Raw genomic sequence first — 90,309 nt, 5'->3', positions numbered from 1 at the left:
ATGTAAAACTCTGCATGACAGAGATTACAGTGCGAGTTTGAACCTTGATAATTATGGTCGAGACACGTTACAGCTCGACGTTAAACCCTACGCAAGAGTGGAGTTAGACACGATTCGTCGTGCATCCGCGGTGACGGCGTAAATAAGTCTACATAATTACAGATTATGTTAGATTTTTAGTAGCGGATGCAGAAAGAATTATATGATCGTAAGATTCAGAAAGAGGACATGCTCGATAGAGTTAATGTGAATCAGGCTTTACAGCTTTTGAGCACAAGCGACAATCCGGCAGAAAGGCAACTGGCTCAGGATATTTTTGCCCAATCAGGTAACGGCGCTTTAGGTGACTTGCCCGGAGAGGGCAAACGGTTTGCCGGGTTAATGTGGGGCCGGGCTAACGAGTGACAGCAAATAATCAGTCATCCATCCTTAGTTCAGTGATTTTCACCGTATTATTGTCGTGGATGGTCAACACATGGCCATCGGCACTGAAGATGGCTGACCTGATTCCACTGTTATCGTCGTGGATGGTCAACACATGGCCACCGGCTCTGAAGGTGGCTGACCTGATTCTACTGCGATGGGAAATGGTGGCTTTTTCTTTCCATGATCCATCGCTTAACTGGCCATAAATTTTCGCCGTTTTATCGTTTCTGGTTGTGACTATATGACGGCCATCGAGGCTAAAGGCTGCTGATTTGAAACCAGAAACACGGGAAATGGTCGCTTTTTTTTTCCAGGATCCATTGTCCATCTGGCCATAGATTTTCAACTTATTATCTCCACTGTGGATGATCACATGGCGGCTATCGGCACTAAAGGTGACGGATTTAATGCTCTCCAAATAATAGGAAATGGTCGTTTTTTTTTCCCACGATCCATCGTTCTTATGGCCATAGATTTTCGATTTTTTATCTTCACTGCGGGTGATCACACAGCGGCTATCGGGGCTAAAGGTGGCTGAGTAGACCCGATCACCATGGGAAATAGTGGTTGTTTCTTCCCATGATCCGTCGTCCTTCTTGCCGCAGATTATCGCCTTGCCATCGTTACTGGCGGTCACTAAATGGCGGTTATCGGCGCTGAATGTCGCTGATAAGACTGAACCCTCGTGGGTAATGATGGCTTTTTCTTCCCATGATCCATCGGCCTCCAGGCCATGGATTTTCGCCCGAACGAAGCTGGTGGTCACCACATGGCGGCCATCGGTGCTGAAGGTGGCTGACTTGACAGGACTATCATGGGAAATCGTGACTTTTTTCACCCATGATCCATCGTCCTGCATGCCACAGATTCTCGCCATGCTGCCTCCCATACAGACAGTCAATAAATAGCGACCATCGGCGCTGAGGGTGGCAGACTTGACAGGGCTATCATGGGAAATAATGGTTTTTTCTACCCATGACTCATCGTCTTGCTTGCCATAGATTTTCGCCTTGCCATCTTCACTGGCGGTCACCACATAGCGGCTATCGTCGCTGAAGGTAGCTGAGGAGACACGCTCATCATGGGAAATAGTGGCTTCTTCTTCCCATGATCCATCGTCTTTCAGAGCAAAAATTTTTGCGGTTTTATCGTCACTTGCGGTCACCATATGGCGGCTATTGATGCTGAAACTGGCCATATTGACGCGGCTATCATGGGAGATAGTGGCTTTTGCTGTCCATGATCCACCGTCCTCCCGGGAACAGATTTGCAACGTTTTATTGTTTCTAAGGATCAAAATATGGCGACCATCGCGGCTGAAGATAGCATCACTACCGTGGAGGGTGGTCTTTGTGTCTAATTTAAATGTTTTACATTCAGACATCAGTTTAGCGATAGAGGAAAAGAACAGCGCAGGAAAATAAATACTCTCTTGGCGATCGATGATTGACTTGATTAATGCCTCATCCTTTGTAAAGCGCCTCAGCCAACCCTCGAGTTGACCTTTATCTTTTGTAGTGACGATTGTCTCCAGCGTAGCCTGGTGTGATGAAGAAAACCGGCGATACCACGTCCTTGCTATTGAAGTATCATTTATGAGTATATTGTTAAGGTATGAATTTGCCCGTGCTAAACGGGTAATATCATGGGCCTGCAAATAGGAATAAATTTTGGATTGTATATCCATTGGTAAGTCGAGCAATAATGAAAGCTCTTTCTTGTCACGTACAATGACGTTCCTGCCCATAGCGGTACCACTGGTTCTTTCTGATCGAGCTTGTTCCGGTGTTGATGGGAGTGAACCACCAAAGCAGGAAAGGTTTTTTATGGAGTTCATAGTTTGTTTCTCAATAGTTATTTTTAACTTTGGATAGCAGGGATATTCAAAGTTGATTCTGGAAGATAGACTCGGTTTTTGCTTAAAAGTTCACGACATTGATGTAAGCGTAACTAACAGGAAAACAGGGGGTTGATCTGGGAAAATGATAATAAACAGGCCTGTCTGACAACCATCAGACACTAGGAGCCTGTCGGACTTGAGCGTCCGTAGCGAGGATTGCAAGAAATTGAGGATAAAAGTTTCTGGTTCTGAGGAAAATAGCGAGCTATTTGACGAAGAAGCAGGAATTTTTAGACCAATTTATTGCAACCGCAGTAGGACAGTCTTAAGTCCGACAGGCTCCTGGAATAGGATATGGCAAGAGTTTTTTTGACACTATTTTTCGAAAACTTTTTCGGAAACTATTTACGCTATCCTGGCAAGCTGATGTTTAAAGTTCCCTTTGCGGCTCATCAGCTGCACAAAGCAAGATCGAAGCTAATCAGAAATTTTTGTATAGATTCTCATTCCTGTGTGTAATGCAAAAACTGGCCATTGAGCATCTGCGATAAAATCACCATTTTTGTTATTGAATGAACAGGCATCAGCCGAAAATTTAGGCTCTAATTGATACATTTCAGGTCTGTAACTAGCCAGTAAAGACGGCGATGTGAGTACGGTAATTTGATGATTAAGAATGCCAGAACTTAAAAGCCCAAAAGAACAACGGCCTATCAAAGATTCTCGAACACACATACGGTAGTGACCCCCCATAAGAACAAGGCTTGTAATCTTTCTTTCTTTTAAAAAAGGCAATAAGGGAGGCTCAGTTTTTGCGTTAAGCACACCTAGCGCTTGCTTGGTGCAGTGAAAATCTGGTTTTTTAATAACATCATAGATATGCCTTGGATGTGCTTCTTTGTGCTCATGAACGACAATGATTCTACATCCAAGCTCTTTACAAAAGCGAAGGGTTTCTTGTTGGCTTTGTTTTCTAACAAGATGATTCTCAACAGTCTCAGAACTCCATTTTTTATCCATCTCATCTATTACGATGACTGCCGTGTTGGCATGATGCTCTGGTTTATGAAACTTAACGATATCTCCAAGTAATGAACCGTTTATTATTGTCATTAATCACTCTCCTTTTAAGTCTTTAGCTTATTGGACAATAATCTAAATTCATTGTTTGATATTTTGTTATGGTGATTAACATTCTTGTCATTAAGACTAAGTAGTCAAGGTCGCCTTTCAATGGATGGCGGCGGTAGCCTGGTTAATCTGCATAAAAAGTTCAAGCTAGTCATTCATCCATCCTTAGCTCAATGATTTTCGCCGGCTCATTTTCATGGATGATCAACAGATGGCCATCGGCGCTGAAGGTGGCTGAGGTGATCCCTCTAAGATTGGAAATGTAGGCTTTTTTCTGCCATGTCCCATCGCTTGTCTGGCCATAAATTTCCGCCTCGTTATTGTTAGTGGTGATGACCACATGGCGTCCATCGATGCTAAAGCTTGCTGATTTGAGATATGAAACAAAGAAAACGACGGTTTTTCCTTCCCAGGATCCATTGAGCTTTCGGCTATAGATTTTCGCCTTCCTGTCTACACCGAGGGTGATCACATGGCGGCTATCGGCGCTAAAGGCTACTGAGTTGATTTGCATATGATGGGAAATGGTAGCTTTTTCTTCCCATGATCCATGATCGTTCTGGCCATAGATTTTCGCCTCATTATCTTGACCGTGGGTGATCACATAGCGGCTATCGGGGCTGAAGGTGGCTGAGTAGACCCAACCATTATGAGAAATGGTGGCTTTTTCTTTCCATGATCCGTCTTCCTGACCATAGATTATCGCCCTGCCATCTTGACCGGAGGTTACCATATGGCAGCTATCGGCGCTGAAGGTGGCAGAGAGGAAATGATCTCCATGGGAAAAGATGGTTTTTTCTTCCCATGACCCATCGTCCTCCAGGCCACAGATTTTGACCTTGAGACCTGTATTGACGTTGCTATCTGCACTAAAGGTGATCATATGGCGGCTATCGGCGCTGAAGGTGGCTGATATGACTGAATCATCATGGTGAATGATGGCTTTTTTTATCCATGACCCATCGTGAATCTTGCCATAGATTTTCGCTTTGCAATCATAGCTGGTGCTCACCACATAGCGACCATCGGCGCTGAAGGTGGACGATGATACTAAAGTGTTGTGGCTAATAATGGCTTTTTCTGTCCATGACCCATCGTCTTCCCGGCCGTAGATTTTCGCCTTGCCATTGATACTGGTGGTCACTACAAAGCGACCATCGGCGCTGAAGGTGGCTGATGTGAGAGGGTTATCATGGGAAATGATGGCTTTTTCTTCCCATGATCGTTCGTCCTTTTTACCATAGATTCTCGCCTTGCCGTCTGCACTGGCGGTCACCACATAGTGGCCATCGTTACTGAGCATGAATGATCTGACAGAACCATTATGGGAGATAGTGCCTTTTGCTTGCCATGATCCGTCGGTCTCCCGGCCATAGATTTTCACCGTTTGACGATCACAGATGCTCACCAGATAGTGACCATCGGCACTCAAGGTAGCTGAGTTGATCTCGCCATAATTGGGAAGGGTGGCCTTTGTCTCAAATTTAAATGTTTTACATTCAATCATCAGTTGAGTGAGAGTGGAAAAGAACAGGGCAGGGCAATAAAAACTCGCCTGGCGATCCATGACTGATTTGACTAATGCCTTATCCTTTGTAAAACGGCTCAACCAATCCTCGAGTTGATCTTTATCTTTTGCAGTGCCGATGGTTCTTGGAATAGCCTGGTGAGATGAAGCAATCTGGCGATACCATGCCCTTACCAATGATGCATCATTTTTGAGAGCGTTGTTAATGTATGAATTTGTCAGTGTTAAACAGACAATATCACGAGTCTGCAAATATCTATAAATTTTGGATTGTATTTCAATGGGTAAATCGAGCAATAATGAAAGCTTGTTCTTGTCACGTACAAAGACGTGCCTACCCATAGCGGCAGCACTTGGTGTTTCTGATTGAGATTGATCGGGTGTCGATGAGAGTGGGTCACCAAGGCAGGAATTTTTATTTATGCAATCCATCGCTCGTTTCTCAAAAGTTTTTATTTATCCTTGATTAGCAAGGGTATTTAAAATTGATTCTGAAAGTCAGAGTCGGTTTTAGCATGAAAGTTCATAACATTGATGTCAGTGAAACTAACAGGAAAACAGTACTTTGATTCTTGCCGGGTGGGTGTTGCAGTTAGTGGGTAACAGCAAACCATCATTCATACTTAGTTCAGTGATTTTCGCCCTGCCACCGATAGTCAACACATGGCCATCTTTACTGAGGCGGGCTGAACGGATTTTACCAGGATGGGAAATAGTGGCTTTTTCTTCCCATGATCCATCGCTGTTCTGACCATAAATTTTCGCCGTTCCATCGAAACTGGCAGTGATCACATGGCGGCCATCGATGCCGAAGGTTGCTGATCTGATATCCCTAAGATGAGAGATGATGGCTTTTTCTTTCCATGATCCATTGAGCTTCAGGCCATAGATTTTCACCGTTTTATCTTCTTTACTGAAGGTCATGACATGGCGGCTATCGGAGCTGAATGTGGCTGAGTAGATACTGTTGTTATGGGAAATGATGGCTTTTTCTTCCCATGACTCATCATCATTCTTGCCATAGATTTTCGCTTTGCCATCTGAACTGGCGGTCACCATATGGCGGCTATCGGGGCTGAAGGTGGCTGAGCGGACCCATAATCTGTGGGAAATGGTGATTTTTTCTTCCCATGATCCGTTTTTCTTCAGGCTATAGATTATCGCCCTGCCATCATAACTGGAGGTCACCAAATGACGGTTATCGGAGCTGAATGTGACTGAGCTGTGCTCTTTATCATGGGCAATGATGGCTTTTTCTTCCCATGATTCATCGGCATCCAGGCTATAGATTTTTGCCCTGCCATCATCTATGGTGATCACCACATGGCGACTGTCGGAGCTGAAGGTGACTGAGACAACACAGTCGTCATAGGAAAGAATGGCTTTTTCTAGCCATGACCCATCGTTCTTCTTGCCATAGATTTTTGCTCTGCTATCCATGCTGGCGGTCAACAGATAGCGGCTGTCGGGGCTGAAGGTGGAAAAGTAAACAGACTCATCATGTAGAATGATGGCTTTTTCTGCCCATGACCCATCGTCCATCAGGCCATAGATTTTCGCCCTGTAATCTCCACTGGTGGTCACTACATAGCGACTATCTCTGCTGAAGGTGGCTGATTTGAGATATTTATCATGGGAAATAGTGGCTTTTTCTTCCCAAGATCGTTCGTCCTTCTTGCCATAGATTTTCGCCTTGCCGTCGTTACTGTAGGTCAACACATGGCAGCTATCGGGGCTGAAGGTGGCTGAATTGACCCAGCAATTGTGGGAAATAGTGGCTTTTTCTTCCCATGATCGTTCGTCTTTCTTGCCATAAATTTTCGCCTTGCCATCCAGGCCAGCGGTCACTAAATAGCGGCTATTGGCACTGAAGGTGACTGATCTGATGTATTCATAATGGGAGAAAGTACCTTTTGCTTGCCATGATCCATCGCTCTCCTGGCCATAGATATCCACCGTTTTACCATCACTGTTGCTCACCAGATAGTGGCCATCGTCACTGAAGGCAGCTGATTCGATCCTGCCATTAATGGGGAGGGTGGCTTTTGTCTCTAATTTAAATGTTTTACATTCAGACATCAGTTTAGTGATAGTGAAAAAGAACAGTGTGGGAAAATGAATACTCGATTGGCGATCCATGACTGATTTGACTAATGCCTCATCCTTTGTAAAACGCTTCAACCATTTCTGGAGTTCATCTATATCTTTTACAGTGACGATTGTCTTTATCAGAGCCTGGTGTGATGGAGCAAACCGCCGATACCATGCCCTTGCCATTGAATCATCATTTTTGAGCGTGTTGTTGATGTATGAATTTGCCCGTGTTAATCGGGTAATATCATGAGCCCGCAAATAAGTAAAAATCCTCGATTGTATTCCCAGGGGCAAATCGAGCAATAATGAAAGCTTGTTCTTGTCAAGTACAATCACTTCCCTACCCATACAGATAGCACTGGGTGTCTCTGAGTGAGAATGATCGGGTGTTGATGAGAGTGGCTCACCGAGGCAGGAATGGTTATTTATGCAGTCCATGGTTCGTTTCTTAAAAGTTGTTGTTTTCCTTGGTTGGCAAGTCTATTTAAAATTGATTCTGCAGCTTAGAGTCGGTTTTACTATGAAAGTTCATAACATTGATCTCAGCGAAACTAACAGGAAAACAGGACTTTGATTCTTGCCAGGCAGGTGTTGCAGAATAATTAGTGAGTGACAGCAATCAGTCATTCATCCATGCTTAGTTCAGTGATTTTCGCCGACCCATCTTCATGGATGGACAACACATGGCCATCGACGCTGAAGGTGGCTGACACGATCCCTCTGGGATAGGAAATGGTGGCTTTTTTTTGCCATGACCCATCGCTTACCTGACCGTAAACAATAGCAAGATGAGAATCTAACGGCGGGAGTAAACTAAAAAATGTATGTCTTAACTGGTGATAAATAAATTCCGACACATTATCGTTATTGGCAGTGACCAAATGGCTGCCATCGGCGCTGAAGGATGCTGATCTAATATACAAACCACTACAAATGGTGGTTTTTTCTTCCCAGGATCCATTGACCTTACGGCCATAGATTTTTACCTTCCTGTCTTCACCGTGGGTCATCACATGGCGGCTATCGGAGCTGAATCTGGCTGAGTTGATCTGTTTATTATGGGAAATGGTAGCTCTTTCTTCCCATGATCCATGATCGTTCAGGCGATAGATTTTCGCCTTTTTATCTCTACTGCGGGTGATCACACAGCGGCTATCGGGGCTGAAGGTGGTTGAGAGGACCCAATCATTATGAGAAATGATGGCTTTTTCGTTCCATGATCCGTCTTCCAGACCATAGATTATCGCCCTGCCATCTTGACCGGAGGTTACCATATGGCTGCTATCGACGCTGAATGTGACAGAGAAGAAACGATCCTCATTGGGAAAGATGGCTTTTTCTTCCCATGCCCCATCGTTCTCAAGGCCACAGATTTTCATCCTGTTACCTTCACAACAGGTGATCATATGTCGGCTATCGGCGCTGAATTTGGCTGACCAGACTGGTTTGTCATGGGAAATGATGGCTATTACTATCCATGACCCATCGTTCATCTTGCCATAGATTTTTGCTGTATGATCCAGACTGGTGGTCACCATATAGCAACTATCGGCGCTGAAGGTGGCTGATGTTAAAGAATCGTGGCTAATGATGGCTTTTTCTGCCCATGACTCATCGTCTTCCAGACCATAGATTTTCGCCTTGCCATCGTGACTGGCGGTCACTACATAGCGATCGTTGGCGCTGAAGGTAGCTGACATGAGACGATTATCATGGGTAATAGTGGTTTTTTCTTCCCATGAATGTTCGTCCTTCTTGCCATAGATTCTCGCATTGCGATCTTCACTGGCGGTCACTACATAGTGGCCATCGTTACTGAGCATGAATGATATGACACGACCATTATGGGGGATAGTGCCTTTTGCTTGCCATGAACCATCGGTCTCCCGACCAAAGATTATCACCGTTTTACTATCGCTGACGCTCACCAGATAGCGGCCATCGGCACTGAAGGTAGCAGAGTTGATCTTGCCATTATTGGGGAGGGAGGCTTTTGTCTCAAATATAAATGTTTTGCATTCAATCATCAGTTTAGTGAGAGTGAAAGAGAACAGAGCAGGAAAGTCAATACTCCCATGACGATCCATGACTGACTTGACTAATGCCTTATCCATTGTAAACCGGCTCAACCAATTCTCGAGTTGATCCTTATCTTTTTCAGTGACGATTGTCTTTATTAGAGCCTGGTGTGATGAAGCAATCTGGCGATACCATGCCCTAGCCATTGAAGTATCATTTTTGAGCGTGTTGTTAAGGTATGAATTTGCCCGTGTTAAATGGGCTATATCACGGGTCTGCAAATAGCTATAAATTTTGGATTGTATTTCAATGGGTAAATCGAGCAATAATGAAATCTTGTTCTTGTCACGTACAATGACGTCCCTGCCCATAGTGCTAAAACGGGGTGTCTCTAATTGAGTTTCGGGTGTTGATGAGAGTGGCTCACCAAGGCAAGAATGGTTATTTATGCAGTCCATCGTTCGTTTCTTAAAAGTTGTTCTTTTCTCTGGTTGGCAAGGATATTCAAAATTGATTCTGCGGCTTAGAGTCGGTTTTAGCATGGAAGTTCATAACATTGATGTTAGTGAAGCTAACAGGAAAACAGGACTTTGATTCGGGAAAATGATCAATAAGTAGAAATCAGGTTTCTGTCTTTCAGAATGGCTCTCAGGGCTATTGATTGCATGATCCTCACTTCGGGTCAGAACCTGAAACCCACCAAAAACCATTTGCCGATTGAAAGCAATCAGTCACTCATCCATCCTTAGTTCAGTGATTTTCGCCGACTCATCTTCATGAATCGTCAACACATGGCCATCGGTGCTGAAGGTGGCTGACTTGATCTCACTATCATGGTAAATGGTGACTTTTTTTTGCCATGATCCGTCGCTTACCCGACCGTAAACAATAGCAAGATGATAATTTACCGGCAGCAATAAATTAAATAATGTATGTCTTAACTGGTCACAAATAAATTCCGACGCACTATCTTTATTGGCTGTGACCAAATGGCTGCCGTCGGCGCTGAAGGATGCTGATCTAATATACATATTATTGAAAACGGTGGTTTTTTCTTCCCAGGAGCCATTAACCTTACGGCCATAGATTTTTACCTTCCTGTCTTCACTGAGGATCATCACATGGCGGCTGTCGGCGCTAAAGGTTGCTGATGTGATTGTCATATGATTGGGAATGGTAGCTCTTTCTTCCCATGATCCATGATCGTTCAGGCCATAGATTTTCGCCTTATTATCTTCACCGTAGGTGATCACACAGCGGCTATCGGGGCTGAAGGTGGCTGAATAGACCCAACCGTTATGAGAAATGGCGGCTTTTTTTTTCCATGATCCGTCTTCCAGACCATAGATTATCGCCCTGTCATCTCGACCGGAGGTTACTATGTGGCGGCTATCGGCGCTGAATGTGGCAGAGAAGAGACGATTCGAAAAGATGGCTTTTTCTACCCATGACCCATCGAGCTCCAGGGCATAGATTTTCACCTTATTATCTTCACATTCGATGATCATATGGCGGCTATCAGCGCTGAAGGTGGCTGATATGAGTGGATGATCGTGGTAAATGATGGCTTTTTGTATCCATGACCCATCGTCCTTCTTGCCATAGATTTTCGCTTTGCTATCTGAACTGGCAGTCACCAGATAGCGACTATCAGCGCTGAAAGTGGCTGATCTTACTGAAAGATCGTGGCAAATGATGGCTTTTTCTGCCCATGACCCATCGTCTTCCAGGGCGTAGATTTTCGCCTTGCCATCGTCACTGACGGTCACTACGTAGCGGCTATTGGCGCTGAAGGTAGCTGATATAACAGTTTTATTATGGGTAATAGTGGTTTTTTCTTCCCATGATCGTTCGTCCTTCTTGCCATAGATTCTCGCCTTGCCATCTACACTGGCGGTCACTACATAGTCGCCATCGTTACTGATCATGAACGATATTACACGACCATCATGGGAGATAGTGCCTTTTGCCTGCCATGAACCATCGGTCTCCCGACCAAAGATTATCACCGTTTTACTATCACAGACGCTCACCAGATACTGGCCATCGGCACTGAAGGCAGCAGAGTTGATCTTGCCATTATTGGGGAGGGAGGCTTTTGTCTCAGATGTAAATGTTTTACATTCAATCATCAGTTTAGTGAGAGTGGAGAAGAACAGAGCAGGAAAATAAAAACTTGCCTGGTGATCCATGATTGACTTGACTAACGCTTTATCCTTTGTAAAACGGCTCAGGCAATCCCCGAGTTGATCTTTATATTTTGCAGTGACGATTGTTCTTGAAATAGCCTGGTGTGATGAAGTAAACCGGCGATACCATGCTTTTGCCATTGAAGCATCATTTTTGAGCGTGTTGTTAATGTATGAATTTGCCCGTGTTAAACGGGCAATATCACGGGTCTGCAAATATCTATAAATTTTGGATTGTATTTCAATGGGTAAATCGAGCAATAATGAAATCTTGTTCTTGTCACTTACAATGACGTCCCTACCCATAGTGGAAGAACGGGGTGTCTCTAATTGAGATTGATCGGGTGTTGATGAGAGTGGCTCACCAAGGCAAGAATGGTTATTTATGCAGTCCATAGTTGGTTTCTTAAAAGTTGTTCTTTTCTCTGGTGGGCAAGGATATTCAAAATTGGTTCTGCGGCTTAGAGTCGGTTTTAGCATGAAAGTTCATGACATTGATGTCAGTGAAACTAACAAGAAAACAGGACTTTGATTCGGGAAAATGATCAATTAAGTAGAAAGCGGTTTTCTGTCATTCAGCACATGCAGAATGGCCCTTCGGGTCACTAGCAGCCTGTCGGACTTAAGGCTGTCCTACTGCGGTTGCAATAAATTGGTCTAAAAATTCCTGCTTCTTCGTCAAATAGCTCGCTATTCTCCTCAGAAGCAGAAATTTTTATCCTCAATTTCTTGCAATCCTCGCTACGGACGCTTAAGTCCGACAGGCTGCTAGCTGCAATCCACCAAAAACCATTTACCCATTGAACTGGGCAGATACTTAATGAGTGAGAGCTAACAATCAGTCATCCATCTTTAGTTCAGTGATTTTTGCCGCCTCATCTATATGGGTGGTCAAAACATAGCCATCGGCGCTGAAGATGGCAGATCGAGTACCACCAGGATGGGAAATAATGGCTTTTTCTCCCCATGATCCATCGCTGTTCTGACCATAAATTTTCGCCGTTCCATCGAAACTGGCGGTGACCACATGGCGGGCATCGACGCTAAAGGTGGCTGATCTGATACTCCGAAGATGAGAGATGATGGCTTTTTCTTGCCATAATCCATCGTCATTCTGACCGTAGATTTTCACCGTATTATCTCTACTACGGGTGATCAGATGGCGGCTATCGGCGCTGAATTTGACAGACTCGACTGTTTTGTCATGGGAAATGATGGCTTTTTCTTCCCATGATCCATTGTCGTCTTTCTGACCATAGAGTTTCGCCTTGCCATCGCCACTGCCAGACAATACATAGCGGCTATCTGGGCTGAAGGTGGCTGAGTAGAGCTCGCCATCATGGGAAATAGTCGCTTTTACTTCCCACGATCCATTGTCGGCCAGGCCATGGATTCTCACCTTTTGATCTTTAGTGGCGGTCAATACATAGCGGTCATTGGCGCTGAAGGCTGCTGAGTAGAACCAGCTATTGTAGGAAATAGTGGTTTTTTCTTCCCATAACCCGTCGTCCAGGCCATAGATTTTCATCTTGTTGTCTCTGCCACGGGTGATCACATAGCGGCCACTTGCGCTGAACCTGGCCGAGTAGACCTCCTTGTCGTGGGAAATAATGGTTTTTTCTGCCCATGACCCATCGTCACTCCGGCCATAGATTTTCGCCTTGCCATCTTCACTGGCGGTCACTACATAGCGGCTATCGGCGCTGAAGAAGGCGGATTCGACAGGACGATCGTGGTGAATGATGGTTTCTTCTACCCATGAACCATCGTCGCACCGGCCATAAATTTTCGCTTTGCGATCTCCACTGGCAGTCACTACATAGCGACCATCGGCGCTGAAGGTGGCTGAGTTGACACAGCGATGATGGATAATAGTCGCTTTTTCTTCCCATGTTCCATCGTTCTTCTTGCCGTAGATTATCGCCTTGTAATCGTTAATGGTGGTCAACACGAAGAGGCCATTGGCGCTGAAGGTGAGCGCTATGACGTCGTCATCATGAGAGAAAGTGCCTTTTGGTTGCCATGATCCATCGCTCTTTTGGCCGAAGATTCTCAAGCTGTTATCGTCAGTAGCGCATGCCACATGGTGGTCATCGGCGCTGAAGGCAGCTAACCTCACCCCACCATCACTGGGGAGGATGGCTTTTGTCTCTAATTTAAATGTTTTACATTGAGACATCCGATTAGTGAGGGTGAAAAAGAACAGAGCAGGAAAGTAAATACTCCCATGACGATCCATGACTGACTTGACTAATGGCTCATCCTTCGTGAAACGCTTCAACCATTTCTGGAGTTCATCTTTATCTTTTACAGTGACGATTGTCTTTATAAGAGCCTGGTGTGATGAAGCAAACCGGCGATACCATGCCCTTGCCATTGCAACATCATTTTTGACCGTGTTGTTCATGTATGAATTTGCCCGTGTTAAATGGGCAATATCACGGGTCTGCAAATAAGTAAAAATTTTGGATTGTATTCCCGGGGGCAAATCGAGCAATAATGAAAACTCACTCTTGTCATGTACAATGACGTCCCTACCCATAGTGGTAGTAGTTGGTGTTTCTGATTGAGATTGATTGGGTGTTGATGAGAGTGGATCACCAAGGCCGGAATGGTTATTTATGCAATCCATAGTTCGTTTCTTAAAAGTTGTTGTTTTCCCTGGTTGGCAGGGATATTCAAAATTGATTCTGCGGCTTAGAGTCGGTTTTAGCATGAAAGTTCATAACATTGATGTCAGTGAAACTAACAGTTAAACAGGACGTTGATCCGGGAAAATGACCAATGAGTAGAAAGCGGGTTTCTGTTGCAGAAGAATAATGTGGGGTTGGGTCAATGAGTGACACTAAACGATCGGTCAATCATCCATAGTTCACTGATGTTCGCCCTATTACCGTCATGGATGGTCAACACATGGCCATCGACGCTGAAGGTGGCTGACCTGATCCCTTTGCGATGGGTAATGGTGGTTCTTTCTTTCCATGATCCATCGCTCCCCAGGCTATAAATTATCGCCTTGCCAACAATACTGTAGATGACAACATGGCTGCCATCGGCGCTAAACGTTGCTGATGTAAGACCATAAGCGGAAATGATAGTTTTTTCTTCCCAGGATCCGTTGTCCTTCCGGCCATAGATTTTCACCTTGTTATCGGAACCGTGGGTGATCGCATGGCGGCTATCGACGCTAAAGGCTGCTGAATGAATATGCGAATCATGGGAAATGGTCATTTTTTCCTCCCATGATTCATCGTCCTTCTGCTCATAGATTTTCGCCATTTTTTCACTACTGCAGATGATAAAATGGCGGCTATCGAAGCTGAAGGTGGGTGAGTTGCCCCGGTTTTCATGGGAAATAGTGGCTTTTTCTTCCCATGATCCATCGTCCGTCTTGCCGTAGATGATCGCCTTGCCATCGTAACTTGAGGCCAACACATGGCGGCTATCGGCGCTGAAGGAGGCCGAATTGACATAACGATCGTGGCGAATGATGGCTTTTTCTTCCCATGAACCATCGGCCTTCAAGTCATGGATTCTCACCTTTTGATCGCCACTGACGGTCAGCAAATGGCGACCATCGGCGCTGAAGGTGGCTGGGTCGACCCATTTATCATGGGAAATAATGGCTGTTTCAATCCATGACCCATCGTCTTTCTTGCTATAGATTTTCGCTTTGCCATCAAGACCGGCGGTCACCACATAGCGGCCATCACTGCTGAAGGTTGCCGACAGGACAAAATGATCGTGGCGAATAACGGCTTTTTTTACCCATGACCCATCGTCCTTCTGGCCGTAGATTTTCGCCTTGCCATCTTTACTGGCGGTCACTACATAGCGACCATCGGCGCTGAAGATGGCTGAGTAGACAGTGTCGTCATGGGAAATAGTCGTTTTTTCTTTCCACGATCCATCGCGCTCCCGGCCATAGATTTTCCATGTTTTATCGTCACAGGCGATCATCAGGTGGTGGCCATCGGCGCTGAAGGTAGCTGAGTCCTCTGAACTACTACAGGGGATGCTGGCTTTAATCTCTAATTTAAATGTTTTACATTCGGACATCAGTTTGGTGAGAGTGGAAAAGAACAGTGCAGGAAAATGAATACTCCCATGGCGATCCATGACTGAATTGACTAATGCCTCATCCTTTGTAAAACGCTTCAACCATTTCTGGAGTTCATCTTTATCTTTTGCAGTGACACTCGACTTTATTAGAGCCTGGTGTGATGAAGAAAGCTGGCGATACCATGCCCTTGCCATTGAATCATCATTTTTGAGCGTGTTGTTAATGTATGAATTTGCCCGTGTTAATTGGCTAATATCATGAGCCCGCAAATAGGTGAAAATTTTGGATTGTATTCCCGGGGGCAAATCGAGCAATAATGAAAGCTTGTTCTTGTCACGTACAATGACGTCCCTACCCATAGTGGTAGTAGTTGGTGTTTCTGATTGAGATTGATCGGGTGTTGATGAGAGTGGCTCACCAAGGCCGGAATGGTTATTTATGCAATCCATAGTTCGTTTCTTAAAAGTTGTTGTTTTCCCTGGTTGGCAGGGATATTCAAAATTGATTCTGCGGCTGCAACAATCATTCATTCATTCATCCATCCATTCGTAGTTCAATGATTTTTACTGTTTTATCGTGATGGATCGTCAACACATGACCATCGTCGCTGAAGGTGGCTGACAATATCTCACTGTTATAGGAAATGGTGGCTTTTTCTTCCCAGGATCCATCGGTTTGCTGGCCATAAATTTTTACCTTTTTATCGTCGCTGGCGGTGAGCACATGGCGGCCATCGACACTCAAGATTGTTGATCTGACATGACTACCATGGGTAATGGTGGCTTTTTCTTCCCACGATCCGTTGTCCTTCTGGCCATAGATTTTCACCTTTTTATCTCCACCACAGGTGATCACACAGCGGCTATCGGGGCTTAAGGTGGGTGGGTTGACCCAGTATTTATGGGAAATAATGACTTTTTCTTCCCATGATCCATCGTCCTTCTTGCCGTAGATTATCGCCCTGGCATTTTTATCGGAAATCACCAAATGGCGGTTATCGGCGCTGATTGTCGCTGTGTTGACGGCTTTATTAGGGGAAATGGTGGCTTTTTCTACCCATGAACCATTGGCCTCCAGGCCATGGATCTTCATCTTCGGATCGCGACTGAAGGTCACCACAGAGCGGTCATCGGCGCTGAAGCTGGCTAAGCAGACATATTTATCATGGTAAATAATGGCTTTTTCTATCCATGACCCATCATCCTGCTTGCCATAGATTTTTGCCTTGCCGTCTAAAGCGGCGGTCACCAAATAGCGGCCATTGGCACTGAGGGTGATTGAGAGGATCCTGGCATCATCGGAAATAGTGGCTTTTTCTGCCCATGACCCATCGTCTTTCTGGCTGTGTATTTTCACCTTGTAATCGTCACTGAGGGTCACCAAATGGCGGCTATCGGAGCTGAAGGAGATTGACACGATGGGATAGTCATAGAAAATGGTGGCTTTTTCTGCCCAAGCCCCATCGTCCTGCTTGCCATAAATTTTCGCTGTTTTTTTATGGTCACTTGTGGTCACTATATAGCGGCTATCGATGCTGAATGTGGCTGAGTTGACACTGTTTTCATGGAAGATAGTGGTTTCTTCTTTCCATGATCCATCGCCCTTTTGGCCGTGGATTTTCAGGGTTTTATCGTCAATATCGCTCAGCACATGTTGGCCATCGGGGCTGAAGGAGTCGGGGTAATTCCAACTATTAACAAGGAGGGTGGCCTTCGTCTCTACTTTAAATGTTTTGCATTCAGACATTAGTTTGGTGAGAGTGAAGAAGAAAAGAGCAGGAAAGTAAATACTCTCATGACGATCCATGACTGACTTGACTAATGCCTCATCCTTTGTAAAACGCTTCAACCATTTCTGGAGTTCATCTTTATCTTTTCCAGTGACGATTGTCTTTATCAGCTTCTGGTGTGATGGAGCAAACCGCCGATACCATGCCCTTGCCATTGAATCATCATTTTTGAGCGTGTTGTTGATGTATGAATTTGCCCGTGTTAAATGGGTGATATCGTGAGCCTGCAAATAAGTGAAAATTTTGGATTGTATTCCCGGGGGCAAATCGAGCAATAATGAAAACTCACTCTTGTCACGTACAATGACGTCCCTACCCATAGTGGTAGTAGTTGGTGTTTCTGATTGAGATTGATCGGGTGTTGATGAGAGTGGATCACCAAGGCCGGAATGGTTATTTATGCAGTCCATAGTTCGTTTCTTAAAAGTTGTTGTTTTCGCCGGTTGACAGGGATATTCGAAATTGATTCTGTGGCTTAGAGTCGGTTTAAGTATGAAAGTTCATAACATTGATGTCAGTGAAACTATTCATTCTTAGTTCAGTGATTTGCACCTTGTCATCGCAACGGATAGTCATCACTTGGCCATCGCTGCTGAAGGAGGCTGATCCGATCGAACCATTATGGGAAATGCTGGCTTTTTCTACCCATGATCCATCGCTCTGTTGGCCAAAAACTTTCGCCTTGCCATCATGACTGGCAGTGACCACATGGCGGCCATCGACGCTGAATGTGGCTGAGCGGACCCAATCTTTATGGGAAATGGTGGTTTTTTCTATCCAGGATCCATTGTCCTCCTGGCTGTAGATTTTTACAGTGTTATCTTCACTGCGGGTGATCAGATGGCAGTTATTGGGGCTGAAGGTGGCTGAATAGACACGATCCTTATGGCGAATGATCGCTTTTTCTTTCCATGACCCATCGTCTTTAAGACCGTAGATTATCGCACTGCCATCGTCACTGGAGGTCATCAAATGGCGGTTGTCGGCGCTGAATGTCACTGAGTTGATCTTTTTATCATGGGAAATGGTGGCTTTTTCTTCCCTTGAACCATCGGCCCCCAGGCCATGGATTTTCACCTTGTGATCTTTACCAGCGGTCACTAAATAGTGACCATCGGCACTAAGTGTGGCTGATAAGATACAGTCGTGGTAAGTACTGGTTTTTTCTACCCATGACCCATCGTCCTTCTTGCTATAAATTTTCACATTGTGATCGGCACTGAGGGTCACCAGGTGACGACTATCGGGGCTGAAGGTGGCTGATATGACTTTATCATCGTGGTGAATGATGGCTTTTTCTTCCCATGACCCATCGTCCTTCTGGCCATAAATTTTCGCCCTGCCATCATTACTGGCGGTCACCACACAGCGACGATCGGCGCTGAACCTGGCTGAGTTGACTTCGTTGTCATGGGAAATAGTGGCTTTTTCTACCCATGACCCATCGTCCTTTTGTCCATAAATTTTTGCCTTGCCATCTCTGCTTCCTGTCAGCACATGGAGGCCATCGGCGCTGAAGGTGGCTGAGTCGACACAGCCGCGATGGGAAATAGTGGCTTTTTCTACCCATAACCCATCGTCCTTCTGGCCATAAATTTTTGCCATGCCATCGTAACTGTGGGTCACCATATGGCGGCTATCGGGGCTGAAGGAGTACCTTTTGACCACTTCTTCATGGGCGATAGTGGCTTTTGCTTCCCATGATCCATCGTCCTTCTGGCTGTATATTTTTACCGTTTTATTGTCAATTGCGGTCATCACATGGCGGCCATCGGGGCTGAAGATAGCTGAGTTCGCCCTGCCATTACCGGGGAGGATGGCTTTTGTCTCTAATTTGAATTTTTTACATTCAGACATCAATTTAGTGACAGTGGAAAGGTACAGTGCAGGAAAATAAATACTCGGTTGGCGATCTATGATTGACTTGATTAATGCCTCATCCCCGGTAAAGCGCCTCAACCAACCCTTGAGTTGATCTTTATCTTTTGTAGTAACGATTGTCTTTAAAAGAGCCTGATGTGATGGAGAAAACCGGCGATACCACGCCCTTGCTATTGAAGTATCATTTATGAGTATGTTGTTAAGGTATGAATTTGCCCGTGTTAAACCGGTAATATCATGGGCCTGCAAATAGGAATAAATTTTGGATTGTATCTCCACTGGTAAATCGAGCAATAATGAAAGCTTTTTCTTGTCACGTACCATGACGTTCCTGCCCATAGCGGTACCACTGGTTCTTTCTGATCGAGCTTGATCCGGTGTTGATGGGAGTGAACCACCAAAGCAGGAAAGGTTTTTTATGGGATTCATAGTTTGTTTTTCAATAGTTGTTATTTCACTTTGGTGAGTAAGGCCATTCAAAATTGATTCTGGAAGATAGACTCGGTTTTAGCTTAAAAGTTCACGACATTGATGTAAGCCTAACTAATAGGAAAACAGGGCTTTGATCCGTGCAAATGTTCAATAAGCAGAAAGCAGGTTTCTGTCTTTCATAATATGCAGAGTGCAACTCTGGGTTAATACCTGAAACTCACAACCATTTCCCCATTGAACGTTAGGTGACTCCCCGGGAGTTTGAGAAGTATCTTCAGTGGGGTCTGGAAAGAGCTGTTGTAGAAGAATAATGTGGGATAACAGCAAACCATCATTCATTCATACTTAGTTCAGTGATCCTCGCCACGCGATGGGTAGTCAACACATGGCCATCGATACTGAGGCGGGCTGATCGGATGTCACCGGGATGGGAAATGGTGGCTTTTTCTTCCCATGATCCATCGCTGTTCTGACCATAAATTTTCGCCGTTCCATCGAAACTGGCAGTGATCACATAGCCGCCATTGATGCTGAAGGTTGTTGATCTGATATCCCTAAGATGAGAGATGATGGCTTTTTCTTTCCATGATCCATCGCTCTCCTGGCCAAAGATTATCACCGTTTTACTATCACTGACGCTCACCAGATACTGGCCATCGGCACTGAAGGCAGCAGAGTTGATCTTGCCATTATTGGGGAGGGAGGCTTTTGTCTCAGATGTAAATGTTTTACATTCAATCATCAGTTTGGTGATAGTGAAAAAGAACAGTGTGGGAAAATGAATACTCGATTGGCGATCCATGACTGATTTGACTAGTGCCTCATCCTTTGTAAAACGCTTCAACCATTTCTGGAGTTCATCTATATCTTTTGCAGTGACGACTGTCTTTATCAGAGCCTGGTGTGATGGAGCAAAACGCCGATACCATGCCCTTGCCATTGAATCATCATTTTTGAGTGTGTTGTTGATGTATGAATTTGCCCGTGTTAGTTGGGTAATATCATGAGCCCGTAAATAGGTGAAAATTTTGGATTGTATTCCCAGGGGTAAATCGAGCAATAGTGAAAGCTTGTTCTTGTCAAGTACAATGACTTCCCTACCCATAGTGATAGCAGGTGGTGTCTCTGAGTGAGATTGATCGGGTGTTGATGAGAGTGGATCATCAAAGCAGGAATGGTTACTTATGGAATCCATGGTTCGTTTCTCGACAGTTGTTGTTTATCCTTGGTGAGGAGATTCAAAATTGATTCTGGAAGTCAGAGTCGGTTTTAGCATGAAAGTTCATAACATTGATGTCAGCGAAACTAACAGGAAAACAGGACGTTGATTCTTGCCGGGCAGGTGTTGCAGAAGAATAATGAGTGAGTAACAGCAAACCATCATTCATTCATACTTAGTTCAGTGATTTTCGCCGTCTCATCTTGATGGATGGTCAAAACATGGCCATCGGCGCTGAGGGTGGCTGATCGGATAATACCAGGATGGGAAGTGCTGGCTTTTTCTTCCCATGATCCATCGCTGTTCTGACCATAAATTTTCCACGTTCCATCGACACTGACAGTGACCAAATGGCGGCCATCGACACTAAAGGTTGCTAATGTAATAAAACAATCATAGGAGATGATGGCTTTTTCTCTCCATGATCCATCGATCTTCAGGCTATAGATTTTCATCATGAGATCATTACTGCAGGTGATGACATGACGGCTATCGGGGCTGAATTTGGCAAAGTAGACATTTTTGTTATGGGAAATGATGGCTTTTTGTTCCCATGATCCATCGTCCTTCTCACCATAGATTTTCGCTTTGTCACCTAAATTGGCGGTCACCATATGGCGGCTATCGGCGCTGAATTTGGCTGAGCACTTTCTTAGGTAACCGGAAATTGATTCAAGAAACTCCCAGGCTGTTGTACCAGCTGAGCAGTGACTCAGGTAATCGGAAATGGTGGCTTTTTCTTGCCATGATCCGTTTTTATCCTGGCCAGAGATTATCGCCTTGTTATCGTCACTGGAGGTCATTAAACAGCGACTATCGGGACTGAATTTGACTGACTTGACCTTTCCATTATGGGAAATGATGGCTTCTTCTTCCCATGATCCATCGGTATCCAGTCTATAGATCTTTGCACTGCCATTATCTCTGGTGATCACCACATGGCGACTATCGGAGCTGAAGGTAACTGAAACAAAATGGGAAACAATGGCCTTTTCCAGCCAGGACCCATCGTCTATCTGGCCATAGATTTTCGCTTTCCTATCCAGGCTGGCGGTCACCACATAGCGGCTATCGGGGCTGAAGGTGGCTGAGTAGACAGTCTCATCATGTGGAATGATGGCTTTTTCTGCCCATGACCCATCGTCACTCTGGCCATAGATTTTTGCCCTTTGATCCCAACTGGTGGTTACTAGATAGCGACCATCTTTGCTGAAGGTGGCAAAACTGACACTAGCGTTATGGGAAATAGTGGCTTTTTCTTCCCATGATCGTTCGTCCTTCTTGCCATAGATTTTCGCTTTGCCGTCGTCACTGTAGGTCAACACATGGCTGCTATCGGGGCTGAAGGTGGCTGATTTGACCCACTGATTATGGGAAATAGTGGCTTTTTCTTCCCATGACCGTTCGTCCCTCTTGCCATAAATTTTCGCCTTGCAATCCATGCTAGTGGTCACTACATAGCAGCTATTGGCACTGAAGGTGACTGATCTGACAAGCTGATAATGGGAGATAGTGCCTTTTGCTTGCCATGTTCCATCGCTCTCCTGACCATAGATTTTGCAGGTTCTGGGGTCATAGTCGATCATCAGGTGGCGTCCATCGGCGCTGAAGGCAGCCAAGTGCTCTGAACTATTACAGGGGATGGTGGCTTTAGTCTCCAATTTAAATGTTTTACATTGACACATCAGTTTGGTGAGAGTGAAAAAGAACAGAGCAGGAAAATGAATACTCCCATGGCGATCCATGATTGACTTGACTAATGCCTCATCCTTTGTGAAACGATTCAACCATTTCTGGAGTTCATCTTTATCTTTTGCAGTGAGGACTGTCTTCATTTTTGTTTGATGTGATGAAGCAAACCGGCGAAACCATGCCCTTGCCATTGAATCATCATTTTTGAGCGTGTTGTTAATGTATGAATTTGTCCGTGTTAATTGGGTAATATCATGAGTCCACAAATAAGTATAAATTTTGGATTGTACTGTCGGGGGCAAATCGAGCAACAATGAAAGCTCGTTCTTGTCACGTACAATGATGTTCCTACCCATAGTGGTAGCAATGGGTGTCTCTAAGTGAGATTGATCGGGTGTTGATGAGAGTGGATCATCGAGGCAGGAATGGTTATTTATGCAATCCATAGTTCGTTTCTTGGAAAGTTGTTCTTTTCTCTGGTTGGCAAGGATATTCAAAATTGGTTCTGCGGCTTAGAGTCGGTTTTAGCATGAAAGTTCATGACATTGATGTTAGTGAAACTAACACCTACCAGAAAGGCCGCTTTTTTCAGCGGCCTTTTTGTATCAGGGAGTTGAGCTCAAAGCGGGTTCTTTCCCTCGACTTTCCTGAAACCAGCTCTTGAGGTCATGCCCTGCACCGATCAGACAGGGAATGATCGCCAGAGTGATAAAGGTGGCAAAGAGAATGCCAAAGCCCAGAGAGATCGCCATGGGGATGACCATCTGTGCTTGACGGGAAGTCTCGAAAATCATTGGAGCCAATCCACCAAAGGTGGTCAGTGTCGTCAGAATAATAGGACGGAAACGTCGGGTTGCGGCCTGATTAATGGCTTCTCTCCAGTCCTTTCCATCTTTTCTGTGTCCGTTGTAGGTGGTCAGTAGAATGAGACTGTCGTTCACCACAACGCCACAAAGCGCTATGATACCCATAAAACTGATCATGCTCAGGGTGTAGCCCAGTATTATATGACCCAAAAAAGCGCCTGCTACCCCAAAAGGAATGGCTGCCATGACCAGTAGTGGCTGGGTAAAGCTCTGAAAAGGTATAGCCAGCAGAGCGTAGATCAAAAGCATGGCCAGCAGGCTCGACTTCAAGAGCGCACTCATGCTTTTTGCTGCACGTTTCTGGTCTCCTCCCAGATCGATTTGTAGTCCCGGATACTTAGCCTGAAGCTCCTCAAATACATTGTTTTGAAGAGAGCTGATGATCTGCGGTGTAGAACCCCTCGGGTTCACTTCTGCGGTAATATCAACGGTTCTGCTGCCATCTCTGCGGGTTACGCTTGATGGGGCAGTACTCTTGCCAATGGCTGCGACACGGGTCAGAGGAATATAGCTGCCGTCGTCAGTACGGATCATCATATTGAGAAGATCGGCTTCACTCTGCCTCAATGCTTCATTTAACATGACTTTCACCGAGACTTCGTTTCTTCCTTCCTGCTGCTTTATGGCTGTTATGCCAAAGAGAGCATTGCGCAACTGTCGTGAAATATCGTTAGCGGTGAGCCCCAGAGCCATGCCTTCATCACTGATGCGGATATCCAGCTGAGGATTACCACTGGCGAAACTGCTGGAAATATCCGTGACTCCGCTAAATTGTTCGAGTTTCCCTACGAGAAATTCACTGGACTGGCGAAGAACCTCAGTGTCTGTGTGGCTGAGTTCAACGGTCAGGGCAGGATCACCTCCCGGACCATGACCTGTCGTACTATACGTGATGCTCAGGAGCCCCGTCAGTTCGCCATTCGCTTTCCGCCACAGGTTAGCGACTTGAGCAGTACTGATCGGGCGTACATCAGGAGTAGTCAGGTTCAGAGAAACTCTGATTACGTCGTTCTCAATGATGGTTGAAAGGCCGCTTACCAGTTTATCGCCGCCATTTTCCCGGGCCACTTCCTGTGCGCCAGCTTCAATGATGGCCAGCGTTTCCCTGATTTTGCTTTCAGAACTACCATATGGGTGAGTGGCAGTGACCCTGACAAAGCTGGCATCGGTTCTGGGCATCAGATAAAAGCCCAGTCTGCCGCTGGCCTGCCAGGCTCCGACCAGCACGACAATAGCCATAGCAATGGCAAGTGACAGGTATTTACGATCAAGAACGCTGTTCAGCACAGGCTTGTATCTTGTATTTATAAGCAACATTAGACGTTTATCAATACTTTGCTGTACGTTGTCCAGCCATTGACCCATTTTGCCTTTTGGCCTGTCTTTTGTTTGCCCCAGATGGGCGGGGAGAATAAACAGAGCCTCGATCCATGAGATGGCAAATACGCTGATGACCACCAACGGCGTCGCCTGTTGAAGTTTGCCCAGCATGCCGGGGAGAGTCAGAATCGGGAGAAAAGCCACCATGTTGGTCAGGATACTGAACGTCAGTGGTACGGCGACGTCTTTGGCCCCGAGAATAGCGGCCCTTGAAAAGCTCATGCCTTCCTGACGACGATGGTAGATGTTTTCACCGGCAATAATAGCATCATCCACTACAATCCCAAGGGCGATAATAAAGGCAAACATCGAAATAATATTGATGGAAACATCCATTCCGGGCAGTAATAGCATGGCGCCCAGGAAAGAGGTTGGAATTCCCATCGTGACCCAGAACGCCAGACGGTACTCCAGGAACAGACTCAGCAGAACCAGTACCAGCAGCAGTCCCAGAAAGGCATTTTTTAGCAGCAGATTCATCTGGTTTTTGAAGTTTACCGAGTCATCATCGGTGATCTCGATATTCACTCCGGGAGGCAGCTCCGCTCGTATTTCAGGAAGAATATTTCTTACGATATCCGATACACCGACGGGCGTTTGCTCACCCACACGGTAAACGGTCAGTCCGGCTGCCAGTTGACCGTTATAACGTGCCTCCGTACCATCGTCGTCGAAATCATGGGTGAGTGTGGCAATGTCTCCCAGTTTTAGCGTGCTGCCACTGGTCAATGTTTTGACCGGAACATCACGGAAAGCATCAGCCTGTTCACGACGTTCCTGAACCCGGACACTGATGTCGCCCCCGATAGCATTAATTTCTCCGGAAGTTTGATCGAAAGCATGCTGGCTGAGGGCTTCAGAAACCTCTGCCAGAGTCAATCCATAGCGTTGCAGCTGGTCTTGATCGATACTGATCCGGATCTCATGCCCGGGCTCCATATCCAGTTCAATCTGGGTGAGTCCGGGATCTCGCTGTAAACGGTCTCGAATGTTTTCTGCTACGGTTCGCAAAATCCGCTTATCGACCTCACCGTAGATCATGATTTCCATGACGTCTCTTTTACGGCTTTTGACGGATATCCGGGGTTTTTCGGATTCTTCAGGCAGAGTGCTGATTCGGTTTACTGCCTGATCAATATCCTGTAACAGTTGGTTGGCATCGTATCCTTCCATCACTTTGACGGTGATTGAGGCTGAGCCTGAAACCGACGTAGAGTTAATCTCATCAATGCCTTCAATGCCCCGGATGGCATTTTCAATAGGTAACACAATGCCCAGATCAATCTCTTCGGGTGTTGCTCCTGAGTAATTGACAGCCACTTCGATCCTGTCAACATTGAATTCAGGCATGATTTCTTTCTTGATGTCCCATGTGACAAACAGGCCACCAATAATCAGAAAGAGCATCAATAGATTCGGAGTGATCCTGTCACGAGCCATCCACGCGATAGCGCCTTTATGTTCAGTCATATCGCTCATGGCTTTTATATCGCTCATGGCTGCTTACCTTCAAAAATAGGCTTTTCTGCTGTGCGCAGTGGCAGGCCATTGACAGGTGTCGTCAGCGAAGAGCTGATCAGCTGGTCGCCATCTTCAAGGCCAGAGAGCAAGATCGCTTTCCCTGAGTCACGATAGATAGGTGATAAAGTTCGAATTTCGAGGGTGCTACCCCGGGTTAGCACCCAGATCTGATTGCTGTTTCTTATCAGTGCTTCAGGCACCACAAAGGCGTCGTCCACTTTTTTACCCACGATCTCTGCGCTAAGAAGATCATTCACCATTACAGGAGGCTTGCCCTTATTCTTTTCCCTTTGAGACAGCGGGTCCTCAATCTCAATAATGACCTTTGCCATAAGAGATCCGTCGTTCAGTTCGGGAGATACAGAGATCAGCCTTCCCTGACGAGAGTCTCCACTCCATTGAGGACTGGTGATTACTACAGAACTGCCGCTGGAATGTTCGTTGGCAAAATTCAACCATTTCAGCTGCTCGACAGGTACTTCCAGCTCTATCCAGAAACGGTCAGTTGAGATCAGCTTCATCAGGGCAGTGCTGTTGCTGACCTGACTACCGGGGTAAACGGAGTTGTTAATGACCTGGCTATTAAACGGTGCCGTTATTTGTGTGCGTCTAAGGTTCAGTTTTGCCTGATCCAGACTCGCCTGAGCCCTGATTAAACCTGCTTTAGCCGCTTCCAGTTGAGGTTGCCGAAGGACCAGGGCCTCTTCTTCCGGGGAGAGTTTATGGCCTGTCAGTTCGTACTCCTGCCGGGCGATATTCTGCTGACCCTGTTCCAGCTTCAATTCAGACAATGCCTGAGCGACAGCGGCTTCCTGTTCCCGAACAAGAATCTCATATTCATCCTGATCCAGAGTCACAAGCAGCTCACCTTTCTTGACACGGGAGCCTGGCATCAGGCCATCAAGGATACTGTCTATCCTGCCACTGACCTCTGGATAAAGAGTGACAAACTGACTTGGGATAACGGTGCCCAGACCCCTGAGACGAATGTTGACGGTTTGCTGCTCAACCGTAACTGTCTCGACCATTTGGGATTTTTTCCCGGGTTCGGCACGACTGGCTTTGGGAGAGGTCGTCATCAGCAGCCATGCTGTAATAATCGAGATGGCAAGGATCAATAGGGGGGCAGCAGGCTTTCTCAGGTGTTGGGTGGTTGGATTCATTTTCATATCAGTTTATGGGCTGAGCCTTGTCTTGTTCAGTACCTGTCATGCTTTTATTCCGGACGAGCTCTTCTGCATTCAGATCACCCGCCAGAGCCCGGTGAAGTTGAATTCGCTCGGCCAGAAGATTGCCCTTGCTGATCAGTTTCTGCTGTTCCAGATCCAGTCTGCTGTTTTGTGCGGTTAACACTTCAAGGAAAGTGCTGTCACCATTCTGATACCGGGTCAGTTTGAACTGTTCTGTCTTGATAGCTAACGACAATTGTTTATCGATACTTTGTAGTTGCTGTTGCTCAGACTGTTCACGGGTCAATGCTGTTTCCACTTCCGTAAAGGCTTCGAGAATCGTTTGGGAATAAGTATTCAGGGATTCGCTCAAAGCCGCTTGCTGACGTTCGACTTCAGCTTTGCGCAGTCCACCATCAAAAAGGGGCGCGATCAGCCCCGCCGCCAGATGGCCTGCCCAGTCATTCACCAGAGAAGAGAAGTTTGAGCTGGTGGATAACAGTGAGGCCGTGAGATTGATCTGAGGCAGCCGGTCAGCCTCGGCCACAATCAATTGCTGATTTTGACGCTCGACATAAAACCAGGCCTGCCTGAGATCCGGACGACGACTCAATAAGTCAGCCGGTAAGCCTGTTGAGGGTAAAGGTTTCAGTTCCGGCGTTTTCGGGATATCGATTGAATGCAGTTCGATGGCTCCGGTCAACAGAGCCAACTGTTGGGAAGTCAGTTGCTGTTGACGCCTGGCAGCTAGTCTTTTGGCATTAAGATTTTCCAGAAGCTGTTGCTGTTGCAGCAGATCTTCTGCCTGCGTCTGACCGTATCGGAATCGCAGTTCAATCACGGACAGCTGACGGTTCAGGTTTTCAATCTGCTGATCATAGAGTTTGATCAGGGATTGTTGGGTGACCAGCTCGTACCATTGACGGGCTATCTCAGACGACAATGTTATAGTTGCAATGTTGAGTGCTTCGCGGCTGGCGAGAAGCTCGAACGTTGCAGAGGCTTCACTGGCGGCAAGGCGTGACCAGAGATCTACTTCATAGCTGGCCATCAATCCGATCTGAAATTGCTCAACATTACCGGAAGACTGCTTGGTGTGGCGGCCTTCGAAGGTTCCATCAATAGTGGGCACCGATGTTGCTCCGGACTGTCTGGCAACGGCTTCAGCCTGACGAAGTCTGTCTGTTGCTGCTTTCAGACTGAAATTATTGGTCAATGCTGTTTCAATAAGGCTATTGAGCCGGGGGTCGTCAAAGCTTTGCCACCAGAGGCTGGTCTGAGCTTCATTGCCTGACTGAGAAAAGGTCGTTGGCAGAGAAGTTTTTGGTGGCGATAAGGTGCTGTGTGTAGCACAACCCGACATCAGGAGAAGCAAGGTTCCTAATGCCAGACAACGTGGGTATTTCATGGCTGAAAAATGATTGACTTTGATCAGCCATTATCCTGAAACCGTGATTTCAGATCAAAGATAATTACTAAACGACCAGATAGCCTATCGATTTATCCACAATCTTGCCAGCATTCCGGCCTTGGTGGTGAAGCCCGTTGTGATGGACTTTATTTCACCTTTTCTGATGATGAAAATGGCAGGCGTCACGCTGACGTTCCAGGCTCTGCTGGTAGAGCCCTGAGGGTCATTAATGACGGGAAAGTGTAAATCTTTGGCATTGAGGTATCGGGCCACTCTCTCATTGTCGCCTGAGACCATGGCCACGGTAACGACCTGATGATCTTCTGATAAATCACTGACCGCAGGGCTGACCCAGTGACAGACCCGGCACCAGCTGGCCCAGAAATAAAGCAGGACCGGTTTCTCTTCAGACAGTTTATAGAGGTCGATTTCTGCTCCGTTAACAGGCATTGCGCGCAGTTCCGGAGCCGCCCCCGAAGGCATGTCTCTTTGCAGATAGACGTTGTATGCCGTCATGACTATAGCCGCGATTAGCAGGGTGAAGATAGCTTCCCGAATGAATTTGCCAAGACGTATGCTCATTGAAATCCTGTGTTTTGTGTTAAGTCAGTGCTTTCTGGATCAGGCTCAGTGCTTCGGCAGGCAGATCCATTGCCAGCGCCTGCTGGTGGGCCTGTTCTGACATTTTGGCCCAGGTCTTCTGGACGATTCGAAGCACTTTATCTTCCGGATGCTGTCTGGCAAAGTTCAGGAAATCGGTTTCGATAAACACCAGACAGGCACAGTCTTCCAGTGTCTGGGCTTCAGCATTGCGCTTGATGCCCAGTTTGCGAATGATACTTTCGGTCTGCTGGCAGCTCTCTTGACTGTAACCATTTTCCTGCATGACCTTGACTGCTTTTCGGGCGTGCAGTTTGCCCAGTTCTGTCCGCCATTTAAGGTAGCCAGGCCGATCCATCGGGAATTCTGAACGTGGAATTTCCCAACGGCAAAGATGCTGGCTGCGAACGGCAATCTGCAGTTCTTCGGAGGCATCCGGACATAACTTATCGAGCCATGCGGACATATTCTCTGCATAGATCAGTTCTTTGGCTTTGCCTTCGATGGTTTCAGGGTCTTGTTCATGCAGCTTGTCTATCGCTGCCAGAGTCTGTTGAATACGGCTCATAGGCTTTTTGTGATTTTGTGGGTGGGCGTTGATAGTGGAAGATAAACTTCACTGTGATCGGAAGAATCGTACGATGAGTTCCGAAGCACAGGTCAGTTAATCTGTGTTCCGGAATCTATCATATTCAGGCGGCTTTTTCTGTTTCAGGCAGCTCGGTGAGAGTGCCGTATTGTTGCCGGGCATAAATCAGAGGCGATGAGCCGCGGTTCAGGCGAACCTCGCGAACATGGCCAATACAGATAGAGTGTGTGCCTGATGTGTTGATTTCCTCCAGTTCGCAGACGACACTGGCCAAAGCGTCGTCCAGCATAGGTGCTCCGGATTGAGAGCTTGTCCAGTTACCTGCTTCCAGAAATCGTTGCTCGCCTCTGGCACCGGTGCTGCCGGCAAAAACATCAGACACACTCTGCTGGTCTGTGCTCAGGACATTGATACAGAAGTAACCGCTGGCTCTGATTTCTGCCAGTGCCTGTACGTCTTTATGGATGCAAACCAGCATGGAAACGGGTTCCATGGACAAAGAGCATACGGCTGTGGCGGTAAGACCGTTTCTTGATCCGTCATGTTGAGAAGTAATGACGTTGACGGACGCTGCCAGTTCCTGCATGGCCTGTTTAAAGTCCGAAACCAGAGACTGATCACTCATAAAACTGCACTCGTGCTTGGAAGGGAATTGAAAATAGGTTTTTACGTCAAATTGGGTACTATGATACCAATCAAACAGTAGGGCCGATAGAGAGACGAAGACCTGCTGATATTCAACAGGTCCGGGAGGTCGTCAACTCAGGAAAAGGTCATTCGCTGCGAAAAAAGTCGTTGAGTTTGGTCGCCAGCATCATATTGCCTTCAGTGCGAACCTTGCCAGCCATGAAGGCCTGCATGCCGTCCAGTTCACCGGTCATGATACCGACAAAAGATTCACTGTCGGTGATTAAGGTGACATTGGAGTCATCACTGGTACCCTTGACCACACGACAAGTGCCGTTATCAATGGCGACGTGATAGGTATCTCCGTCCGTGATATCAAACTGAAAAATCAGTTGTTGCCCTACTGCTGCATCGGCAACAAAACGTCTGGGCATCTCATCAAAGATTTCTTGCACCGTGGCCATTGTTATAACTCCGTGAGTATTATTCCTGTATACCCTGAGGCTCTTAGGTGGGTCAGGTTTTTATGTGTTGTAAGATATTCGCAGATCATATCTGATTTTTATATAAAGCTCTCTTGGATATTGCTTTGATTTACAAAAAACAACTCATGGTGAAGGTTTTTCATAACCCGTCGACAGGGCTATGATTCAGTCTGTCCGGCGGGCTTCTGTATAATAGTTGTTATGTGAATCAGGTACTGGCGCTGTTTGGCCGTTGTGCGACAATTGTTCGCTAAAATCTTTTGTTGCTATGGCATACGTGCCTCGGGAGGTCTTATGGTTTCTGAAATCTTCAATCCGGAACATTGGCAGGAAGTAGATGGGTTTGAATTCGAAGACATCACTTATCACCGGGCCAGACATCAGGGAACCGTGAGAATTGCCTTTAACCGACCCGAGTGTCGTAATGCTTTTCGGCCCAAAACGGTGGATGAGCTGTTCCGGGCGCTTGAGCATGCGAGAATCTCCAGCGATATAGGCGTTGTGATTCTGACAGGCAACGGCCCGTCACCGAAAGATCGGGGTTGGGCTTTCTGTTCCGGAGGAGACCAGCGTATTCGTGGCAAAGACGGTTACAAGTATGAGGGCTTGCCCCGGGATGAGGTCGATCCGGCTCGTCTGGGACGTTTGCATATTCTCGAGGTTCAGCGACTGATCCGGTTTATGCCCAAGGTAGTGATGGCGGTTGTGCCCGGCTGGGCTGCAGGAGGTGGACATAGCCTGCATGTTGTCTGCGACCTGACACTGGCTTCTGCAGAGCACGCTGTTTTCAAACAAACCGATCTGGATGTGGCCAGCTTTGATTCGGGTTATGGCTCAGCTTATCTGGCCAAGATGGTTGGACAAAAGCGGGCCCGTGAAATCTTCTTTCTGGGACTGGATTACTCCGCTCAGGAAGCCTTTGAAATGGGCATGGTCAATAAAGTGGTGCCTCACGCAAAGCTGGAAGCATTGGCGCTGGAATGGGCCGGGATAATTGGCGAGAAATCCCCCACAGCCGTCCGTATGATGAAGTTTGGCTTGAACATGACTGATGATGGTATGGTTGGCCAGCAGCTGTTTGCTGGTGAAGCGACTCGGCTGGCCTATGGCACGGAAGAAGCCAGAGAAGGTCGTGATGCATTCCTGGATAAGAGACCCAAGGACTTTTCTCGCTTTCCCTATCACTATTGAGGTTGGGTTATGGAGTTAGTCTATAGTTTCACTGGCCGATGGCTGCTATTGTCTGACGCACAATTGAGCCAGCGGGCTCAGTAAAATAAGAAAACAACTCTCAAAGGTGGTGAATTTGTCTGAAAATAATGTAGTGCTTGAGCAAAAGGGTCCGGTTCTGGTTGTGACCATGAACAGACCGGACAAAAAGAATGCTCTGACCAGTGTCATGTATGCCGATATGGCGAGGGCGCTGGCCGATGCAGATAACAATGATGCTGTTCGTGTCGTCCTGATTCAGGGATATACGGATGCCTTCACAGCAGGCAACGACCTGGGTGACTTTCTGAAAGAAGGTGTGGGTCTTGATTCCCCGGTAATGACTTTCCTTCGTCAGCTGGTTGCTTTGGAAAAGCCTCTGGTGGCAGCGGTCAGCGGTGTCGCTGTCGGTGTTGGTGTCACCATGTTGTTACACAGTGATCTGGTTTACATTGCTAAAAACGCCAAGCTGAGATTGCCGTTTGTGAATCTGGCCCTGGTGCCAGAGGCTGCCTCCAGTCTTTTGCTACCCCAGGTGATGGGTCATCAGCGTGCTGCAGAACTGTTGATGCTGGGGGATTTTTTTGATGCAGAAACAGCCCGGGATTATGGAATTGCTAACGAAGCGGTGGATACTGACCATATTTTTGAACATGCTCTGGCCAAGGCGGAAGAGTTGGCCACCAAGCCGAAAGAAGCATTGAAGTACACAAAACAGCTGCTTAAGCAGTCATACCGCAGTGATGTGGAAAAAAGACTGACCGATGAAGGCACTCTTTTTGCCGAACGACTTAAGTCGGATGAAGCCCGGGACATTATGGGCACCTTTATGGGGAAAGCCTGATGGTCAGTCATCCTTTACAAATAATGTAATCAAACCAGTCTGAGGGGTCTGGCACCTCTTCTTCGGATACGATCGGTTTTGCTTTGACCGAAAAACCTGCTTTGTGCACTGAATCCGGATCACCCGTGACCAGAGGGTGCCATTCCGGAAGATCATAGCCCTCATGCAATAACCGGTATGCACAGCTGTCGGGCAGCCATGGGAGGTGTTCGTGCATGGTCTTGGGGGTGAGCATAATACAGTCGGGCACAAACTTGCGGCGATGTTTGTAGTTTTGACAACGCCCCGTTGGCAGATCCAGTAATTTGCAGGAGATGGCCACGGTATAAATCTCCTGGGTGTTGTCGTCAATGAGTTTGTTCAGACAGCAACGCCCGCAGCCATCACAAAGAGACTCCCATTCATTACGGGTCATGGCCTCCAGGCTTTTGGTGCGCCAGAAAGGTTCTTGAGCAGGGATGGACATAGGCTGGAAATCGGGTGGTATGAGAGTGTGAAACCTACCGCAAATCTTCAGGTAAAGAAACAGGCGACTTCACACTCTGGTTTATTTACTGGGCCGGAGACAAGAGTCCGGTCCACTGCCACCAGGTCATGGAGAAGAGTACAAAGGTCAGCAGACAGGCCAGAGTCAGCAGCAAGCCGATCCGTGCAAATGTTTTCGCCTGGAAGGTGCCTGTAGAATAGGCCACCATGTTTTGGGGGGAATTCACCGGCAGGATCATACCAAAGCTTACGGCAAAGAGTTGCAGAAGCACCAGCCCCATGGCGTTATGCATCATAGTGTCTGGCAGGGTGTCGGTGAAAGCCAGGAACACTGGCAGTAATGCCACGGTCAGGCTCATTGCCGAAGCAAACCCCAAATGCATGACCACCGTAAACAACGTCATCGCAAACACCAGCAGGGCCAACGTCATGGTGTGGATTTCCATGGATGAGAAACAGCGTTCTGCCAGCCAGGCAGCGGCGCCTGTACTGACCAATTGTTGACCCAGACTAATGCTGACGCCAAACATGACGATGACGCCCCAGGGAATGCGCTTCTCAATATCTTTCCAGCTCTCAAAGACGCCTGTTCCGGGCAACAGCAGACAAACGGACATCAACAACATGGTGGCTGGAACGGTAATGTGGTGAAGCGTACCTTCTGTCACCCACAGGCTGATCAGCAGAACGGTAAACAGAGCCAGTTTCTTCTGTTGGAAAGACCAGGGTTCGGAAGAGGTGTGCAGGCAACGGCTGATGTCATCTTTCAGCGAGTGCCCTTTTACCTCAGCTTTCAAAATGAAATACAGGATGACGGTCATCAGGGCTGACCAGGGGCCGGCATGGATCAGCCATTGAATCCAGGTCATGGTGAAGCCACTGTGTTCATGCATCAACTCAAGGCCTGCCACATTGTGGCCGGTCGCCGTCATGACGCCGACATTCCATATGGTACTGACCTGGGCGGCCCCCATGATCAGTACCGCCGCCAGACGGCTTTTAGGGTCCAGACCCAGTGTGGCGATCACTCCTGCCAGAATGGGAACCTGAACAGCAGTACGCCCCGTGGGTGAAGGTATCATAAAGGAGAATACCACGCCGACCAGGAGGCAGCCGGCAATGATGGCGCCGTGACTGGGGCGAATGCGCGACAGAATTGCCAGAGCTATACGTTTATCCAGCTCAGTGGACTGCATAGCGGCGGCCATGATCAGGGCACCGGCTATAACGATGATGCTGGGCGATGAAAAGCCTTTCATGGCCAGCCCCAGTGCTTTACTGGTACCCAGAATGGTACCGGTTTCACTGCTGGGGACAACACCTGTCAATAGAGTAACCAGTGCCGCAATGAGCAGGGCACTGATGGGGTAAGCCAGGGCTTCAGTTACCCAGAGGATGACCGCCATGACCAGAATGCCCAGCATGATCTGGCCATAAGCGGTCAGGCCCTCCAGAGGCAGAGAGATCACCAGCAGGAGTGCGCAGAACGACAGGGGAACAGCCAGTCTTGCGGTCCATTGCCTGAGTGCAGTCGGGTTTTCCAGATGACTGGACATAATTAATACAACCTCATTCAATTATTAGTGTTCGAAGGAGAGGAACCCTAAAGTCTAATAAAGGATGAGGTTCTTGCAGGATTAATCGTCTTTCAGGACAAAATTTTGCAGAAAACCGTACTCTTGTTCCATATCTTCTGTGTCTTCCAGCAGGTTTTCAGGGTCCTTCAGATGACCCTCAGGGGTGTGGTGCTCCGAGAGTTTTTCAGTGAGCGCCTGACAGTGGAAGACATGTTCTCTGGCCGAGGTCTGGCCAGCTTCGGGATATAATGGCTTTTTGATGGCTGCGGCGCCAATAGCCGTGAGAGTGAGAATGCTGTTATCAGACTCAAGGGTTTCAACGGCGGGAGATAGAACCGTCTTTACCGGTGAAAAAGTAGACAGGGACTCTTGTCTCAAGTGCTCCGGCCGGATGCCCCGTTTGGGCAGTTCCATCCGCTCCGCTACCGTTTCAAACCAGGCCGCCAGAATCTCCCGACGTATTGCTCCTGACTCTTCAGGAGTGGCCAGATATTGAAGGGAAGCCTCTGCCGCCTGAAGAAATTGGCACAGTGGTCGGGGGAGCTCCATATCAATCTGGATGGATTGTCGGCTTTCGGTGTGAACCGTTTTCAACGGCAACGGTTTATTTTTTATTGCGAGGTGGAGCTTTTCCAATTCCTCTGAAAGTAAGTACTGACGGTTGTTCTCAAAACCTTCCTTCCCCTTCCTTTCGATCAGATTGAGCCGGATACCGGCCAGAACGTTCTTTCTCACTCCGGGCAGTGCGGGCGCCTCATGACCCAGTCTCGCCCGCAAATGTTTGACCAGAGCGTCGCTGAATGACGGGTCGATCACCGTAACATTGAAAGGACTCTTTGCCGGAGGTTCGATCAGAGTTGGCGACTGGGGTAATGAAAATTCACATCGACACGCTATGCGCTTTGGTGGCTTGAAGGGCTCCCCTTTGACAGCCTCATGGAATGCATTGTCGACGCTTTCTGTTTCCAGATAGCCAGCACTGGCAGCGTTAGGCACTGCGTCGGCATTGATCAGGAGGTCAACAGGGACTTTGTTGCTGTGGGTGTTCTGCTCGTCCTGATGTTCCAGATGAACAAGGTATTTTCCATCTTGCTGATCAGGCGCTTCAATATCGACAACCCCGGTATTGGAGACCATTTGAAGGGGTGATGAATCAAGCCTTGCCATATCAAGAACCTGAGCCCAGAGGGCCTGATGCAGGGTGTCTGCTGAAATTTCTCCAAACCCGTCCGGGTCAAGCCGTCCTGAGTTTTTGTCATTGTTTTGAGGTGAATTGTTTTGAGGCGAATGCTGTTCATGGGCCGGCAGTCGGGTAAACAGTGAGTCAAACTCACTACCGAGATAAAAGCGTAATGCTTCCATCCATTGTGGGTCTAACCGCAGTGTCCCGGTGGGAGTATGGAGGGGCTCGACACTCAATAACAGGGTGACATCAGCGCCTGCTTCAACTTGTGTCAATGCCGCCAGCAGGCCGTGAATGTCCGAACCATCGATGACGACCTGTGGGTGGTATTCTGCTTCGTGATGTTTATCCAGAATCCATTGGTTAAGGTGGGCATCAATGACAGGGCTGTTAAGACTGGCAAGATCATAAAGTTTCGATAACGTCTGCCTGGCATCGTCGTCTGGCCAGTTACGTCCATCCAGCAGGAGGGAGTCTCCCCATTTTCTCCCGAGGTGCCGTGCTACTTCCAGTTTCTGCTTTTTGGCTGCGATAATGGCCTGTAACTCTTCCTGAGTAGGTGTTTTCCCGTCGCTGACTTTCTCTCTGATTGCAATAGGGTCAACCTCTTTCAGTTGGTCAACCAGCTGAGCAAAAGACTCATGTTCTGTGCTGTAAGTTAACAGTTCGTCCTCAAGCTTCTCCCTGACATCCACCAGATTTGCTCTGGCTTCCAGGGGATAGTCGCTTTCGTCGGGGTCATCGATCTCAAAGCCCAGGTCTTCCATTAATTCGTCGGTAGCTTTGACCTGCTCAAGAAACTCCAGCTGAAAAGCATCAACTCTTATGGCCGGATCACCGTTAGGGTGGGGCACTTTGCGAAAACTGAGTTCATTAATGTCTCTGACCAGGTGTTGGGTCAGTTTGAAACGCATGGGAGTGCTGATTTCACTCATCTCATCTATGCATTCGCTGAACGCTTCGGGCGACATGTCGATTTTCAGCTTTCGAACAGCCTGCCACATTTGTTCGGTTTGCCGTTTGTTGTAATGAGAAGACAGACCAGCAGCGGCAAAGCTCTGCTCCAGCTGCGCTTTCAATTCATCCGAGCTATCGGCTGTAATTTGTTCGAGAAACTCGCAGGTGTAATACAACCAGAGAAACTGATCTGCGTCTGCCAGGTTGATCGAAGGCAGCTTTGACTCCAGCTCTTGTCGAGCCTCTTCGAGCATCTGTAAGGGGGCTTTTGGAAAAATGATCGGACGCACAATCTGATCCTTTGAGGCCAGACTGAGAGGTCCGTATATCTGGAAGACCGGGGCATCAGGCGGGCCTTCCGGCAACTTCACGGGTATGGGTTCGTAGGGGACTGCGTCTGTGGCAGGTGGAGGAATCAAGGCGTCATCGGACGTCGGCTCAACCAGAGGGGTTGATTCGAAGTCGATAATTGTTAATGAGTCCGGTGTTTTGGCTTCTTCATTGGGTGGAGTCACAATAATGGTCGGAGGGGTGTTCACTGTTAATGAGTCCGGTGTTTCGGCTTCTTCAGTGGGTGGGGTCACAATAATGGTCGGAGGGGTGTTCACTGTTAATGAGTCCGGTGTTTCGGCTTCTTCAGTGGGCGGAGTCACAATAATGGTCGGAGGGGTGTTCACTGTTAATGAGTCCGGTGTTTCGTCTTCTTCAGTGGGTGGAGTCACAATAATGGTCGGAGGGGTGTAGGGAATGGGAGGCATTTCCGGACGAGGTCTTTTATGAACGATTTTGGCAGGGCCGCTGCTTTTCATGGCATCAGCAAATCGGTGCCTGCCGGGATTGTCGGGTAACTGCCTGGCCGGTCCGGTGAATTTCATGGCGTCCAGCAGCTTGACTCTTCTTTTTGGCAAGGGTTTGGAGGGTACTGGCTCTCCCATCGGAGCAGGGCTTAACATCAGAGCTTCGTTTTTTACTATTGCTCTGACTGCCCTGTCTGAGAAAAAAGTGTATCGACGGTCTTTGGCACCATCAAAAATCTGTCGTCGCAGGGATAGGCTGGTGTGAGAATCTTCAATGACATTGATGACCATGTCCCTGAGTTTTTTTTCAGCGACTTTGTTCCTGCGGTGTGTAAATTTCCACCGGGTTTTCTTCAGAAACTCTTTTGGGGACGTCTCCACAACCGGCATGCCATTGTGCAGAGTGACACGACAGGCCCGTCCTTCCTCAGTGGCCTGGTCGATGAGTCTCAGATTATGACCTACTTGCTCTTGAATGCTCGGCATGTCAGTCCCTGATTAGGTGAAATCCAACTCTATATTTAGCGGCACGGAGTCAGGTCGGTAAAGAGCAAATAGCATAACTAATAATTGGCGGTTACTGATCCTGACTGGTGTAATGCTCAGTCTTAAAGTCTACAGGGCAGACTGGTAGAATCCCATCCTCGCTCATTTGGCAAAACGGTTATGGTCAGAGTGCCCTTAATATGACCCAAACAATTGGATTGGTGCTGGCTGGTGGCAGGTCTTCCCGAATGGGGCAGGACAAGGCTCGCCTGCTCTGGCAGAACATTCCCCTGTTTCAACATATGCAAAATTTGCTGCATGAATCCGGTATCGACAGAGTATTGCTCAGTGGTGCTCAGTGTGGCAGCAACGCGCTGGTCGATAAAATACCTGACAGGGGGCCTCTTGGCGGTATTCATACAGCTATTGAGGCTCTGCCCGATGGTGTGAACCTCTTAGTGGTTCCGGTAGATATGCCTTTATTGCCACCGGAAGCCTGCAAGAAGCTGGTATCATCCGTAGCAGAGTCCGGCAGGGCGGTTATGTTTGAAACCTTTTTCCTGCCTCTTATTCTGCCCGTCAACAGCCTGCTTCGAAGTGCCGTCAATAGTGCGCTGAGCAGCCAGGATCACAGAGACTATTCTCTTGGACGGCTTTTTGATCGTCTGCAGGGTGTGACTATCACGCTTCCTGACGAATTGGCAGAGCATTTCCAGAACACCAATACCCCCGATGAGTGGCATCGTGCCTTGACAGCCATGAGCGGGGAAAAGCTTGAGTAATGACTAACGACATCAAAGGAGACATGATGGCTCATAAGCAAGAAACTGAATTTGTAGCCCTGAACATTGCGGTACTGACTGTTTCTGATACTCGTACCGTGGAAACAGACACCTCCGGTCACCTGTTGGTGGATCATCTGACCGACGCAGGACATAAACTGGCAGACAAAGCCATTGTCAAAGACAACATCTACAAGATTCGTGAAGTCGTATCCCGCTGGATCGCCTCGGACAATGTTCAGGCTGTTCTGGTAACAGGTGGCACAGGCTTTTCGGGGCGTGACAGTACTCCGGAAGCATTACTCCCAATCTTTGACAAGGAAGTAGTCGGTTATGGCGAGCTGTTCCGTCAACTCTCCTATGAGCAGGTGGGTACCTCCACCATTCAGTCGAGAACCGTTGCCGGCTTTGCCAATGGGACGATCATTTTTGTGATGCCGGGTTCTAACAATGCCTGTAAGACTGGCTGGGAAGGTATTATCAGAGAGCAGTTGGACAGTCGCCAGCGCCCCTGCAACTTTGTTGAGCAACTCAAAAAGGTAGAAGGCTGATGTCGCTGACCCATACCAATGATGAGGGAAAGGCCAGCATGGTGGATGTGGGTGACAAAAATGTCACCCGGCGTGAAGCCAGGGCAGAAGGTTTTGTGGTGATGAAGGCAGAAACACTGGCGCTGGTGGCTGACAATGGTCTGAAGAAAGGCGACGTTCTGGCGGTTGCCCGCATTGCTGGCATCCAGGCGGCGAAACAGTGTGGCAACCTGATTCCACTGTGTCATCCGCTAATGCTTAGCTTTATTGGCGTAGAATTTGAACTTGAACCTGAGCAAAACCGCATTCGGATCGAGACATGCTGTCGTCTGAGTGGTAAAACCGGTGTTGAAATGGAGGCGCTGGCAGCGGCTTCAGTGGCTGCCTTGACGATCTACGATATGTGTAAGGCGGTCGATAAGGATATGTGCATCGAAGGCGTGCGGGTGCTTGAGAAAAGTGGTGGTAAGGGCGGTCACTACAAGGCAGAATAAATGACTGTGGCAACATGCGAAGCTGCCACGGGCTTTTAGGTTTTAGCTGGTAGGCTGTCGCTGCCGAATTAATAATTTCAGTTGTTCAAAGCCTTCGCTGAACCTGGCATCCATCTGGTCCATGCGCTCGTTGAATTTTGAGTCCATCTGATCCATACGCTCGGTGAATTTTGAGTCCATCTGGTCCATGCGCTCGGTGAATTTTGAGTCCATCTGGTCCATGCGTTCGGTGAATTTTGAATCCATCTGATCCATGCGTTCGGTGAAATTTGAGTCCATCTGATCCATACGTTCGGTGAATTTTGAGTCCATCTGATCCATACGTTCGGTGAATTTTGAGTCCATCTGATCCATACGTTCGGTGAATCTGGCATCCATCTCATCAAAGCGTTTGTCGGTCCGCATAAAACCGGCATGGGTTGCGGCAGTTAATGCGTTGACGTGATCCTTAACGGATTCCACATCATTTTTAACATCAGCAATGTCGTTTATAACGTCTGCGACATCGAGCTTTAACCCGGTTATATCATTCTGATTGGTCAGGGCGATATTTTTGATTTCTGCACAGACCTTTGCGAGGCTATGCACGTCGGCGTCGAGATTTTTATGTTGCACTTCCAGTATGTCGAGTCTGGCTTCAATAGATGACATAAATAAATACTGCCTTGGTGTAGTAGAAACATTATTGAGTCGAACTCTCAAAATAGCAGACTTTTTCCAGAGGAGAGTGAATCCGGTGATTAAGGTTCTTTTTTTTGCCAGCTACCGCGAAAAGCTGGGTATAGACAGGCTGGAGCTGACTGAGATGCCAACGAATCTTTCTGCACTTCGTGACCTGCTCTGCGAAAAAGGGCAGGATTGGCAGGAAGTCGTTAAAGACCCACGTACCCTGGTGGCTTTGAACCAGACTATGACCCGCAAGAATTTTGAAATAAAAGAAGGCGACGAAATTGCTTTCTTTCCTCCGGTCACCGGAGGGTGATGATGATCTCAATACAGAAGGATGATTTTGATCCGGGTTTTGAACAGGATCAGCTCAGCGACAATACCGGTACCGGGGCTTTGGTGACCTTCACTGGATTGGTGAGGGATGAAAACCTCGGGGACGACGTGGGAGGACTGTATCTGGAACATTATCCGGGTATGACAGAGAAGTCACTCAGGGACATTATTGATGAAGCCGCCGAACGCTGGCCACTGCAAGCCATCAGGGTGATTCACCGGGTCGGGCAGCTTCAGCCGGGTGACAGAATTGTTTTTGTCGGTGTGGCCAGTGCTCACCGCAAAGCGGCGTTTGAGATCTGTGAGTTTGTCATGGACTACCTGAAAACCCGTGCGCCTTTCTGGAAGAAGGAAACCACTCCTGAAGGTGATCGCTGGGTGGATGCCCGTGAGTCTGATGAAGAGGCGGCAAAGCGCTGGGGGCAGACATCGTTGTGACGTATTGGCTGGGTATTCTGACACTGTTGTTTTGCATAAGTGCAACCGCTGCTAATCTTCGAGTGGCGGTGTCTGCTAACTTTAAACCCGTTTTAGAACATCTGGCTGAACAGTTTAAGCGTCAGACCGGACACAAGTTGACTGTCTCTTCAGCATCGACTGGCGTGCTGTACCATCAGATTATGCGTGGTGCTCCCTTTGATCTTTTTTTCTCAGCCGATCAAGCCAGACCCCTGAAGCTGGAAAACAATGGCAAGGCGCTTTCTGAAAGTCGAAAAACATACGCCTATGGACGTTTGGTTCTTTGGGATCGAACAAAGGATAAAGAGCCATCTTCAATTGAGCAGCTCAAAGACTGGCATGGTAAGTTGGCTATTGCTAACCCTGCAACCGCTCCCTTCGGTCTGGCTGCCAGGCAGTCTCTGGAAAAGTCAGGTTTATGGGAGAGTTATCAGGGGCGGCTGGTGCAGGGAGCCAACATTCAGCAGGCATGGCAGTTTGTGGCCAGCGGTAATGTTGACATGGGGCTGGTTGCCTTATCCCAGCTTTCAGGAAAAGAGCTGAAGCGAATCAGCTATGTGCCAAAAACGCTCTATGAACCGATTCGTCAGGATATGGTGATACTGAAAAGTACAGAGCACAAAAAGATAGCTCAGGCGTTTTCGGCGTTTGTGTTGTCTGCCTCGTCCCAGAAATATATTGCTGAGCATGGCTATTTTCCTGCCATCCGGGATAAGGCGAAATAATGCTGACCACAGCCATCTGGCTGACCATGAAACTGGCTGTGCTGACAACACTGCTGTTGATGCTGGTGGGAATACCCCTGGCCTGGAAACTGGCCAATATGAGAAGCCGCTTTCGGCCATTAATAGAAGCTATTGTCGGTTTGCCACTGGTGCTACCGCCCACGGTACTCGGTTTTTATCTGTTAATTGCCTTCTCGCCAGACAATACCTTGGGTCAATGGTGGGTTGATTTAACGGGGTCAACCCTCGCATTCAGTTTTTCAGGGCTGGTGGTGGCTTCTGTGCTGTATTCATTGCCATTTGTCGTGCAACCTCTGCAAAGAGCGTTTGAGCAGTTGGATCATGGTCTTCTTGAAGCGGCCTCCATGCTCGGGGCCAGTCGGCTTGACCGGTTTATCAATATTGTTTTGCCAAATTCTCTCAGAGCACTCTTGTTGGCTGCCTGTATGGGCTTTGCTCATACGGTGGGTGAATTTGGTGTGGTGCTGATGATTGGCGGCAACATTCCCGGAGAAACTCAGGTGTTGTCCATTGCTTTATACGACGCGGTGGAAACTCAACAGCTGGGCCAGGCACATGCTATGGCAGCGGGCCTGCTAATGTTTGCGCTTGTGATGCTGGTAGTTTTGTACAGTATTGATAAAAGACAAGTGTCGGAAGTGAGTAACCGTTGATGTTGAAACTGGATATTCAACTGCCTCGGGATCGGTTCGATCTTGCCATCCATACCGCTCTGGAGCTGGATGCAGTCTGGGGTATTATGGGTGCGTCGGGCTGCGGCAAAACCTCTCTGCTCAGGGCCATTGCCGGACTGGAAAAACCGGTTCAGGGTCGGATACAGTTTAATGATCAGGTCTGGATGGACAGCAAACAGGGTGTCTTTGTTCCCCCTGAACGACGCAGGATAGGTTATATCTTTCAGGAGGCGCGTTTATTTCCACACTTGAGTGTTTTGGGTAACCTTCAGTTTTCCATGAAACGCGCAAGCGCCGGTCGCCGGGGATTAACCTTTGTTGAAGTCGTGGATCAATCGGGTGTTGGCCACTTGCTGAATCGTGGGATTGAAACACTGTCTGGCGGAGAAAAACAGCGTGTAGCCATTGCCCGCACTTTGTTGAATGCACCAAAATTGCTGTTAATGGATGAGCCTCTGGCTTCTCTGGATTGGGATTCCAAGGCGACGATATTGCCATGTTTAAGAAATATTCATCGAGCTTTTAACATACCGATTATTATGGTCAGTCATTCAAGAGAAGAAGTGGCCCGTCTGGCTGACAGGGTTTTGTTACTGCATCAGGGATCTGTAACCGGAAAAGATCAGAGCCAGACGTTGCTCAACAGTGCGCTGGCCGTTGATGATCGGCATGAGCCTCTGTTATCCGTGTTGGAAGCAGAAGTGGTTGATCATGATAAAGACTATGGGCTGACCGTTCTGAGTGTCGAAGGTCATCCGCTGCAGGTGCACGAGGCTGGATTGGCCTTGGGGTCAACAGTACGAATGATTGTCCCTGCCCATGAAGTGAGTATTGTGCTGGATGATTTTTGCGACACCAGTGTTTTGAATCGTTTACCGGTGGTGATTGATTCAATACAAACCAGGGACGACTGGCATCAGTTAATTACGTTATGTCTGGGTGAGCAGACTTTAATGGCTCTGGTGACACGAAAGTCGGTGGATCGGTTGTCGCTGAAAATTGGGATGAAGGTGTTTGCTCATTTTAAGGCTTCGGGGTTGGAGGTGGTTTGAGGTTTTGACGCACCAAATTCAGAACGAATGACTACAACAGCTGCTTTTATTGTTCTCAGTGAGTCGACTCTATCTGTAAATTAACGTCCATATTTTTGTGAAGGATTCTAACGATTGAAACTCCACCCTTCTGTTGAATTCTGTAATAAATAATATGACTGCCTTGGGGAAATTTCCTGTAATCCGTTCGAACATGATTGCATGGGCTGTCAGAGTCAGGATGTTTAGCTAATGTATGGAAGCTTTCATCCAATTTTTGCAGATAAAGATTTCGTTGAGCTTTCCCCCATTGTCTAAAGGTATATCGAGCGATGCTTAGCAAATCACTCTTGGCTTTTTTGGTTAATACAAACGCTGGCTTCATGTCAATTGAGCTCATTGTCCAACTCATCAATTATTGAGTCCAGATTGTAGTCTGCATTTCCACTCTCTTCGCCTTCTATCAGCAACTGTCGCAGCGTTTCCAGTTTTGTTTCGCGGTTTTCAAGCAGCCTGAGAGCAGCCCTGATCACCTCACTGGCAGAGCCATAACGACCGCTATTGACCTGGCTGGAGATAAAACCATCGAAGTGATCTCCAAGAGTAATGCTGGTGTTTTTTGCCATCTTGCTGGCTCCTGTACCAATATATACCTGATTATGGTATCAAATAGTCTGGTGTCAAGTTCCTTCAATGAATCGTTCTGGCTTATGTGACTGTTCTCAACTCCCAATGTTCGGGTCAGGGCACTATGGCATGTGAAAGTAATAATTGATCAGAAAGACACTAACAATCGTGGTTATCAGACCTCCAAAAGTAATCCAGAATTGTCGGCTCAGTACGGCCAGCTCACTGCGAATCTCAGCTCTCATTTCTTTCATTTCAGCCCGGATGTCCTTATTATCCCGGATGTCCTTATTATCCTTATTATCCATTTTAAAGCTTCGGGGTTGGAGGTGGTGTGAGGTTAAGCCAGCTCCGGATTCAGAAAGAATGACTATAATGGCTACTTTGGCAGGAGGGATATCTGATGGGCGAGCCACTTTACGACTCTGACTTTTACGGATGGGTCAATCAGCAGCTTGATTTGCTCAGATCCGGGAATTTGGATGAGGCCGATATCAAGAATATTGCATTGGAAATTGAAGCTATGGGAAAAAACCTGCATCGAGAGCTGGTCAATCGTTTGAAGGTTCTCTTGATGCATCTGCTGAAGTGGCAGTATCAACCCGGTCTGCAATCCAATAGCTGGCGGTATACGATAGTAGGTCAACGAGAAGAGCTCTCGGATCATATTAAGGACAACCCCAGCCTTAAACCCAGAATCCCGGCAGCTATGGAAAGAGCCTACCGGTATGCGTTGATTGAGGCGACTAAAGAGACAGGGTTGCCTCTTGAAACGTTTCCTTCGACTTGTCCCTGGACTTACGACCAAGCTATGAGTGCTGATTTTTGGCCAGCAGACTGACCATGAAAGCCTTCCTTTGAATCTGATTTGTGGGGGGAGATGTTCGGCAACCAGCATTTCAGTGACTTCGATCAGTCGTCCCATGATGAATCTGGTAATGGGTCGTTAGAACGAGCCATTCTGACATCTTCAGCAAAACTCTCTGCGTCATCTCCCGGTTTTGGTTGGTAGTCAGCCTTAAGTTTATTTCGACCGGCATGCATTTCTTTTCGTAGAGTTAGAATGTCAGCCTGAAGTTTGTTATGACCGGCATGCATTGCTTCCCGTAATGTGGCAATACTACGTTCTGTATCCAGCTTGACTTGCAGGATGCTTTTCCGTAGCACCAGAATATCTTCTTTTGTAGCCAGGTTTTGAGGGAGCTTTCTACTGACGAACTCCAAGGCTATATCTTCGTCCATTCCCATTCGTTTGAGTTCTTTAAACAGGGCATTTTGCACAGGTGGGCTCCTTGTTGGTCTTGAACAGATAGTGGGAGGAAATATAGTTGAAATGTTTCTCTTTTCCAGAATCCCCTGTGGCTCAGGGGCTGTCCTGCAAAATCGCGTGATTCTACCAGGTAATTAAACGACAGAGATCGCTCTTTATGTCAAGCTGAAAAAGTTGACCAAAGCAACACAAATACACTAAAAAAAGGTTGCTTTTTTTACCGTGAAATATATCGTAATGGGCTAAGGAATTACCCTTATCTGTGTGCTGTCTCTGCAGTGGGATAAGGTTGGTGCACCGCTTTTACACAGGGTCTCAGGACAGAAGGTTTTGCATCAAAACGCTCTTAGCGAGCAGTCAGGAAGACATTACAACCATGAGTGGTTATTTTTTCATCGTATTCTGACCATCAAACAATGGACTGGATGAAAGAGTATTTATGGAAGCGTCACTGTCGGGCACAGTGGGTAGACAGAGTGGGTCATAGCGATCAGGTGTCGTTTTTGGTCAATGCTCAGGCTCGGTGGTGGCAAAATCGAATAATAAAAATGTATGTCCTCAAGGGGCTAAGAATAATGAAAAAACAACAAAGTGGTTTTACGCTGATTGAATTGATGATCGTTGTGGCGATTATTGGGATTTTGGCGGCTGTGGCTATTCCGCAGTATCAAGCATATACAGCTAAATCTAAATTTAATGCTGCCCTTGCAGAGTTAACTCCATATAAGACATCAGCAGAGATTGGTATTAACGAAGGCACAGCATTAGCTTCTCTTAGTATGACTCAGCTTGGTGCTCCTGCAAGCGGTAGCGCAAACTGTATTTTCGGTGGTAATGCAAGTTCAGGTTTAGAGTGTACAATTCAAAATGCGCCACCTGCCGTTGATGGAAAAAAAATTACTTTGTCTAGAAACTCAAATGGTGTTTGGTCCTGTTCAGCAGACTCTGGTATTGATACATCTTTGACTTCCTCCTGTAAATAAAGATGGATGGATAAGGTCTACAATTGTAGGCCTTATCCAGTATGAGTAATGATGTTTAAAGAATATAGTTTTAATTCAGCAGCATTAGTATCAATATTTTTCCTATCATTTATTCCATTTTTATCATTTTGGAACTTCGCTCCTGCTCCAAATTTAATATTTAATCTTATTTCTATTGCCTTTGCTTTATTAGCTATATTGTTTACTGCTTTTAAAGTTTCTGATAATTTTTATTATCCTCCTCATTTGACGACATTGGTAGTGTTTGTCTTTCTTTTGCTTTTTCTTAATGGTTCTAATTTTTATCCTCCAATTGCATTGATTATAACTATAGTCATTGCACTGCTTTTTTCATTTTTAGTTTCTTTTTTGAATGTTGAAAGGATGATTAATGCGCTAGCTTTTGGCTTGTTACTAGGAGGAGGGGCGCAATGTATAATTGGATTTCTTCAAATATCAAGCCTTGCAGCTGAATATGATTTGCCTTTCATGATTTATGCTACAAATGGTTCAACACCACTCATAGGCAATATAGGACAAAGGAATAATCTGGCAAACTATTTGGCGCTGGTACTTCTTTCCACATGTTGGTTGACAGTAAAAAGAAATTTGAATCAAGGGTTAGGGTTGAGTTTTATTGTCTTTTTTTCTTTATTTTTAGCCTGGTCTTCTTCGCGTACAGTTTTTTTGTATATCGTAGGGCTTTTTATTCTGGTCTGGCTTGTCTACTTTAGGTCAGATCGAGAGAAAGAAATTAAAGAAATGGCATTGTTGGTAACTCTTGGTGCCTGTTTGATTATTTTTTTTCAACTCTACATCAATGAGATAAATAATCTTGTAACATGTCTTGGATTGCCTATTGACCAAGGTAGCGCTTTAGACAGAATCTCTGCTGGTGGCTTTGGACAGAAAAGACTAATAGAGTGGCAGAAAGCCTTGTACGTTTTTTCTGAACATCCCTGGTTTGGTGTAGGACTGGGAGGTTTTGCCGCTGAGTCCATAAGATTAGAGCCTATTTTGGGTGATGGTGTACCTGCAAATACGCTATTTGCACATAGCCACAACTTTATTATGCAGCTAATGGCTGAAACTGGTTTGGTAGGAACTGTACTGGTAATTATTGCGATTTTTTGGGCGTTTCTACCCTGGTTTAAAAGAAAAAACCTTGGCACTAATGCTATATGGGTTCTTGGCTGTGCAATGATAATATTGACCCACAGTATGCTTGAATACCCTCTTTGGTATGCAGGGTTTTTGTTTATCTTTGCCATTTTGGTTGGAATGTCTCCGATAAAAAAATATAAGATTTCATTAAATCCAGCTGTTATAAAAGCAACTATATTATCGTTTGCTTTAGTGGTCGGATGGCAGTCTTATATAAGTCTTGATTACTACCTGAAGTGGATGAAATGGGTTTATCCATCAGGGAATACTGAAATAGATAAAAAGAGAATGGCAGTGCTGATACAGCACAGATTGAATCCGATCTGGTCATTTGAGGCAGATATGATTCTGAGTAATTATATAGATCTAATACCAGAACAGTTGGACTTGAAACTGGCTATTCTTGAGAGACAGGCTGAATATCGTCCATTTCCAGAAACTATAGTCAAGTTGGCTATTCTGAGAGCCTATTCCGGTGATACTGAGAATGCCAAACTGGCACTAGAACAAGCTATCCTATATTACCCCAATGTCATTAAGAGGTTATCTCCAATAATTGAAAATGCAAAAGGTAAGGAAAACGATCCTTTGAGGGATCTGTTATCTAGAAGAAATCGGACATCCAACAAATAATCTAGGACACCCACATTTATATGTGGGTTTCAAAATAAATATGAGAACTTAGAGAATAAACTGGGATACCCACATTTATCAATAATATTGGACACCCACATTTTATATGTGGGTTTCTTAAAATTAATAGGACACCCACACTTATATATGGGTGTCCTTGAATCCCCTTGAATAAATAAATGGGACACCCACACTTATATGTAGGTAATAATCTGGGAAAAAGAGATGGGGGTACCCACAAAATTTCAGACCGGAGTTAACAGCATGAAGCCAGGGCTTGTAGGTCAGGCCAATTCCTTGCACTGTAATAACGCCAGAACTCCACCCTATCGACATTATCTATTTGTTCAATTCTCGAATGGATTGAGCAAATTAACCCCTGTATCCATAAAATCCCGGGTGTTTCTTGTGACTACTGTCAGGTCATAAACAAGGGCTGTTGCCGCAATTTGTTTATCAATTGCATTTTCATGGTGGGGTACTCTGAGTTTTCCCCAAATTTGTGCTTCGGTAGGAAAAAAAGAGACACCCATAAAATTTGATTCATTCTGTGGGTGTACTATCTCTCGCTATCTCTCGGGGGTGTGATCTCTCGGTGCTCCGGTGTTTTTCAAGATAATTGTTTCTCGATTTTCACCGTTTTTGAGAAGCATTCGGGTTTGGCTGAAAGTTTGATAAATAACGGGCTTCAGGCTCTCAAAAACCATTCTCAATGTTGAAGCTGTAAGGGTTTTGAAGTATCTGACGTGTAAGCAATTTTTCTGGCCGGATACTAAAACGAGGGTTTTCTTTACTTTTGGGTCTTATGGTATAGTATTAATGGGTATTACCTTTTAATACCAAGGGAGAAACAAATGGTAACCTCGGTAAAGCTTGATGAAGACCTGAAAAGAAGAGTTAAGAATTTGGCGGAGGCCAGACACCGATCAGCACATTGGATAATGTGTGAAGCTATTCGTCGTTATGTAACATGTGAAGAGAAAAAAGAGGCTTTCAAACAGGACGCCCTTAATGCTTGGAACAGCTATCAAGAGAATGGTATGCACCTAACGCTTGAAGAAGCGGATGCATGGTTAGAAAAGCTTGAGGCGGGTGAAAATGGGGAGATTCCTAAGTGTCACGACTGATATGGTCACCTTCCGCTCTTAGAGATGTTCAACGATTACACCAATTTTTGGCACAGAAAGATGGAAATTCAGCCAGTCGTGCGATTAAAGCAATTCGCTCAGGCATTAAGGTTTTAGCCTGTCAACCTGAGATTGGTCGTCCTGTTGATGGTATGGAGCCAGAGTTTAGAGAGTGGCTAATTGATTTCGGTAACAGTGGTTATGTTGCTTTATATCGAATAGAGAATGGTCTTGCTACGGTGCTTGCAGTACGACACCAGAAAGAGGCTGGTTATTGACCGAAGAATTAAAAAAACACCCATAAAATTTCTGATAATAATCTCGGACACCCACATTTATATGTGGGTTTCTAAAAAATAATCTGGCAATAACCCCCTATGTAAAAAGATATAGGACACCCATCATAAAATTTCTGACTAAAAAATAAATGGGACATCCGCACTTATATGTAGGTAATAATCTGGGAAAAAGAGATGGGGGCACCCACAAAATTCCAGACCGGAGTTAACAGCATGGAGCCAGGGCTTGTAAGTCAGGCCAATTCCTTGCACTGTAATAACGTCAGAACTCCGCCCTATCGACATTATCTATTTGTTCAATTCTCGAATGGATTGAGCAAATTAACCCCTGTATCCATAAAATCCCGGGTGCTTCTTGTGACTACTATCAGGTCATAAACAAGGGCTGTTGCCGCAATTTGTTTATCAATTGCATTTTCATGGTGGGGTACTCTGAGTTTTCCCCAAATTTGTGCTTCGGTACAACCAAAGTCCAGGATATAATCTCGGTAATGATGTATCAGATGATTTAGCCATAGTTCTAACTGTTCTGCCTGAACACAGTCATTCCGATGACGAATTTTCTCAACTCACTGATGACATTGGTGTCAATTAAATACATCACGATCACCCTCATCATTGATTCGTTCGAAGTCCGTATCAGAGCCGACATCTGGAATGTTTTTCAACGCTTCAGTGAAGTTTTTATTTCTGGGACGAAGGAGAGCTGCTTCAAGAATTTTACGATGCTCAGCCTCTGCGCTTCTTCCGTGCTTTCCCGCCTGAGCTTTTAGAGCATCTACTATTGCCTCATCAATATTACGAACTAACAGGTTAGCCATAAGGATCTCCAGATGTATTTAATTTATAAACGATAGCATTGATATCATATCCGTGAAATTGGGAGATTTACGGAAGAGAAGAAATTGAGAATAATCTAGGACACCCACACTTATATGTAGGTGTCCTCGACTCCATCCTTAAAAAATAAATAAATAGAATAAATAGGACACCCACACTTATATACGGGCACACTTATATACGGGTGTCCTTGAATCCGCTTGAATCTGCGAAAAACCACCGGCTTGCACCTTTCTTACCAACCATTATACTTTGCCTGAACTAATCCATTGGATTACACTCTAATGCATACGGTCGTTGAACTGAAAAACTATCAGGTCGAAGCTGAGAGCCTTCTATCCAGTGAGGAACGCCGCCATATCATTATTACCTGGCGGCAAACCCTGAGGCTGGCGTGATCATGAAGGGTACAGGCGGCATCCGTAAGCTCCGGTGGCAAAGAGGTGCATCAGGCAAGAGTGGAGGAGTGCGGATTATCCACTTCTACAAGAACCCATCAATGCCCCTGTTCCTGCTCACGGTTTATAGGAAAAACCAACAGGAAAACCTGTCAAAGGCAGACCGCAACACCATGAAACAATTAGTCTCTCTGCTCGAAAGAGGATGGAAAAAATGAAAAGCGTAGCGAACAGCATTATCCAGGGCCTTGAAGAGGCCGTAGCCTACACAAAAGGTGAGAATACAGGTGCAATTGTCCATGAGTTGACACCCCCGGACATCAAAGGCATTCGCCAGCAGCTCAATATGACTCAGGAAGAGTTTGCCCAAGCTGTAGGTGTAAAACTGCCCACCCTTCGCCACTGGGAGCGGGGCGACCGCAAACCGAACGGCCCTGCCCGTGTGTTGCTGAACCTGCTCGCCAGGGAACCCAAACAGATTGTCGCCATGCTAGGGCTGGCTCATTCCTGAATCATCGGCTGGTAATGCTTTTGCAGCTGAAATAAATGGGATGAAATAAACATAAAAAAAGGGACATCCATAAAAACTGATTCATTCTGTGGCTGTCCTGTTTTTTCTGTTTTTTTTGCTATTTCTCTTGGGCTCAAGGCTGTGGGGTTCCTTTTCATGTGTTCCTTAATATCACCCCCTTGGCTTCCTGAGTGCAAACCTTATGTCTCCAGGGCGCAGTGCCCAGAAGCAGGGCAGCTATTTCAGCACCATTGGCTCGGTAGCGGGGGTAGGGGCTGCGATGATGATTTAGCCTTCTGGCAGCCAGTCGTCATCAGTGATTTTTTCAAATGTCCAAAGGCATTCGTCGGGGATGCTGTTTTTGTTCAGTCGCTTGTTTTCGATGCGGATAAATTTGTTCAACTCTTTTATAGCGTTTCTTTTTGCTGTTAGATAGGCTTCTGACAGTATTTCATCAGTCTTGGGCTCAAGGCTTAGGTTTCTCTTCATGTGCTCCTTTATTTCCATTCTTGAGTTGTAAATACTCGGCATCCATGTATGTATGACTTTATCCTCAACCCATGAGTCTTTGAGTATTCTTTTCTGGTAGTCGTATTTGAGCAAATGCAGCAGCAATACCCGCAAATGGGAACGTAATTCATTGGTCGTGTCTCCCATTTCAGAATCCATCGCCTCCAATAAATTAGGGATGTCTAATTGGTCAAATTGGCCGTTAGCGAGCAGTTCCCGTTGCTGTCCGAGCCATTGGGTGTAATCGGTTTTGTACAGGTTTTCCATAAAATACCTCCATCGCCCTACCACTCTAGGCAAAAAACAGAAGGGAATCAAAAAATCATAATCTGGTCATAATCTGAGACACCCACATTTATATGTGGGTTTCCAGAATGGAAGAGGTATATAAAGAAATGGAAGAAACAGGACAATCAGGACATCCGCAAAATTTCCAAAATTTTTGAACCAGAAACCAAAAGATATTCCTTCGTGCGAGAAAACCACCTGGTAGGATCAAGCTTGCATTCGTAGGAATGACCCTGAACCCGATAAAACAAGGAAAAAACGAGTAAATAGATTTTTGAAAGACACAGAATGTCATCTCGCCAAAGTTATACTGCAAGAGTCTGACGTATGAGGCTGAAAAAATGAATCAGCCAGATTGGAATAAACGACCACAATAATTTAACCCTTGAAGCCATTGTTGACCTGCACTGATAGCATATGCCTTCATGGCCTTGAGTCTTCCAGCTGCGCGATAGAATCGATTGTTCCAACTCATGGTTTTTAGCCATTCGTCAGCATCGATTTCAAGTCTTGTCAGGATAGGAGGTGAGCTTTCTGGTATAGAACCTTTCTTATCCGTTCTCAATGCTCTTCCACTCCAGTCCACTAGCTCCAGGTAATCATGAAGAATATAAGGCAATGCTTTATTCGTATTTTGCCCCTGACTCTGAAAAGGCTTCAACATGAACGGCTGGTTGCAATCTGTCGCTTCAGTAGCTTTTTCGATACGTTTCTGGATAGAGGTATAGTCCGATTGTTCCGATGTGGATGCCAGTTTTGCCCGGACAGGATTCAGGTCAACATATGCCATGCAGGTCAGCAAAGCCGACTCATCCAGTAACGCCTGACTCTTAAAACGCCCTTCCCAGAATCGACCTTTACAACCATCTTCCTTGTTGGCTTCACGGGCTAGATACTCGTTCAAACAACGCATAAACCAGCTGATATTCTTCAAACGGATACGATACTCTGCCACATATTCATCAATGCGGCTGAGTTCTGAGCGACTGAGAGTGTCGTTGCTCATATAGCGTTGGATCAATAAAGGTCCAGTGAAAAGGGTAGTCCATCGCCGAAGTATTTCATCTCGATTCCAGCTCTCAACCTCACTGGTGTTAATATGTAGTACCAGATGATAATGATTAGACATCACAGCATAAGCACATACTTCGATGGCAAAAATGGAGACTAATACCTGTATACGATCGACCACCCACTGCCTGCGATGCTCAAAATTCCTCCCGGTCTGATGATCTTCACCACACAAATAAGCCCTGCGAACACACCGAGACATACAGTGATAATACGGAGTCGAACCTGAATCAATCAGGCTGCTGCGGGCTTGAGTCATGGGATCTCCTACTACAAAGACAATAATGGGTAACAGGAGGAAGATAGTTCATTCAGTCGATTGGTCAAATATATGGATGTCCTTTTTAATTTACTTTTTAATTTACAAAATATATGGATGTCCTTTTTAATTTTCTTTTTAATTTTTTTAATTTTTGGATGTCCTTTTTAATTCTATTTTTTTAATTTTTGGATGTCCTTTTTAATTCTTTTTAATTTTCTGGCTTGAGTCATGGGATCTCCTAATACAAAGACAATAAGGGGTAACAGGAGGAAGATAGTTCAACCAGTCGATTGGTCAAATATATGGGTGTCCTTTTTATTTTTTTATCCTTTTTATTTTTATTCTGGATGACCTTTTTTAATTTTCTGGATGTCCTTTTTAACTGGTTTTATTTTTGTGGATGTCCTTTTTGTTTTTTTTTTTATTTTTGTGGATGTCCTTTTTATTTTTTTTATTTTTATTTTCTATGATCTTCACCCTCGCATCATGAACGACAGTGCTGAATTTTACAGGCTCATTTCATGTTGGAAACTGGGCTCCCCTTCAGGCTCATTTCATATTGGAAGAGACTGAGGTTGACATATATAACTAGTCAGACTAGTTTTTTTTAAGGTGTGTCATGATTCAGGAGATTGAAATGGAAAATCAATGGCAGTTACAAGAGGCTAAAAGTAAGTTTAGTCATATCGTGGACAGGGCTCGCCAGTACGGTCCGCAATTTGTGACCCGTCACGGGCATAAAGCGGCTGTCATTCTTTCGTTTGAAGACTATCAAAAGATGTCCGCACCAGAGAATAGTCTGAGTGACTTTCTAAAAGCATCTCCCTTTTCGGATGCTGATGTTGAAGTGTTTGACAGAAGTAAAGAAACTCCGAGGGATGAAGATCTGTGAAGTATTTACTGGACACCTGTGTATTGTCAGAAGCATTCAAAAAAAATCCTGATCAGCATGTACTTGAATGGATGGATAGTTGTGAGGAATACAAGCTCTATTTGAGTGTTTTGACTCTGGCAGAAATTGAAAAAGGAATAGGGAAATGCCAGGAGCCGACAAGACAGGATAAGTTGCGAACCTGGCTTGAGTTTGATCTTATGGAGCGCTTCAAGCACAGAATATTGCCTGTAGATCTTGGGGTGGCAATAGCTTGGGGGCGTATCCAGTCTGAATCTGAAAAAAAGGGCGCACCTATGCCTGTGATTGATGGGCTTATAGCTGTCACAGGCTTGGTGCATGACTGTACTGTAGTTACTCGAAATACAAACGATATGCGTATGTGCCAGGTACAGTTATATAACCCATGGGAACGTACAGTGTCATCCAGACCCTGACCCGCAAAATTCATAAGGCGGTTTTGAACAGCCACATATTTTTAAAATAAATATGAACAGGCTCATATCTTTATTGACCTTCGTTTTAACGAGTGAAACATTTCTGTAACAAAATTGCATAACAATAGTGAGCAATAACAAACCTCATAGAGGCGCTCCATGTTGAAACCAATGAAAGGTCTGCTAGCGCTGACCATATCCACCGTTGCCATGCTCACCACCAGTGCACAGGCGGAAGAACTAAGAATTCTGACCTGGGGAGGCTATGCGCCTCAGGAAGTGATTGATCAGTTTGAACAGGAAACCGGTATTACCGTTAAGGTCACCAAATCCAATAACGAAGATATGATTTCCAAGCTTCGCGCTACTCGCGGTGCTGGTTATGATCTGGTGCAGCCAAGTCAGGATCGTATTGTCGGTGCGCAGAAAGAATATCGAATTTATAAACCTGTTGACCTCAGTAAACTCGATGCCGGTCAGTTTATTCCTTCCATGCTGTCCGCCACCAAAGCCAACACCACCATAAACGGTGATGTGTACGGTGTGCCTCATATCTGGGGTACCAGCGGTCTGATTACCGATACTGCAGGTAGCAAAAGCAGCTACAGTTTTAATGACCTCTGCTCTGATGATTACAAGGGCAAAGTATCCTATCGCCTGAAGCGTCCAACCCTGATTGGTTTCGCGTTTGCCATGGGCGAAGACCCATTCGCAGCCTACAACGATCAGAAAAAATACGCTGAAATTCTGGGCAAAGTTGAGCAGAAGCTCATCAACTGCAAAGCCAATGTTAAAGCTTACTGGGAAGGCGGTGATGCTTTGCTTAACCTGCTGCGCAGTGGCGAAGTCACTTTGGCCATGGGTTGGGATGCAGGCGGCTGGAAGCTGCATAAAGAAACGACCAGCATCAACTTCGTACCACCAGAGTCTGGAGCACTGGGCTGGATTGATACCTTTGCCCTGCCCGCCAAAGGCAAGAATGATGAAGCTGCTTATCAATGGATCAACTTTGTAATGCAGCCTGAGATTGCTGCCAAAATCACCGAGGCTGCGGGTAACTTTACCGCATCTGCCGGTGCTGAAGAGTTTGTTAACGAACAGCTCAGCAACAGCTATAAGATCAGCTACAACCAGAGCAGTCTCGATAATATCAAGTGGTATCCGCCAGTACCTGCAGGCCTGGAAATCATCGAAGGAAAAACGCTGGATCGTATCAAAGCCGCACAGTAATCAGTTATAGCTCTACCCGCCAGTCCTGTTTTTTTGCTGAGAGTTATATGACAGAGGCTGGTGGTTTTTCAGGATGTACACCCTCATGACTTTCGATCTCGAATGCCGCAATGTTTTCAAACACTTTGGCAGTTTTCAGGCAGTAAATGACATTTCTCTTGAAATCCCTGCTGGCTTCTTTTTCTCCATACTGGGCCCCTCTGGCTGTGGCAAAACCACGCTGCTGAGAATGCTTGCCGGTTTTTCTGAACCTGATCAGGGAGAAATTCTGATAAAAGGAAAGAAGATGGCTGGTATCCCGGCTAATAAGCGTCCGGTAAATATGGTGTTTCAGCACCTGGCTCTTTTTCCCATGATGAATGTTGGGGAAAACATTGCTTACGGACTCAAGCGCAACAGGGTACCAAAGCCGCAAAGGGATAAAAAAGTTGCCGATGTTCTGGAACGTATTGGTTTGCCGGGTATTGAAAAAAAATCGGTCAATCAACTCTCCGGTGGACAGAAACAGCGGGTGGCAATTGCTCGATGTCTGGTGCTTGAACCGGATGTTCTCTTGCTGGACGAGCCTCTTGGCGCTCTTGACCTGAAGCTTCGGGAACAAATGAAAGTCGAGTTAAAAAAACTGCAAAAAGCGTTTGGTACCACCTTTATTTACATAACCCACGATCAATCTGAAGCAATGGTTATGTCGGACCAGGTAGCCGTCATGAATCATGGCCGTTTTGAACAGGTGGGCTCTCCGCAGTCGCTTTACTATGAGCCAAAAACGTCATTTGTCGCTGGTTTTGTTGGTAATAACAATCGGGTGGCCGGGATCGTTGAGTCTATTGTTGGTGAAACGGCAATAATCCGATCTAACGCCGGACAGCAATTTAAAACTGCGTTTCCAAAAATAGACCTTAAAGCAGGAGACGCTGTTGATTTGTTTATCCGCCCGGAAGCCATTCATATCCGGAGAGATCAGAGCGTAACGTCTGAAAACCATATTAATGGTCAGGTAGAAAATATTCTTTTTGATGGCGGTAATAGCCAGATACTGGTGAAAGATATCGATTCATCCCAAGAGTTGAGTGTTTCGTTGCCACAGACTCGAGAATTTAATGATCTGGTGGCTGGAGACAGAGTCTCATTATCCTGGGATATGCAACAGAGCAATATTTTTCTATCAAATAAAAAGAGAGAATCTTGACCATGACTGGTAGAAAACTCTCTTTTTATCTGCTGTTAATGCCACTGCTGCTGACGCTGACATTGCTGATTCTGTTACCACAGCTGGATATGTTGGGCATCTCAATGAGAGAGCGAGTCAGTTACGGTGTTTATGAGTTCAGCCTGCTTCATTATCGGGAGTTTTTCACAGAGCCGCTCTATTGGAATACATTTTTGCGCACTGCGGTGATGTCCATACTTGCTACGGCCCTGACATTACTGATCTCCTTTCCGGTTGCCTGGTATATCGCCAAAATTGCCCAGGGTAAAAACAAGAACCTGATGTTTCTTGCCTGTCTGATTCCATTCTGGGTCAGTGAACTTGTGCGAACCTATGGCTGGATGATTTTGCTGCGTGAGAGCGGTGTTGTCAGTGGCTTCCTGCAATGGATTGGAGTGGTGGACGCGCCAGTAGAGATGCTGTACAACGACATTACTGTTATGACGGGCCTCGTTTATGCCTCCATGCTCTTTATGGTAGTGCCTCTGGTCAGCACCCTGGAAGGAATGGACGACAGCCTTGTAGAAGCAGCTTATGACCTGGGCGGTAACCACTTCACGGTGCTTCGCACAGTCATTATTCCATACGCTGTACCAGGCATCGTATCAGGATGCATCGTCGTCTTTATGCTGACCCTTGGTAATTATCTGACACCGACACTGTTGGGTGGTAAAGACAGTCTCTGGTTTACCGAGCAGATTTTTACCCAGTTTATTACCCGCTTTAACTGGGAACAGGGAGCAGCCTTTGGCGTTTTATTGCTCTGTCTGTCGTCGCTGATTGTCTGGCTTGGACTGAAGCTCAGCAAACAGTCCTTCAAACAGGCATTAGCCAGTGAAACCTGAGAAATAGATCATGATACCGAGTATTCCCCAAAGCAGAGCATTTCAGAAAACCTACACGGTTTATGTATGCTTGTTCTTTATGTTTCTTTTGGCTCCACTTGTCGTCGTTGCCGTTTTCTCAATGAACGACAGTGTATTTCCTTCCCTGCCGTGGGAAGGGTTTACTCTGGACTGGTATTTTGCCGACAACAAAGAGCGTCGTGGCTTATTTCATGACGGTGCGATACAGGAAAGTATTATCACTAGCCTCATGATCGCACTGTTTGTTGCTATTCTGTCCGTCACTTTAGCTATCACTAATGCACTGTTGTTTGAGCGATATGATTTTCGGGGAAAACAGTTTCTCTATAGTTTGATGTTGCTACCACTGGTGATTCCGGGCGTCATTCTCGGGATTTCCATTCTTTCTTTCAGTAGCGGCATCGCCAATACGATAGAAGACAGTTATGGACTCGATCTGGAGTTTTTAAGGCCCGGTCTGCCACTTATTGTTCTTGGACAATTTGTATTTATCAGTACTATGGCAACACTCGTCATTTCAGCACGACTGAGAAAGCTGGATACCGCAATGGAAGAAGCTGCTTTAAACCTGGGTGCAAGCCGTTTTGAGGTATTCACAACGATTACACTGCCCTGGTTAAAGCCAGCGGTGATTGGCTCGGCGGTTGTGGCTTTTCTGATGTCTTTCGAGAATTTTAATACCACATTAATTCTTGCAGGCAGTGATTCCCCATTAACGATTACATTGTTTGATCGTATGAGGGAAGGTTCAACACCGGTGCTCAATGCGGTTTCGACACTATTGATGGCAGGATCTGGTGCACTTGCTCTCGTCAGTATTTTTATTCAAAGAAAGTAATTGGAAATAGTTAAAGGATAGGCCCATATTTTATGGCACCTATCCTGTTTCAATTCCCTTTGAATCAATGACCCCACGCTTCTGGCAGAATGGAGCCTTTCACCTCATTAATTAATATGTACCTCTCTGGCGATTAGCTTTGGATTCAGCAAACCCTCGTAGGAAAAAAACTCTTGAGTCCGTCCTTTCTTATAGCTGACTTCATAGAGCATTAAAAAAGGAAGTCCACCTCCCCGGGTCATTTGTTTGAAATCCGCATGCCAGCCAACAAAGGTATGATCCTGATATTGCCCCAATTCACTGCTCAATAGTGGTCTGAAATTGTCTTTTCCTGAGCCTGTGGTTTTGAGCGTGTGGTGACCCGATTGAATAATCAGCATCAGCTCCGAGCCCTGTTCTTTCTCGAAATAGCGATCCACTTCACCTTGGTAAATGGTCTGAAGACTCAAAGCTCCGGTGACTGCAGTGGATGCAAGCACCAGCACAACGGTTATGGCCCGAGCGGCAAGAGAGAGTCTTTTATTATCGAAAAGGTTGCGATTTTTCACGATAGCCGCCTCTGTAACTAAGTCTGTATTGGGGTTATCGGGTCACACTTGAAAATCACGAGAAATTAGCGGGCTTAAAAGCCTAAAGCTCTGGTCATGAGCGCCGAAACATGTTGCTAGAGACTGACCTGTGGGGCCCCGGGTTTTGGCGTTGGGCAACTATTCAATGACCGAGGATAACGAGATGAAAACATGGATGTCCAGGACGCTGGGTTTCACGCTGATCGAACTGATGATCGTAGTAGCGATCATTGGTATTCTGGCGGCAGTGGCGATTCCCCAGTACCAGAACTATACCCGTAATGCCACTGCTAGCGCTGCTATTCAGGAAGCTAACGCCTATAAAACAGCTATTTCGATCTGTTTACAGTCACACGCATTGGCTGATTGTGATCTTACTGAAAATTCAGTGCCTGGTCCCGCAGGGAAAGTAAGTGCAGGAGCATCAGACAAATCGTCTATTGTAATTACACCTGGAAGTCCATTTGGTAGTCAAACGGTGACTATGTGTCCAGACACTGTAGGAACCAGCTGGCAGGTTTTTTGTACTGGTGCAGCGGGAGCAAATAACTTATGTGCTATAGATGCTGTTCAGAATTATCCCGGTTATACCACTACTATTTCAGCTTGTCCATAATAAAATTTGTCATCAACTAGGCCGGATTAAATCCGGCCTTTTTTCTGTCTGGCGTTTATCTGACGATAAAAGTGACTCCAGAATGAAGCCTGGTTGTAGCTGCTTGCAAATAAAGTCCGTTTTACCTGCAAAAAAGCCCCCCTTTTTTTGATCCCCAATTAACTGAGAATAATACCCTGACCATGCTCGTATTAATTGACAATGTGCCCGAATGAATCGAGATAAATGGCTATTCCCCAATAGCTATGTGCTCTGGACCCGAAAGATATACCCTTTCTATTTTGTAGTTTAAATGCAGTATCCTTAACGGTTGACAAAAGAAAATACCACAACGGTCAAAAAAACTGTGACGTCACCATAGTCGGGGAGGATGGCTGGCAGCAGTCAAGCAGGACGGTCTGCGACTATGCCATAGCCCTGTCGAATCGCAGAAGCGCTTTAATGGGCTTTTAACGGGAAAGCACACTTATTTTCTTGATCTATCCTTCCTTTCTGTAAACCGGAAAGCAGGGATAGAATTATTAAACACTCACTCTTTGTAGCAGCGCTCTTACTGCTATTGTTTTCTGTCAACTGCCAGACCCAACCATTGACAGAACGTTATATTGTCGAGCTTGAGCAGAAAAAAGGTTCTACGAAACAGCGCTTCACTATAATGCGTGACCGGCGTACATTCTCAGGTAACCCGTCAGTCATTGCCTACGTAAACAGTTATACAGAATCAGGCTTGCCACCTGATCACAATCCACACAAATCGGGCGAATACGGGGTTAAAACAACACATATTGAATCGATTTCATGGCAATGGCTCTACAACATCCAGCTGCTGGTGGGTTACGAACTAATCCTGACAACCAAAGGCGCCTCTCTAAAAATCACACCTTATTCGTGGTCACCTGTAGAAATGGCCGTCACTGTCAGTTGGCTTTTACAGAACTATTGGAACCCCGGTTCACCGTCGTTTAACCCGAGTGGACAACAAAAGGCGAGTGAGTTTCATCCGTTTGCCACCATCACTATGATGTTTGGCTCTGGAAATAACCATCAAACCTGTCAGCAACAGGGCCAGCCATCAGAATCGTCCGGCCAGAATGCCACCTTAGCCACAGGCTATTGCACCAGTCTTGTGTGCTCTGACTCTGGAAACGGTAACGGAGACCCTCATCAACATTTGCACAGTTTAGGTTTAAATTGTTTCGTCCAGCCCTGTCACGGCGTTTGTCAATTCCGATCCTCAACCGTTAGCACGGGGTTAGCTCAATCGCCGTTGGATTCTGTAGGAGTTTCGACAGTAGCAACACCCGGACAAAACGCTCCTTTGAATAGCTGCAACTCTTTAGAAGGGGTCGCCTCAGACGGGGTTGCCTCAGACAGGGTTGCCCTGAACTCAGTCGATGCAGGGGAAGCCAGTACAACGGCTCCTGCCGGGAAAGCAACTTGTAACGTGATAGTGGTCGAGGAGGATGGTCAGCTGCGGCAATGCTGGAAAGTCTGCAAGAATGCTCGTGCTCTCTACACACACAAATACATGTACCACAGCGGGCAACAAACCTGTGAATTGCCCGTGTTCGGGGAGGATGGCCATCAGCAGCCATGTGGGAAAGTATTCAAGCATGTCCGATCTCTGTTATGTCACAAAAGCAGATACCATACCGGGCAACGAACCTGTGAGGCCACGGTAGCCGGAGAGGATGGCCAACAGCGACCATGTGGTGTGTCCTGTAAAAATGCCAGAGCCCTGACCGATCACAAAGACAGATACCACAGAAAACAACGAACCTGCGATGTGGCTGCGATCGGGGAAGATGGCCAGCCGCGGCCATGCGGGATGGTCTTCAACGGCCCTAAAGCGCTGTTGGATCACAAAGCAATCTACCACTCAGAGCCACAAACCTGTGACATGACCGTGCTCGGGAAGGATGGCAAACAGCGGCCTTGCGGGACGGTCTGCAAGAATACCCATGCCCTTCACTGTCACAAAAGCATTTACCACAATGGACAAAAGACCTGTGACATCACTGTGGTCGGGGACGACGGCCATGAGTGGCCATGTGGGAAAACCTTCAAGCATGCCCGATCACTGTCATCTCACAAAATCAGATACCACACCGGGGAACAAACCTGTAAGGCGACAGTGGTCGGTAAAAGTGGCCAGCAGCGACCATGCAGAACGCTCTGCAAGAATGAACAAGCCCTGATAAATCACAAAGACAGGTACCACAGGAGTCCACGAACCTGTGACGTCATCGTGGTCGGGGAAGATAGCCAGCTGTTGCCATGCGGGAGGGTATTCAATGGCCCCAAAGCGTTGTCGGATCACAAAAGAAGCTCCCACAGTGGGCCACAAACCTGTGAGGTGACGGTGACCGGTGATGATAGCCAGCTGCAGCTATGCGGAAAGGTTTGCGACAGTCTCAAAGCCCTGTCGAATCACAAACGAATACATCGAAAACGCAAGCTTGATGACCTGAAATGCAATGATAAAGATAGTCCTTGATCTGGCCACTGCCCTTTCATAAAGATAACAATCAAAAGACACTCTTCATCTAAGTGGGAGCATCAGCGCAGTAATTGTTTTTTAACGGCATGAACCCGTATAAGATTATGATCCTGCTGCGGAACGAGACAGCCCGGAAGCCAGAGAGGTTTTTATTGTTGATGCTTTTGAGACTGCTTAAGGCGGAAATACAGTCATGGTCGTCTAAACCATTCAATAGAGTCCCTGATGCTCGGAGCATTTAAATAGCTTTTAGCTCTCCGAGCCTGCTCAACGGACATCAAAGCCACAGCAGCTATTTCCTGAGGCGTAGCATTAAGAATTTTTTTCCAGCTTTTGAAATGGGCTACCAGTTTTTCAGAACGACTTTCTCCCACCTGTGGAATGCTCAAGGCTCTTATCTGGGACTTCAGAGAAGCCATGTGGAGAGTGCCGAGTACCATTAGCAGTTGTTTCGATGAGTGCTCATTTAAGCCTGCCTGTTTCAGATCATATTCAGACATTTTGAAACTATCTGGTAAGCGGCTGATAATTTTATTTAACATCAGTTTTTTAATCAGAGGCTCGTGCAAGAAGGGAATATCCAACCTTGTCCCCAGCCACTTTACTCTTGCCGTCAGCTGTTCTTCACAGCCGGGCTTCAACTCCAGGCAGGAGAAGGCATCGTAACCTGTCGGGTCTGGTGGTGTCGATTGGGTGCGATGCTCCGGTCTCAGAACAACCTGACCAAAAACGGGTGTAGCGGCACCTTTCAGCTGAACAGAAATCTGGTCGCCAATAGCAATATCCTTCCCAGTCAGGTTTTTGATGCTGCCCAGTGATACCTGACGGACTGTCTCCCCTCTGATTGCTACCGGTTCCACCTGAAGTACCGGGGTGATATGGCCGGTTCGTCCCACTCTGAAATCAACGCCCTTAACTTCCGTTACCGCACTGTCTGAAGCGAATTTCCAGGCAATGGCCCAGGCAGGGCTGCGGCTGTCCCAGCCCAGTTTTTTGCGAAGCTCGAGGTTGTCCAGTTTCAGAACAATACCGTCCATCAGGAAGGGTTCTTCACCACTGGGTTTGCTGTAGGTTTGACGGATTTTTTCTATCTCTTTCAGAGTATTCACCAGATCGGTATACCGGGCGGGCAGTTCAAAGCCATAGCTGTACAGGGTGTTAATAACCGTTATGTCGCTCTCAAACGGGCTGTTGACCCAGCGCCAGGGGAAAAACTCGATACTGTCCAGTGAACTAACATCCAGTTCTTTGCGACTGATATGGCCGGAGACAAAATGGCGGGCACTGCTGTAAGTGGAATGTCTGACGGTCTCACTCAAACGGGCAAACAGTTCTCCATGGAGGATAATGTCATTGTATTCCGTTTTCAGCACTTTCGGGATCATGGGCATCTGTTTGACTGCATCTAGAATATTCTCTCCTCTGTCGCCTGTGCCACGGGTGGAAGCGGCTACCAGTTTGCGGTTCTGATAAACCAGCTCAACCGCAACACCATCTATCTTGGGTTGAACCAGAATGCTTTCCTTTCCGGCTTCTTTGAGGAATTTTTTGATGTCGTTAATGTCCCGGGCTTTTTTCAAACTACCCATAAAGGCGCGATGATCGACTTGTCCTTCGGCATTCTCTTCAGCGACAGCGGGGAGTGTCAGTTCTGGAAAACAGTGTTTCAGAGATTGCAGTTGAGCTTTTAGCGCATCGTATTCATGGTCGGTAAGGACCGGAGAGTGCTTGTTGAAGTAGAGATCGTCGTGGTGTTTGATTTCTTTGTGCAGAGCAGTGATCTGCTTTTCAGCCTGCACAGCAGACCAGCTTGGGCAGGCACTCCATGCCGCCACTGGGATGAGCAAAAGTAAGGGTAAAAAAAGGTGTTTCATGATCAGTTTTCCGGGGCGGGTATCGTCTTTTATTGATCGGCAACAAAAGACGAAACTGATCGGGAGGTGGGTCAGAATCAAATGGCTATAAGTTTACGGGTTATAGCCATTGGGATTTTCGGACTGCCAGCGCCAAGCGTCGGTCACCATGTCTTCCAGTCCTCGCTCTGCTTTCCAGCCTAGCTGATTGAGGGCTCTTTCGGGATTGGCATAGCAGGCAGCAATGTCTCCGGAACGGCGAGGTGTGATTTCATAAGGCACATTTTGTCCAGACGCTTTCTCAAACGCTGCAACGATTTCCAGTACGCTACAACCTTTGCCTACGCCGAGGTTCCAGATATGTACGCCTTTGGTTGTACGAAGTTTTTCTATGGCTTTGACATGGCCCAGTGACAGATCCACGACGTGGATATAATCACGAACTCCGGTGCCGTCGACGGTGGGATAGTCGTCACCAAAGACTCGCAGTTTTTCCAGCTTTCCAATGGCCACCTGAGACACATAGGGCATCAGGTTGTTGGGGATGTCATTAGGATCTTCGCCGATACGACCAGAAGGGTGAGCGCCTGCCGGATTAAAGTAACGAAGCAGCGCAATGCTCCAGTCTGTATCTGATTTGAAGAGGTCTCCCAGAACTTCTTCCACCATCAGCTTCGAGCGACCGTACGGATTGGTGGCACTCAGCGGAAAATCTTCCGTGATCGGCAGAGTGGCCGGATCACCATAGACAGTCGCTGACGAGCTGAAAACGATACGTTTAACACGAGCTGCCTGCATGGCCTGACAAAGTACCAAGGTGCCGTACACATTGTTGTCATAGTAATCGAGTGGAATCTCGCAGGACTCTCCTACGGCTTTCAACCCTGCAAAGTGGATGACGGCTTCAAAATCATGCTGTTGAAAGAGAGTGTCCAGCAAGGCTCGATCGCGGATGTCGCCGTTCACAAACTCCAGTGTCTTGCCAGTTATCTCCTGAACCCGGCGCAGAGATTCTTGGTTGCTGTTGCTAAGGTTGTCCAGAACTACTATTTCGTAGCCGTCGTTTAATAATTCCAGGCAGGTATGGCTACCGATATAACCAGCCCCCCCTGTGACCAGAATTTTACTCATGCTCTGTGGCTTCCTGTTCAGATCTCTGTGATATCAACCAGTCTCATGGAAAGGTCAACGGACTCAATGTCTTTGGTGAGCGTTCCGATAGAAATAAAGTCGACGCCGGTCGCTGCGATCATCGGCAGGCGCTCCTCGGTGATTCCTCCGGAAGCTTCCAGTCCGGGCTGAGGCGCTGGCAGAGTTTTGTTCAACTCAACGGTCTCACGCAGTGTTTCCAGAGGGAAGTTGTCCAGCATGATAATGTCGGCACCAGCGCTTCTTGCCCGTCGGAACTCCTCCATGTTCTCGACTTCCACTTCTACGGGTTTGCCCGGAGCCATGGTTCGGGCGGTGTCGACTGCCTGCTCAATACCCCCGCAGGCGGCAATATGGTTTTCCTTGATCAGGAAGGCATCATAAAGTCCGATTCGGTGATTGTGGCATCCGCCTGCCTTGACGGCGTACTTTTGGGCAAGACGAAGACCGGGCAGGGTTTTGCGGGTGTCCAGCAGTCGAACGTCTGTCTCTTTGACCTGACTGGCATAGTGATAACAGCGGGTAGCGGTGCCGGAAAGGGTCTGAAGGAAATTCATGGCAGCACGTTCACCGGTCAACAGGCTTCTGGCAGGGCCTTCCATGTAAACCAGAACCTGATCCGCTGCAACACGTTCACCTTCCTTAACCTGCCAGTTCAGATTGACCGATGAATCGATCTGTCTGAACACTTCATCAAACCAGGGGCGTCCGGCAATAACGGCAGGCTCACGGCATAGGATACGGGCTTTGGCCATTTGCCCGGCAGGAATCAGAGAGGCCGTAATGTCACCTGAACCGATATCCTCTTCCAGAGCATGGCGAACATTGCGCTGGATAGTGTCGATCAGGTCGGAGGTGAGATTGTCATGGGGCTGCATGTTGAGTCTACTTATGTTTTACCGGGAATGATGAAAAATTGGCTGGGATTATAAACAACTTGATGTCTTTGGTCTTGCCGATTGCAATAGCCTGTCTTGATCTATAATTGTAATCCCTTTTAAAACACAGTGGGAGGCACATAGTATGTTCATCATCAGGTTCTTTGCCTGTGCCCTTCTTGCTCTGGTCATCTCCTGCTCTCAGGCATGGGCCGGGACCACACAAATTGACTCCTACCCAGCCCTCAGGGACGCTCTTGAACAGGGAGAAGTGCCTATTATCGGTGTGATTGATTTTGCACAGTGCACGAGTAAGTCGCAAAAGACTCTGGATTTTCGGGGAAAAGAGATCACTATTTTCAAACGAAACGCCATCTACGAAGACGGCACGGTGAGTATGCTAACCACCTACAAAGTGAATACGCTTATGGATGAAAGCAAGTGGGCCAGTCGTCTGCCAGACCGGACAGAAGACATGCCAGTCTGGATAGAGTGGCAGAGTGGCTACGACCTTTCCAGTCAGGATGATAAGGAATTTAAAGTCAAGTTTATTGCAGCGGATGCAAAGACCGGAAAGACCCTCATAACCGGAGACTACAGGTGCCCACTGGGATCGGCTATTAAGTTATGGCGTACACCTCACGGTCTTTGAGATCTCATATGAAACACAGCAACAGGCAGAAAACATGTGCATTGTCAGGTTGGTCGCCTGTGCTTTTCTTACTCTGGTTATCTTTTTTTCTGAGGCGTGGGCCGGGAACACACAAATTGAATCCTACTCAGCGCTCAAGAGTGCTCTTGGGCAGGGGAAAGTGCCTGTTAACGGCCTGATTGATATGGAACAGTGTCAGTATAAGTGGCCATTATCACTGAATTCCAGAGGAAAAAAGATGATTGTTTTTAAACAGAACACCATTAATGAAGATGGCTCAATAGTGATGTGAACGAGCTATAAAGTGAGTATGCATTTAATGGCCGAACTCAAGCTTGCCAATCCTCCGCCAGAGTGGGTAGGGCAAGTCTGGATAGAGGGGCAAAGTGCCTTCACTCTTTCCGAGGAGGATGATGACCAATTTAATATAAAGTTTATTGCGACAGATACAAATACCGGAGCGATCCTGAGCGCAGGTCAATACAGGTGCCAACTGGGATCGGCTGTTAAGTTATGGCGAACACCTCACGGTCATCAGGGCGTCGGCAGTTTTTATGGTTACTGGGTGCTGAGTTCTGTCATTTCTCTCATTGGTGGCTGGTTAGCCGGTGTTTTTACCACCGGTTTTTCAGCCAGCTCAATCAGATAGCCGTAAAATAGATATCTTTGGTCTTGCCGAATGCAATGGCGCATCATCACCTATAATGGAGATTTCTTTCAAAACGCAACAACAAGCAAAAACACATGTATATTTTCAGGCTGATCACCTGTGCTTTTCTCACAGTGGTTATCATCTGTTCCAAGGCATGGGCATGGGCCGGGGCCACACAAATTGAATCCTACTCATCGCTCAAGAGTGCTCTTGAGCAAGGAGAACTGTCTGTTACCGGTGTGATTGATCTCGACCAGTGTACGGATAAGTGGCCATTATTTCAGAGTCTCAAAGGAAAAAAGATGACTGTTTTTAAACAAAACAACATTAATGAAGATGGCTCAATAGTGATGTCAACGAGTTATAAAGTGAGTACGCATTTAGTGCTCGGACTCAGGGATGTCCCTCCTGAGCCGGAATGGGTAGTGCCAGCCTGGACAGAATGGCAAATTGTCTACACCCTTTCCGAGGAGGATGATGGACAATTTAAAATAAAGTCTATTGCAACGGATGCAAAAACCGGAGTTATTCTCAGATTTGCTCACTACCGGTGCCAACTGGGATCGGCTATCAGGTTATGGCACTCGCCTCACGGTCGATGAGGTAATGGCGTTTTTATTTCCGACTACCGGATGCTGAGTTCTGCCAACTCTCTCATCAATGCCCGATTGACAGGTGTCTCCACCCCCAGCTTTTCGGCCTGCTCAATCAGATAGCCGTTGATAAAAGCCAGCTCGGTTTTTCGACCCTGTCGGACATCCATGCAGGTGGAGGAGTGATTCATCGCAGTATCCCGACAGACTTGCCTGACTAACTCAGAAAGGTTTCCTGAACCGGGAATACCGGCCGATTGCCTCACCTGCATCACTTCTTCAGCCAAGGCTGCCAGACGCTGTTGACGTTCTTCAGTGTTCAGAAGTTCACCATTCCTGCAATCATACAAGGCAGTAAGACCGTTGATGGCACAATTGACCGCCAGCTTATCCCAGAGCTTTTGTTCAATCTTATGGGTAAACTGAATATCGATTGGCAGTTTTTCCAGAGCCTCTTTGAAAGCGTGCCAGACAGATTCGTCAGGGTTCTGAACGACAGGACCGACCCAGGTTGATCCACGACCGGCATGGCAGACATGCAGAAAGTCTTTCATCCATGCCCCTTCTGTCGTCGATGCGGCCCATATGGTTTGTGAGCTGAAATGTTGTGCTACCGCTTGCTGGCTTCCCATACCGTTCTGCATTACTAGTATCTGACATTGGTCTGATAAATGATCAGCCAGTGAGAGAACCGCAGCTTCAGCATCCTGAGCTTTTGTGCAGACCATTAAATGTGTGATCGAGTCAGTGAGAGATTCGGGAGAATCCACTTTGATGGGGTAGTGTTGAGTGGTGCCATCCAGTTCATCAATGGTTAGAACAGGCTGGGCAGCATTGAGCGAGCGCAACCTTTGTTCACGAACAAGCAGGGTGGGTTTCATTCCGGCCTTGAGGAGATGAGCTGTCCACAGGCAGCCCATACTGCCAGCACCGATGATATGCCAGGTCACTTCTTGGCTCACTCTGGTTGAGATAATCCGCGCGAGTTTAAACAGTCAAAGATGATATGTGAATATTGAGTGTCGCCTGCGGAGTAAGTCGGTCTCTATTTGTTCTCGACCACTCAATTTTTCTTGACCTGTTTACCGCTGTGTCAATTCAACATTGAAAAAGGCAAAAAATAACAAGAATTAAAAATGAACTTCTTCGATTCGTTCAAGTCAAAAATAGCAGGTAAACAATATGGATGAGCCAAGGAGAATGATATGGATGTTTCCAATAATACCGGAGGAGTGACCAGCACCGGTGCTTACAGCAGGGTGTCTGAGACTACTGCTTCCACCAGTGCATCATCAAAAAGCACTGTCACCGCCATTAATCCCGATAAGCAATTGCAACCGGCGCATGAATACCCTGCAGCCGATCACTCCAGAGCGGGTGAAACCCTGGTTTTCAGGACGATATCTCAGGCGGCTAGCTCAGTGACACAAGGACTCACCCGCTCCCTTAAAAGGACATCACGTGTTCTTGGGTTGGCTTATAGTGGCTGCACTACACTGGCGAAGGTGGCTTGTTATCGTTCTCCTGAACCAATTGCTCAGTTTTTTCATAAACATGGCGGGCTGTGCGGCAAAATAGGCCAATACGTAGCTGCAACACAGGCACCGGCTGAGTATTTCAAATCATATCAAGATCTTCATAACTACACGACTGAAATAATCAAAGTCGCAAGCCAGTATTCGGCAGGCAAGGTTGATCCTGAGGTAATCAGGAAAATTATCGAGCACAATCTGGTTAATGTCGGACTGCTTTCTGAAGATGCCAAGTTGGAACGATCAGGCACAGTTGATAATGACAGCGGTAGCCAGTTCATAGCTAACAGTGCCGTTTCAGCAGTACCTGTACGGCATGTTGAAACACTTGGGCGTGGGACTGTTTGCCAGGTCGATAAGTTCAATATTGGTGGAAGAGATTTTGCTGTTAAATCTTTATCACCTGAGTTGGCAGAAAAAATTAACATTGATGTTTCGATGATGATCAGCCTGTTTTCTACCCTCCATGACTGGGGTTTTATCTCTAAGATATGCTTTGACGACATATCCAGTGCATTCAAGAATTTTAGTAATGAGTGTGATTTATCACGGGAACTTACGTTTACCGAAAAAGCGTCTGAGGCATTAAAAGATTTGACAGAAACCAGGCAGTATCAGGTAAGTAGCGGTTCAGGCCATCAGGTGCCGGTTCAGTTCAGGGTCCCTGAGGTGTCTGTACCTTTATCCCGTCCTGATGCCCTTGTGATGGAGTATATTGATGGCTGTTCTCTTGATCGGGCAGACGCGTTAAGGGAAAGGCTCACTTCGTGGCAGCCGGACTGGAAAGAGGGTGGAAGGTTAAGTGAAGCGGAAATAAATACTATTATCGTCGGCATTCATAAACTTGTGCTAGAGGTTTATTTGGATTTAGTCAGTGAATCCTGTTTTTTAAACACCGATTTCCAAACGGGCAATTTCATGATGAAACTGGAGAGCGATCGTATCAGTATTTATTGTATTGATCACGCCAACAGTAGCGCCAATAACGATATTTTGCGCATAGTGAAAGACCCTGTTTATTATTCACTTGTTACAGGACTGTTCTTGTTATTTCATAACCGTGCTAACGGGAATGGCCTGGGTGAGGAGCCAGATGTTCCCAGTCCAATGGATACAACCGACGAAGTTGACATCCGGGATCTGGTTTGCACGGCAATATCCCCGAAAATACTGGAACGTTTAGAAAAATCTATTGAAACTCATCGTAGGGGCTTTGGATCGGATATCATACCCCCCATTGATGAATTACAAAAATTTCAGGAAGAAGCTACCGTTGGAGAAATTTGCAGTCAGATTTATCATTGGTTAAAAGACAACTCGGACCATTCTGATACGGAGGGGCCTTTCCAATCAGAGGCTGCGTTTGTCGAGCCATTGACGCGATTTTTGATCCGGCTTGCCATGGAACATGAGGAGCAAGATATGCAGAAGGCTGACATGGCAACCTTGCACAAAGTTGTCACTGTTCCTTTTGACAATTTTGTTCAAAGTCTGGGTTTTCAGACCAGTCCGACCAATCCTTTATTACTGCGGGTTGGGAAGCAGTTATCTGCATATCGTCAGTATATAGGGCAACTGGAGTCGCTAATGGATAACTGGGAGTATTACCGAGAATAGCAAGCTATTTGATGAACAAAGGCGGGGAGTGTCACTGAATAGTTGCAATGATTATTGCAGGCTGGCTCTGATCTCTTTAATGGTGATAAACAATTTGTCTGGATTATTAATAAAAGGTGTGAAACCAAATTTCTCATAAAAAGCAGCTATGCCGGATTTGGCATCTACGACAACCAATGGGAATCCGACAGTATCTCTGGCTTGTAGTAATTTATGCAAAGCGTCAATTAACAACCACTCTCCATAACCCTGCCCGGAGTAGTATTTGTTGATGACTAAGCGGGCAATCAGCCCTGCCGAACCGGCGCTACTGTGTTTTTTTGCAGTCTGGCAGGCAGAGCCTGCAAGTCCAGTGGAATCATGGTCAGCGTGTAATGCCCGATAATGGTTTCTGGACAATCTGAGTCCTCCAGCACAAAGGTTCGGGTATTGTCATTCCCTGCCTGCTGCCTCGCCATCATTTGAAGATAATTGTTCAGGGCAGAAACACCGCAATCAAAGCCTTGACGGTCGTGTTTGCTCTTATCGAGAATTAAAGTTTTCATTTATTCCCTGTCTTTTTATAACGCTGGGCCGCCTGCTTAAGTCGAGGATTGGGTTTTAAATCTTTATCCAGAGCCTGCACAAGTAACAGAGCATCTTGCTGGCTCAGTTTCAGGGATCGCTCGCTGTCCATGATCTGTTTGGCCTTCTCAATAGCAGCGGACAGTACAAAGGAATTAATGCTGGAAACACCGATAATAGCCGCAGCCTCAGCCAGTAGTTCTTTTGTATCTGTATCAATACGGGTGGTGATTCTGGGTAGTGATGTTGCCATAAATCCTCCTTGTTATGTGTCATAATGGCAAATAGAGTATTTTTCAATCTTTTTTGAAAATCAAACATATGTGGAGAAATTGTTGTGTCGAACTTCAGCGTAAGACCTCCACTGAACTAGACGTTGATGACACTTTACAGGCTTTCGGCATCTTGGGATTGGTCTCTGTTTATTTCCGGGCGTTCAATTTTCCTTGACCTGTCTACAGCTTTATAGCTTAAAGTTCCTCCCTGTTGATGATTTGAGGATACTTCAGTGTGTACCGAATTTCTGAATTAGCCGCCGCTGTCGGGCTTTCACGCACTGCGCTTCTTTACTACGAGAAACAGCAGCTTATTTCAGGTAAGAGGCTTGAAAATGGCTACCGTTTCTACAGCGATGAAGACCTGCAAAGAGTCCGCCTGATTCAGCAACTGCAAGCGGGAGGGCTGACTTTGAAAGAGTGCAAAGTTTGCCTTGAAGAAAAGATAGACAAAGATTTGTTACGAAATCGCTTAAGGCAGCTTGATGAAGACATTGCATTGAAGCAGCAATCACGAGCGTTGCTGGCAGCCATGCTGGGTGAAGGTGATCTCAGAACCTGGCATGAAGACCTCGAAAGGGTGGCTCCGGATGCTCATCTTAACTGGCTGGTGAAGCAGGGTTTTACTGAGAAAGAAGCCCTCAGATTAAAATGGTTATCAAAAGACATGAATGATCACGAAACCTATATGAACGACTTTATGAAAGTTTATGAGACGCTGGAACGTTGGGGGCCAGGCAATGAAAAAGACACACTGAAAGCCTTGTCTCTGCTGCCTGAAGCCCCTGCTGATATTCTGGAGATTGGTTGTGGCACAGGTCTGTCAACCAAGTTGTTGATAGACAATACCGACGCAAACATCACTGCAATAGATAACGAACCGTCAGCACTGGCTCGATTGGAAGAACGTTTTGAGGAACAGGATATTTCCGGAAGGCTTTCCAGTGTCTGCGTCAGCATGACTGAATTGCCCTTCGAGAATGAAAGCTTTGATCTCATCTGGTCAGAAGGCAGTGCTTACATCATGGGGGTTCAAAAAGCACTGACTCAGTGGCGGCCGCTTCTTCAGCCCGGTGGCTACATGATGTTAAGCGACCTGGTCTGGCTGACAGATCAGCCAGACAAAGAAGCGATGGCGTTCTGGGAGCAGTCCTATCCTGATATTCAGGCGATTAGCACTCGTTTGAAACAAATGGATGCTGCCGGGTATGATGTAGTCGACCACTTTTCTCTCAGCAGGGAGTCGTGGGATAACTACTCTGAACCACTGAAAAAACGAATCCATGATTTGTCATCAGATATGTCTGAATCAGAAGCGTTGAAGGATATCGAGAGTGAGCTGGATATCTACAGTAAATTCTTGGGGCAGTTCGGCTATCAAATGTTTGTTCTTGCCAAGCGCGATTAAAAGGATGTCTATACTACCTCTACGTTCCAACGTCGTGGAGAGTACTTATGTCACACATCTATAAAATTCTGGAAGTGGTAGGCAGCTCAACCGTCAGCAGCGACGATGCCATACGCAATGCTATTGCCACTGCCAGTGTCACTCTGAATCACCTGGGCTGGTACGAAGTGGTGGAGCATCGGGGTCATATTGAGGATGGTGAGATCGCACATTTTCAGGTGACCGTGAGAATTGGTTTCAGGCTGGAAGACCGTGGTAAAGCGTCTTGATTGCCATACCCGTTGTAACGGGGGCTTGCCATTCAGCAGGGATTCTCGGATACAATAGTCATCTACTTTCAGAGTTTGTTGATTGGAAAATCCCTCATGCCTTCATTTGATATTGTTTCAGAAGTGGATATGCACGAGCTGACCAATGCGGTCGATCAGGCGAACCGCGAGCTGACCACCCGTTATGATTTCAGAGGGGTTGAAGCCAGCTTTGAAAAGAGCGGTGAAAACCAGATTGTGATGACAGCCGATGCTGACTTCCAGCTGGTGCAGATGGTTGAAATGCTGAAAACCAAAATGGTCAAACGGGGCATTGATGTTAAATGCCTGGAAGTGAAAGACCATTATGGTTCTGGCAAGCAGGTTAAACAGGATGTCGTGGTTCGTCAGGGGCTGGATAAAGAGCAGGCCAGGAAAATCGTCAAGATGATCAAGGATGCCAAGCTCAAGGTACAGCCTGCCATTCAGGGCGAGCAGGTTCGCGTCTCTGGCAAGAAGCGTGATGATCTTCAGAGCGCTATTGCTTTGCTGAGAGAAGCGGACACCGAGATGCCTCTTCAATACAATAACTTCAGAGACTGATCCTGACAGGAGAGGCTCGCCTCTCCTGTTGAGCAACATCCAGACGAAAAAAATGTTCCCCGGCATGTTCAGGTGTGCTTTGATTAAAACTTCCCGGGAGTTCTGCGACATAAACTCAGTTCAATAGATTCGACCACTGGAAGGCACAATCATTATGTTGATATTATCGGGACAGTTTTCCACCAAGAGTTCAACGAAGAACACTATAAAAACCGTCAAAAGCACACCCGGAGGAGCAGAATGCAACTAATGAACGCTTCTACCCGTTCCTGGGGAGAGGCATGGAAGAGTTTCAGGCATCCTAGGGTAATCAGTGCTCTGTTTCTTGGCTTTTCAGCAGGCCTTCCCATATTACTCATATTCAGTAGCCTGTCTATCTGGTTGCGGGAGGCGGGTGTTGAACGCAGCATGGTGACTTTCTTCAGCTGGGCTGCCCTGGGTTATTCATTCAAGTTTGTTTGGGCCCCATTGGTTGACCGGGTTCCCCTGCCATGGTTGACAAAAAGTCTCGGGCGCCGAAGAGCCTGGCTGTTACTTGCCCAGTTTGCGGTGATGGCTGCTCTTTTATTTATGGCGAGTCATGATCCCATCTATGGATTGACCTGGGTTGCAGTAGGGGCAGTGATGCTGGGGTTCTCATCGGCCACACAAGATATAGTCATTGATGCCTATCGTATAGAAGCTGCGGAGAGCGATCTTCAGGCCATGATGTCTTCCGCTTACATTGCAGGCTATAGAGTCGGTATGATAGTAGCCGGGGCAGGCAGTCTGGCATTGGCCAGCTGGTTTTCAGGTGGCGACGAATCCGTTTACCACTATGAGGCCTGGGCTTCTGTTTATCGTTGTATGGCGGCGTTCATGCTGGTAGGGGTTGCCACCACACTATTGATTTCAGAGCCTGAAAACAATCAGTCAGCCTTCTCTGAACAATACGGTACCCGTGACTATGTTCGTTTTCTGGGGTTGTTTGTAGTGGCAGCAGGCGCTTTTGTGGCAGGCTTTACATTGACCCCTGAGATAGCTTCCCAGTTGAAAACGACGCTGGTGGATGGCGGGCTTTCTGCACATGTTGCAGGATTCTTTTCTGAATCCTTCCGGTTGCTGTTCAGTGTCGCTCTGGGTGGAGGGTCTGCCTGGTTGATGATCAGCCTGAACGTAGCACCCAGGGGGATGGTCAGAGAAACTTACGTCACACCATTTACTGACTTCTTTGCGCGTTATGGAAAACTGGCGATCTATATTTTGCTGCTGGTTGGCACTTATCGGATTGCTGATATTGTGATGGGAGCCGTTGCCAATGTGTTTTACAAGGACATGGGTTATAGCAAGGAACAGATAGCCGCTATCACCAAAACCTTTGGTTTGTTGATGACCATTGCCGGTGGTTTTCTGGGCGGGCTATTAGCCCTTCGCTACGGTGTGATGAAAATCCTCTGGATCGGTGGGCTACTGGCTGCTGTCAGTAACCTGCTGTTTTCCATGCTGGCACAAATGGAACCTGAAACCTGGATACTTGCTGTGGTCATTGCAGCTGATAATCTCAGCGCCGGTATTGCTTCTGCTGCCTTTGTGGCTTTCCTCTCCAGTCTGACGAACCGGGCATTCACAGCGATGCAGTACGCAGTCTTCAGTTCACTGATGACACTGGTACCCAAACTGATGGCAGGCTACTCCGGCAGCGTCGTGGATGCGGTGAACTACCCCATCTTTTTTGCAGGCTCCGCTATTCTTGGATTGCCAGTGTTGCTGTTAATCACTTATTTACAGAAGCTGATGGAGCAGTCTGAGGAGGCTGCTCCCGATTGACGAGGCGGGCAAAAAAGCCCGCTAACTCTATCTTTTGATCTCGGCGATCAGTTTTGCTTGCCACTGCCCCTTTTCCTGTTCTGGAAGCTTGCCGAGAGAATCCCTGCAAACATGCACCATTGCCTGGAGAATGGTTTCAGGTTGATAGTTAAGGTTTTCCAACTGGCGAATAATTTCAATCGCCAGGGCAATGTCTTCAGGGTGCTGATCCAGGTCGTTCAAGATTTACTCTCCACTCCATTGAAATAGCTTCAGATTGACTTTGCCATTGAGCAAAGTGATACCTTCTGATTCAAGCAAGGATTGCTGTTGTTGATACTTGGCGCTGGACACTGGAAACGAAATTTGTCCTTTGCTGTTGATGACTCTGTGCCAGGGAAGTCCGGAACCTGAAGGCAGTTGCTTTAGAATGTTACCGACTACCCGGGCATAGCCTGGTGCACCGGCCATGTTGGCCAGTTGTCCATAGGTGACCACGCTACCCTCGGGTATTTTGGTCAGGATGAGCCAGATATCGGATGGACTGAACGGTGCTTGCAAGCCAAGTCTCCAGGCTGATTTTATAAAGCAGTCATCTAGCAGCCTGTCGGACTTAAGGCTGTCCTACTGCGGTTGCAATAAATTGGTCTAAAAATTCCTGCTTCTTCGTCAAATAGCTCGCTATTCTCCTCAGAAGCAGAATTTTTTATCCTCAATTTCTTGCAATCCTCGCTACGGACGCTTAAGTCCGACAGGCTGCTAGGGATAAGTATCACCAGAGAATCTGCCAAGCATATCCTAATCCATCGGCTATTTGTCGTGAAACGTTTTTCATTTTTCCAGAATGAAGCGCCTCAGGTTGGCAAAAGGAGGGACAACTTTGCTTTATTACTGGTTCAGCCAGGGAAAACCGCTGGCTATAACGGCTTTCCCTCTTGTTAAACGTTTATTAATTTGGAACTCTTGTCACCCTTAGAAAGCAATAAAACATCGATTCATCGAGGGGTATTCATGGGGCTCCAGTTTTTCAGGGGCATTGGCCGTTTTTTCGGATTGCACACAGTCTGGATCATCTTTCTTTTCGGTATGGTAACGATGGCTCGTGCGGATAAGGTATGGATGGAAAATGGAGATGTGATCAGTGGCAAAATCATGGGTCTGGAAGCGGGTAAACTGACTGTTTCTACACGTTATGCAGGTAACATTACCATTAATTGGCGCCATGTCCGTGCTCTGGAGACAGACCAGCCGCTCTGGGTGGGTTTGATTGGAGAGAAAGAGGCTCAACAGCGTCAGTTAAAGAGCAATGGTGATCAACTGACGATTGTTGATCCTGATGGTTATGAGCGGAGCTTTTCGGCAGTCTGGCCAGTGGCAGAAATTCTCACTGAACAGCCGGTGCTGGCTGCTAACTGGGACATTGCTGGCAAGGTCAACTTTGGTTTGGACAGCGATCAGGGTCAGGACAAAGAAACCACATTTACGCTCAGTGGCAACCTGGATATCAATGACGAGTGGAACAAAAACAGTTTTAAGTGGGACATTGAAGTAGAGACGGAAGATGACGCAGACTCTTCCACCAAGGAGTGGGAGCTGGGGTATGCGTATAGTCGCTATTTCACCGAGCACTGGTTCGTTCAGGGCTCTCTGGATCAGGAGTATGACTCAGCGGAAGATCTGAGATCAAGACTGACGCTCGGTGGTTCGCTCGGTTACCGCTTCAGGGAAACGGTGAAAGAAACAGTGATTACCACCGTTGGTCTGACTCATCTCTGGGAAGATTATCAGCTGGAAGATAACCAGAGAAATCTGGCGATGACGACAGGACTGGTGTATCGGAAGAAGCTTATTGATAACCTTGAGTATTACTTTAACAGCAAGCTGTTTTACCGTCTGAATTCAGGCCAGCAGTGGCTGTTTGATGGAGAGCATGGCCTCAGGGTGGGGTTATCTGAAAGTCTTTCTCTAAACCTGATGCATTACCTGGACTACGACAGTATTCCTACAGAAGGTGCTGATAAAACCTCGAGTCAGATCAAGGTAGGCATTGGTTATTCCTGGTAGTGAGAATGGCCACAGAAGGTAGTAGCTTCTGCGGCCATGAATCAGAGGCGCAGACCTCCATCCAGTTCCAGCACCCGACCATTGAAGTAGTCGTTTTCAAAAATGAACGCCGCCGTTGCTGCAATCTCTTCAGGCTTACCCATGCGTCCCGCCGGAATACCCGCATTCATTTTGGCGCGAGCTTCGGGCTTCATGCCCAGCGTCATTTCAGTCTCAATCATGCCAGGTGCAATCGCAGCGCTCCTGATGCCAAAACGAGCCAGCTCCTTAGCCCAGGATACCGTCATAGCGACGACACCGGCTTTTGCGGCAGAGTAGTTGGTTTGTCCGAAGTTGCCCGAGCGGGAAATGCTGGCAATGTTTAGAATCAGACCTTTGCTTCCTGATTCAACCATGCTGGCAGACACCTCACGACCACAGAGAAAAACACCGGTGAGATTGACGTCAATGACTGATTGCCATTTTGCCAGTGAAAGCTTGTCAGTGACCTGATCCTCTTTCACCTTAATTAGCAGACCGTCACGCAGGATGCCCGCATTATTGATAAGACCGTTGAGCGGGCCCAGTTTTTCTCTGGCAACTTTGATACTGTTTTCTACTTCCTGTTCGTTGGCGACATTGGTAGGCAGGGCAATGGTTTTTGCCCCCAATTCAGAGCACTCCTTTACCGTCTGATCCAGGGCTTCGCCTTTCAGGTCTATCAGCCCAAGGCTGGCACCTTTTTCTGCCAGATGCAGTGCCATGGCCTTGCCCAGACCGCGGGCAGCACCGGTAATCAGGATGTTGCTTTGTTCGAGATTCATTCTTTTGTTCTTCTACGTCTGAAAATCACTCAATGATTGTAACGGAACATAGCGAATTCTCTATAGACGGTTTGGTTTTTCTGAGTAACAAGGAGTATGAGCTTCTTTGTCAGGGCTGTTCTTGGTCAGTCAGGATTGGCTGAACTTCCCGGGGGCTTTCGATCCATCCACAGGCTACTGGTTTTTAATCACACGTATCATTTGAAGACTTTCAAACATTTTCTTTTTGTCGTTTTCGGACAGGTGCGCTGCATTGACCGTCCTGACAAAGTCTTGCTGCATGTTATTATCAAATGCTCCTCCATTCTGAAGGTATTCGCTAATTTGCATCACGATCTGATGACCAAGCTCTATAAGCTTGGGCCTGACCTCGGAAGCCAGATCACGGTGTTTTTTATTTTCTGGTTTGGCAGATAACCATTCCGCCCTATATCGATATTGAATAGCCTTGGCCGCATCTATCTGAGCCTGAAAAAAAACAGCGATGGAATCTGGTTGTAAACCAGCCTGCTGTGCATCAAACAATGCTTTCTCAAGCACCTGTTTTTCTCTGGTCAAATCTTCAATAGCACGATGATTCGTGGCCTTAAATAAGGCTACATCCTGCATATAAGTCAGCCGCTGGTTGATTAACTCAAAGATTCCTTTCGACATTGTATCCGCATCCGCAATCGTCAAAGTAGAGAGTGTCAAACAGAGCAACCCTGTTACAAAAAGCTTCATGATTTCCTCAACAATTCTCTGAGCTTAGAACCAGTCCCTTTCCATTGATTCAGCCGTGACACTCTGATTATATTACGCTCAACAACTATTAGAGTATCTGCCAGAATCATCAGCGCTGAAGTCAAAGCCAAATCAGGATATTAGGCGGTGATGGGAGTCTTGACATCCGTTGTCCTATACTCAATGGCTGATTCACAAGGGAATATTGCTATGGATAACTCAAACAACCTTTACAACACCGACTTTTACCGCTGGACACAACAACAGGCTGAGTTGCTGCGTACCGGACGACTTTCTGAAATTGATGTCTCCAATATTCTTGAGGAAATTGAAAGTATGGGTCGCAGTGACTACCGGGCTTTTGAGTCTCACTTGGCGATCCTGCTTATGCACCTGCTTAAGTGGCTCTATCAACCCAGGTTCCAGAGTCGAAGCTGGCGTAATACGGTCACCGAACAGCGGCACCAGATTCAGATGCTGATCAAAGACAGCCCCAGCCTTAAAAGCAAGCTCGATGCTGTTACGCCACCGGCTTACCATCGTGCGGTGAAAGGTGCAGTCAGGGAGACAGGTTTCCCGAAAGCAACATTCCCTGAAACCTGTCCCTGGTCTTTTGATGAAGTCATGGTGGATGACTTTCTACCGGATACCCCACCTCAATAGACAGCAAATATTGGCTGTAATTAAAGGGGTAACACCATGGAACATGATCAGAAAACGCTTTACCAGACCGATTTTTACGGAAAAGGAGCCGCCCGCAAGTTCCGGGCCCGCAACGAAACGTCATCAGGCTCCTGGTCTTTTTTTGATTGATGAGACATCATCAATCAAGTCACTTTGGCATATAGGGCTCAAACTCCTTGGCCGGAGGCTGGGGAATATTACCAGCAGCATCAGGCCTTAAATTAGGGTATTGGCCCAGTACTTTTTTGATTTTGGATTCTAATACCCCTACCTCTCTTTGCTCTGATGCACATTGTTCCTGGACTTTTGCATACTCTCTGGTTACTGGGCCCTGATGGATGATGGGATAGGGCTTGACAGGAAAGTCCCGGAGTATGCTCTTAACTTTCTTATATTCACTCTCAGTTAAAACAGGTTTGAGAGCATTAAGCAGTTGTATTCGGGAAAGGAATGAATAGTCCTGATTCTCCTTGCTGACAAACCTTGATAACTCGACACCGGCCTTATAGACATCACCCTGATGGCGTCCACGCTGGACATTTCCCCGGTTCCCGGAGTTAGACGACAACACGCCATCCACATAACCTTTCAACTGCCCCGCCATATAATCAGCCTCTCGCCGATAGCAGGTCCATCTCTGTAAATAGACTTCCTGCGATAGTTGGTTATATCTTGCTTTCTCTGCCGGCAGATGAACTTCAAGTTCCGACAGGTTTTTCTGATGTTGAGAAATCAGCTCCTTATGAACCGTGATTTCCTGAAAGTCCCTTTGAAGCTGATGCCTTAACTCTTCCCGAACCGCTTCTATACACTCTTTGGCTAAAGGCTTCAGACTGCTGGCAAGCATACTCAACCCTACGAAAGCAGTTGCAGCTCCAGCAGCTGCACCGCAGGCAAATGGATTTCTCTGAACGGTATTTTCTACCACGGCAATAAGGCGATCGGTCAGAGCTGCACCGGGTACCACTCTGGCAGGCGTCCAATTCTGAACCAAAGCATCAAAGGAAACGGCTCCGGCAGAAGCAGCGCCTGCCATGAACGTTAAGCAAGGTATATATTTTGTCCTGGTTCCCTCCACCGGGTCATAGCTGAAAAAAACTTTCCTGATATTTTTAAACACACCACCCTCAGAAGCGTTGGCTGATGTGGAAACAGGCTGCCCCACTGCCGGGCTCTGAGCCATTGGATTACCGATTTGCATAACGAAACTCCTGTAAGATTAATTGAGGTAATTTGACAGATTTAAGCGCGTTATGATCTGCCTATCTATCAGGTAGACCTCCATTTTTGTACTAAGTTCCAAATAAAAAACAGCTCACGGAAAGACAGCAGCTAATGCTGCATGATAATCTTATTGATAATCAATATCATTAATATATAATCGCCTCAAAATGCCTGAAACAGGTGTCTTAATCATCAGCCATAGTTGATTCCGGCCATAGGTTGAAGAACAGAGTTCTGCATATCGAAATATACCCATTGGGTTTTGAAAATCTTCAAAGGCGATGGTTATAAGTGGTATGTTTTATGATATGAAAATACAGGGGGAAACAGATGGAACCCAAGGTTCAAGCCGCACACGACGCACGTAACCTGCTTTTGAATGAGTACCACGGTATTTTGTCCACTCACTCTGATGACGTGCCCGGGTACCCATTTGGTTCTGTTATGCCATACTGCCTTGATAAACAGGGTAACCCGATCATCCTGATCAGTGACCTCGCTCAGCACACCAAAAACATTGAAGCTAACCCCAAGGTTTCTCTAATCATCACCCAAAGTGGTGTAGACGATATCCACAAGGCAGGGCGTCTGACCTGGATCGGCGATGCCGAAAAAATTGAAGCGGACAATGAAGAACTGAAGGCGCTGGAGCAACGTTACTACTCTTTCTTTCCACCTTCTGCTCAGTATCACAAAACCCATGGTTTTGACTTTTACCGTATTCATCTGAAGCGTGCACGTTTCATCGGTGGTTTCGGTAAGATTTTCTGGGTGAAGAACGAGCTGATGACTCGTGAAAACCCATTTTACGGCAGCGTAGAAAATGGCATGGTCAAGCATATGAATGAAGATCATGTCGATGCGATGATGAAGTACTGTAAAGTGGCTGGTATCGAACTTCCGGAAGGTGTTGAGCCAAAGATGGCCGGTATTGATGCCACCGGTATGCACCTGCTGCTGAAAGACAAGCTGGTTCGTATTCCTTTCCCGACAGAAGTGGACGAGCCAATGGCAGTGCGCAAGACTCTGGTAGAGATGGCCAGAGTAGCTTGATATCAGGCTTGTACAAATAAAAAGCCCCGAGGTTGTTTGGGGCTTTTTACGTTTCAATCCTTGAAGTTTCCATGATTAACACTATATAAGAAGCACTGTTGTCTCTGGAGGCTTCCATGCGCTTCCCTTTCTGGATTTTTTTACTGCTTCCCGCCCTCGAGCTGGTCGTGCTGATCAAGGTGGGGGGCTATATTGGCGCTTTTAATACACTGATTCTGGTTATTCTGGGTATGGTGGCTGGTATAGCGATCATTCGTCGTCAGGGTTTTCGTACCATGATGAAGGCTCGCGAGAAGATGAATCGTGGTGAGCAGCCTGCGCTGGAATTGCTGAAAGGTTTTTTGACTGCCCTGGGCGGGGTGTTCCTCATGATTCCCGGCTTTATCACCGACTTTATCGGGCTGGTTCTGCTCTTTCCCCCGGTGCGCAGAGCGCTGCTGAGACGCATGATCAAAAGTGGTCGATGGCAGGCGCAACAGTCATCCACCACCCTTGAGGGTGAATATTACCGTGAGGACATCGACACCAGCCGGAGTATCCACCAGACCCTCGAAGGTGAGTTCAAGCGGGAAGATGAAAAAAAATTCTAGTGCCCCCTTGAAAAGGCTAAAGCCACCCTTACTTACTAGATTACCGATAATTGGGTTCGGTTCTGACATCGCAAGTCAGACCGTTTGACAAGAGTTGATTGCTGGTTTTTCAGCATAAACAGTTGGAGAGATACATCGATGAAAATCCGTCCGTTGCGTGATCGCGTGGTCGTTCGTCGTGAAGAAGAAACCACTACCTCTGCTGGCGGTATCGTGTTGCCAGGTTCTGCTACTGAAAAGCCAAACCAGGGTGTGGTAGTGGCTGTCGGTGATGGCGTATTTCTGGACAATGGTGAAAAACGTCCTGTGGGTGTCAGCGTCGGCGACAAAGTCATCTTTGGTAAGTACGCTGGTTCTGACACCGTTAAGATCGACGGTGAAGAGCTGATCATCGTATCCGAGAGCGAAATCTACGCTGTTCTGGAAGACTGATCCCGGAACTTCGTTTTCATAGCAACTGTTTTAAATTTCCAAAGGATTACCCATCATGGCAGCAAAACAGGTTAAGTTCGGCGACGAAGCTCGCAAGCAAATGCTGGAAGGCGTCAACATCCTTGCTGACGCAGTAAAAGCGACTCTGGGTCCCAAGGGCCGTAACGTTCTGCTGGAAAAGTCTTTCGGCGCTCCAACCATCACTAAAGATGGTGTTTCCGTAGCCAAGGAAATCGAGCTGTCTGACAAATTCCAGAACATGGGTGCTCAGCTGGTTAAGGAAGTCGCTTCTCAGGCTAACGATCAGGCGGGTGACGGTACTACCACTGCAACCGTTCTGGCTCAGTCCATTCTGAACGAAGGTCTGAAGTACGTTGCTGCCGGCATGAACCCAATGGACCTCAAGCGTGGTATTGACAAGGCAGTAGCGGCTGTTGTTGAACAGCTGAAAACCATGTCCACGCCTTGCGAAGACAGCAAGTCCATCGCTCAGGTAGGTACTATCTCTGCAAACTCCGATGAGCTGGTGGGCCAGATCATCGCTGAAGCCATGGAGAAAGTAGGCAAAGAAGGCGTTATCACCGTTGAAGAAGGTTCCGGTCTGGAAAATGAACTGGACGTAGTAGAAGGCATGCAGTTCGATCGTGGCTACCTGTCTCCTTACTTCATCAACAACCAGGAAAGCATGTCTGCTGAACTGGAAAACCCATTCATCCTGCTGGTTGACAAAAAGATCTCCAACATCCGTGATCTGCTGCCAGTACTGGAAAACGTAGCCAAAGCTGGCAAGCCTCTGCTGATCATCGGTGAAGATATTGAAGGCGAAGCTCTGGCCACTCTGGTTGTGAACAACATGCGCGGCATCGTGAAGGTCGCTGCTGTTAAAGCGCCTGGCTTCGGTGACCGTCGCAAAGCCATGTTGCAGGACATTGCTATCCTGACCGGTGGTACTGTTATTTCTGAAGAAGTCGGTCTGTCTCTGGAAGCTGCCTCCCTGGAAGATCTGGGTTCTGCCAAGCGCATCGCTATCACCAAGGAAGACACCACCATCGTAGATGGTGCCGGCAACCAGGCTGATATTCTTTCCCGTGTTGAGCAAATTCGTGCCGAGATCGAGAACTCTTCTTCCGACTACGACAAGGAAAAACTGCAGGAACGCGTAGCCAAGCTGGCCGGTGGTGTTGCTGTTGTCAAGGTAGGCGCTGCTACCGAAGTGGAAATGAAAGAGAAGAAGGCTCGCGTAGAAGACGCTCTGCACGCTACCCGCGCTGCGGTTGAAGAAGGCGTAGTCGCTGGTGGTGGTGTTGCTCTGGTTCGCGCTCTGTCCAAGATCTCTGTTGAAACTGCCAACGCTGAACAGAAAGCGGGTGTTGAACTGATCCTGCGTGCTCTGGAAGGCCCAATCCGTCAGATCGCTTCTAACTCCGGTGACGAAGCTTCTGTTGTTGTCGACAAGGTTAGGTCCGGCGAAGGCAACTTCGGTTACAACGCTGCTACCGGTGAATATGGCGACATGATCGGAATGGGTATTCTGGACCCTGCTAAAGTCACCCGTTCTGCTTTGCAGGCGGCTGCTTCTGTTGCTGGTCTGATGATCACTACTGAGGCGATGGTTGCTGATGAGCCTGCTGACGCTGCTGCTCCTGCTATGCCTGATATGGGCGGTATGGGCGGTATGGGCGGTATGGGCGGTATGATGTAATCATCTTCCCGAAGCTCTGCTTCTTCGAAAAAGCTGCTTCTGTTTCAGGAGCAGCTTTTTTTTATGTCATATTTCCCGTCACTTGCGGTGAACAACTCGCAGAACTCACTTCATACTGACTCCATTGTTGATGACAGACTGCTCCTTAAGATCGGATCTCAGAATGCAAAAATTGGATTTAAGGGAACCTTTCAGATGTTTCTGAATCAAACATGGTATCAACGGTCAACATTGACCAATATCGAGAGTTTTGAACTCAAATCAGGATGAACTTCGCCGATGACTCAGGTCATGGCTATTAACAGAAAAGGAGCAGCATATGAGTAGTGGCATGGAAATTTCAGGAAGGAGTGGTAGTCTTCAGATACCCGCTAGCAATACGGGTAGTAATGCCCCTTTATCATCGGACGGGAACACGCCCACTCATAGAATTAGTGGTCCTGTTAATCCTGATCCACAGCTTAATCAGCTGCAGCAAAGCAGGACTCCTGACACGCCCATAAACGAAAGGAGAACCGATCCTTCAAACCCTTTAAATACACCGGGGCTAAGGCCTGGCAGTCAGCCACCGATCCAAAATCCCGATCCGACAGGAAACAGGAATCCTGGGCCTGGTAGTCAGCCACCGATCCAAAATCCCGATCCGACAGGAAACAGGAATCCTGGGCCTGGTAGTCAGCCACCGATCCAAAATCCCGATCCGAGACAAAACGAGACTCCCGAAGAGAAAGCCATGAGAGAAGCGATGGAGCTTGAAACCATGTCTGAGGATCAACTCAACGCCAGGCAAAAGGAGAAACTGGATGAAGCAGCCAAGGTCTCTCAACGCTATGAAGAGTTTGATCTATTAAGCCGGGCCAAGGATGCTATGGAAAATCCAAAGAATGCCCCCAAAGATCTCAAAGTGACGATTGCCTTTCCAGGAAAGGAACCCGTTACCCTTATTCCGTGGGATGACAAGCTCATGGAGCGAGATGACTTCCAGGAGCTCTGGGATACCGCTAAAAAAGTTCTGGCAGAACACGAGACCACAAACTTTGCAAATTACAATCCTAAGGTCGATAAAGCTAAACTGGATGCCTTAGAAGACGGCATCAGGCAGATAGCCCACAAACTAGGCGACAACGAACACGAAGAGGGTGAGAGAGATCACGATAACAAGTGGGAAAAGCGTTGGAAGGAAGTACGCCATAAACCGGTGAGGCTGGAGGCTTTTGAAGGTTTGAACCGCTCGAATAGTCCCAGAGTTGTTGCGGAGCAACCCAGGGGGAACCAGAGCAATCCCGATGGGCCAGGAGTGAATCCCGATGGGCCAGGAGTGAATCCCGATGGGCCAGGAGTGAATCCCGATGGGCCAGGAGTGAATCCCGATGGGCCAGGAGCCAATCCAAATGGGCCCAGCCAATCCTGAAAATGTAACCAGGCCTGGAGATAATGGAAACGGTGGCAACCCCCTGACTCCGGAAACGCTACGGGAACAGCGACAGAAACTAAGGTCTCAGCCTGAGCGGCCACCAGAACCACCACAATCTGATAACCCGTGACTGTGACGTTTTGCAGGCAAGAATGTCAGAAACGCATTTAGGATAAAGGGGAAGCACAGCTTCCCTGCTGTCTACTCTTTCAAAGTGTTCTCAATACAGACCTTCCAAATACCAGAGTGTGTGCTGTTTTCTGATACCCTTTCTATCTTGCAGTACTTCTGAACAAATCGAATATCCCAGGCCCTTTCCTGTTGCTTCCCGAGGTGCTCGTGTTTCCTGCATTGTTTCGCGTTAAAACAATTACAATCAAGCCTCCCGTTGGTTTTTTTTCAGAAAAGCTCTTTAAGGCCAAAAAATGGCTGATTCATCTATCAAAGATGCAGAAATCCAGCGTTTGAAAAGGTATATCTACCAGAGAAATTAGCTTCAATTTTTCTTAATTTTTGACGTGAAAAATGAAAGCTCTCACCCTCACCGATCCAGTGAGCTTTGGCTGAGTGAAGCCAAAGCCATTCTGAGTGTGCTGAAAGACAGAAGCTTTGTCCGTTGCACTTAACAACATATTTTGAACTTTTATTTTAAAACCGAGTCAAATTTGCAGTATCAATTCTGAATGTCCTTTCTAATTGAGGATTAATACGAGTAACCAAGCATGGATCGAATAAATCCAAACTCTGGCAGTACACACTCAACAACGCCTGATCAATCTATATCGAAGCAAGCGTCAACGGGTATAGGTGTCAGTGCAGGTAGAAAAATTACTGTATCTGACAAGGGTGAACTTTCACTACTCAATTTGCCTAGCCTGACACAATTGAAAATTATTGGCTGTTTGAGACTTAAAGATATTGCCCGTTTAAAACAGGTGTGTACCTACTTTCGAGAGGTTATTGAAGGAGAAGACCTTCTGGCAAAGGCGTGGTATCGCCGCTTTTCTTCTCCACACCAGTCTCTGTTAAAGACGGTCATCACAGCAAAAAGTGATGAACAACTCAGCCGTTGGGTGGGGCAGTTTACAAATGATCAAGTGTTAACCAAGTCACTTATAGAGCGCCGAAACAATGTTGATTTTCCTGCTCTGGTTTTTTTCAACAACACAGATTTAATGTCGCAACGCAAAACATTTAATTTAGAGGCTAAAGTCACTATTACCCATAGAGGTCAAGTCAGATCGGCCACTTTCAGCACCGATGGCCTCCACGTGGTAACTGCCAGTAATGATGGCACGGCGAGAATCTATGACCAGGAGGACAATGGATCATGGCAAGAAAAAGCCATCATTTCCCATGATGACTGGGTCAGATCAGCCACCTTCAGCGACGATGGCCGCCAAGTGGTGACCATCAGTCACAATGAAACCGCAAAAATCATCGTTTGCGAGGCTAATGGAAGATGGGAAGAAAAAGCCACCGTTCACCATGATGACTATATCATCTCAGCTGACTTCAGCCCTGACGGTCGCCATCTGATCACCTGGGACGACTACATAGCAAAAATCTATGGTCATGATGACGATGGATTATGGGAAGAGAAAGCCATCATTGCCCATGGTAACGATATTAATTCAGCCTCCTTCAGCGCCGATGGACACCATGTGGTGACTGCCAGCGACGATCACACAGTGAAGATCTATAGTCTGGAGTCCGATGGATTATGGATAGAAAAAGCCAGAATTACTCATGATGACAATGTTATCTCAGCTACTTTAAGCGACGATAGTCGCCATGTGCTGACCGCCAGTTACGATGGCACTGCGAAAATCTACGGCCAGGAGGAAGACGGAACATGGGAAGAACAAGCCACCATTTACCATGAAGAAGGTGTCGATATAGCCGCCATGAGCCCCGATGGACACCATCTGGTTACCGTCAATGGCAATTACACTGTGAAAATCCACGGCTATGAGGACGATGGTACATGGAAAGAAAAACTCACTATTATCAATAGTCGTGTGGTCAAAACAGCCTCTTTCAGCCCCGATGGCTGCCATCTTGTGATCACCCGTGGAGATGGCGTGGCGAAAATCTGTGGCCATAAGGCGGGTGCGGGTGGATTATGGGAAGAAAAAGCCACTTTGCACAACGGTGGCGATGCCCACGCCAATTTCACCTTCAGCGCTGATAGCCGTCATATGGTTACGGCCACTCACGATTGCAGAGTTATAATTTATGACCATCATGATGATGGATTGTGGGAAAAAAAATTCGAAATTCGTCATAATAGTTCGGTCAGCTCAGCCACCTTCAGTGCCGATAGCCGCCATGTGTTGACTGCCAGTTTAGATAACACGGCGAAAATTATTGGCCAGGAAACTGATGGATCATGGGTAGAAAAAGCCACTGTTTATCATTGGGGTTCGGTCATATCAGCCAACTTCAGCAACGACGTCAGC

The 90,309-nt window shown here is 46.8% G+C and carries 85 protein-coding genes and 1 pseudogene (1 of these 86 cut by a window edge); 43 read left to right on the top strand and 43 right to left on the bottom strand.

The window, feature by feature from the left end; genetic code table 11:
• Positions 1-228: 228 nt before the first annotated feature.
• Complete coding sequence (locus KBW69_RS06030; RefSeq protein ID WP_257276133.1) at positions 229-405, top strand: hypothetical protein; 177 nt, start codon at positions 229-231, stop codon at positions 403-405.
• Positions 406-415: 10 nt separating this feature from the next.
• On the opposite strand, the gene KBW69_RS06025 is transcribed toward KBW69_RS06030, so the two are convergent.
• From KBW69_RS06025 to KBW69_RS05935, 19 genes are all read right to left on the bottom strand, one after another.
• Positions 416-2,263, bottom strand: coding sequence for an F-box/WD40 repeat-containing protein (locus KBW69_RS06025; RefSeq protein ID WP_257280288.1), 1,848 nt, complete (start codon positions 2,261-2,263; stop codon positions 416-418).
• A 480-nt stretch (positions 2,264-2,743) separates the two neighbouring features.
• A complete protein-coding gene (locus KBW69_RS06020; RefSeq protein ID WP_257252638.1) occupies positions 2,744-3,379 on the bottom strand; it encodes a hypothetical protein in 636 nt (211 codons plus the stop codon).
• Positions 3,380-3,548: 169 nt separating this feature from the next.
• Positions 3,549-5,357: a hypothetical protein gene (locus KBW69_RS06015; protein ID WP_257280287.1), complete on the bottom strand. Its 1,809-nt coding sequence runs from the start codon at positions 5,355-5,357 to the stop codon at positions 3,549-3,551.
• A gap of 114 nt (positions 5,358-5,471) precedes the next feature.
• Positions 5,472-7,457 (bottom strand): WD40 repeat domain-containing protein, encoded by a 1,986-nt coding sequence (locus KBW69_RS06010; RefSeq protein WP_257280286.1) that lies wholly within the window; start codon positions 7,455-7,457, stop codon positions 5,472-5,474.
• Between the two features lie 185 nt (positions 7,458-7,642).
• Positions 7,643-9,496: a hypothetical protein gene (locus KBW69_RS06005; protein WP_257280285.1), complete on the bottom strand. Its 1,854-nt coding sequence runs from the start codon at positions 9,494-9,496 to the stop codon at positions 7,643-7,645.
• A 273-nt stretch (positions 9,497-9,769) separates the two neighbouring features.
• Positions 9,770-11,623, bottom strand: a complete 1,854-nt coding sequence (locus KBW69_RS06000) for a WD40 repeat domain-containing protein (protein WP_257280284.1) — start codon at positions 11,621-11,623, stop codon at positions 9,770-9,772.
• A 442-nt stretch (positions 11,624-12,065) separates the two neighbouring features.
• A complete protein-coding gene (locus KBW69_RS05995; protein WP_257280283.1) occupies positions 12,066-13,859 on the bottom strand; it encodes a WD40 repeat domain-containing protein in 1,794 nt (597 codons plus the stop codon).
• Between the two features lie 200 nt (positions 13,860-14,059).
• Positions 14,060-15,739 (bottom strand): WD40 repeat domain-containing protein, encoded by a 1,680-nt coding sequence (locus KBW69_RS05990; RefSeq protein ID WP_257280281.1) that lies wholly within the window; start codon positions 15,737-15,739, stop codon positions 14,060-14,062.
• Between the two features lie 85 nt (positions 15,740-15,824).
• Positions 15,825-17,489, bottom strand: coding sequence for a WD40 repeat domain-containing protein (locus KBW69_RS05985; RefSeq protein WP_257280280.1), 1,665 nt, complete (start codon positions 17,487-17,489; stop codon positions 15,825-15,827).
• Positions 17,490-17,565: 76 nt separating this feature from the next.
• Positions 17,566-19,389 carry a WD40 repeat domain-containing protein gene (locus KBW69_RS05980; RefSeq protein WP_257280279.1) on the bottom strand — a complete coding sequence of 608 codons (1,824 nt, stop codon included), beginning with the start codon at positions 19,387-19,389 and terminating at the stop codon, positions 17,566-17,568.
• Between the two features lie 334 nt (positions 19,390-19,723).
• Positions 19,724-20,587, bottom strand: coding sequence for a WD40 repeat domain-containing protein (locus KBW69_RS05975; protein WP_257280278.1), 864 nt, complete (start codon positions 20,585-20,587; stop codon positions 19,724-19,726).
• Positions 20,588-20,772: 185 nt separating this feature from the next.
• A complete protein-coding gene (locus KBW69_RS05970; protein WP_257280277.1) occupies positions 20,773-22,800 on the bottom strand; it encodes a WD40 repeat domain-containing protein in 2,028 nt (675 codons plus the stop codon).
• A gap of 108 nt (positions 22,801-22,908) precedes the next feature.
• A complete protein-coding gene (locus KBW69_RS05965) occupies positions 22,909-26,046 on the bottom strand; it encodes an efflux RND transporter permease subunit (protein ID WP_257280276.1) in 3,138 nt (1,045 codons plus the stop codon).
• Positions 26,043-27,233, bottom strand: coding sequence for an efflux RND transporter periplasmic adaptor subunit (locus tag KBW69_RS05960; RefSeq protein WP_257280275.1), 1,191 nt, complete (start codon positions 27,231-27,233; stop codon positions 26,043-26,045). Before KBW69_RS05960 ends, KBW69_RS05965 begins: the two co-directional genes overlap by 4 nt.
• A 7-nt stretch (positions 27,234-27,240) precedes the next feature.
• Positions 27,241-28,647, bottom strand: coding sequence for an efflux transporter outer membrane subunit (locus KBW69_RS05955; protein ID WP_257280274.1), 1,407 nt, complete (start codon positions 28,645-28,647; stop codon positions 27,241-27,243).
• Between the two features lie 84 nt (positions 28,648-28,731).
• Positions 28,732-29,232 (bottom strand): protein disulfide oxidoreductase, encoded by a 501-nt coding sequence (locus KBW69_RS05950; RefSeq protein ID WP_257280273.1) that lies wholly within the window; start codon positions 29,230-29,232, stop codon positions 28,732-28,734.
• Positions 29,233-29,251: 19 nt separating this feature from the next.
• On the bottom strand, positions 29,252-29,818 hold the full coding sequence (locus KBW69_RS05945; RefSeq protein WP_257280272.1) for a DUF4202 domain-containing protein: 567 nt from the start codon (positions 29,816-29,818) through the stop codon (positions 29,252-29,254).
• 124 nt (positions 29,819-29,942) lie between these two features.
• Positions 29,943-30,464 carry a flavin reductase family protein gene (locus KBW69_RS05940; protein WP_257280271.1) on the bottom strand — a complete coding sequence of 174 codons (522 nt, stop codon included), beginning with the start codon at positions 30,462-30,464 and terminating at the stop codon, positions 29,943-29,945.
• A 148-nt stretch (positions 30,465-30,612) separates the two neighbouring features.
• Positions 30,613-30,936, bottom strand: a complete 324-nt coding sequence (locus KBW69_RS05935) for an SCP2 sterol-binding domain-containing protein (protein ID WP_257280294.1) — start codon at positions 30,934-30,936, stop codon at positions 30,613-30,615.
• 309 nt (positions 30,937-31,245) lie between these two features.
• On the opposite strand from KBW69_RS05935, the gene KBW69_RS05930 reads away from it, so the two are divergent.
• Together KBW69_RS05930 and KBW69_RS05925 are read left to right on the top strand one after the other, a co-directional pair.
• Complete coding sequence (locus KBW69_RS05930; RefSeq protein WP_257280270.1) at positions 31,246-32,142, top strand: 1,4-dihydroxy-2-naphthoyl-CoA synthase; 897 nt, start codon at positions 31,246-31,248, stop codon at positions 32,140-32,142.
• A gap of 115 nt (positions 32,143-32,257) precedes the next feature.
• The gene (locus KBW69_RS05925) at positions 32,258-33,004 is read left to right on the top strand and encodes an enoyl-CoA hydratase-related protein (RefSeq protein ID WP_257280269.1); all 747 of its coding nucleotides are present in this window, start codon (positions 32,258-32,260) and stop codon (positions 33,002-33,004) included.
• Between the two features lie 7 nt (positions 33,005-33,011).
• On the opposite strand, the gene KBW69_RS05920 is transcribed toward KBW69_RS05925, so the two are convergent.
• The 3 genes from KBW69_RS05920 to KBW69_RS05910 form a co-directional block, all read right to left on the bottom strand.
• Positions 33,012-33,470: a YcgN family cysteine cluster protein gene (locus KBW69_RS05920; RefSeq protein WP_257280268.1), complete on the bottom strand. Its 459-nt coding sequence runs from the start codon at positions 33,468-33,470 to the stop codon at positions 33,012-33,014.
• A gap of 85 nt (positions 33,471-33,555) precedes the next feature.
• Positions 33,556-35,046 (bottom strand): anion permease, encoded by a 1,491-nt coding sequence (locus tag KBW69_RS05915; protein ID WP_257276420.1) that lies wholly within the window; start codon positions 35,044-35,046, stop codon positions 33,556-33,558.
• An 81-nt stretch (positions 35,047-35,127) separates the two neighbouring features.
• Positions 35,128-38,490 (bottom strand): hypothetical protein, encoded by a 3,363-nt coding sequence (locus KBW69_RS05910; protein WP_257280267.1) that lies wholly within the window; start codon positions 38,488-38,490, stop codon positions 35,128-35,130.
• Positions 38,491-38,690: 200 nt separating this feature from the next.
• Between KBW69_RS05910 and KBW69_RS05905 the strand changes: the two genes are divergently transcribed.
• From KBW69_RS05905 to moaC, 3 genes are read left to right on the top strand one after another with little or no spacing between them, the layout of a single operon-like run.
• Positions 38,691-39,272: a molybdenum cofactor guanylyltransferase gene (locus tag KBW69_RS05905; protein WP_257280266.1), complete on the top strand. Its 582-nt coding sequence runs from the start codon at positions 38,691-38,693 to the stop codon at positions 39,270-39,272.
• A 26-nt stretch (positions 39,273-39,298) separates the two neighbouring features.
• Positions 39,299-39,823: a molybdenum cofactor biosynthesis protein B gene (gene moaB, locus KBW69_RS05900; protein ID WP_257276077.1), complete on the top strand. Its 525-nt coding sequence runs from the start codon at positions 39,299-39,301 to the stop codon at positions 39,821-39,823.
• Positions 39,820-40,296: a cyclic pyranopterin monophosphate synthase MoaC gene (moaC, locus tag KBW69_RS05895; RefSeq protein ID WP_257276078.1), complete on the top strand. Its 477-nt coding sequence runs from the start codon at positions 39,820-39,822 to the stop codon at positions 40,294-40,296. Before moaB ends, moaC begins: the two co-directional genes overlap by 4 nt.
• A gap of 42 nt (positions 40,297-40,338) precedes the next feature.
• Here moaC and KBW69_RS05890 read toward each other — a convergent pair whose 3' ends face one another.
• On the bottom strand, positions 40,339-40,947 hold the full coding sequence (locus KBW69_RS05890) for a hypothetical protein (RefSeq protein ID WP_257280265.1): 609 nt from the start codon (positions 40,945-40,947) through the stop codon (positions 40,339-40,341).
• A gap of 85 nt (positions 40,948-41,032) precedes the next feature.
• Here KBW69_RS05890 and moaD point away from each other — a divergent pair, with 85 nt between their 5' ends.
• Genes moaD through modC form a run of 5 tightly spaced genes read left to right on the top strand, consistent with a single transcriptional unit; the run spans position 41,033 to position 44,229 of the window.
• Entirely contained in the window at positions 41,033-41,278 is a 246-nt protein-coding gene (gene moaD, locus KBW69_RS05885; RefSeq protein WP_257275346.1) for a molybdopterin converting factor subunit 1, read from the top strand.
• A gap of 2 nt (positions 41,279-41,280) precedes the next feature.
• Entirely contained in the window at positions 41,281-41,736 is a 456-nt protein-coding gene (gene moaE, locus KBW69_RS05880) for a molybdopterin synthase catalytic subunit MoaE (protein WP_257254205.1), read from the top strand.
• A complete protein-coding gene (modA, locus tag KBW69_RS05875) occupies positions 41,733-42,482 on the top strand; it encodes a molybdate ABC transporter substrate-binding protein (RefSeq protein WP_257280264.1) in 750 nt (249 codons plus the stop codon). Before moaE ends, modA begins: the two co-directional genes overlap by 4 nt.
• Positions 42,482-43,156, top strand: coding sequence for a molybdate ABC transporter permease subunit (gene modB / locus KBW69_RS05870; RefSeq protein ID WP_257280262.1), 675 nt, complete (start codon positions 42,482-42,484; stop codon positions 43,154-43,156). Before modA ends, modB begins: the two co-directional genes overlap by 1 nt.
• Positions 43,156-44,229, top strand: a complete 1,074-nt coding sequence (modC, locus tag KBW69_RS05865) for a molybdenum ABC transporter ATP-binding protein (RefSeq protein WP_257280261.1) — start codon at positions 43,156-43,158, stop codon at positions 44,227-44,229. The genes modB and modC overlap by 1 nt, the downstream gene beginning before the upstream one ends.
• Positions 44,230-44,284: 55 nt before the next feature.
• On the opposite strand, the gene KBW69_RS05860 is transcribed toward modC, so the two are convergent.
• From KBW69_RS05860 to KBW69_RS05850, 3 genes are all read right to left on the bottom strand, one after another.
• Positions 44,285-44,593 carry a type II toxin-antitoxin system RelE/ParE family toxin gene (locus tag KBW69_RS05860; RefSeq protein ID WP_257280293.1) on the bottom strand — a complete coding sequence of 103 codons (309 nt, stop codon included), beginning with the start codon at positions 44,591-44,593 and terminating at the stop codon, positions 44,285-44,287.
• Position 44,594: 1 nt separating this feature from the next.
• Positions 44,595-44,834 carry a type II toxin-antitoxin system ParD family antitoxin gene (locus KBW69_RS05855; protein ID WP_257254209.1) on the bottom strand — a complete coding sequence of 80 codons (240 nt, stop codon included), beginning with the start codon at positions 44,832-44,834 and terminating at the stop codon, positions 44,595-44,597.
• Between the two features lie 123 nt (positions 44,835-44,957).
• A complete protein-coding gene (locus KBW69_RS05850) occupies positions 44,958-45,251 on the bottom strand; it encodes a hypothetical protein (RefSeq protein WP_257280260.1) in 294 nt (97 codons plus the stop codon).
• On the opposite strand from KBW69_RS05850, the gene KBW69_RS05845 reads away from it, so the two are divergent.
• Positions 45,239-45,676, top strand: a complete 438-nt coding sequence (locus KBW69_RS05845) for a DUF29 domain-containing protein (RefSeq protein WP_257280259.1) — start codon at positions 45,239-45,241, stop codon at positions 45,674-45,676. The two genes, KBW69_RS05850 and KBW69_RS05845, sit on opposite strands and share 13 nt — an antisense overlap.
• 71 nt (positions 45,677-45,747) lie before the next feature.
• Here the strand turns inward: KBW69_RS05845 and KBW69_RS05840 are convergent, their stop codons facing one another.
• A complete protein-coding gene (locus tag KBW69_RS05840; protein WP_257275340.1) occupies positions 45,748-46,116 on the bottom strand; it encodes a hypothetical protein in 369 nt (122 codons plus the stop codon).
• A 564-nt stretch (positions 46,117-46,680) separates the two neighbouring features.
• On the opposite strand from KBW69_RS05840, the gene KBW69_RS05830 reads away from it, so the two are divergent.
• Together KBW69_RS05830 and KBW69_RS05825 are read left to right on the top strand one after the other, a co-directional pair.
• A complete protein-coding gene (locus KBW69_RS05830) occupies positions 46,681-47,088 on the top strand; it encodes a pilin (protein WP_306670761.1) in 408 nt (135 codons plus the stop codon).
• A gap of 48 nt (positions 47,089-47,136) precedes the next feature.
• Positions 47,137-48,885 carry a PglL family O-oligosaccharyltransferase gene (locus KBW69_RS05825; RefSeq protein ID WP_257280258.1) on the top strand — a complete coding sequence of 583 codons (1,749 nt, stop codon included), beginning with the start codon at positions 47,137-47,139 and terminating at the stop codon, positions 48,883-48,885.
• Between the two features lie 347 nt (positions 48,886-49,232).
• Here the strand turns inward: KBW69_RS05825 and KBW69_RS05820 are convergent, their stop codons facing one another.
• Entirely contained in the window at positions 49,233-49,418 is a 186-nt protein-coding gene (locus tag KBW69_RS05820) for a hypothetical protein (protein ID WP_257280257.1), read from the bottom strand.
• Between the two features lie 321 nt (positions 49,419-49,739).
• Between KBW69_RS05820 and KBW69_RS05815 the strand changes: the two genes are divergently transcribed.
• Positions 49,740-50,012, top strand: a complete 273-nt coding sequence (locus tag KBW69_RS05815) for a CopG family ribbon-helix-helix protein (protein WP_257254690.1) — start codon at positions 49,740-49,742, stop codon at positions 50,010-50,012.
• Entirely contained in the window at positions 50,000-50,290 is a 291-nt protein-coding gene (locus tag KBW69_RS05810) for a type II toxin-antitoxin system RelE/ParE family toxin (RefSeq protein ID WP_257254691.1), read from the top strand. Before KBW69_RS05815 ends, KBW69_RS05810 begins: the two co-directional genes overlap by 13 nt.
• 608 nt (positions 50,291-50,898) lie before the next feature.
• Here the strand turns inward: KBW69_RS05810 and KBW69_RS05805 are convergent.
• Positions 50,899-51,132: a DNA-binding protein gene (locus KBW69_RS05805; RefSeq protein ID WP_257255276.1), complete on the bottom strand. Its 234-nt coding sequence runs from the start codon at positions 51,130-51,132 to the stop codon at positions 50,899-50,901.
• A gap of 419 nt (positions 51,133-51,551) precedes the next feature.
• On the opposite strand from KBW69_RS05805, the gene KBW69_RS05800 reads away from it, so the two are divergent.
• Both KBW69_RS05800 and KBW69_RS05795 read left to right on the top strand, forming a co-directional pair.
• Positions 51,552-51,767 carry a type II toxin-antitoxin system RelE/ParE family toxin gene (locus tag KBW69_RS05800; protein ID WP_257280256.1) on the top strand — a complete coding sequence of 72 codons (216 nt, stop codon included), beginning with the start codon at positions 51,552-51,554 and terminating at the stop codon, positions 51,765-51,767.
• Positions 51,764-52,060, top strand: a complete 297-nt coding sequence (locus tag KBW69_RS05795) for a DNA-binding transcriptional regulator (RefSeq protein WP_257280255.1) — start codon at positions 51,764-51,766, stop codon at positions 52,058-52,060. The genes KBW69_RS05800 and KBW69_RS05795 overlap by 4 nt, the downstream gene beginning before the upstream one ends.
• A gap of 288 nt (positions 52,061-52,348) precedes the next feature.
• Here the strand turns inward: KBW69_RS05795 and KBW69_RS05790 are convergent, their stop codons facing one another.
• Both KBW69_RS05790 and KBW69_RS05785 read right to left on the bottom strand, forming a co-directional pair.
• The gene (locus tag KBW69_RS05790; protein ID WP_257280254.1) at positions 52,349-52,837 is read right to left on the bottom strand and encodes a DUF29 domain-containing protein; all 489 of its coding nucleotides are present in this window, start codon (positions 52,835-52,837) and stop codon (positions 52,349-52,351) included.
• A 367-nt stretch (positions 52,838-53,204) separates the two neighbouring features.
• Positions 53,205-54,188 carry a transposase gene (locus KBW69_RS05785; RefSeq protein ID WP_257253167.1) on the bottom strand — a complete coding sequence of 328 codons (984 nt, stop codon included), beginning with the start codon at positions 54,186-54,188 and terminating at the stop codon, positions 53,205-53,207.
• A gap of 622 nt (positions 54,189-54,810) precedes the next feature.
• Here KBW69_RS05785 and KBW69_RS05780 point away from each other — a divergent pair.
• The 6 genes from KBW69_RS05780 to KBW69_RS05755 all read left to right on the top strand — a co-directional run bounded on the left by KBW69_RS05780 (position 54,811) and on the right by KBW69_RS05755 (position 59,664).
• A complete protein-coding gene (locus KBW69_RS05780) occupies positions 54,811-55,083 on the top strand; it encodes a type II toxin-antitoxin system Phd/YefM family antitoxin (RefSeq protein WP_257252833.1) in 273 nt (90 codons plus the stop codon).
• Positions 55,080-55,520 carry a type II toxin-antitoxin system VapC family toxin gene (locus tag KBW69_RS05775; protein WP_257252834.1) on the top strand — a complete coding sequence of 147 codons (441 nt, stop codon included), beginning with the start codon at positions 55,080-55,082 and terminating at the stop codon, positions 55,518-55,520. The genes KBW69_RS05780 and KBW69_RS05775 overlap by 4 nt, the downstream gene beginning before the upstream one ends.
• 159 nt (positions 55,521-55,679) lie before the next feature.
• Positions 55,680-56,750 (top strand): extracellular solute-binding protein, encoded by a 1,071-nt coding sequence (locus tag KBW69_RS05770; RefSeq protein ID WP_257252835.1) that lies wholly within the window; start codon positions 55,680-55,682, stop codon positions 56,748-56,750.
• An 85-nt stretch (positions 56,751-56,835) separates the two neighbouring features.
• Positions 56,836-57,939, top strand: coding sequence for an ABC transporter ATP-binding protein (locus KBW69_RS05765; protein WP_257274438.1), 1,104 nt, complete (start codon positions 56,836-56,838; stop codon positions 57,937-57,939).
• A 2-nt stretch (positions 57,940-57,941) separates the two neighbouring features.
• Positions 57,942-58,805, top strand: coding sequence for an ABC transporter permease (locus KBW69_RS05760; protein ID WP_257252838.1), 864 nt, complete (start codon positions 57,942-57,944; stop codon positions 58,803-58,805).
• 10 nt (positions 58,806-58,815) lie between these two features.
• Positions 58,816-59,664 (top strand): ABC transporter permease, encoded by an 849-nt coding sequence (locus KBW69_RS05755; protein ID WP_257280253.1) that lies wholly within the window; start codon positions 58,816-58,818, stop codon positions 59,662-59,664.
• A gap of 107 nt (positions 59,665-59,771) precedes the next feature.
• Here KBW69_RS05755 and KBW69_RS05750 read toward each other — a convergent pair whose 3' ends face one another.
• On the bottom strand, positions 59,772-60,212 hold the full coding sequence (locus KBW69_RS05750) for a hypothetical protein (RefSeq protein WP_257274440.1): 441 nt from the start codon (positions 60,210-60,212) through the stop codon (positions 59,772-59,774).
• Positions 60,213-60,357: 145 nt separating this feature from the next.
• Here KBW69_RS05750 and KBW69_RS23450 point away from each other — a divergent pair, with 145 nt between their 5' ends.
• On the top strand, positions 60,358-60,849 hold the full coding sequence (locus KBW69_RS23450; protein ID WP_306674498.1) for a prepilin-type N-terminal cleavage/methylation domain-containing protein: 492 nt from the start codon (positions 60,358-60,360) through the stop codon (positions 60,847-60,849).
• A gap of 589 nt (positions 60,850-61,438) precedes the next feature.
• Complete coding sequence (locus KBW69_RS05740; RefSeq protein WP_257280252.1) at positions 61,439-63,346, top strand: hypothetical protein; 1,908 nt, start codon at positions 61,439-61,441, stop codon at positions 63,344-63,346.
• A 194-nt stretch (positions 63,347-63,540) separates the two neighbouring features.
• Here the strand turns inward: KBW69_RS05740 and KBW69_RS05735 are convergent, their stop codons facing one another.
• From KBW69_RS05735 to nadC, 3 genes are all read right to left on the bottom strand, one after another.
• Positions 63,541-65,223 carry a helix-hairpin-helix domain-containing protein gene (locus tag KBW69_RS05735; RefSeq protein WP_257280251.1) on the bottom strand — a complete coding sequence of 561 codons (1,683 nt, stop codon included), beginning with the start codon at positions 65,221-65,223 and terminating at the stop codon, positions 63,541-63,543.
• A gap of 93 nt (positions 65,224-65,316) precedes the next feature.
• Positions 65,317-66,333, bottom strand: a complete 1,017-nt coding sequence (galE, locus tag KBW69_RS05730; RefSeq protein ID WP_257280250.1) for a UDP-glucose 4-epimerase GalE — start codon at positions 66,331-66,333, stop codon at positions 65,317-65,319.
• A gap of 17 nt (positions 66,334-66,350) precedes the next feature.
• Entirely contained in the window at positions 66,351-67,229 is an 879-nt protein-coding gene (nadC, locus tag KBW69_RS05725) for a carboxylating nicotinate-nucleotide diphosphorylase (protein ID WP_257252846.1), read from the bottom strand.
• 145 nt (positions 67,230-67,374) lie between these two features.
• Here nadC and KBW69_RS05720 point away from each other — a divergent pair, with 145 nt between their 5' ends.
• From KBW69_RS05720 to KBW69_RS05705, 4 genes are all read left to right on the top strand, one after another.
• Complete coding sequence (locus tag KBW69_RS05720; RefSeq protein WP_257275176.1) at positions 67,375-67,881, top strand: hypothetical protein; 507 nt, start codon at positions 67,375-67,377, stop codon at positions 67,879-67,881.
• Positions 67,882-67,915: 34 nt separating this feature from the next.
• Positions 67,916-68,173 carry a hypothetical protein gene (locus KBW69_RS05715; RefSeq protein WP_257252849.1) on the top strand — a complete coding sequence of 86 codons (258 nt, stop codon included), beginning with the start codon at positions 67,916-67,918 and terminating at the stop codon, positions 68,171-68,173.
• Positions 68,174-68,200: 27 nt separating this feature from the next.
• On the top strand, positions 68,201-68,530 hold the full coding sequence (locus KBW69_RS05710) for a hypothetical protein (RefSeq protein WP_257252850.1): 330 nt from the start codon (positions 68,201-68,203) through the stop codon (positions 68,528-68,530).
• A gap of 95 nt (positions 68,531-68,625) precedes the next feature.
• Positions 68,626-69,135, top strand: a complete 510-nt coding sequence (locus KBW69_RS05705; protein WP_257252851.1) for a hypothetical protein — start codon at positions 68,626-68,628, stop codon at positions 69,133-69,135.
• 23 nt (positions 69,136-69,158) lie between these two features.
• Here the strand turns inward: KBW69_RS05705 and KBW69_RS05700 are convergent, their stop codons facing one another.
• Positions 69,159-70,076 (bottom strand): 2-dehydropantoate 2-reductase, encoded by a 918-nt coding sequence (locus tag KBW69_RS05700; RefSeq protein WP_257252852.1) that lies wholly within the window; start codon positions 70,074-70,076, stop codon positions 69,159-69,161.
• 255 nt (positions 70,077-70,331) lie between these two features.
• Between KBW69_RS05700 and KBW69_RS05695 the strand changes: the two genes are divergently transcribed.
• Positions 70,332-72,275 carry an AarF/UbiB family protein gene (locus KBW69_RS05695; protein ID WP_257280249.1) on the top strand — a complete coding sequence of 648 codons (1,944 nt, stop codon included), beginning with the start codon at positions 70,332-70,334 and terminating at the stop codon, positions 72,273-72,275.
• 51 nt (positions 72,276-72,326) lie between these two features.
• On the opposite strand, the pseudogene KBW69_RS05690 reads toward KBW69_RS05695, so the two are convergent.
• Positions 72,327-72,820, bottom strand: a pseudogene (locus KBW69_RS05690) (GNAT family N-acetyltransferase).
• Entirely contained in the window at positions 72,817-73,092 is a 276-nt protein-coding gene (locus tag KBW69_RS05685; RefSeq protein WP_257252857.1) for a DUF1778 domain-containing protein, read from the bottom strand. Before KBW69_RS05685 ends, KBW69_RS05690 begins: the two are co-directional and overlap by 4 nt.
• A gap of 257 nt (positions 73,093-73,349) precedes the next feature.
• Here KBW69_RS05685 and KBW69_RS05680 point away from each other — a divergent pair, with 257 nt between their 5' ends.
• The 4 genes from KBW69_RS05680 to KBW69_RS05665 all read left to right on the top strand — a co-directional run bounded on the left by KBW69_RS05680 (position 73,350) and on the right by KBW69_RS05665 (position 77,179).
• Entirely contained in the window at positions 73,350-74,522 is a 1,173-nt protein-coding gene (locus KBW69_RS05680) for a MerR family transcriptional regulator (RefSeq protein WP_257252858.1), read from the top strand.
• A 47-nt stretch (positions 74,523-74,569) separates the two neighbouring features.
• Entirely contained in the window at positions 74,570-74,791 is a 222-nt protein-coding gene (locus KBW69_RS05675) for a dodecin (protein WP_257252859.1), read from the top strand.
• Between the two features lie 96 nt (positions 74,792-74,887).
• Entirely contained in the window at positions 74,888-75,373 is a 486-nt protein-coding gene (locus tag KBW69_RS05670; RefSeq protein WP_257252861.1) for a YajQ family cyclic di-GMP-binding protein, read from the top strand.
• A 240-nt stretch (positions 75,374-75,613) separates the two neighbouring features.
• On the top strand, positions 75,614-77,179 hold the full coding sequence (locus KBW69_RS05665) for an MFS transporter (RefSeq protein WP_257280248.1): 1,566 nt from the start codon (positions 75,614-75,616) through the stop codon (positions 77,177-77,179).
• A gap of 27 nt (positions 77,180-77,206) precedes the next feature.
• Here KBW69_RS05665 and KBW69_RS05660 read toward each other — a convergent pair whose 3' ends face one another.
• Both KBW69_RS05660 and KBW69_RS05655 read right to left on the bottom strand, forming a co-directional pair.
• Positions 77,207-77,401 carry a hypothetical protein gene (locus KBW69_RS05660; RefSeq protein WP_257252864.1) on the bottom strand — a complete coding sequence of 65 codons (195 nt, stop codon included), beginning with the start codon at positions 77,399-77,401 and terminating at the stop codon, positions 77,207-77,209.
• 3 nt (positions 77,402-77,404) lie between these two features.
• Positions 77,405-77,719: an MGMT family protein gene (locus KBW69_RS05655; protein WP_257252865.1), complete on the bottom strand. Its 315-nt coding sequence runs from the start codon at positions 77,717-77,719 to the stop codon at positions 77,405-77,407.
• Between the two features lie 450 nt (positions 77,720-78,169).
• On the opposite strand from KBW69_RS05655, the gene KBW69_RS05650 reads away from it, so the two are divergent.
• Positions 78,170-79,222: a DUF481 domain-containing protein gene (locus KBW69_RS05650; RefSeq protein WP_257252334.1), complete on the top strand. Its 1,053-nt coding sequence runs from the start codon at positions 78,170-78,172 to the stop codon at positions 79,220-79,222.
• Between the two features lie 41 nt (positions 79,223-79,263).
• Here KBW69_RS05650 and KBW69_RS05645 read toward each other — a convergent pair whose 3' ends face one another.
• Both KBW69_RS05645 and KBW69_RS05640 read right to left on the bottom strand, forming a co-directional pair.
• Positions 79,264-80,025 (bottom strand): SDR family oxidoreductase, encoded by a 762-nt coding sequence (locus tag KBW69_RS05645; RefSeq protein WP_257252336.1) that lies wholly within the window; start codon positions 80,023-80,025, stop codon positions 79,264-79,266.
• 174 nt (positions 80,026-80,199) lie between these two features.
• Positions 80,200-80,748: a chorismate mutase gene (locus tag KBW69_RS05640; RefSeq protein WP_257252337.1), complete on the bottom strand. Its 549-nt coding sequence runs from the start codon at positions 80,746-80,748 to the stop codon at positions 80,200-80,202.
• 210 nt (positions 80,749-80,958) lie between these two features.
• Between KBW69_RS05640 and KBW69_RS05635 the strand changes: the two genes are divergently transcribed.
• On the top strand, positions 80,959-81,411 hold the full coding sequence (locus KBW69_RS05635; RefSeq protein WP_257252339.1) for a DUF29 domain-containing protein: 453 nt from the start codon (positions 80,959-80,961) through the stop codon (positions 81,409-81,411).
• Positions 81,412-81,580: 169 nt separating this feature from the next.
• On the opposite strand, the gene KBW69_RS05630 is transcribed toward KBW69_RS05635, so the two are convergent.
• Positions 81,581-82,633 carry a hypothetical protein gene (locus tag KBW69_RS05630; RefSeq protein WP_257252340.1) on the bottom strand — a complete coding sequence of 351 codons (1,053 nt, stop codon included), beginning with the start codon at positions 82,631-82,633 and terminating at the stop codon, positions 81,581-81,583.
• A gap of 353 nt (positions 82,634-82,986) precedes the next feature.
• On the opposite strand from KBW69_RS05630, the gene KBW69_RS05625 reads away from it, so the two are divergent.
• From KBW69_RS05625 to KBW69_RS05600, 6 genes are all read left to right on the top strand, one after another.
• Entirely contained in the window at positions 82,987-83,709 is a 723-nt protein-coding gene (locus KBW69_RS05625; RefSeq protein WP_257280247.1) for a HugZ family protein, read from the top strand.
• A gap of 116 nt (positions 83,710-83,825) precedes the next feature.
• Complete coding sequence (locus KBW69_RS05620) at positions 83,826-84,299, top strand: FxsA family protein (RefSeq protein ID WP_257252342.1); 474 nt, start codon at positions 83,826-83,828, stop codon at positions 84,297-84,299.
• Between the two features lie 138 nt (positions 84,300-84,437).
• On the top strand, positions 84,438-84,731 hold the full coding sequence (locus KBW69_RS05615) for a co-chaperone GroES (RefSeq protein WP_257252343.1): 294 nt from the start codon (positions 84,438-84,440) through the stop codon (positions 84,729-84,731).
• Between the two features lie 55 nt (positions 84,732-84,786).
• Entirely contained in the window at positions 84,787-86,433 is a 1,647-nt protein-coding gene (gene groL / locus KBW69_RS05610; RefSeq protein WP_257252345.1) for a chaperonin GroEL, read from the top strand.
• Positions 86,434-86,764: 331 nt separating this feature from the next.
• The gene (locus KBW69_RS05605; RefSeq protein WP_257280245.1) at positions 86,765-87,844 is read left to right on the top strand and encodes a hypothetical protein; all 1,080 of its coding nucleotides are present in this window, start codon (positions 86,765-86,767) and stop codon (positions 87,842-87,844) included.
• A gap of 725 nt (positions 87,845-88,569) precedes the next feature.
• Positions 88,570-90,309, top strand: the 5' portion of a protein-coding gene (locus tag KBW69_RS05600; protein WP_257280244.1) for an F-box/WD40 repeat-containing protein. It continues 63 nt past the right edge of the window; 1,740 of the gene's 1,803 nt are visible here — the first part of the coding sequence; it begins with the start codon at positions 88,570-88,572; its stop codon lies off the right edge, out of view.

Source organism: Endozoicomonas sp. ISHI1 (assembly GCF_024606225.1).
In the GTDB taxonomy this organism is placed as follows: Bacteria; Pseudomonadota; Gammaproteobacteria; order Pseudomonadales; family Endozoicomonadaceae; genus Endozoicomonas_A.
This window is presented reverse-complemented; position numbering and strand designations above follow the sequence as displayed.

Bases quoted from the DNA above. Each gene is read 5' to 3' on its own strand.
- KBW69_RS06030 (WP_257276133.1), top strand. From the start codon at position 229: ATGCTCGATAGAGTTAATGTGAATCAGGCTTTACAGCTTTTGAGCACA.
- KBW69_RS06025 (WP_257280288.1), bottom strand. From the start codon at position 2,263: ATGAACTCCATAAAAAACCTTTCCTGCTTTGGTGGTTCACTCCCATCA.
- KBW69_RS06020 (WP_257252638.1), bottom strand. From the start codon at position 3,379: ATGACAATAATAAACGGTTCATTACTTGGAGATATCGTTAAGTTTCAT.
- KBW69_RS06015 (WP_257280287.1), bottom strand. From the start codon at position 5,357: ATGGATTGCATAAATAAAAATTCCTGCCTTGGTGACCCACTCTCATCG.
- KBW69_RS06010 (WP_257280286.1), bottom strand. From the start codon at position 7,457: ATGGACTGCATAAATAACCATTCCTGCCTCGGTGAGCCACTCTCATCA.
- KBW69_RS06005 (WP_257280285.1), bottom strand. From the start codon at position 9,496: ATGGACTGCATAAATAACCATTCTTGCCTTGGTGAGCCACTCTCATCA.
- KBW69_RS06000 (WP_257280284.1), bottom strand. From the start codon at position 11,623: ATGGACTGCATAAATAACCATTCTTGCCTTGGTGAGCCACTCTCATCA.
- KBW69_RS05995 (WP_257280283.1), bottom strand. From the start codon at position 13,859: ATGGATTGCATAAATAACCATTCCGGCCTTGGTGATCCACTCTCATCA.
- KBW69_RS05990 (WP_257280281.1), bottom strand. From the start codon at position 15,739: ATGGATTGCATAAATAACCATTCCGGCCTTGGTGAGCCACTCTCATCA.
- KBW69_RS05985 (WP_257280280.1), bottom strand. From the start codon at position 17,489: ATGGACTGCATAAATAACCATTCCGGCCTTGGTGATCCACTCTCATCA.
- KBW69_RS05980 (WP_257280279.1), bottom strand. From the start codon at position 19,389: ATGAATCCCATAAAAAACCTTTCCTGCTTTGGTGGTTCACTCCCATCA.
- KBW69_RS05975 (WP_257280278.1), bottom strand. From the start codon at position 20,587: ATGGATTCCATAAGTAACCATTCCTGCTTTGATGATCCACTCTCATCA.
- KBW69_RS05965 (WP_257280276.1), bottom strand. From the start codon at position 26,046: ATGAGCGATATAAAAGCCATGAGCGATATGACTGAACATAAAGGCGCT.
- KBW69_RS05960 (WP_257280275.1), bottom strand. From the start codon at position 27,233: ATGAATCCAACCACCCAACACCTGAGAAAGCCTGCTGCCCCCCTATTG.
- KBW69_RS05955 (WP_257280274.1), bottom strand. From the start codon at position 28,647: ATGAAATACCCACGTTGTCTGGCATTAGGAACCTTGCTTCTCCTGATG.
- KBW69_RS05950 (WP_257280273.1), bottom strand. From the start codon at position 29,232: ATGAGCATACGTCTTGGCAAATTCATTCGGGAAGCTATCTTCACCCTG.
- KBW69_RS05945 (WP_257280272.1), bottom strand. From the start codon at position 29,818: ATGAGCCGTATTCAACAGACTCTGGCAGCGATAGACAAGCTGCATGAA.
- KBW69_RS05940 (WP_257280271.1), bottom strand. From the start codon at position 30,464: ATGAGTGATCAGTCTCTGGTTTCGGACTTTAAACAGGCCATGCAGGAA.
- KBW69_RS05930 (WP_257280270.1), top strand. From the start codon at position 31,246: ATGGTTTCTGAAATCTTCAATCCGGAACATTGGCAGGAAGTAGATGGG.
- KBW69_RS05920 (WP_257280268.1), bottom strand. From the start codon at position 33,470: ATGTCCATCCCTGCTCAAGAACCTTTCTGGCGCACCAAAAGCCTGGAG.
- KBW69_RS05915 (WP_257276420.1), bottom strand. From the start codon at position 35,046: ATGTCCAGTCATCTGGAAAACCCGACTGCACTCAGGCAATGGACCGCA.
- KBW69_RS05910 (WP_257280267.1), bottom strand. From the start codon at position 38,490: ATGCCGAGCATTCAAGAGCAAGTAGGTCATAATCTGAGACTCATCGAC.
- KBW69_RS05905 (WP_257280266.1), top strand. From the start codon at position 38,691: ATGACCCAAACAATTGGATTGGTGCTGGCTGGTGGCAGGTCTTCCCGA.
- moaB (WP_257276077.1), top strand. From the start codon at position 39,299: ATGGCTCATAAGCAAGAAACTGAATTTGTAGCCCTGAACATTGCGGTA.
- KBW69_RS05890 (WP_257280265.1), bottom strand. From the start codon at position 40,947: ATGTCATCTATTGAAGCCAGACTCGACATACTGGAAGTGCAACATAAA.
- moaE (WP_257254205.1), top strand. From the start codon at position 41,281: ATGATCTCAATACAGAAGGATGATTTTGATCCGGGTTTTGAACAGGAT.
- modB (WP_257280262.1), top strand. From the start codon at position 42,482: ATGCTGACCACAGCCATCTGGCTGACCATGAAACTGGCTGTGCTGACA.
- modC (WP_257280261.1), top strand. From the start codon at position 43,156: ATGTTGAAACTGGATATTCAACTGCCTCGGGATCGGTTCGATCTTGCC.
- KBW69_RS05860 (WP_257280293.1), bottom strand. From the start codon at position 44,593: ATGAAGCCAGCGTTTGTATTAACCAAAAAAGCCAAGAGTGATTTGCTA.
- KBW69_RS05855 (WP_257254209.1), bottom strand. From the start codon at position 44,834: ATGGCAAAAAACACCAGCATTACTCTTGGAGATCACTTCGATGGTTTT.
- KBW69_RS05845 (WP_257280259.1), top strand. From the start codon at position 45,239: ATGGGCGAGCCACTTTACGACTCTGACTTTTACGGATGGGTCAATCAG.
- KBW69_RS05830 (WP_306670761.1), top strand. From the start codon at position 46,681: ATGAAAAAACAACAAAGTGGTTTTACGCTGATTGAATTGATGATCGTT.
- KBW69_RS05825 (WP_257280258.1), top strand. From the start codon at position 47,137: ATGATGTTTAAAGAATATAGTTTTAATTCAGCAGCATTAGTATCAATA.
- KBW69_RS05820 (WP_257280257.1), bottom strand. From the start codon at position 49,418: ATGGGTGTCTCTTTTTTTCCTACCGAAGCACAAATTTGGGGAAAACTC.
- KBW69_RS05815 (WP_257254690.1), top strand. From the start codon at position 49,740: ATGGTAACCTCGGTAAAGCTTGATGAAGACCTGAAAAGAAGAGTTAAG.
- KBW69_RS05805 (WP_257255276.1), bottom strand. From the start codon at position 51,132: ATGGCTAACCTGTTAGTTCGTAATATTGATGAGGCAATAGTAGATGCT.
- KBW69_RS05800 (WP_257280256.1), top strand. From the start codon at position 51,552: ATGAAGGGTACAGGCGGCATCCGTAAGCTCCGGTGGCAAAGAGGTGCA.
- KBW69_RS05795 (WP_257280255.1), top strand. From the start codon at position 51,764: ATGAAAAGCGTAGCGAACAGCATTATCCAGGGCCTTGAAGAGGCCGTA.
- KBW69_RS05790 (WP_257280254.1), bottom strand. From the start codon at position 52,837: ATGGAAAACCTGTACAAAACCGATTACACCCAATGGCTCGGACAGCAA.
- KBW69_RS05785 (WP_257253167.1), bottom strand. From the start codon at position 54,188: ATGACTCAAGCCCGCAGCAGCCTGATTGATTCAGGTTCGACTCCGTAT.
- KBW69_RS05780 (WP_257252833.1), top strand. From the start codon at position 54,811: ATGATTCAGGAGATTGAAATGGAAAATCAATGGCAGTTACAAGAGGCT.
- KBW69_RS05770 (WP_257252835.1), top strand. From the start codon at position 55,680: ATGTTGAAACCAATGAAAGGTCTGCTAGCGCTGACCATATCCACCGTT.
- KBW69_RS05765 (WP_257274438.1), top strand. From the start codon at position 56,836: ATGACTTTCGATCTCGAATGCCGCAATGTTTTCAAACACTTTGGCAGT.
- KBW69_RS05760 (WP_257252838.1), top strand. From the start codon at position 57,942: ATGACTGGTAGAAAACTCTCTTTTTATCTGCTGTTAATGCCACTGCTG.
- KBW69_RS05755 (WP_257280253.1), top strand. From the start codon at position 58,816: ATGATACCGAGTATTCCCCAAAGCAGAGCATTTCAGAAAACCTACACG.
- KBW69_RS05735 (WP_257280251.1), bottom strand. From the start codon at position 65,223: ATGAAACACCTTTTTTTACCCTTACTTTTGCTCATCCCAGTGGCGGCA.
- galE (WP_257280250.1), bottom strand. From the start codon at position 66,333: ATGAGTAAAATTCTGGTCACAGGGGGGGCTGGTTATATCGGTAGCCAT.
- nadC (WP_257252846.1), bottom strand. From the start codon at position 67,229: ATGCAGCCCCATGACAATCTCACCTCCGACCTGATCGACACTATCCAG.
- KBW69_RS05720 (WP_257275176.1), top strand. From the start codon at position 67,375: ATGTTCATCATCAGGTTCTTTGCCTGTGCCCTTCTTGCTCTGGTCATC.
- KBW69_RS05715 (WP_257252849.1), top strand. From the start codon at position 67,916: ATGTGCATTGTCAGGTTGGTCGCCTGTGCTTTTCTTACTCTGGTTATC.
- KBW69_RS05710 (WP_257252850.1), top strand. From the start codon at position 68,201: ATGGCCGAACTCAAGCTTGCCAATCCTCCGCCAGAGTGGGTAGGGCAA.
- KBW69_RS05705 (WP_257252851.1), top strand. From the start codon at position 68,626: ATGTATATTTTCAGGCTGATCACCTGTGCTTTTCTCACAGTGGTTATC.
- KBW69_RS05695 (WP_257280249.1), top strand. From the start codon at position 70,332: ATGGATGTTTCCAATAATACCGGAGGAGTGACCAGCACCGGTGCTTAC.
- KBW69_RS05685 (WP_257252857.1), bottom strand. From the start codon at position 73,092: ATGGCAACATCACTACCCAGAATCACCACCCGTATTGATACAGATACA.
- KBW69_RS05675 (WP_257252859.1), top strand. From the start codon at position 74,570: ATGTCACACATCTATAAAATTCTGGAAGTGGTAGGCAGCTCAACCGTC.
- KBW69_RS05670 (WP_257252861.1), top strand. From the start codon at position 74,888: ATGCCTTCATTTGATATTGTTTCAGAAGTGGATATGCACGAGCTGACC.
- KBW69_RS05665 (WP_257280248.1), top strand. From the start codon at position 75,614: ATGCAACTAATGAACGCTTCTACCCGTTCCTGGGGAGAGGCATGGAAG.
- KBW69_RS05650 (WP_257252334.1), top strand. From the start codon at position 78,170: ATGGGGCTCCAGTTTTTCAGGGGCATTGGCCGTTTTTTCGGATTGCAC.
- KBW69_RS05645 (WP_257252336.1), bottom strand. From the start codon at position 80,025: ATGAATCTCGAACAAAGCAACATCCTGATTACCGGTGCTGCCCGCGGT.
- KBW69_RS05640 (WP_257252337.1), bottom strand. From the start codon at position 80,748: ATGAAGCTTTTTGTAACAGGGTTGCTCTGTTTGACACTCTCTACTTTG.
- KBW69_RS05635 (WP_257252339.1), top strand. From the start codon at position 80,959: ATGGATAACTCAAACAACCTTTACAACACCGACTTTTACCGCTGGACA.
- KBW69_RS05630 (WP_257252340.1), bottom strand. From the start codon at position 82,633: ATGCAAATCGGTAATCCAATGGCTCAGAGCCCGGCAGTGGGGCAGCCT.
- KBW69_RS05625 (WP_257280247.1), top strand. From the start codon at position 82,987: ATGGAACCCAAGGTTCAAGCCGCACACGACGCACGTAACCTGCTTTTG.
- KBW69_RS05620 (WP_257252342.1), top strand. From the start codon at position 83,826: ATGCGCTTCCCTTTCTGGATTTTTTTACTGCTTCCCGCCCTCGAGCTG.
- KBW69_RS05615 (WP_257252343.1), top strand. From the start codon at position 84,438: ATGAAAATCCGTCCGTTGCGTGATCGCGTGGTCGTTCGTCGTGAAGAA.
- groL (WP_257252345.1), top strand. From the start codon at position 84,787: ATGGCAGCAAAACAGGTTAAGTTCGGCGACGAAGCTCGCAAGCAAATG.
- KBW69_RS05605 (WP_257280245.1), top strand. From the start codon at position 86,765: ATGGAAATTTCAGGAAGGAGTGGTAGTCTTCAGATACCCGCTAGCAAT.